Origin of the sequence: Photobacterium gaetbulicola, from assembly GCF_003025515.1 — a bacterium.
Classification (GTDB): domain Bacteria; phylum Pseudomonadota; class Gammaproteobacteria; order Enterobacterales; family Vibrionaceae; genus Photobacterium; species Photobacterium gaetbulicola.
Window position 1 is genome coordinate 1 of record NZ_PYME01000012.1, and the last position, 112,863, is coordinate 112,863.

Sequence of the window (112,863 nt, forward strand, 5' to 3'; positions counted from 1 at the left end):
CCGCCTCCGCTTCCTTGAGAATGGCAATGATCTGCTGTTCGTTGAATCGCTTCTTCATATTCACCTTCCTTCTTATAAGATGAACATTACTAAGTTATGGCTGGATTAGAAAGCGGGGAGCAGGTCACTTTGACGAGTTGAAGCTAAATGCGGGTCAAATAGTCCATTGTTCGCGATGCTTAAGCAGCTCTCTAGTTCAATCGAATAGGAAGTTGCTTGTTGGGTAATGCACCGACAATCGGTTGTCGTCTGATAGCACATCAAATCAGGATATGTAGCAGGTTCTAATCCACCGCTATAGATAGGAGCAGTCCAAGGAAGAGCTTTTATCTTAGGCTGATACGCTAAAATATCCGTATTCGCAATCTCAGTTGTTAGTGTGAGTGAGTCATCAACCGGCAAGGTTTCTTTATCGGTTGACTGCTCATCACTGAAAAAAATCGAGTAGACATATGGGAAGCCGACAAACAACATCAATAGAAAAGCAATAATAGATACAACCCCAAGGATAAGGCCACGTTTTGCTCCTTTGCTTAGTTTGTTGTTGTTGGTATCAAGCTCGGTCGAGTAGTAAGAACCGTAAAGGTGAACAGGGCGCTTAACCAATGATTTGTCAGCAGCTTTCTTTTCGAATGGATTGCTAATATCGATGTACTTTTTCTTCTTATAACACGCAACACGATCAGCACCGGCAAACTCATAGTGTGTATGGTAGTTCATCATGCGCCGGATAAAGATATCGACATTGGCAAAGTCTTGAGTAATGAAAACAAGATCCTTGCCAGTATGGCGGTGAGTAGAAATTGCCTCGAGTTCCTTAGGTACATCGCCGCGCGTTCTCGGCGGCCAATAGTGATGTATTTCGTCCATGACAATTACCGACTGATTTGGCAGCTCGACCCAAGACTTCGGATTATCGAAGTGTGTCCAGTGATAATTTAGCGGCTTGAGTTGGTCGAAGGTCAGGGCAGTTTCATCTATCTGCTTAATAGCTAGGTATTCATCTAGCTGTACTAGCCGTTCCTTGGAATAGACACGACGAACCCAATACAGCAAGATCTCGACCGGATTCGAATTACTATGATCTTGTTTGAGGTAAGGAAAGTCTTCCAGTTCAATAAAGCGATCTTCTTTCTTATGGATGGACTGTACCTTGCGAACCAATGCCGTATTGGATTTGTTGTTATGAAGATACCAACCATAGAACCAACCCTGAAAGGATGAACATACTTCAAAGTCCAGCATCAACAAGGGGATTCTGTGATAGTAAACTTCACGGCCTTCAAAGTTAGATTCACTCGTTACCATATCAATGGTGTTGAGGGTTTTGCCCGCACCTGGTAGTCCAGATATGCCATATTCCATGAGTTATTTCCCCGTCCCATTCCATGAAGGAAGATATTTTCTCGACGACAGTCCTTTAAGACCAAGTACAAACAAGTGAGCAGTAAGAATAATGTTGATGGCCTTATCCAATCCAAGTAAGCCCATAATCCCGACTATATCTGCAGGCATACCACCAAAACTGGCATCTATCTTATTCACAAAGTAGTCGAGGCCAACATTAATGCCTTCTACCACTAATAATGAAAATCCCAATGTGACAGCTGTCTGAATAAAAATAGAAGTAATGAAAGGCACTAATTTGGGAAGGAATGAAGCACCAACCCAAGATATTAAATTAACAATCAGTCCCATAATTCCACCTATAAGTTACCAATCCCACGACCAACCGTTAATGCAGCAACTAGCCATGCAATAGCAATAATGAAAGGCTGTAAATATTTCGCCAAATCACATAACGGTTGATAACTGAATTCAACCGTTTCCCCAAGCACAGATGCAGAAATAGGAGAAGGGCAACTTGATGAAAGTGAAACGCCACCATTTAAATATTTTGTATCTGGGTTGCTGAAATCTAACACGTCAGGGTTGATAAAATCAGCTTTCTCACCAGCAGCAATGATTGCATCAATTCCAGAATCAATACCCTTAAAGTTAGGTTCATAGCATTGCTTATCATGTTCAATTCTAAGAAGACTACAAAGAACGGCGTCTCCTTCACATTGAAATGCTGCACATTTACTGATGTCTGTTTTTTTAGACTGACATGATGAATGGTCTTTGTTTCTTTCACAAAACCCACTTTCCAATAAGCTATTAATATTAGCTAAACCATTCTTGATAGCACCAATTTCATCAGTCCCTTTATTTATTGCATCAACAACATCATTATTATCTTTGTCTGATATTTCTTTTAGGGATTTATTAGACTCATCTAATTGATCAACAAGCTTAATTGTATTTAATTCAATGTTACTCAGATATTGCTCTAAATTAAAATCTGGATCCGGACTAGGGTCAGGTTCTGGATCTGGGTCTGGACTAGGGTCAGGCTCTGGGTCTGGACTAGGGTCAGGATCAGGGCTAAGGTCTGGACCATTATTATCTGGGTCTGTTGGGGTATCACATGGTTGATTAGTATAATCATAATCAGCAATACAATCCGTATCTCTACAGAACTGAGTTGAAATATCTTTTACACCCAAACATCCCGTTTGACTACACCAAGTAGGAAAAGCGTCAACACCATGATCTTTAATTAACCACCAAACTTCAAATGAAGAACCAACCAAGGCATCACATTTAGCTGCATCACCGCCGCCACTACCGCCGCCACTACCGCCGCCATCACCGCCGCCATCACCGCCGCCATCACCGCCGCCATCACCGCCGCCATCACCACCGCCATCACACTCTGAGTCAACACAATCATCAATTGGAATATAGTCACATTGAAAGATAGGAGATTGTGTTCCGTCATCACATGATGCAGAAAAGTTCATGCTGTGGTTTTCTGGTAGTCCATCAAAGCATTGTTGTTCTGCAGTTTGTTTATCCTGGTTAAATTCTTCAGAGTTACAGTAATTTAATTCTGGCGCACACGTACTGGCATCCTCATACTCTTCACATTCAGGAGCTAGTTCTCCACAATATTTATCAAAATTACGTCCATCCCAAAAAGTATAAGATTTTTCACAAGTTGAACCATGACAAAGATAAGTCCTAAAAGCTGGAGCGTTTGAAATAAACTCATGCTTAATTATACCATCATAATCAACCCCACCAGTCAAATGGCCTTCAAGTCGAATTTTTGCTCTATTGTAAGCATATTCTTTATTCTGTCCATTCCCCAACCCAAGCTCTTGACAACTTACATTATTAGAAAATGAAAAGGGACTATATAAAATAAAAATAGTCAGTAACCATTTCATTTGTTTCCTCCAAGTAATATTGACATAGACAAAACAAATACAGCCATGCAATACCCACCCAACATCCATGATTGGTCTAACATAAAGCCTCCAATAAAAAAGGGCAGCAATCCGCTACCCTTAATTAGAAATGAATCAACCGAAGTTAATTAACTAAAGATGGCGCCTTTAACCCATTTGAAAGCAACAGAAGTAGCAGCTGGAGCGAGCTTTGCTACACCAATTGCAGAGACCGCGGCAGTGATTCCAGCAATAACAGTAACAGCACCACTAACATCTACTGTTTCTGCAAAAGCAGGTGAGGCAGACGCCAAAACAGCAGTAGCAATTAAAATCACATTAGACTTTTTCATATAACATTCCTTATTAATCAGAAATAGATAAACGTATTTGCCTAAAGGCATACGCAGTAACTAAAGGAATAACAGACGTTCCTATTAGAGTTTTTAAATCTGCTACCGATAAAGACATCTCAGCAACATATTTAACTGTCCAGCCTACAGGGCAATCACCATTTATAAGCTCGACCGTGCAGACTGGGATATACATTTTTAGTACCTAACACTCGGAAGAATATATTTATCGTAAATCCATATCGGCAGCATTTTTCCATGTTCGGATTGGAGTCGATAATAATGGACAATAAAGTTTGTTTTCATACTAATCCTTAAAGTCCACGACAACATTACGGGTCGGGTTCTGCGGGTCAGGCTCCAAGACCAGCTGGAGCTGGGTAGGATAGGAGAGTCCGGCGAACTGGGCGTATAGGTTCTGGTTGAACGCCATCGGGATTTGTTTTTCCTGCATACCGCAACGCTGGATGTTGTGGTCGTCGTTGACGAAAGATTCCGCCGACGCCAAGTACATAACGTTTGCCATTTGGTAAGGTTTGGGTGAGCCGGATTTCTTTGATACGCCGCTGCCCAATACAGCGCCCGTTACCATTACGTTTAAAGTTGTCATTGTCTTATTTCCCTGTATGTCATTACGCTAGTGAATAAATGTCGTGGTTATCGGGTTCGATGAATTTCATACATCGGAGCCGGATACCACTGGATTCGTCCGTATCCTCATAGACAGGCTGATTGAGTCGGTCTGGTATCTCATGGGATTCAAGATGGTTAGTCAGCAAGCGGACAATCTGGGAATCATCCATATCCAGACATTGGCGCATGAAGTTAACCAGCTTGCCGCATTGGGTCGCACCGTTACGCACGGCGTTATCAACGCTGGTAAACCATTTGCGCTTATGGGTAGCTATGCGGCATTGGTTTTCCTTGCTGACGAAGCTAAGGGCAGGGTAAGCGCCTGCCAGATACTTGTCGGGTTCAAGCAGTACATCAAACGGCAGTACACGATCTTTGGCGCGTAGCTCGAGTTCCCAGCGTACCCAGTCTTTGTGCTCGGACTTGAGCTGTTTGCCTTTTTCGTAGACACGAAGCATCTTGCCCGCGTCACGAGTACCGACATAAAGCGACTTGCCTTTGTCGGCCACGAAGCCAAAGCGTTTCTTGAGTGTTTCACTGTTGCCAGAGGTTTTCTGGTAGCTGGCCACTTGGGACATATGGCCCGACTCGATATAACAGTAAGAAGACGGACGGCCACGGGTAACAAACTGTCCATGCTCAGCCATTTTGCGAGCCGTCTGGATGTTGTATTTGCCGTCGAGAGAATCGAATGCGATATCTACGCGAGTAATTTTCGCACCTGGTAGTTGGTGCAGTGCGTTATGAACTTCATTCAAATCCAATACCGCCGTACCCGTACCGGAAAACGACACATAGCAGCCGTGGTTTTTTGCGCCCCAAGCACACAGGCCAGCTTGTTGGCCGTTGACGAGAATGTTGGCGGAATGCGAGTAACCAGAGAAGCCGCCGGAACGCAGGGAGAAAGACCAGTCATTGCCGAACAGGCCAAGGCCGTGATTAAGGCGATTGATGAAGCGGTCAACTTCACCACGGCAAAGACAGTCCAAGGTATTCAGGCCGAAGTGGTCGAGCATGTCACGTTTGATTTCATGGAACTTGCGCGAGTCAGCACCGATAGCAAATTCGGTATCACGCAGCTTGGCGCGGATAGCGGCCTTGTAATCAATAGCGGCAGTATCCAAGGCGTCACGGGTTACGCTGTCACCATATTCATTGAATTCGAAACCACGGATAGCCTTGATGGAAGCGCCCATTTTGGCGAGGTCGAAGATCTGGCTCAGTTCCTCGGGTGTCCACGAGAAGGACAGGTAATCAATAATCGCAGCCATTGTCGAAAACCCCCGAGTCATAAAGTGATTGCCAGTTGTCCGCCGTGACCAGATGAAGCTCATAGCCGGCGGGATAAAATTCTTGTCCGATTTGGTGCAGCTCAGCCAACGAACGGAAGTACTCGGGTTCGCCATCAATGAAGGCAAAGCCAGTCCCGTCGTCGTTGATTTCGTAGTAGAGCTGCGAAGACATTTGATTTAGCGCCTCAGTCACAAGATATGGTGACTATAGACACACAAATTGGTGACTGCAAGACACACATTTTGGTGACTTTAAGGCTAAAATGGAATTTATTGCGGAGGGCTTATGTATCAAAACCAATTAATTGATGCCTATAAAACGGCTAAAAACTACATCCAAGACAAGCAAGTTGCCCATGATTTGGGGATTCCAAAGCAAAGAATCTCCGAATATAGAAATGGAAAGCGTCATATGTCTGATACACAAGCAATTTTTCTAGCCGAAAATGCAAACATCGATATTCACGAGGCATTGATCTATCTGGCAGCCGACAAGGCCAAGGATCACAAGGCGCAGCAAGCGTGGCAGGACATAACGGCAAAGTTAAGTAACCAAGGATTTAGGGGCTTAGTCCTTGGTTTGACAGGATTTTTAGCCCTGGTGCCAACCATCCCTCAGTACGCATTATGTACCATGTGGTAAAGCATAAAGCTGCATAATTATGCGGGTTTGCCTTCACTTAAGGCATTGATAAGGCGGGGGTTTTTATATTTGTCTTCTAGTAGCCCGTAAACTACTTTTTGATCATTAATTTCAAGTAAATCAGCGACTTGAAAGGCAACGTCCCAGTCCATAGAGTTTAGTTCATTTCTCCATTTACTCAAACGAGAGCGGCTTACCCCAAGTTTCTGGGCAAGTTTATAGTCCGAGGGCAGGCCGTACTTGGCTTTGACCATATCCAACAATTCATTTGTGTAAGTCATAAATTACCCACGAAAATCAGCTAATTGTTAAATTTTAGGCTAACAAAATGTCTAAAACCACAGTTGAAGCCATGTTGACGTCGAATTGATATTGACTAATCCTATTGTTGCATATCAAAAACTTGCTTGTATGGGGATACAGACATGGACAACGTCAAAAAAGCTATTGTAAATCCGATTCATCGACCCTGCCCAGATATGGCTGGGTGTATTAATCCAAAACCTGAACTCACTCAAAAATCTCTCGAAACCGTTCGCCAACTTCGTGAGAAGTTTGGTTTCAAAACCACCAAACAGCGTGCCAAAGAGCACAGCCAGTACCTCAAGCAATTAGCCGTCTTTCAATACAACCGTGACATGATGGCAGGGGGTGCAAAATGAATGTTCATAAAGAACTATATAAATTGTTCTATCAGGCCGAGCGCCTTAGCCGCGCAATCCTTTTGGGGAAATATCACGGGTATAAATGCCCACTTGATTCTTCGCAGGATGCGATACGAATGGCCTACCGTTATGGGCTTGACGGCATTGATGTCGATGATTTGTTTAAAGCTCAAGCTGCTGCAACTACAGTGATGGTCCGTCGTAGAAAGCCAGAGTTTCAGCAGTCGCAAAGATTGCTTGATGCCATGGCTAAGCGTGAGGAGGCTGTCGCATGAAACCTATTAGCCTAGACAATGCCGTCATTCTGGATACAGAAACCACAGGCATTAACGACTTTGCCGAAATCGTCGAGGTATCGGTGATGGAAGCGAAAAGCGGTAAACCATTGCTAGATACTTTGGTGATGCCTGTACAGCTCGTACCCGGTGAAGCAATGGCAATCCATGGGATCACCAATCGTATGCTTCTGGGTGCGTCTTCATTTCCAATCATCTATAAGCAACTAGCCCAAGTTATCAAAGGCCGTGACGTTCTGATTTATAACGCTGCCTTTGATGTTCGCCTAATCCGCCAAAGCCTCAAGCGTTACGGCATTGATTTCCTGCCTTTCAAAACCCAATGCGTTATGGAGTGGTATGCCGAGTTCTTTGGGGAGTGGAATGAATACCACGGCAACTACAAATGGCAAAGTCTGACAAACGCCGCAGTTCAACAAAGCATTGATATTTCAGACTTGAAAGCCCACCGAGCCATGGCTGACTGTGAAATTACACGCAGGTTGATACTTGCGGTTAATAACCAGCTCGGAGGCAAACATGACTAATTTAAACCTAATCCCTAAGCAAGCAGCCAAAGCCCCCAAGTTGGGGGCGGCGGTTTCTTCCATGCCTTTGCATGATGTGACGATTCCGCTGGATAAGCCTGTAACGGCTGACTTCATGGCAAAACACGCCTTGGATGAATGGCGCCACTCGATGCAAATGGTGAAGCACCATCAACGGTTGGGGGACAAAGAAGGTTCAGCGTTCTTTCTCAACGATGCGGCCGAGTTTCGCCGCATCTATGTCGCTTTTAAGCGAGCCATCATTGAAATGGGAGGGCTCTGATGCTCCCCATCAATGATCTCCTGTATGTGGCTGGCGCTGTCCAGCCACATGACAAAACCAAAATGAACATTGCCAGCTATGATGCTGGTTTTTTTGGTTCCAATTCTGCCGAGTGGTTAAAACACGAACAGCAAAAACTTAACCAGTTTGCTCAACTTCACTATGTGCGTACCAAAGCGATCGCTAAACACGCCCGCGAAGCGGCGGCACGAAGTGACGGAGGCAATAGGCTTGTCCAAGGGCGCAAAAGTCCGACACACCCGAAAGTAGTTAGTATTTCCAGCCGTGTGGGCAGGCTACGCAAGGCACAGCGCCGTGATATCGAGTTGGTCAGCACCGAGTCCCACTACAACCATGATGGCTTGTATGATCTCCCTGATGCGCCTACGGACAAGCGTTTATCGACCGTCCGGCTGATGCACCGTGAATGGTCTGGCAGTTACCGCATTTTGCATCATACCCAAACCCGGCCGGGCGATGCACCAGACCCGCAAAGCGGTGAGCGCTACACTGAAAAACTGACCCAACGCGCCGTGACCAAAATCTTTGAGTCGGGTGCGTATGTTGCCGCTTGCGAGGGCGGTTTCACCACATTTCTTACACTGACGTTCACCCTAGAGCAGCGCCTTGCCATCTTTGGTGGGGAAACCACGCTTGGCCGGGAAGTATCCCGCTTTCTCGATGGCATTAAAAAGATGTTCCAGCGTGGCTGGCAAGGGATTGATGCCGATGGCGAACCGTTCGAGCTCGACGGCATTGCCGAGCCATTCCATTACATCTGGGTAGCCGAATGCCCGGCCAATGAAGACGGTGAACCGAACCCGCACGTTCACCTCATCATGAACTGGCAGGTTGATAAGCAATATTTCCAAGCATGGTCGGAAAGGCTGGAAAGTCTTTGGGGTAACGGGTTCGCCCACTTGGAGCGTATCCGCCAACCTAAAGCGGCCGGCTCTTACATTATTAAGGCCGTGGGCTATGCTGCCAAAGGCGAGAACGCCGACCAAGGGCTTATCAAAGGCAACCGCTATAACATTGCCCGTTGTAGTCGAGCGCCTGGTTGGGATTGCTTGGCCAATTTCGAAGCCCACAACATGGCCGCGATCATCAAAGAGTGTGGCTATCGGTTGGAGCACTGGAAAAAGCCGCTGCAGCGCAGCCTTTACCGATTGGAGAAAGAGAAAGAACGCGCCATCAAGGCTAAAGCCATTGCGAAAAAAGCCCAACGGCCAAAGGCGGCAATCCAAAAGCTGACCGCCTTGATTGCCCGGCTTGAAGGCCAACAACAAGCCATCAATAACCAAATCAAAGCCCGTGGCATTCATGCCAGCACCAAAAACCGTTTCTGTTTGTCGTTCGAAGGCGAACAGGCCGAAGACAAAGCCTATGATTTTCTGCTTTGGGCAGCAGGTGCCCGTGGATGGTCCATGCTGCCCAAAGATGATGATCCCGATTATCACCAAAATGTATCCGAAGCCCGAGTAATTGCCCAACGAGAGTACCGCCAACAGTACCAACGCTTTTTGCTCAAACAGGCCTATTGGAAATCTGTCTTGAATGACCCGCTTGCTCCTAACAGGGAAGAACCCTCCGAACTCGAGCTATCAGCCGCCAAAGCCGATCTCGAGTGGTACCAAAATCAGCAACTAGCCGCGTAAAGGACGCTAATACATGGAAGAACTCAACAAAATCACTGACCAGCTCAAGGGCGAAGTCGCCAAGGCAAACAGCAACCCGTTCGCCAGCAAAATCATGGCACCGATTCGCTTGGTGTTGGTCTGGATGGAAGGCGTAAACAACAAACTGATGGAACTAGAGCAAAGGGGGAAACATGGCTGAATCAATGCCCGTTCGAGCGTCGGCCAACAAAGTGGAAGGGATTAATCGGTGTGAGTGCGGCAATGTCCGCACCATCCACCGGGCAAGGGGCAAGCGTTCGAAGTACTTATACGCAATTTGTGACGACTGCGGTACCAACCAGCAAACCGGAAAATACTGGCAGTCTCGCTTTGAGCAGCATTACCCAACGATTGAAGCGCTGCACCAAGCCGAACAAGCCGCGCCAGTCGTGGAATCGGAAGGCGAACCCGAGTCGAATATTGAACCGGAATTACCCGAGCCGGAAACCGAAAGCGTGGTAGCTGTAACCGATGTTGAACCACAACCAAGCCAAACCGAACCCGAACCAGAGACCCAATCTGATGCGAAACCGTCCGGTTGGAAGTCAGTGATTGCAGGCGTTGTGCTTGGCGCGCTCACTGGCGGCATGATTGCCCGCTTTTAACCTAAACAAACCGAGAGATTGAGTATGGATACCGAAAACCTAGCCGCCAATGATGACGAGCTGAATACCAATCAAGGGATGGAAAGCCACAACGAGCAAGATGAAAAAGACTTCATCAACAGCTTGGATGATGACTTTGACCCGACCGCCGCTGATACCCAAGTGCAGCAGCAAGAACTTGAACAGCAAGCCGCTGGCGCAATGGTGTATGTCGGCTTGATGACCATCGAGCAGACCATGAAAACTATGGTTCACCCAAGGTTTGAGTTCGACCCGAAACAGGCCGAAAGCGTGGCTGAAAAGATTGCACCGCTGATTGTGAAATACGGCGGCAATCCGCCACCTTGGCTGGCGAAGTACATGGATGAAATCATGGCCGTGGCCGCGATTGGTATGCTTTCGCTTTCCAGTTACATGCAGGTACGAACCCTTAAGGCCGAAGATGTAGAGCTGGCTAAAAAGGCTAAGAAAGCCGCTAATGATGACCAACAGCAGGAGGCCGCTTGAAACTACAACCTATCAACCAAAACAATGCGCTGAGTAATCATCATGTCTATGTGGTTGGTATGTCTGGCTGCGGGAAAACTTCCGCAGCCAAAAAGCTGTTTATCAAACCGACCGACCAAGTTGCCATCTTTGACCCGCTTGGTGATTACGAAGACGAGTTGGCCGGGCGCAAGGTTCGCAGCTACGCCACATTGAAAGCCTTTGCCGCTGCCTTGATTGCCGGGCGTAAAACCAACCAGGGTTTCAAGATTGCGTACTATCCGAAACACGAAACCACCGAGGAAGATTTCGACAAGTTCTGCATGGTGGTGTGGGGCGTGGGGAACGGCAAGCACAAGAAACCACTCAAGGTGATCTGCGAAGAAGTGGCCGAACATACCAGCACCGCAGGCAAGGCGACGGGCTACCATGGAAAAATCTTGAGGCTAGGGCGCAAGTTTGGTCTTCACTCAATCAACATGTTCCAACGTGGGCAGGAAGTCTCGAAAACCATCATTGATAACTGCCAGTTTGCCTGTGTCATGATGCAAAAAGCCGATGATAGTGCACGGTACTTACAGCAGAAAACAGGGATACCAGCGAGTGTGATTATTGACCTAGAGAAGCTGGAGTATGTTTTGCAGGATGGGAAAGAGTGGAAATTTGGTGTTCTACAGTGGTAAAGGTGTCAGAAGTATGTCGTATTGATAGCAAAATCATCAATTGTGTTTGTTTTAGTGGATATCTGGGTATAGAATTCAATGCAAAACAAATTGTTAGTGATTTTTTATTATGTCTGAAGCCTTAAATTTAAACACAGAAGCACAGGAAGATAGTTTTCCAATAAAGCAACTATTCATTTTTGAAACGACAACGGATGGTGGATATCAAAAAGCTGACATTGATATCAATAAAAAACAGGATCTTCTTAGTTTTCTAGTAAGGGTATGCCGTTTAACATACTCTAGTAAGTCATCTCAGGCCTATAATTTTAATGAAGACTCATTGGTCTCTCAGTATGTTGATCTCTTACTTTCCAATGAACAAATAGATTATGAAAATGTTGCAAAGTCTATTGCCATTCAATTATCAACAGCAGAAAACAAAACGGTTAAAGATGGAACATTCATAATAGCTAGAATTAAAAACTCAAATCTCGACTCATTTATAATTTCCAAGCTTGATTTTGAAAAATACTTTGCAAGAGGAAGTTTTGAGTTAAAAACTGGATTACCTGAAGATAATGGAATATTGAAAAGCTGTTTGATTAACATTGACTCATCAGGTGAAAAAGAAGATGTTATATATTTGAGTGATAAAAATGGTAAGATTTCTCTTTTTTGGTATGAGAAATTTCTCATGTCAACACCAGTTGAAAAAGATAGCCTCAACACTCAAAAAGCATACACAATGTTTAAAGATGCTATTAAAAGAACTGTATTTAAAGAATCTAAGGCTGACTTTAATGACTTAGTAGAATGCATGAATGGCTATTTCTCAACTAATGAAGTTTTTAACTTTGATGGCTTTATTAAAAATACCATTGAGTCATATAGCCCTAGGGTTAGTGAAGTCAAAATTGATTTAGTGGTTAAAGAAATAATCAGATGCAAAAATAGAGCAAAGTTGGATGGTCAGTTTAATATTATTGTTGAAGATGTTAGAAAGCACTTTAAAAAAGTAGTTAAGTTGGATGAAGGTATGGAGCTAATTACAAAAGGAAGTGTTAAGGATAAAGTTTTTAAAACAAAAATAAAGAATAAGTATTATCTTGTTATTGATACTAAGGTTGGATTAGACGAGTTTGAAGAACGTGATATTTGATGATGGAGCTATCAAAAAAAGAAAGCCTTAAATTTTATGAATCATCCTTTAAAAATGTTGGTAAGGATGATTTTAAGCAAATAATAAATAATTTTATGGCTGAAACCAATGGGTTTAATAAAAAAGATTGTCTTGTATACATTGGTAAAGAACACTATGACACTTATCCAATCAATGATAGTGATGAGCTAGAGTCATGTGTTGTCAGTATAGGTGTACTTTTTTACAGCAATAAGTATATCAACCTAACTTTAAAGTGTGATAAAACCACCGATACTGCTATATCGATATTATGCTCAGATACATTTATTAAATCGATGAAGGAAGTGAGCTACCTAGAGCAGTTAAGAGATTGGCTTAATATTACGTCATCAAATATTTCTGAGATTAACTTTAATGGAAATGATATTGAACTTGAATATTATAACATTCATGCATCATCAAGCCAAGTTATAGAAAACAGAAGCAATCATTATATTGATTTTGCAAACTTTAACTTGAAGCCTTGTTTTTTCGATTTTTTATCAAATAAGGTGCTTAATCAAGCGTTGATTAAGTACTTTAAAGAACTTAGGTCTATAATTTGCCTTTCTTTATTATCAAAAGATTTTGACTTAAATAAAAGTAACTGCATTTTTCACTTTGAAGGTGATGTTATATTTGATCTGTCAGGTAACGACGATAATTTTTTATCTAATAATTCAGATTGCATATATAATGTTTTTAAATGGTCATATAATGATGAAAAGTATGTTGTAAAGGTTGGTATAGTTAATCAACTGATATCTAAATCTAGAAATATAAAGCTGGCATTCAATGATGGAATATTAGCATCTTTATCATCACTGTATCAGATTCATTTAAGAGAAGACTTCGAAAACTATCTAGAAATAAGAAATAAAGTTTCTGACTCAATCATGGAGCAGTGTAATAAAATATCTGAGTCAATTTATCAAAGTCGAAGTGGTGTTAAACAAACTTTGTTTGTAACAATGTCCTATTTCTTTTCTATCTTTGTTTTCACAGCAATTGATAAGGGTAAAATTGTTAACCTTTTTTCTCTACATGTATGCTTGCTATCTTCTCTTTTTTTAATTGTGTCGACTTTGATTGTTTTTTTTAATAAAAAGGAATTAGAGACGATTGTTGAACATCAAAAAGATGTTCTAGATGAAATTAAACAAAGAAATCAAATATTGTTATGCCCTGATGAAATTGATGCTTTTTTTAATTCTAAATCATTAAAGAATGCCATTACTTTATCTGAAAGCAAGAAACTTGAAATTCTTTCATATTCTGTTTTTGCGTTATCATTTGTTTTAATTTGGTATTTCTATTTTACAAAAGAAAGTTTTGTAAGTTTGCCTGTTTATTTGCACATAGTTTGAATTACTTCACAATAATTTATGCCCGCTAACCTATAGCCTTAGCGGGCTTTTTTGTGCTTGCCTTAAAACCAAATCACTTGCTTTCCTGATGGGGAACTTTTGTTAACCAACAGAGAGCAAACATCATGAGTGCAAAAACTAAGGGCTATGTGATCACCGGGGTGATCGCTATGTTTGTTGCAACAGGCGTTGTCTGGGCATCGAACAACGTTGATTCAGTTAAGAAGCTAACCAAGAAAAGCGGGTGGTTCTAATGGAGATTTATAATTCTCGATTTGCGCCACGCCCCAAAGAGCTAGACCCGGTCGAGGGTGTAGGCTGGGGCAACCGCGCATCACTGCGTCTGGTTTCGGGCCCAACGTATCACAGCATTGAACTAGTTACCGACATTACCGACCCAAACGATATTGAACGCGTTGAAGTATCGCTGAACGGTTCGGCCAAAATCAATGTGACAGGTGAAACGCTGGTTAAGCTACAAGCCCACCGCAAGAACTACGCCCAACCGGGGCGCTATGTCATTTCGTTTGGTGATGCCACGCTGCGCACCAAAATTGGTGTACGCCAAACCGACCTTGTCACCTTGGCAGGGGAAATTTGGTTTGTGTATATCACCCTCAAGTCAAAACCTGCAGGTACCACAGCGCCTAGTGTTCGCGCCCGTGCCCATGTGCTGCCTGCACAATCAGTACGCTACTACATGCCGCGTATCTATGAGCTAACGTGGTTTGCCTCGGCAACTGGCCGCACGCCGTTTGATTTCTCCGAGCGTAGCCCGGCTCTGAACCTCAAGCGTATTCACTTCCTTGATAACTCGGTTGATCGCGTTCGCGTACTGCGTGATAGCTTCGAAGAAATGAACGTCACCAAGGCAGATAACGCCTACGACTTGGCGCAGGCCAAGAAAGAGCAAAACGAAGGTTGGTTTAGCCTCGACTTTATCCGCTATGGCTTTGGTGCTGATGGCATGTTGAACACAGCAGCACGTAACCAGCTGGCTTTCGAGCTGGACAAGTCGGAAGTTGGCAGCGTACCGGTGATCATCGAAGCGGTCGAACAGGTGAATGCATTGCCGACCAAGGGCTAAGGGGGCGCAATGGAATTACTCGACAACATTGGTGAAACCCTCGGCGGGATTTGGGATACCGCCACAGCCGGGGGGGAATCCTGGTTGAATTCTTGGTTCGATAACGAGGCCGAAAAAGTGGCCTCGGCAGCACCGGAAGAAAACCGTAAACCGCAACATCAAGAGCCCGCACAACAACCGACAGGACAGCCAATTTACACCATGGCACCAACCAACACCGCCTTGATGTTAATGGGCGGCGGCTTTGTGGCACTGGCTGTTGTTTTGCTGCTAAGGGGGAAATGATGCCGTTTCTATTTTGGCCGCTACTGGCGGGTACAGTGGGGTTTGTTACTGGCATGTTTACCAGTGAAAAGGTCGGTCGAACATTACGCGTATTGGCTGCTGTCGTTATGGGGCTGTGGCTCTACGACATAGTGATGGGGAAAAAAGCATGATGAATATTCCCGGCCTGACGAACTCCGGCAGTATGCCGATTAATGCTGGGGCTGGCCCCAGCTCGGTAGGCGGCAATGAAGAAATCAATTTTCAGGGTGGTTCGGTGTCATTCGGTGCAAGTGGATTGCCGACTTGGACGCTGGCCGCAATGGCCGTTGGCTTGCTCTGGTTTGTGCTGAGGGGGAAAAAGTAATGCAGTTTTGTTTTATTTCCCCCGAACACCCTGACTATTCGCATCACATTCGCCGCTTGGGGGCGGCGTTTGATGATGCTGAAAATCCCGAAAAGGAATACCGCGAGATGAAAGAGCAACTAGCAGGCGGCACCCTCAGTTTGTACCACGCCAAGGATAGCGGCGTTGATTTGTCCATTGTCGGTGAAGCCGACGGACAAAGTTACTACGTGTGGGGTGTCGCTGGCGTTGGCTTCAAGGCTGGCATCCAAGAGCTGATTCGGCGGATCAAATTGTCAGGCTTCAAATCGGTAACTTGCGCCACGGCCAAGCAAGGCATACGCCGGATGTATCGCTATTTTGGCCGGAACGCCATTACGGAAGTGGAAAGGCTGAGTAATGGCAAGTTTTGCACATGGCATAAGTTGGAGGTGTAAATGGGACGCTCAAAATCCAGCAAATCATCAAATACCACCAATGTCAGTGGTACAGCTGCCGCGAGCGGTGATAACAACGGCGTAATGCTGTCCGGGGTGAATGATTCCAGTATCAGCGTGAACATGACCGACCATGGTGCCATGCAAATTGCTTCCGAGTTGGGCGAATTGGCTATTGCCAGCAATGTTGAGGTGACGACCGGGGCACTTGAAAGTAATACCGAGGTGTCCAAAGCTGCCTTGAATATGGGAGCACACTCGCTCAGTGAGGCATTGGACTTTGGCCGTGACTCTCTTGAGGGCGCATTGATGTTTGGCAATGAAGCCATGCACCTCAATGCCGAGGTCAGCAACAACGCCATTGATACAGTCAGCCAATCACACCATGAAAACCTACAGATGATCGCCGGACTGGCAGGCAGTCAAGCGGCTCAAAATACTGAAAATCTAGCTGCCTTGAAGGGCTTGGCAGAAATGAATGCGGATGGCGGCCAAGTGGCAACCAGTCGCCAGATGACCATTGTTGTCGGTTTGGTGATGGCCTTCATGGCCGTGATGATGGTCGGGGGTAAACGATGAATTTCCACCAAATGATGCAACCGCGCCAGCGTTCACAGTTCCAAGCCGTGGGCGAGTTTCTGTATATCGAGGCGTGTCCGGATTCGGTGGCAATTACCACCGAACGTGGCGAATACCGATTGAAGCAGGGCGCGCAGATTCTCGACCCGCAGTTAACAGGCCGCGTGACCGTCGAGAACATGGGCGAGGCGGGGACAGTGACGATTATCTGTGGCTTTGGTCGTTACATCCCGCCGACTGATGGGCAGGAAGTCTCCGTAACTAAAATGCCGACGGTGACCCTGTCACCCAACCAGCAAGTCAATATCGGCCAGTTACCCCACAAGTGGCATTAGTGGACGGGCAGGCCGTTGTGATTTCGCAACTACCCAAAGTTCAGCTTGAGCCAAACCAGCCCGTGACCGTGTCACAACTTCCGAGTGTGTCTTTGGCAGCAGGCCAACAAGTGGCAGTAACGGAACTGCCACGGGTGAAACTGGAAACCGGGCAAGCGGTTCGCGTCTATACCACCACGCCGATGCTCACCAAACCTGTTGGCGGGGAAAGCATGGCAACCAGCTTGCTGACTATCACCGAAGGCATGGGCGAATTGATTGCCAATACGTCACGCTGTCACGTTTTATTGAAAGCCAGCTCAACCAACATTGATGCGGTCACGCTGGGTACTGGCTGGACACTCGCCGCTGGCGAACAGCTCAAACTTGAAACCACCGCCGCCTTGAGCTTTTCAGGCACCGACGGTGACACCATTCAAATTATCGAGGTCACACGATGACAGGGAAAACATTACGCGAATTGCTGCCATCAGGCAGTGCCCGAAACAAAATTGAATTTCTGGCGGATGAACTACAGCATGGCTTAGAGCTGCTATCTGGGCTTGGCTCATCGGTAGTGAACCTCATCCATAACGGGGATTTTCAGGCGTCGAGTTACATGTCTGCGTTCAATTCGCATCACGCCTTTGCCCCCAAGGAAGGGGCATTTTCAACGAATGCGTTTTGTGAGCAGGCATCAAACGGGACGATGATGCCTGCAGGTTGGGGCGGTGAAGCTATCGGCGTCGATAATGAATTCCGTTCATCATTTGGGGTATGGGTTGACCATAGTAGCGCCAATGTACTGAATCGCGATTACGTGATGGTAGGACTGCCGAAGCATGTTAAATCCGCCATGGTGTTTCAGGGATTGGCTTACAAGGCGGTGGCCTTTGCGCCGTTTACTGCCCAGCGCCGTATCGTGCTTGACCCTGAGCACGGCGGCCGCCCCGAGTTTGTCACAGTCACGGCATCGGTTCGTTTCGGCACAGTGTGCAAATGGGGTGTGGTCGAGCTGAACCCGTCAACAGGTGACATTGAAGAGGTCATTTTCTGTGAGCCCTTCGCTGGTTCGCAAGCCAACCATGTTGTGCTGCGCAAAGACGGGCTGACCTTGAAAGCCAACAAGCTTTACGCCTTGGCGTTCTACGATATTCAATCCGAGTATGGTAACGGGGCTGACGGCTTGGTGATTGGTTGGGCGGCGGCGTTCTTCAATGATGAGCGAGATCCTAACTTATTCCCGAACGTCTGGCCGCGCGGTGATGCCGGAGAGTTCCAGATTCTCAGCAAGCCGACGTATGCCGAGCTGCAAACAGGCTACAACGTCGATTCACAACGCTTTACGGGCATGACCGACAAGCGAATCAACCATGCCACGCTGCGTGTCTGCGCATTGGATACATGGGACAACAGCTATCACGGCCAAATCAGCGAAGTGACCGAAGCTCAAAACGGTGACAATGTCACAATTACTATGGCCAGTGCCTCAAGCAGCAATAGCTATGCACTGTGCGCCAAGTTGACACCATATCCGCAGCGGATTGGCTTTTTCAAAGCTGATGGTTCAAGTGCATTTGATACCGTGGTGGATTACCAATCGCCTTATGCCTAAGGGTATCGCATATGAAATGGCTGATAGCACTAGCCATGGTGCTGTTATGGCTCAACAGCCGCAAGGGGCTGGTTATCTCAAGTGACCAGCCACGCCAACCGACGAATAACAATAACACAGGGATGAATGAAGATATGACCACCGGAATGCCGCGGGGTATCCGCAATCACAACCCGCTGAATATCGAATACAGCAAGCACAACAACTGGCGCGGCCAAGTGTCGAGCGATGGCCGATTTGTCATTTTCGAAGAGGATAAATGGGGTTTTCGCGCTGCGGCCCGCATCCTGCGCAGTTACCAGAAACGCGGGATCACCACCATCAACGACATTATCCATACCTTTGCGCCGAACCATGAGAACGACAGCGATCATTACGCCAATATGGTTGCCACTTGGACGGGTTACGGCAAGTACCAGGCACTCGACGCCAGTAACGACAACACCGCAGCGGTACTGCTCCAAGCCATGGCGCGGATGGAAGTCGGCCGCCAATATCCCATCAATGACGTGATGGAAGGAGTTGCACTGGCATGACAGTAAAGAAAGCCGCTACCTCGGTAGCACTCAGCGTCGCAGGCGTGGTAATCGGCGCCTATACACTCAAATATCTACGTAAAAAGGGATGGTTATGATTGATTTTAAACAGTCCAGTACCAAAACAGGTTTGATCCTTCTTGGCAGTGCTGCCGCAGGTTTGCTAACGGGCAATAGCGAACTAGTCACAGTGACAATTGGTGAAACCGGGGCGCAACTTGGTGGCACGATTCCGATGGTTGCCGCCATGCTTATTGGCTTGTTCGACACGGTTCGCCGGGAAAAAGGTTAGGGGGCTTGTGTGGGAGAGCTGCTGAAACTGTTTACAGAGATTGGCGTGAATCCGCCGACATTGATTATCTGTTACTTGCTTTTTCGGTCAGTAAAAGCACATGAGTCAGTGCTAGGTGAACTCAAAAAAATGTTAGCACAGCATGAAAAACGGATTATGAAATTGGAATGGGAAAGATCATCTATCCGTAATAGGTGATAACGACTCATATAGATAGTAAACTAGCTGCATATTATAGACAGAGGAATGCAACAATGGATTGGAACATCGTTTATATATCTATGTTTATTATTCTTGCTCTAGTGTTTTATGTGGGCTACGAGTTTTATAAAAGCCTTCCAAAGATACGTGAAGTTTGGAAAAAGTTAAAAAAATTCGAAAAGCACATGATCAAGATGGCAGCTTTATTAATTCTATTTTTGGCTACCTCTCCATTACAGCCAGATTCACCTAATTTCCTAAATGTTTTATACAAAATTGTTGAAAGCTTAGCTTTGGGGTTTGTTGTTGCGGGAGCTACCACGTTTGTCAAAGCAGCTCATAATATAAAGGAAATAGAGGAAGATAAAAAAGAAAAATTGAAAATAATCTCAGATAAATCATAGCATTAAGCCCGCATTTGCGGGCTTTGTATTTTCATTAATTTAGCGGAACAGAGCCCCACATATAAGCTTCTTTAGCATCGTTATAGATGAAACCTGCCAAGTATTTGGTGCTGTCCACAGTCACATTAAATGCCATACCTTTGTAGCTGCCATCAAATCCAGAGTTTGAACATCCCGAAGCATCAACATCGACCGTGTGATAGAACGACACTTCACTGATTAGCTTGCCGGACAATGTGCAGTCAGCGTTGATTGTCAGGTTCGCGGCACTGTCCAGTGACCAAGAGTCACCAGTCATTGGATCAGTGAAGGTACCAACAAGGCTATCCAATGGTCTAAGCTTATCGGTTTGTCGATCAAACGAGTATACAAACGGGTCGCCGTTGATAGTCGTTGAAACTCTAGCAGTATTACCTTCATAGAAAATGCTGACAACTTGGCTAGGTTCATAGAAATAGAGCCCATCAGAAATAACAGCTGCTCCCGTTAGCCTGAGTTCATTGGCAAGCGTGTAGATATTGTCAAAGTAAAAAATGGTGGTGCCATCTGAGATAAGCACTTTGCCTGCATTGTTTTTATCAACCAGCATGACAACTTCACCAGATTGAAATAGACCATCGAACTTCGTGCCGGTTTCTTTGCCTGAGCTGTCAGCATCGCCACCAGAGCCGCCGCCACATGCAGTGATAAAAATAGCGAGTAACAGTACAACTAGATTTCTCATTGGATCATCCTTGAAAGTGAATAAGGGATTTTAGTATGCAAGCAAATAACCGATTGGAAACCCTAAAAGTGTTTAGGTTAGAGTCAGTTAACGGATCAAATTGCAAAGGCTAGGGAGCTTGCTTCTTGGTTGCATGCTTCGCCATAATTTTGCGTTGTTGCTTCTTTTTATCCTTGCTAATCGTCTCATGCCGAGGTTGCTTGAGTCGGCGGCCGCCACGGAACGGCAGCTGCGTAACGACATTTGAACGAACGGGCACATAGTCCAATTCATAGAGCCGTTTTAACGCGTGGTACTCATCAAAACGGAGTGCCCAAGAGTCGAGTTCTTTGGGGCTGAACTGACGACCCTCGGGAGTGATGATAATACAGCGGTCTTCATCAACCCGAAAACCTTGCCAGCGGGTATCATCGGGCAGATAGCCACGGGCTCGAATAATCAGGAGTTTTTCGGCCATGGGGTTAACGTCGATGTGGCCGGATAACCAACGCTTGACGGTGATAGGACGAACGTGAAACCACGCGGACGCCTCAGCAATATTGTCGAAATGACGCCAGAACAGCTTGACGAAGGATTCGTGCAGCATGATGTGCCTCGCAAAATTTATCGTTTATTAAAAGTATTTTTCGATTAATCAAACGTGGATTGATAGACAACACCGATAAAACTAGCCAACAACAGTAAACCGGACTTAAGCCAACGTTTGTGGACACAAAACGCTAAGTCATTGCGAAAGATAGAAAAAGGTGCGTGTATCGTTTTAACTAACTGTTTCCAAGACATTTTGATGCTCCAAAACTAAAGGTTTCCAAGCTGACCCAAGCCAGGCTTGAGTTTGTTAAAATAATACCCGTCAGTGCGCATTATGGATGCGTTATGTTAAATACGGTCGTTGGCAAAGTTGTTAAATAACTCGAAACATCAACAGTTTAGGGGATTTATTATTCAATCGGTTGATTAATGATAGATTGAATAAATAAGCACTATGACTAGTAAGTTGACCGAAAACTACATTTTTAGAAAATTTGTCTGTGGACTGAGTAAAAAAAGGGTAGCTGAGCTATGTTTCAAATCTGTGAGAACCATCACACGTTGGGACTCGGGTCAGAAGATACCACCGGAGTGCAGACGACTAATGAAGCTCTATTCATGTAGAGATCTTGCAGCGATTAATGACGACTGGAGAGGGTGGCAAATCAAACAAGGGGAGTTGGTGACGCCGAACGGATGGACTTTAACCCCAGACAGGATCGTTACAGGAAATGCGCTTTTACAAATCAGTGCCGAGAACGATAGGGAGATGAAGGCCGCGATCATCAAAACTGCGAGAATGCTAAAAAGACTGCCTCTAGTGTAAAAAGATAAGCCCCGAAGAAGGGGCTATTTCATATTTACTCTGTAACTTCTCTTAGACCATCTAAGGCATTAACATAGTTAAGTACTTTGGACTTCAAATGATAAATCTCTTGCTGAAGTCTTCGATTTTCTCTGAGCTGCTCATCATGTAACTGGCTAAACTCTAAAGCAGCATAGCCACCTTCGATGAGAGCACCAGACTGAGTTGCTTTACCTGTGAGTTCCTTAAGAGCATCAATCATATTCTGGTGCTTTTCTGTATCTCTAATCGTGATTGCCATCATTAACCTCATTCTTCCCTGGAACAAATTAAGATAAATGATAGCAATCCTAAGTGGAGTTACAATAAGCCTGGATGAAAATTGATAGCAAAACCGCAAAATTGTTCCTGGAACAAATGCCAATTTTGATAGCTGCAACATTTCACCACGCTGTAGGGCACGACGACCCCAAAAACTTTCACCCCGTATTACTAGACGGGGCATGAAATCAAAGCCGCTACACTGTAACAATGTTCATGCAGCAACTAAGATTTATAGCCCTGTTAAGGTGTGAGCAACGCTACCACCTGACCTAAACCATTGCACCGTAAACACGAAACCCAACCTTGAGTTGAAAATGCCAAGCGTTGGGAATCACTCTTAAATGCTTTGTTAGGTTTTGGACTTCAGGATTGCATATAGAGCCTTTATATACTTGCAAGCTATTGGCTCTAAACGCTCAAATGAAATAGATAAATCTGTTAACTCATCACCAAATTGACCATGACGTGGATAGTTCTTTGCCAACTGTTTACTAATTACGCCTTCATGTTTAATTGCATTATTCAACAACCTTAGCTCATTGACTGCATTAAACTCCGGTAGTTTTTTTGCTTCTGGTGGCAATACTTTCCATAAATCATTCCAGTTGGAGAGGTTCCTTGTTCCTACTTCAAGATTGAAAAACCTAACAAGTTCTTTGTGCTTGAGCTCAACCCTTTTATAAAGCGCTAAGATGTATAACTCACCAGCTAGGTCGACAACACTAAACTTATAAATTGCGTCATCTTCAATCCATGAACGGTGCATATGCTCATGTTCTTTAAATAAAAATTTCATGTTGTCGTGTGCAGCTTGTGCTTGCTCAATCTTGGAAAACTCGCAGTCCATAGCTTCAGAAAAAACTTTTTTAAAGGAGTTGATAGTGTCAGTATCAAGACTAGACATATGACTTTCGATCAAATCTTCAAAAGATAAACTCAACTTACTCTCCTTAAAAACCTAACGCCCTGTTAAGGTGTGAGCAACGCAATACTGAAGCTCCCGCATACCACCTTAAACGCTAAACGCAACGCATAGTAAAAATGCCACGCGTTGCGAATCACTCTTAAACAGTTTGTTATTTGTCATTTTTTCCTATGAACTAGTCAGCAAAGGATCTTTTTCACCATTCGGTCCGACTAAACGAGTGTTAATAAGTGGAACTAACGGACGCAATGATAGCTTGTCAGTAAGATCATCATATACACGAGTTACAGACCACTCTTGCAATTGCGAGGTTTTACCGTCAACTACAATATTCATTGAAGCTACAGTATAACGAGGAAACTTGTACTGAGGCACAGCTGACAATGAATCCATTAAAGTCAGCACATTATCGTTTTTCTGAGGATCTGCCGCAGCATAGTGAGCAGCCACTTTGTTTCGCCATAATTTGACAGGCTTGGGTAGCCACTCATTGCGTTCGTTGTATATGAGTTCTTTTACTTCTTGTGCGCGCTTCTTGATGTCATCGTATTCATTTCCCTGATTGAGGAACTTCTGAATACCAAAGAGGGAGCATAAGTTCATCATGTAAATGCTGAACACATCAAAATTTGTTGTACCACAAGCAATTAAGTATGGGTCATTCATACTTAACCCACCTAACTGTAAGTGTATAGGTGGTAAAGGAGGTAGTTTCCCTCGATAGTAGAAATTCAATACCTGTTCTGCTTCGTGCTGCGTTTTATAGCAATTCATTAAAAACTTTAAGTTTTCATAATGTCTAACATTACTAGCTTCACGATACAAAAGAGATTTCACTTGATTGATCGGATATTCAAGTAAATCATCACTTCCATCTTGAGATATACCAAATTTCATTTATTAACAGCCTTGATTTTTAGCTATACGATAAGCCTCTCGCACAACTTACAACAGTACCGAATGACAAATAACGCCTTGCTAAGGTGCGGCTAACTGCCACGAAACCCAAGCAAAGCCACCGTAATCACTGAACTCAACCGAACCAAAAATGCCATAGGTTAGCCGTCACTCTTAAGCAATTTGTTAAGTTCCGATACCGTAGCAGTCATAACCTACGATTTTGAATAACGGTTGAAAATCTAGTGTGTTGCTATCATCAACCGCTTTCCATGACTTCTGCACTTCTTCTGGGTTCAACCCGCCAACGGTGAAAGCATTTGTCACAATTTCTCCAGTGTGTTCATCATGGAGACCGTTCAGTTCTTCGACAGGTAAATGCCCAAGGTATAGATTTTGTTGAACAAGTAACCGCACTGTCAGTTTAACGTTCACCTTATCGCCATAACCATTGTCAATAAATACTTTTTCTTCACCGAAAATAGATAGTGGTTCATGCTGTCCAGGTTCACTTGGAAGTAGCCCTTCATCCCATTTTTGTTGAGCAGTCTCAATGGCACTTCCTAATATAGTTCCTTCTTCATTTGCAACACTCAATTTATAGAATTCTTGAGGAATCATTAGCGGTTTAGGGTCTGAGGAACTAATTCCGAAGGACATGTATGAGTTTCTAAAGTCACAGATAACAGGAGCTGTTACACTAGCTTTCCATTTATGATTTCCAGTAGAAACTGGCCTATATAAATCAATTTGTAATTTCTTTGCTCTTTTTAATGCAGATTTAGTAAAGCCAGATGGACAAACTAGAGCACCCTTTTGGGCTTTAACATCTTGAACCAGACCATGGAACTCTTCTACACCTTTAACATCAACCGGCTTTGCGTAGTCCTTGCAATCAATGACAATTCGCATTGTATATTGCCCAATACTTTGTTCGACAAGCACATCAATTTGTCGTTTTGTTTCGCTTTCAACGCCCTCAAGCATGACGTTGTGTTTTACGACCGCATCTGGAGCTAGTTGTTTCTGTATCATGACAACTAAGTTTTCCAGTGCTTTCCAATCTGGGATGCTATCTATATCCACACTAACTATTCCTTATCGTGTAATTTTAATAGGAACTTAACATTTTATTCTGCGATCTTGTTTCGCATATCCACCCTTAAGCTATCCGGTAGACATTATATCCATTACGTTAAATAGCCGATTTTTCATACTAAAATAGGGTATTCGGACACTTAACGTCATAATGCCGTCAATTCTACACCCAAATGTAAGCAAAAGCATACTCTACTGACTTGAAAGTTAGTTACACAATCCAGCTCATATCACATGGTGAAAAAGTGGTTTGAGTTTGAGGGCTGATTTGAAGCGAAGAGTCCAAAAAGGTAAGAGTTCTCTATTTGAACAGGTACAGCATGAGGAACAAGAAGGTTGCTACAGTAAATCCAATCCATATATGTAGAACATCGACAAAATCCATAATGCTCCTTCAGGCTAAATAACTTGTTACGTGGTTGCCATTACTCATAATGCAGTGTCTCCGACTATCCAGTTCTCCAAGTGCTGAGTGTCCGAAGCAACCCAATTTTGATGGCTTAGCAGGACAGGGGGGATGCATGAAATTTTGCCGATTCGCACCTGGTCTATAACGTCAAAGATCTCAGCTTCATCGCACTGGCCTAGCATGCCTTCGGCATAAACCCAACGAGCTTGTGATAGCTTGGAGAACATCTTCTTTTCAAAGGTAAGCTGGTTGATAGCGATAACCTGATTTCGATAATCATCCTGTTTGGCCTCACTGACTCGATGATAGTTTGAGTCAATATCTGTCATGATCCCTTGCAGTACAAAACAGGGCAAAGGGCCGAAAATTTGCCGATAGTACTCGACCGACTTAGCCGCTTGAGCTGGCAACACCACACACATCAATACAAAAATCAAAACACGCATAAGTACCTCCAAAGGCACTATGCGTTATTTTGCTAGGCTTGAAATAGAAGGTTGCTGTATTTGCGTAACAATTCCAGATACTTAGTATAGATTTACACAAAATATAACTCGTACATTGACCCTGTTCGAAAAAAAATAATCAAGCTATATTTATGTACAATATTTTATCGACAGATTTATAAAAAACCTCTGTATCAAGAAATAAGAGGGCATAAACAAACCCTTTATTGTCATAAAGGGTAAATTTAGACCTCCCAAATTAAACGACAGAAAAATCAAGTTGTTTTTACGTCAATTACGTTAAAATGAAAAGATCAATGTTATTAATTGCAGGAGATGTTTGATTTTAAATTATCAATAATTATATAAACAAGAAATATTTATTTATGTTTTATTTATAGTCGTTAGCCTTCATGCGGCAGCGCTGCGCTTTCTCTGCTCGCATGAATGGCCCCGTTACTAGTTTTCACTTTCTACGGGTTTATCTTTTTCCGGAGCCTTGTCAAACAGCGATGGAATTGTAAGGCGCTCATTGTCTTCTACTGGTTGAGGTGTCTCATAAGGCTCACAAGTCACAAAGGTTGTGTAGGTGTCAAAACTTAGCTGAGCTAAACAAGAGTGTATGGCTGTTACCTTCAAGCCTATGTGCTCAGGTCGAAAGGTATCTCGCGTACCTGACTGTACAAAAGCATATTCATAACGGATCTTTGCATCCGAGTGATAGGCCATGCTCCCAGTGATGTATACACCAGAAACCGACGAGGCAATAAAATCAAACAGAGACTGTCTGTTGGTTAAGTTCGAACGATTTAAATCAGTTTTAGGATAGATACGTACTACGTCATCGGTTTCCATATAGCTGAGGTTATGCGCACGCAAGATGCTGTAAAACAACCTTTGGAAATTACCATGTGAAACGCCATATACTTTGAGAGTGCCATTTATGGCAGGGTCTACAATGACAGCTTTGGAAAAGACCTCCGAGGCCATAACAAAAAATTGGTCGAGTGTTTTCCCGGCTGCATTAACTGACACCGTTGCTTGAGCTGTTGGGGCCAGCAATGCGATCAATAGTAAGATCATCCTCATTTGAACAGTCCCTTTGATTGTGTTTTCTTGTTAATCTTTTGACTAGTTGAAGCTAGATGCGGATCAAATAATCCGTTGTTAGCAATGCTTAAGCAGCTCTCCAATTCAATCGAATAGGCGGTCGCTTGCTGGGTAATACACCGACAATCGGTTGAAGTCTGGTAGCACATCAAATCGGGGTATGAAGCAGGTTCTAATCCACCGTTATAGATAGGAGCTGTCCAAGGCAAAGCTTTTATCATTGGCTGATAAGCTAGAATATCGGTATTCGTTTTTTGGGTTGTTGGTGTGGTTGAGTCACTGCTTGATACGATTTCACTATCGGTTGGCTGCTCATCACTGAAAAAGAGGGAATAGACATATGGGAAGCCGACAAACAACATTAATAGGAAAGCAATAATGGATACAACCCCAAGGATAAGGCCGCGTTTTGCTCCTTTGCTTAGTTTGTTGTTGTTGGTATCAAGCTCGGTCGAGTAGTAAGAACCATAAAGGTGAACAGGGCGCTTAACCAATGATTTGTCAGCAGCTTTCTTTTCGAACGGGTTGCTAATATCGATGTACTTTTTCTTCTTATAACACGCAACACGATCAGCACCGGCGAACTCATAGTGTGTATGGTAGTTCATCATACGCCGGATAAAGATATCGACATTGGCAAAGTCTTGAGTAATGAAAACAAGATCCTTGCCAGTATGGCGGTGGGTAGAAATTGCCTCGAGTTCCTTGGGTACATCGCCGCGCGTTCTCGGCGGCCAGTAGTGATGTATTTCATCCATGACAATTACCGACTGATTTGGCAGCTCGACCCAAGACTTCGGATTATCGAAATGCGTCCAGTGATAATTAAGCGGCTTGAGTTGGTCAAAGGTCAGGGCAGTTTCATCTATCTGCTTAATAGCTAGGTATTCATCCAGTTGTGCCAGCCGTTCCTTGGAATAGACACGACGAACCCAATACAGCAATATCTCGACCGGATTCGAATCACTATGATCTTGTTTGAGGTAAGGAAAGTCTTCCAGTTCAATAAAGCGATCTTCTTTCTTATGGATGGACTGTACCTTGCGAACTAATGCCGTATTGGATTTGTTGTTATGAAGATACCAGCCATAGAACCAACCCTGAAAGGATGAACATACTTCAAAGTCCAGCATTAACAAGGGGATTCTGTGATAATAAACTTCACGGCCTTCAAAGTTAGATTCACTCGTTACCATATCAATGGTGTTGAGGGTTTTACCCGCACCTGGTAGTCCTGATATGCCATATTCCATGAGTTATTTCCCTGTCCCGTTCCATGAAGGAAGATATTTTTTCGACGACAGCCCTTTAAGACCAAGTACAAACAAATGAGCAGTAAGAATAATGTTGATGGCCTTATCCAATCCCAGCAAGCCCATAATCCCGACTATATCAGCAGGCATACCACCAAAGCTGGCATCTATCTTATTCACAAAGTAATCGAGGCCAACATTAATCCCTTCTACTACCAATAATGAAAACCCCAGTGTGACAGCACCCTGAATAAAAATAGAAGTAATGAAAGGCACTAATTTTGGAAGGAATGAAGCACCAATCCAAGATATTAAATTAACAATTAGACCCATAATTTCACCTATAAGTTACCAATCCCACGACCAACCGTTAAAGCAGCAACTAACCAAGCAATAGCGATAATGAACGGCTGTAAATATTTCGCCAAATCACATAACGGTTGATAACTGAATTCAACCGTTTCCCCAAGCACAGATGCAGAGACAGGAGAAGGGCAACTTGATGAAAGCGAGACACCACTATTTAAGTATTTTGTATCCGGATTGCTGAAATCTAACACGTCAGGGTTAACAAAATCAGCATTCTCACCAGCGGCAATGATTGCATCAATTCCCGAATCTATTCCCTTAAAGTCAGGTTCATAACATTGTTTAGCATGTTCAAGTCTAAGCAGATTGCAGAGAACTGGTTCACCTTCACAGACAAACTCAGCACATTTAGTAATATCTGCCTTTTTAGGTTGGCATGATGAATGGTCTTTGTTTCGCTCACAAAAGCCTTCCAACAAGGTACTGTTAACATCATCTACACCTTGTTTTATTTTCTTTAGTTGGTCAGTGCCTTTATCTACAGCCTTTACAATATCATCAGTTCCGTCGTTAACAGATTTAACTACATCATTTGTATTCTTAGCAATTAAGTCATTGCCCTCGATAGCCAAATCGTTAGAAACCATATTGGCATCAATTAGGGAGGTGATTTGTTTGTTTGAGTATTCCGAAGAACTTAAAATATCATTAGCAATGTTATTTGCGGTTGTAGTGTTATTTTTAATTGCCACATTAGTATTAAAGTGCTGGTCTTTAATTGCAGCAGTAACTTGTCTGATGGCTGCTAATACATCTTCCGAAGGTTCCACATCGCACAATGCAGGGTTTTCAATGCAGGCGGGATCATCTGGCGGATACAAACAAACATCAGGATTATCACGACAGAAATCAGGCATTTCACCGGGGCCGCCACCATCGGGACCGCCACCATCAGGACCACCGCCATCGGGGCCACCACCATCGGGACCACCGCCATCGGGGCCACCACCATCGGGACCACCGCCATCGGTGCCACCACCATCGGGACCACCGCCATCGGGGCCACCACCATCGGGACCACCGCCATCGGGACCGCCACCATCGGGACCACCGCCATCAGGGTCGCCACAATCAGGGCCTATACAATCATCTATAGGGGTATAGTCACACTGAAAATTAGCCGATTGGGTTTCTGCGTTACATGATGCAGAGAAGTTCATGCTGTGGTTTTCTGGTAGGCCATCAAAGCATTGCTGTTCTGCAGCTTGTTTATCCTGGTTAAACTCTTCAGAGTTACAGTAATTTAATTCTGGCGCACACGTATTGGCATCCTCATACTCTTCACATTCAGGAGCTAGTTCTCCACAATATTTATCAAAATTACGTCCATCCCAAAAAGTATAAGATTTTTCACAAGTTGAACCACGACAAAGATAAGTCCTAAAAGCTGGAGCGTTTGAAATAAACTCATGCTTAATTATACCATCATAATCAACCCCACCAGTCAAATGGCCTTCAAGTCGAATTTTTGCTCTATTGTAAGCATATTCTTTATTCTGTCCATTCCCCAGCCCAAGCTCTACACAACTTACATTATTAGAAAATGAAAAGGGACTATATAAAATAAAAATAGTCAGTAACCATTTCATTTGTTTCCTCCAAATAATATTGACATAGACAAAACAAATACAGCCATGCAATACCCACCCAACATCCATGATTGGTCTAACATAAAGCCTCCAATAAAAAGGGCAGCAATCCGCCACCCTTAATTAGAAATGAATCAACCGAAGTTAATTAACTAAAGATGGCGCCTTTAACCCATTTGAAAGCAACAGAAGTAGCGGCTGGAGCGAGCTTTGCCACACCAATTGCAGAGACCGCGGCAGTGATTCCAGCAATAACAGTAACAGCACCACTAACATCTACTGTTTCTGCAAAAGCAGGTGAGGCAGACGCCAAAACAGCAGTAGCAATTAAAATCACATTAGACTTTTTCATATAACATTCCTTATTAATCAGAAATAGATAAACGTATTTGCCTAAAGGCATACGCAGTAACTAAAGGAATAACAGACGTTCCTATTAGAGTTTTTAAATCTGCTGCCGATAAAGACATCTCAGCAACATATTTAACTGTCCAGCCTACAGGGCAATCACCATTGATAAGCTCGACCGTGCAGACTGGAATATACATTTTTAGTACCTAACACTCGGAAGAATATATTTATCGTAAATCCATATCGGCAACATTTTTCCATGTTCAGATTGGAGCCGATAATAATGGACAATAAAGTTTGTTTTCATACTAATCCTTAAAGTCCACAACAACATTACGGGTCGGGTTCTGCGGGTCAGGCTCCAAGACCAGCTGGATCTGGGTAGGATAGGAGAGTCCGGCGAACTGGGCGTATAGGTTCTGGTTGAACGCCATCGGGATTTGTTTTTCCTGCATACCGCAACGCTGGATGTTGTGGTCGTCGTTGACGAAAGATTCAGCCGACGCCAAGTACATCACATTCGCCATTTGGTAAGGCTTGGGTGAACCGGATTTCTTTGATACGCCGCTGCCCAATACAGCGCCCGTTACCATTACGTTTAAAGTTGTCATTGTCTTATTTCCCTGTATGTCATTACGCTAGTGAATAAATGTCGTGGTTATCAGGTTCGATGAACTTCATACATCGGAGCCGGATACCACTGGATTCGTCCGTATCCTCATAGACAGGCTGATTGAGTCGGTCTGGTATCTCATGGGATTCAAGATGGTTAGTCAGCAAGCGGACAATCTGTGAGTCATCCATATCCAGACATTGGCGCATGAAGTTAACCAGCTTGCCGCATTGGGTCGCACCGTTACGCACTGCGTTATCAACGCTGGTAAACCATTTGCGCTTATGGGTAGCAATGCGGCATTGGTTTTCCTTGCTGACGAAGCTAAGGGCAGGGTAAGCGCCTGCCAGATACTTGTCGGGTTCAAGCAGTACATCAAACGGCAGTACACGATCTTTGGCGCGTAGCTCGAGTTCCCAGCGTACCCAGTCTTTGTGCTCGGACTTGAGCTGTTTGCCTTTTTCGTACACGCGAAGCATCTTGCCAGCATCACGAGTACCGACATAAAGCGACTTGCCTTTGTCAGCCACGAAGCCAAAACGTTTCTTGAGTGTTTCACTGTTGCCAGAGGTTTTCTGGTAGCTGGCCACTTGGGACATATGGCCCGACTCGATATAACAGTAAGAAGACGGACGGCCACGGGTAACAAACTGTCCATGCTCAGCCATTTTGCGAGCCGTCTGGATGTTGTATTTGCCGTCGAGAGAATCGAATGCGATATCTACGCGAGTAATTTTCGCACCTGGTAGTTGGTGCAGTGCGTTATGAACTTCATTCAAATCCAATACCGCCGTACCCGTACCGGAGAACGACACATAGCAGCCGTGGTTTTTTGCGCCCCAAGCACACAGGCCAGCTTGTTGGCCGTTAACGAGAATGTTGGCGGAATGCGAGTAACCAGAGAAGCCGCCGGAACGCAGGGAGAAAGACCAGTCATTGCCGAACAGGCCAAGGCCGTGATTAAGGCGATTGATGAAGCGGTCAACTTCACCACGGCAAAGACAGTCCAAGGTGTTCAGGCCGAAGTGGTCGAGCATGTCACGTTTGATTTCATGGAACTTGCGCGAGTCAGCACCGATAGCAAATTCAGTATCGCGAAGTTTGGCGCGGATAGCGGCCTTGTAATCAATGGCGGCAGTATCCAAGGCGTCACGGGTTACGCTGTCACCATATTCATTGAATTCAAAACCACGGATAGCCTTGATGGAAGCGCCCATTTTAACGAGGTCGAAGATTTGGCTCAGTTCCTCGGGTGTCCACGAGAAGGACAGGTAATCAATAATCGCAGCCATTGTCGAAAACCCCCGAGTCATAAAGTGATTGCCAGTTGTCCGCCGTGACCAGATGAAGCTCATAGCCGGCAGGGTAAAATTCTTGTCCGATTTGGTGCAGCTCGGCCCACGAACGGAAGTACTCAGGCTCGCCATCAATGAAGGCAAAACCAGTCCCGTCGTCGTTGATTTCGTAATAGAGCTGCAAGGCCATGACTAAGCATCCTCAGCCACAGAGGCACGCATGCACATAGCCCGAATTATTTCCGAGGCTTGTTTGGTTTCTTCAATGTGTAACTCATAAAAAGACAAATCAACCGGATAGGAAGGGTCTAGCTCCTTAAGAGCTTTCGCATTTTTAAAAGCTTCCTTAATATCATCCAATCGAACATTTAAAGCGCCAAAGCTACGTAACAAGGCATTGTATTCAGCCCGGGTAATAAAAAGTTCAGGGAGTGATTGTGCAGCTGTATCAGTCTTCATAGTTGCCTCAATAGGTCTAAAGCCAGTTCCGTCCTCGTTGATTTCGCAGTAGAGCTGCGAAGACATATGCTTAAAACCACATAATTACCAGATGTGGTAATCCTAATTCCCAATAGTGGGAACTGCAAGATACCAATTTTGGGAATTATCCAGCTAAAATGGTAGAAACGGAGGAATTCTTATGTATGCAAATCAACTGTTAGATGCCTACAAAACATCGAAAAACTACATCCAAGACAAGCAAATTGCCCATGATTTAGGTGTAGGACCATCAAGGATTTCAGAATTCCGAAGTGGTAAGCGCCAAATGTCTGATACACAGGCCATTTTTCTAGCAGAAAATGCAAATATCGATATTCACGAGGCGTTGATTTATCTGGCAGCCGACAAGGCCAAGGATCACAAGGCGCAGCAAGCTTGGCAGGACATAACGGCAAAGTTAAGTCGCCAAGGATTTAGGGGCTTAGTCCTTGGTTTGACAGGATTTTTAGCCCTGGTGCCAACCATCCCTCAGTGCGCATTATGTACCTTATGTTAAATAGAGTATCTATAAACGTACCATTGGTTGCTTTTCCAGTATGCTGGTTTCCCCCTTCTTTCTTTTGATGGTTACCCATTCATCAAACTACTGTACAATTTAACAGTATTGGTTATTTACCATAAAATAGGTAATTAACACCTATTTTTAAGTACTGCTGCAAATGGTCAGTTTGCCTGGCACTTCAAAACATGGTGTTAATTACTAGGCTTGATGTTATCAAGCCTAAAGAAAAAGCGCCGAGTTTCTCAACTCGGCGCTTTGGTTCGTCAATTGTCTTTTTATTCGCTGGCCAGCAATGATTGATATTTGGCTAACATCTTCTCGAGCTCGTCGGCAATGATCGGTTTGGCAATAAAATCATTCATCCCCGCTGCAAAGTATGCCGCTTGATCTGATTTCATTACGTTAGCGGTTAATGCGACGATTGGAATGACGGTACCATTTTCTCGTAGTACTTTCGTTGTGCTTATACCGTCAAGAATTGGCATAGAGATATCCATTAGAATCATGTCGAACTCGTTCAGTCCATGCTGGCTAATGTCCAACACTTCCTGGCCGTTATTCACAATCATGACCTTATGACCTCGTTTCTCCAGCATCAACTTTGCCACCAATTGATTAGTTGGACTATCTTCCGCGACTAAAATATTGAGCTTTGGTAAATGCTCTATATCGATAACAGGCCTTTCTGTTTCTGGTGCTGCAATTTCAGTACTGTCCAGAGGCAAGATTACCGTAAAGCAACTGCCGACATGCAGCTGACTTTCTAGCTGAATTTCACCTTGCATCTTTTTGATCAAATGCTGGCTGATTGCTAAACCTAAACCGGTGCCACCATACTTACGGGTAATGCTGCCATCGGCTTGCTTAAATGGTTTGAACAACTGCTTTTGTGCTTCGGGTGAAATGCCGATGCCGGTATCAAAAATCTTGAGGTACAGTTTATTGCCCATCCGACTGATATCGACCGAAACTGAACCTTCATTAGTAAACTTAATTGCATTACCCACAAGGTTAAACAGTACCTGAGAAATTCGGTTTTTATCGCCAATAATGCGATCCGGTACATCAGGCTCAATATTGCTGCTGAGCTTTATCCCTTTCTTGCGAGCCTGGTCTTGCAATTGTGTGATAACCAAATCAGTACAATCTGATAGGCGGATTTGGCTATTGAACAGTTCAAAACTTGCTGATTCAATACGAGATAGATCCAGAATATCGTTAATGATAGTCAACAGTAATTGGGCTGACTGATCCATTTGGCTAATCCAGCTTTGCTGTTTTTGGTCCAGCCCTGAGCCACCTAACATATCCAACAAACCCAGAACGGCATTCAATGGTGTTCTGATTTCGTGACTCATCATGGCTAAAAATTCTGACTTTGCCTTATTAGCATCTTCTGCTTGTCGCCTAGCCTGCTTAATTTCTTCGATTTGCTGCTTTCTGCTGGTGATGTTCTTTGCTGTGCCTCGATAGCCCAGAAGCTGACCTTGTTTATTGAAATAAGGTGTTCCACTGAGACTGATCCACAACCCACCCTCATCTTCAGGTAATTGCCATTCAAGATCTTCAAAGGCACTCTGCCTGTCAAAAATCAACGTTAGTTTTTTCCGGTACTCTACAGCTTCACCAAAAATATCTAGGATATAGTTACTGTCAACGGTATGGTTGGCTAGGTTCGGCGACGAAATATAGGTAAAGCGGTAGTCTGTATCAACTTCCCAAAACCAATCACCGACAGTTTTGGCGAAATCTTTAAATCGCTGCTGACTGTGTGTTAACTCTTGGGTACGGGCTGTGACCAATGACTGAAGTCGCTCGCGGTAGTCTATATCGATAATGGCGCGTTCTAATAATGGCCGGAATCGTTCTAGAACTCTCCTACAGTTGAGTGTAAATTGCCCTTTTTGAGAGTGGAAAAATAGCAATAGCGCATCGCCCGAACTTACCTTAACTCCGGTCAACAATACAGATTGGCAAAACGGAACCATTTCTGGTGACAGTGCCTGGAACTCATAGACTTGGCTAGGATCATAAAGTGCAATACTCTCGCCATTCATCGAACGAATGAATGTATTTCCGATTGGCCAAATGCTCGATTCAAAGAATCGACACGTGGTAACGAGTTCTTGTAATGACCCAGTTTCATCCTCTCGAGTAAGAACCAGAGCATGTTCAAAACCGATATATTTTCGCAATACTGAAAGTAAGCTATTGAATACCTGCCGCTTATTATTAGCCCCGGCCATTGCTGCAATACCAGCCAAAATAGCGGTATTTTCATCGCGCAACTGCTTTTCCCGCTCTCTTGTGCGAAGTAAATCAAGCAATGTTTCTTGGAGTTTTTCAGATTCATAGTTAGCCATTGCTTAATCCTTATGAAACAACACTGCAGATATCATCAAATTGCCATGGGCATTTTCACCCCCTACAAACTGACCTTGCTCGCCAAAAGTAAACGGCCCTACAAATGGGGCAGTCTGCATTGCGCTTTTTACATACTGGGCAACCTCATCCATTCTATGCTGCACTCGGAGCATACACCCCGCGCAATAGATGGTAATCCCCCCGATTGAGTTGAGGTTAGTATCCTTGGCATAAATATTACTCGCCGCACTGACTACTCGTCCGGCTCGCGTTATTAAACGCTCTTCAGTACCTTGCATGAAGTAAAGGGTCTCACCTTCTTCTACCTTGGCAAACAAGATGATTCCACCGCGCTCGGTTGTCTTTAGTGGGTGCGCCAGTTTGAAATACGGCAATTCATGAACAACACCGGCTACACGCCCCAATGGATTCAAGCTACTGTTAGTACTAATGCTTTCTGCTTCATCCAAAGACTGGTTCATCCAGTTTTGATATACCTCGATTGCTGGTTTACCATCTAGCTCAATAAGCTCCCTACCCTCAACCTTGGTCGCTTTGGCAGAAAGCCCCGTACTTGCGTAGCCAGAATGAAATGAGTAACTGATATGGCACGATGGGTATATTACACTAATTCCCACACCTTCTTGGGTACACTGTTCTTGTGAAAATATCTTCCAGTTGCCTTCAATATGATCATCGGCAGCACTTCCACCAATGATGGGTACCGACGTGCACAGCTCATCTTCAATCCCTTGAATTATTTCTTCTTCTTGACCAGGACTAGCGTGCAGCACAATAAGAGCGGGCAATTCTCCGGCACGTCCACTATTGGCGATCGCTTTCAATAACGCTTGCCTTGCCATGTTATATTTTGAATTATTAGTCGAAACAATCGCTGTTCCGTATGCGCCATGAAAATCTGAAATAGCCCAGAGAGCGACGCCTAAACCGTGGTGATAACCTCCTTCTGTCATTACCCCCTGACAAGAAGTACAGCCCAAAACTTGTGCATTAGGGAAGGCAATGGCTAAAGCCTCCTGAAAAGTGACAGCGTCATATTTTTCTGAGAAGTAAACAAGGATCAGTTTAGGGTTAGCAAGCTTTGCTTGTAATTGGGTGATGGCCTCTTGAATGGCATCAGATGCTGTTGCCTGTGAAGAAAAGCTTGTAGCGATATCCATGGGGAATTTTTCTATAGATTAATTTGAATTGTAACTTATAACTCTGTGCACCCAAGATTGTTTTTTGCACGAAATCACTAAATGCGGCTTACGGAAAATAACCAAATGGAATTTCATGCCTCTTGCGGCCACTAGATGGTATTCTTACATGCATCACATGGAGTGTCTGCTTTTTTATTGTAATTAATTAAAGTTCTGCACTTAATGACCGTTAATGATAGTTATATCCCTAAGTATTTTGACGTTATTTGGGGCTGACATCTCAAGTTGTATGGATGGTGAGGGAACAATGGAAAATAGAGTGGTACTGGTCACTGGCGGAGCTAATGGGATCGGTAAAGGAATCGCGAATTACCTTGCGAAAAAGATGTTAGTAATTGCAGCTGATATTGATGAGAATGCCGGGTTCCAACTGGTGTCAGAAAATCCGTTAGTTCGCTTTAAGCAACTTGATGTTACTAGTGAACAGCAGATTTCATCGCTCATTGACGAGATAAAATATCAGCATGGAAGACTGGATGCAGTGGTCAATAATGCCGCTATTGCTAACCCCTACAATGCCCCTCTCCATCAATTAGATGTATACGACTGGAACAAGGCATTAGCCGTTAACTTAACAGCCCCCATGCTGATGGCCAAGCACACGGTTTCATTACTCAGAGATACAAAGGGTTGCATTGTAAATATTGCATCAACGCGAGCCATTCAGTCGGAGTCTAATACAGAAGCCTATAGCGCATCAAAAGGTGGGATCGTAGCTTTAACCCACTCTTTAGCGGTAAGTGTTGGTCCTGATGTGCGTGTAAATTGTATTTCGCCAGGCTGGATTCATACTACTGATGAGCTTTTACGCGATATTGATCATCAACAGCACCTGGTTGGTCGTGTAGGACAAGTCCAGGATATTGCCTCAATGGTCGGCTATTTAATCTCAGAAGAAGCTGGCTTTATAACCGGACAGAACTTTGTTATTGATGGCGGTATGACAAAAAAAATGATTTATAGCGAGTGATTCTCGGCAATCAAACATGATTACAACTGTCAGTTATCACTCATTGATAGGGTTTGAGTAGTCAAACCCTATAAACTTAATTTTATTTAGCTAACTTACTTATTTAGTTTGCTTTTTAACCATAAAAGTTGCAATTACCTTCCTATCTCCCTGTTCAATCGTAATTGCCCATTCCATTTCATCATGCATGCATTCAGGAACCGTAAAACGTCCCTGCCATCCCTTTGATGTTTGCTCAAAAGTTACCGGAATAGTGCCCATATACATGTTAACTCCTTCTACAGATGCGGTCGGTTTAACATTTGTGTTATCAACTTGTATCGTGAGCTCTTGATTCGCAACGGCTGGATATGGAGATAACGTGATATTTAGCGATTCGTCGCTATCATTTTGCTGGCATAAATTTGCTGATAATTGGCATGTTAATGCAGTGCTGTCTTCAGTCTGGTTATCGTTATAGGTGACTGTTCTCCATACAAATGCCGTGATTAATACAGCTAAAAGAAACAGAATTTGGATTAATCTACCTTTGGTGAGTTTTTCTGCAGCCATGATTTTACGTGCTTCCCATGTTACAGAGGTCAAAGTTTTCACATAAATGTTGCTTAACCGTAAACATTGTGTGGGCTTGACTCTGTCAATCATTAGTTATCTAAAGTAGTATAAGGCACTGAAAATGCCACTTTTACAACAAAATAGCAATTTAATTACTGGGGTGTTTAAAAAAGCAACACAGTCATTATTGAAGCTTTGGGTGGCATTGCGACAACTTGTTGTTCGCACAAGGAAAAGAGTGTAGTTGAACAATTAAAATTGGAAGCATGCAACATGAGCCAAGTAAAGCAGCTTGAACAAAACTACAACTATACGGTCGTTCGTCAATTTACCCTGGTTACTATCCTGTGGGGAATTGTCGGAATGGGCGTTGGTGTATTGATTGCCGCTCAGCTGGTATGGCCGGCACTAAACTTCGACCTTCCTTGGTTGACATACAGCCGTTTACGACCATTGCACACTAATGCAGTGATTTTCGCATTCGGTACCAGTGCGCTATTTGCTACGTCTTACTACGTGGTACAGCGTACATGTCAAACAAGACTTTTCGGTGGAAAATTAGCGTCGTTCACCTTCTGGGGTTGGCAAGCTATCATCCTATCAGCAGCAATTTCGCTGCCGTTAGGTTGGACGTCTGGTAAAGAATACGCAGAGCTGGAGTGGCCGATTGATATCGCCATTGCTGTTGTCTGGGTTGCCTATGCCATCGTTTTCTTCGGTACAATGATCAAAAGGAACACGTCACATATCTATGTGGCGAACTGGTTCTTTGGCGCATTCATTCTAACCGTTGCCGTTTTGCACATTGTTAACAGTATGGCCATCCCGGTATCAATGACTAAATCGTATTCGGTTTACTCTGGTGCTGTCGATGCCATGATTCAGTGGTGGTACGGGCATAATGCGGTCGGATTCCTGCTTACAGCGGGCTTCCTGGGGATGATGTATTACTTTGTACCCAAGCAAGCAGGTCGTCCTGTTTACTCATACCGTCTGTCTATTGTCCACTTCTGGGCATTAGTTTCTCTATACATCTGGGCAGGCCCTCACCATCTTCATTACACCGCCCTACCTGACTGGACCCAGTCTTTGGGTATGGTAATGTCCTTGATCCTATTTGCGCCATCCTGGGGGGGTATGATCAACGGTATCATGACGCTATCTGGTGCATGGCACAAATTGCGCTATGACCCCATCTTACGTTTCTTGGTTGTCTCTCTGTCGTTCTACGGCATGTCGACCTTCGAAGGCCCGATGATGTCAATCAAGACGGTTAATGCCCTTTCTCACTATACCGACTGGACTATCGGTCACGTTCACTCCGGTGCGCTAGGTTGGGTTGCGATGGTATCTATCGGTGCGGTTTACCATTTGATCCCTAAACTGTTCGGCCAAGAGCGTATGTACTCTATCAAACTGATTAACGTACATTTCTGGTTAGCAACCATCGGTACTGTTCTGTATATCGTCGCCATGTGGATTTCCGGTGTGATGCAAGGCCTGATGTGGCGAGCAGTCAACACCGACGGTACGCTGACTTACAGCTTTGTTGAGTCACTACAGGCTTCTTACCCATTCTACTTCGTGCGTTTTGTAGGTGGTGCAATCTTCTTGGTGGGTATGTTCCTAATGGCATACAACGCATACAAGACAATTCTTGCGCCAAAAGAAAGCCTGAAAGCCACAGAGCAACCAGCATAAGGAGTACCGACAATGGCTAATAATCGTCATGAAATTGTAGAAAGAAATGTCGGCCTTCTTGCGATCCTTATTGTGATTGCGATCAGTTTTGGTGCCTTGGTGGAAATCACTCCATTGCTCTACCAAGACCAAACTACTGAGCCGGTTGAGAACCTTCGTCCATATACTGCCTTGGAAATGGAAGGCCGTGATATTTACATTCGTGAAGGCTGTAATGTCTGTCACAGCCAGATGATCCGTCCTTTCCGTTCGGAAACCGAGCGCTATGGCCACTACTCTGTAGCCGGCGAAAGTGTTTGGGAGCACCCTTTCCTTTGGGGTTCAAAACGTACCGGTCCTGATCTAGCTCGCGTTGGCGGCCGTTATTCAGATGACTGGCACCGTGTTCACCTTCGCGATCCTCGTGCTGTGGTTCCTGAGTCAAATATGCCAGGCTTCCCATGGCTGGAAGAGAATGTGCTGGATGGCAAACTGACATCGAAGAAACTAGCAATCTTCAAGGATCAGTTTGGTGTGCCTTATACAGACGAGCAGGTGGCGAATGCCGGCGAGGAAGTGAAAGGCAAGACTGAGATGGATGCAATCATTGCTTACCTCCAGTCACTCGGTCACGCAATGAAATAAGGGGGCACCATGGATATTGGAACCATTCATAGCATTTGGACACTGATACTGTTCGGTAGCTTTATTGGTATTGTCCTTTGGGCTTACAGTAAACGCCAAAAATCTCGTTTCGATGAGGCTGCAAACCTGGTTTTTGCAGACGAAGAAAAAGATTTGGCAACGCGTGAGAATGACAGGAGTTAGGAAACATGACTACGTTTTGGAGTCTATGGATAACAATCATCACGCTAGGTACCCTAACCGGTATTGCTGCCCTACTAATCTGGTGTAGCAAGGACAAAATGGGTGTTGAAGATGGTGAGGATATGGGACATGAATACGACGGTATTCGTGAGATCAACAACCCACTGCCTAAATGGTGGTCCTACATGTTCTGGGGCACCATTATTTTCGGCCTGCTTTACCTATTCCTATTCCCAGGTTTGGGTAACTACAAAGGCTTCCTAGGCTGGCAGAGCTCAGATCAAACAGTTCGCTCTATCGAGGAGTCTAAATTGGCAATTGCCAATGCCCAGAAAGAGCAACGTTTGAACCAGTACGCAAAAGAGCTGGATGATGCCCAAGCGCGTTTTGGCGAGACCTTCAAGACACTGGCATATGATGGTTCTGGTAATACGCTATTGCCAATCACGCAGATTGCTGAAAGTGAAGAGGCTATCAAAGTCGGTCAGCGCTTGTTCTTGCAGAACTGTGCTCAGTGCCACGGCTCAGACGCCCGTGGCCAGCTTGGCTACCCTAACCTAACTGATGGTGCTTGGTTGTACGGTGGTGAAGCCGAAACTATCAAGACAACCATTATGGAAGGTCGCCAAGGTGTGATGCCAGGTTGGATTGAAACGCTGGGTAAAGATGGTGTGACAGAAGTAGCTAGCTATGTGCTAAGCATGTCTGGACGTAGTGTCAATGCCAAAGAAGCGGCGGCTGGTAAGCAGAAGTTTGTAGTTTGTGCTGCTTGTCATGGTACAGACGGTAAAGGTAACCCTGCATTTGGTGCGCCGGACCTAACGGATAACACTTGGCTATACGGTGGTTCACGCCGTGCTGTGGAAGCAACCATTGCGCACGGTCGCCAAGGTGTGATGCCAGCGTGGAAAGATATTTTGGGCGAAGAGAAAGTCCAGGTAATTTCTGCTTATGTGTGGAACCTAAGTCAAGACACAACAAAGTAACAACTCAATCAACACTCGGTTACAATTTGTTCAATTAATTTGTACAAATATCTGAGACTTAACGACTAGCCCCTGTTATCTTCAGGGGCTAAATCCCTCTAAGCGACATAGGTAATCAATATGGGTAAACCTTGGTATAAGCAGTTCTGGCCATGGTTCGTTTTTGCCATTCCTGCTACTTCAATTGTTTATAGCCTGACAGCTGTCTATATCTTCTCTCAGAATAAAGTCGACCTAGTCGCTGAAGACTATTACAAGAAAGGCAAGGCGATTAACCTCGACCTATCCCGCCTTCGCGTCGCCGATGCCTTAAACTTAAAAGCGCAAGTTGCCGTTAGTGACAAAGACATCAACGTTTTTTTCAATAAAGGTGATCTAGATAACTATCCAAATTTGCGTGTGACATTCACACACCGTACTCTAGCTAATAAAGATTTTACTCAAATGGTGAGCGCCGATTTATCAGGGACTTATCGCTTTGAATCTCCAGAGGTTATTGAAGGTCCATGGTTTGTTGAGCTAGAACCATTTGATGGAGACTGGATGTTACAAGGACGTGTTAACCTGCCAACATCCGACCCGATTTCGCTGTACGGGCAGATTAAGGAATGACGAAAGACTGTTATCACTGCGGCGATCCTGTTCCACAGGATTGCCATCACCATGTAGAAATTCTTGGCCAACCTCGTGAAATGTGCTGCCCAGGTTGTGAAGCCGTGGCACAAACCATTGTTGATAGTGGCCTCACCTCTTATTACGAGTACCGCACTGCACCGGCAGAAAAAGCAGACTTGGTACCACAGCAACTACAATCACTCCTCCTCTATGATCATGACGAAATCCAGCAAGAGTTCGTTCGTGACAACGAAAATTGCAAAGAAGCATCGCTTTCTCTCGATGGTGTATCCTGTGCAGCCTGTGCATGGCTGATTGAAAAGCAGCTGATGCGTGAGCCTGGTGTTGTGTCGATCAAGGTCAATACAACCACTCACCGAGCTCTTCTGGCTTGGGATCCTGACAGCGTCAAACTCAGCCATCTTTTGGGTGTTATTCACCGCCTAGGTTATAAAGCGGCTCCTTTTGAAGCAGACGCTCAAGAACAGCAGTACCACCGCACCATGAAGGGCTACCTCTATCGTCTTGGAATTGCTGGAATCGCCACTATGCAGGTGATGATGCTGGCAGTAGCGCTGTATTTTGAAATCTTTGGTGATTTAGATGCCGAGTTCAAAAACTACCTTCGCTGGGTAAGTTTGATTTTCGCTACACCGGTGCTTCTCTATTCTGCGCTTCCTTTTTATCTCAACGCATGGCGTAACCTGCGGGCGCGAACCCTAGGGATGGACGTCCCTGTTTCCATTGCCTTGTTGTTCGCATACGTCGCCAGCCTTTACGCTACGGTCATGGAAAAAGGCGAAGTATTCTTTGAATCGATTTCGATGTTTACATTCTTCCTTTTGCTTGGGCGTTTTCTCGAGATGCGAGCTCGTCGCCACGCTGCTGCGGCCAGTGCTAACCTGCTCAAGCTTGTTCCTGCAATGGCCACATTGGAAGATGGCTCCCAGATAGCAGCAAAAACACTGAAGGTCGGTGACGTTGTCACGGTATTGCCAGGTGAAAGCCTGCCTGCGGATGGGGAGATAGTGAAAGGCCAAACGGCCATTGATGAATCAATGCTAACCGGTGAGTCAATGCCGGTTACCAGAACCGTTGGCGATGCGGTTTTTGCCGGAACGATCAATGGCGATAGCCACATTACGCTAAAAGTCACCAAAGATCGGCAGAACTCGTTAATTTCCAATATCGTTCGCCTCCAGGACGAAGCACAGAGCTCCAAGCCCAAAGTGGCAGAGATTGCAGACATTGTCGCCCGCTATTTTGTTGCGGCCATCTTGGTTATTTCAGCGGCTACCTGGCTTTACTGGTACCAGCACCGCCCAGAAGACGCCCTCTGGATCACGCTGGCAGTATTGGTTGCAACCTGTCCGTGTGCCCTTTCCCTTGCAACGCCTACAGCGCTCACCTGCTCAACGTCTAGCTTGGGACGACTGGGGATCCTGTTACGCCGTGGTCATGTATTGGAAACCCTGTGTAATGTTAATCAGATCGTGATTGATAAAACGGGTACCCTGACAGAGGGGAATATTCGGCTCGTAAAAACACAGGTCTTCAATAACCATAGTAATGAGCAGGCCCTAATCATCGCAGCTGAATTGGAGCGTTTTGCTAATCACCCAATTGCCCGCGCATTTTCAATTTACCGCGAAGAGGTTCCCCTATTCAGTGATGTTGAGAATGTCATCGGTAGTGGCCTAAAGGGATCGCTAGATGGTAACGAGTGGCGAATTGGTAAAGCAAGTTTTGCCCTAGAGCTGAATCCCGATAAAGAGCAACTCCTTGCTGGGTGTGACAACCGCTTTCAGGTTTGGCTAAGTTGCAATGCTGAGTTAGTCGCAGGCTTTATGTTGGATGATCCAATCCGTGAAGACAGCCCTGAGCTTATCAAGCAATTTCAGGCCCAAGGGATGCAAGTTACGATGCTGACAGGCGATCATTCTGCATCAGCCAAACTTGTGGCTGATAAATTGGGTGTTGATCACCTTGAAGCCGGCGTCTCTCCGGAAGGTAAGCTGGATTACCTGAGAAGCCTAGATAAAGATAAAGTTGCCCTAATGATCGGTGATGGTGTTAACGATGCCCCTGTACTCGCTGGTGCACACCTTTCTGTCGCTATGGGTGGAGGCACGGATATAGCCAAATCATCGGCTGATATGGTATTACTGGGTGATCAGTTATCTCGCATTTTGCGTGCTAGAAAGCTGGCACAAAAAACGCGTAAGATTATCCGAGAAAACTTGGCTTGGGCGCTTGGTTACAACTTGATCATCCTGCCCCTAGCCGTCGCAGGTTTTGTGGCCCCTTATATCGCGGTCGTAGGCATGTCTGGCAGTTCTATCATCGTTGTTTCAAATTCTTTAAGGTTATTAAAAGAAAATGGCTAGTCTTTACTTGTTAATCCCAATCGCGATTGTCTTCGTATGTATAGCCGTAGGGATTTTTCTCTGGGCTGTTCGTAGCGAGCAGTTTGAAGATCTTGAGCGACAAGGATACGACATTCTGTTTGATGAAGATGAGTCAAAACCAACCGAAAGCACTACGGAAAAGCCTGCATCTAAAATAAGTGGTTCCCATGGTGAGCGTTGATTTTTATGCTGCTTTCATCATAGGCCTGATGGGGGCTGGCCACTGTTTAGGGATGTGTGGAGGTGTTTCTGCTGCTATCACCCTGGGCATACAGAACAATCAACAGTCTTCACGTTGGCCATATTTAGTGTTATATAATTTCGGCAGAATCGCGTCGTACATGATTGCCGGTGCGATTATCGGTGGTGCATTTGCAAGCTTGGCAAACTATGGTGGGCAAGCTGCAGCTCTAGCATCACTGCGCTTGCTTGCAGCGGCTATGATGATCTTGCTTGCGTTATATATAGGCCAATGGTGGCATGGTGTCAGCAAAATCGAGGGGTTGGGTAAAGGTCTATGGCGATATCTATCACCGGTAGCCAAGAACCTGCTACCTTTACGTACCCCATTAGCCGCTATCCCCTTCGGCGTGGTTTGGGGGTGGTTACCATGCGGATTGGTGTACTCCACATTGAGTTGGGCTGCCGTTGCAGGCAGTGCCACATCAGGTGCTGCCGTGATGCTGGCCTTTGGATTGGGTACATTGCCTGCTATGTTCGCGGTAGGTTCAATGGCAAGTCACCTGCAAAAGTGGCTTAAAAATCTTTACTTTAAGAGAGTGAGCGCCTTGCTGTTATTGGCCTACGGGGTTCATACTGGTTATATCGCAATCAAACAAATAATGTAGGCTTTTTTAATACTCGTCATAATGATTCATATTATGTTAAAATATTGACCTACATCAAATTGGTTAGACAGGCTTATGATTTCAGACAAACTAACAACCAAACGTATCCAATCAGGCGGATGTGCGATCCACTGTCAGGATTGCAGCATCAGTCAGTTGTGTATTCCATTTACGTTGAATGAGTCTGAGCTAGATCAGCTAGATCAAATTATCGAACGCAAGAAGCCCATCCAGAAAGGCCAAGAGCTTTTCAAAGCCGGTGATGAGCTAAAATCGCTATATGCAATTCGTTCGGGTACCATCAAGAGCTACACCATTACTGAGCAAGGTGATGAGCAAATCACTGCCTTTCACTTGGCCGGCGATCTAGTCGGTTTCGATGCTATCAATGAAATGATGCACCCGAGTTTTGCCCAGTCTTTGGAAACGTCGATGGTATGTGAAATTCCGTTTGAAATTCTGGATGATCTGTCAGGGAAAATGCCAAAACTTCGTCAGCAAATCATGCGTCTGATGAGTAATGAGATTAAAGGTGATCAGGAAATGATTTTGCTGCTCTCCAAAAAGAATGCCGAGGAGCGCCTTGCAGCCTTCTTGTACAACTTATCTCTTCGTTTTTCACAGCGCGGCTTCTCTCCGCGTGAATTCCGCCTTACGATGACACGTGGTGATATCGGGAACTATTTAGGCCTAACCGTTGAAACAATCAGCCGTTTACTCGGCCGTTTCCAGAAGTCTGAAATGTTGAGTGTCAAAGGTAAGTACATCACGATCCTTAACCACGAAGAACTAGCGAAGCTTGCTGGTGTAAACAAAAACACCATCGCTTAAGTTAATCGCCTAAGTGAATGATTGTAAAAAGTGATACGCGAGCCGTATCACTTTTTTTATATTAATTTCATACCGTCACTCCCCTATTCTTTCCCTTTACGTTACAGTTATTAGTATCCAAAGACGCTTTTTATGACATATTCATAACAAGAACTTGATTTGGGTAAAATAACTCTGAATGTTTCTCTGCCCAAAAGCGACAGATTGATATCATTCCTTTGAGGGAACAGAGACTGGTTTAGATGCCAACACGGTTAGTGTAAGGGGGCAGTTATGACCAAGTACAGCAATATCCTCGTTGTTGCCGATCCTGCACAGGATCATCAACCAGCATTGTCTCGCGCTATACACCTTGCTCGTCGCTCAGACGATGTAAAAATTACCCTTTTCCTTGCAATCTATGACTTCTCCTACGAGATGACCTCGATGCTCTCAGCAGATGAGCGCCAGGCGATGCGCCGCGGTGTCGTGATGCAACGAGAAGAATGGCTCAAAGATTTAATCCGTCCTTACACGGACGACGGTTTCAACATCCAGCTCACGGTTGTCTGGCATAACCGACCTTATGAAGCCATCATTGCGGAGATCTTTAGCAACCACCACGACCTGCTCATCAAAGCAACCCATGATCACGATAAAATTGGCTCGGTGATTTTCACCCCTACTGATTGGCACCTGCTACGCAAGTGCCCTTGTCCAGTACTGATGGTGAAGGATCACATTTGGCCAGAAAACGGAAAAATCCTCGCAAGCGTGAATCTTGCCGCTGATGATGAAACTCATGAACAACTTAACGACGCCATTGTCGAAGAGGCAAAATCCATCGCCGATCTGCTCGGGGCTGAAGTTAATTTGGTGAATGCGTATCCTGCAACCCCAGTTAACATCACGATTGAACTGCCAGAGTTTGACCCGGCTTCTTATACCGATGCCGTCAGGGGGCATCATCTTAAGTCTATGAAAGCTCTTCGTCACAAGCACGGATTACCCGAAGAGCAGACCCATGTTCTTGAAGGGTTGCCTGAAGATATTATTCCCCAGGTAGCGGAAGATATCGATGCAGAGCTAGTGATTTTAGGAACAACTGGTCGAACTGGACTGTCTGCAGTTTTCATTGGTAATACTGCTGAACATACCATCGACAGTCTAAATTGCGACTTGCTAGCACTGAAGCCCGAAGGCTATATCAGCCCTTTGAGCCCTAACCTGCCTTAACTAAAAAAGCCTCGTAAGAGGCTTTTTTATAACGACTGTCAGGGATTAGCCTAGTGTGTTTCAATGGGCTGGACCGGTTGTACCTGGTTACTAGGTGGTCTTTCTTCGGCATCTGCAAGTTTTTTCAAGAACGATGTTATGTAAAGCTCATTACGAATCTTATTGCAGTATGCATGGCTGATGTTTCGACGGTTCCACTCACTGGCAATAGCAACCCGTGTATGCGTGGCTCGACGTCCAAAGGCGTAAGTTTCGCAAATTTCAAGGTTGGTCATTTGCTGAGGTGTTTTGGTCACAGTACTGCTGCGCATACCTAGCTGCTGGGATTGAGATGAAGAGCAGCCTGCCAAGATAGATAAGCAAAGTGCAACAAGCGCTGTTTTGATAGGCTTTGAGCGGCGAATCATGGATGGTATAAGCATAATATTGATTTATAATGATTTGTTGTCTTTCGTCATTATAACCGATTACAACTTACATCCAATCTTAATTAGTCTCTTTGCTGTGAGCCTGCAGCATAACATCAATTTTTGCCGATAAAAAAAGGGCTGATGAGCACACATCAGCCCTAAAAGGATTCGATTTTGGGGGGAGTTAGTTAGCAGTATTGTAGTGGTATTCAAATACCGACTTGCTTGAATCATGAACTTGGCTATCGCCAACATGGCCTGCAGGCATCGATGCATCACCGGAAGTGGTTAGCTGGGCTTGAAGCACACTCATCGCTGGTGTATCAACCTGCTGGACGAGGTGTGTTGCTGGCGCACTGCGTTCACCGGCTGTTGATAGGTGATAGTCAAGTACATCGTTTGCCATAACCTGCGAAGACAGAACCAAAGCGCTGATGATAACGAAAGCTGATTTTTTCATAACCTACCTCTGTGTGTATTATCAGTCCCCTCTGTCCTTGAGAGTGTTGAGAAATTTTTCAGTGAGTTTGAACTCCCTCACTTGATGTACACATTGTATGGCGGCTAGTGCCTGAAACCCATGGCAGAAATGGATTAGTGAAATATCAATTACGCATCTCTGAATGAAAGCTTAATACCAATTTGCTATTTCACTTTCACTCATTATGGCGTTACTTTGATCTCCTTGAGCAGCTGCTCTATCCAGCGATACTTTTCAGTATTCCAGTGCTTCTGGTTATAGGCGATAACAATATCCATAATGTCACGTCGAAATGCATGCCCCTGCTCATCCATCTCAACGAATTGGTATTTCTTTTGGTCGACGATATGATAAAGCTCGCGCGGGGCGATAAATAGCATATCTTCACTTCTAATAGCTTGCAGGATCGGTATGGCGTGCTGGCTACGAAATGCTGGCTTAACATTCAAATTTACATACTTTCTTACCAGTTCCATTTGTTCATTAAACCCTGGCACTACCATACCGGCCCAGCGGTAGTTATCCAGCTCTTCAATGGGAATCGTCCTGTGCTCCTCAATGAGCCCGCGGCGGCAGATAAAACCAAATTGGCTCTTGGCAATATTCTTCTGGTAGATAGTTTTTGGTGTCGTTAAAGGCTGGTAAGTGATCGCCAAATCGCAACGGTCATCTTGAAGTTGGCTTATGGTGCTGGAACCAAAGCTATATAACTCAAGTTCAACTTTTGGGCAATAACGATTAAATAAGTGGTATATCTCAGTTCCATAACTCTCAATCAAGAAACCGTTAAGTGCTATTCGGAACCGGCCTTCCATTTCAGCAGGGTTAAATTGCTTGCTTTCTAATGCTTTCTCAAGTTGTGTATAGATCCCTGGCAATACAGCAGCTAGCTCTTCTGCTCGAGGAGTTAATTTAAGTCCCCGATTATGGCGAACAAAAAGCTGATCATCAAACGCTTCACGAAGGCGCCCCAGCGCCCTACTCACTGCCGGTTGGCTGGTATCCAGTTTGTCTGCTGCACGGTGGGTGTTTTTCTCTTCCAACAAGACGAGGAGAACCTTTAGCAGATTCAGATCGAGATGATTAAGGTTCATTGATTTCCCTCTTGAAGCAGATACGATTATGGATGAATGTTTTGCTTATTGGGGATATTAATCTGATAACGGGATAAACTCTAGGCATTCAACTACGCAATGATAATGAATAGCCAGGAAATCTTAGTTTAAGCTAAAACTTTCCGCATAAGTCACAATTGGATGCGTTCATGTCTTTTGGCTTTAGTTGGCACGAGGAACAAGCTTGCGAGAACTTTATCAAACTCTGGCGATAACCATATCGCTTTTCCTTTGCCGATATTTTGTAAGCATGCTCACCTGAAAATTGTGCATGATAGTCATTTCTTATGTCGGATAAAACACGACTTGAAATGGTGTCATTGCTATCAATGAGTGCGGATAATCTTTCTAAAATTGAATTACTTGTGGTCAAAGCTTGGATAGCGTAGTGGTATTGATCATCCGATTGGGTCATCAGGGACCAAATGCAAAGAAATAATTGAGTCAATAATACAATGGATGTGATAATAACCATTGTTGCTATAATGATGAAGCGTTGACTGTTTATGAATACGACCAGCATGATAAGTACCGGAGACGCTATGCCGCATAGGGTTATTATGTAGCGAAGACGTTGTAGTCTGGTTTTTCTTCTTTCAAAGATTTTTATTGCTCCGTAAGTATAAAATCTCATCTCCATTAAATGAACTGGCATACTTACCTCATGACATAATCAACATTCGATAATAAGCATATTATAGTTTTTTAATTATTACTTACTAAATCATATTGATTGAACATAAAGATACTATGCGACTTTTTGTTCATCGCGTTGATACTTTTAAGATGAAAAAGATAATTTACAAAAATCGGTATAAAAAAAGGGAGAATATCGTTTATTCCCCCTTTTCCTATTGATTAGATGTTTGTCACATCAATGAACATAGACTCGTCAATATTCGTAGACGAAACAATGGCTTCACTGAATTGGTACTCTTCTCTATCACCTTCACGATCTAGTGGAAGATTCACAAAGTCAAATAGCTCTCTATCAGCCAGTTGGCTTGGGCTAACGTTCTGAATCGACTTGAAGATACTCTCGACACGACCCGGCGTCTTCTTGTCCCAATCAATCAGCATTGCCTTAATCGCCTGACGCTGCAAGTTCTCTTGCGAGCCACATAGGTTACAAGGAATGATTGGGAATTCCTTGTGCTCTGCGTACTTGATCAGATCTTTTTCTCGGCAGTATGTTAGAGGGCGGATCACAACGTTACGGCCATCGTCAGAACGTAGCTTTGGTGGCATCGCTTTAAGGCGCGAGCCGTGGAACATGTTCAAGAACATGGTTTCTACGATGTCGTCCAAGTGGTGACCCAAAGCCAGTTTAGTCGCACCAATTTTCTCAGCAAACGAGTACAAGGTACCGCGGCGCAAGCGAGAACACAGACCGCAGGTTGTTTTGCCTTCCGGAACCTTCTCCTTAACGACAGAGTAGGTATCTTTGTCGACAATGTAGTACGGAATATTGAGGCTTTCAAAATAGTCCGGCAGGATATGCTCAGGGAAACCCGGCTGCTTCTGATCAAGGTTTACTGCGACAACTTCAAACTTGATCGGTGCGGCTTTTTGAAGATTCAATAGGATATCTAACATCGCAAATGAATCTTTGCCACCACTGATGCATGCCATCACAACATCATTTTCTTCAATCATGTTGTAATCAATAATGGCATTACCAACATTCCTTCGAAGACGCTTCTGAAGTTTGTTGAACTCAAGTGTTTCTTTTCTAGTATCTGTTTGATTCATTGCGATTTCTCACACTACCGATAGTACCGGCTGTTGATTTCCTGATTGGATTTTCGTAAGGCGTGGATTATACGGATTTTTTAAGCCAGTTGAAATATTTGTCTGCGACAGAAGCTAGCGCTCGATACGGCCTGATATGCAACCAGTAATTCATACTGCGAGGGCTACGCACCACAAGCAACTCATGGCACCACTACTTCCGAGCGCGCCTAGTTACTCATCGGACTCTTTAGATTCTGATTGTTTTGAAAAAAAGCTTTTTATTATCATTGATTTATAGGGTCTTTACAAAAAAGCCGCATCAAACTGATACGGCTCTCTACTCTTTGACTACTAGGGCTATCGGTTACTTAAACAGGCCAATAAAGAAAAGCTTGATGTAATCAATCAAACGGCTGAACAGCCCACCTTTTTCAACGGATTCCAGCGCAACCAGAGGCACTTCAGCAACGTCTTTACCATCTACCTGGTAGAAAATCTTGCCGACAATTTCCCCTTCATTGATCGGTGCTGTCAACTCAGATGTCAGTTCTACGGAAGCCTTCATCTTGCTCACGTCACGGCGTGACAAGGTCACGTATGTATCTTCCATTGTGCCCAGCGAGATGGTATCAGTATTGCCCATCCACACTTTTTCTTTAATCAGCTCATCACCTTGTTTATGCGGAGAAACCGTTTGGAAGAAGCGGAAGCCATAATTCAGTAGCTGCTTACTTTCTGCCTCTCGGGCTTTCGGGCTGCTCGATCCCATTACAACCGAAATCAGACGCATGTCCCCTTCGGTTGCAGAGCTCGCAAGGCTGTAACCTGCCCCACCCGTATAGCCGGTTTTCATACCATCAACATTAAGGCTACGGTCACCTAGCAACCCATTGCGGTTTCGCTGAGTAATGTTGTTATAGGTAAACGACCTCTCGCTGTAGATTGAATAGATATTTGGCAAGTCATTAATCAAGGCCCGGCCCAGCAACGCGATATCATACGGTGTCGAATACAGCTTATCGCTATCAAGGCCGTGCGGGTTTGAAAAAGACGTGTTGTTCATATTGAGTTTTTTGGCCCAAGAGTTCATCAGGCTAACAAACGCCCCTTCTGAACCCGCAACATGCTCTGCAATGGCAACACTGGCATCGTTGCCTGATTGAACAATCAAGCCACGATACAAATCCATCATGTTAACCTCAGTGTTAACCTCAATGAACATTTTTGATGAGTCCGGGAAGTTCCTGGCCCAAGCATTGCGACTGATCACAACAAGATCATCTTCACTAATGTTGCCGCTTTTCATTTCCTGGCCGGCCACATAGCTAGTCATTAGTTTTGTTAAACTTGCCGGGTTAAGTTGCTCGTGGGCATTCTTCTCTACCAATACCTGACCTGTATGGTAATCCATCAATACATAACCTTTTGCCCCCAGAATCGGTGCATCAGGAATGACTGTAGGTGCAGCAAAGGCAGAGGCCGAAAGACAGAGTGTACCTGCAGTTAAGGTGCGAAAAGTGTGTTTCAGTTGTATTTTCATTTTTCTCGCCGTCGATGGTGTCATTGGGAGCAGTATATCTAACCCAAGCATGAAATCTCGTATGCTTTACGAAGTCTTACGTTATTGTAAAATCCGTTACAACTGGGCATTTAAGTTAGCGTGTTTTTTAACCCAAGATATAAAATTTTGAGCAAGATTTCCTGCTTAACTTCGCGTATTTCGATGCTAAATGGATTCAAACAAGACCGGAACCTAAGTATCAAGGCATGGCGGATGCGCTAAAATGCCGTTAGGATGGAGTAACGAGGCATTTTCTCAGGCAGAGATGAGTCAAATTAAAGGAATGACAATGACTTTCTATCAAAAGTTAGTACACCATAATCAAAAGATTTCGCGGCTAGAACACCTCGAGGCAATTTGTTCTTGGGATCAGGCGGCAATGATGCCTGAAGGCGGAAATTCCGCCCGCTCAGAGGCATTGGCGGAGCTTGCCGTTATCAAGCATGAACTATCCATCGCTCCTTATCTCGGCGAATGGTTTGAGCAAGCCGCTACTGAAGAGCTGGCTCCAGATGAAATAATCAATCTCCGAGAAATGAAGCGTAGCTGGCAACAAGCCAATGTTGTCCCGGCCGACCTGGTAGAAAAGAAATCACTGGCCTGTTCTCGATGTGAACATGCCTGGCGCACCCAGAGAGATAAAAATGACTGGCAACGTTTTTGCCAGAATCTGAAAGAGGTAGTTGAACTCACCAGGCAGGAAGCGCAAATTCGTGCTGAAGCGACCGGCCTTAGCCGCTATGATGCCCTACTCGATTTGTATGAACCTGGTATGACAACCGTTGAGCTTGATGAACTCTTCAGTGAGGTCAAAGGCTGGTTACCAGGGCTCATCAAGCAAATCATGGAACGCCAAAGTCAGGATGTCATCATGCAGCCTGTTGGACCTTTTCCTGTTGACCAGCAGCAGGCATTGAGTCACACATTGATGGATCGGCTGGGTTTTGACTTTAACCATGGCCGGCTCGATAAGAGCATTCACCCTTTTTGTGGGGGCGTGCCAACCGACGTACGTATTACCACGCGCTATGATGAAGCTGACTTTACATCGGCATTGATGGGCGTTATCCATGAGACGGGGCATGCCCGTTACGAACAAGGCTTGCCTGAAACATGGGCAGGTCAGCCTGCAGGCAAAGCCCGCTCAATGGGTATTCATGAATCTCAGAGCCTGTTTTTTGAGATGCAATTATCCAGAAGTGAGCTCTTTATTGACATTTTGGCACCGCTGGCCGCTGACTTTTTCCACCGTATTGATGACCCTGCTCTTTCCCCTGAAAATCTCACCTTGCTCAATACCCGAGTAAAGCCCGGGCTTATTCGTGTTGACGCTGATGAAGCGACCTATCCAGCACATGTCATTCTGCGCTACGAGATCGAGCGCGATCTGGTCGAGGGAAAAATTGAAGTCGAAGATATTCCTGAACTGTGGGACAAAAAGATGTCCGAGTACTTGGGAATATCAACCAGGGGGAATTTCTCAGACGGATGTATGCAGGATATTCACTGGCCTATTGGTGCGTTTGGCTATTTCCCTTCCTATACTCTCGGTGCCATCTATGCGGCGCAGTTTATGGCGGCGATAAAAAAAGAAATGAATGTTGATAGCTTAATTCGTGAGCGCAACCTTCAACCAATCTTCAACTGGCTTGATCGCCATGTCTGGAAACGTGCATCGACAGTCTCCACAGATCAGCTACTGATTGACGCAACCGGCGAAAGACTCAATGCCCAGTATTTCAAGCAGCACCTTGAACAGCGCTATTTGAAATAACGCCTTGTCTGATAATAAAAAGCCGCTAAACATAGCGGCTTTTTTGTTCTGATTCACATCAAGCTCAATTCAAGCACCGAATTGACTGAATCTCCATTCCATTTGTAGGTAAAGTGTCGGCTTTGGCACACCTTGGTTACCAGTACCGGTTTAAACAGCACATAACAGTCATGCCCCTGGTGGCGAACGGACTGATAGACAATGCCATCGCCTCTTGACGATTTGACTTCGGTTGCCAACGCTTGTGAGTGGGCATAATTTGTCGGGTGGTACAGCGGCGAATCGAGCAGATGCCGTTCACGTAAATCCACCAAGTCAGCATTGAACCATGCATCGATGCAGCGCATCTGGATATCCTGCGCAGGCTCGTTGGTATAGCCCATCACTCTTTCAATATGATGCACCGTCTCTTTGATTGCAGTATTCACTTCGGGTGACGCATAATAGCCGCCAAAATCAGAAGTATTGAATCTGGCACCATCGGGATTCACGTGGGTAAACGCTGCCATTACATAACTGCAATGAGGGATCCCTACCAACCTTTCTTCTGGAGGGATACGGCCAAAATCTCCGGTTTCCTCTGCTAGCCTGGGATTCGTAATTGCCTCAATCGCAAAAATAGCTTCCAGCTGCTCTGGCTCAGCCACGTCTTCATACAGGTTTATCGGCGGGTATTTAGATGGGATCAAACGATAACAAAGTTGTTCATAAAAAGACGATCTAGCCATTTCTTCAATATTGATGTCCATTAAGATTGTCCACCACGCCATGCATTCAATCGCGCTGCGACTTGGTACAAGTCAACCACTTTGCCCTGACACATAATTTCCATTGCCGAGCGGCCGGCAAAGAAAGGATGGTTATTGGGCTTTTGCACCCAATTATAAACACTCTCTTCTGCAGTAAACATAATACGTAGGCACTTATGAATGTTTAGTATATAACTCATTCTTTCCAAGAGGTCCTTTGACACTTTGGCAGACTCGGGATGGGTTCGATACTTATTCAGTGTTGAGCGGCTGGTTAAGCCAAGCAGAGCCATCTGCTGATTTTGGCTGCATGACCACTTATCAAGAATGTTGAATACAACTGGCAAAACGGTATTGCCCGCCTGTGCAAGTTGCTGGTATTGGGTTGCTTGCGCTGCATTCATCATCGCTTCTCCATCTGTCTATATATGGACAAAGTTAGCACAAAAGAACAAAAACAACCACCCGTTCTTGATAGATGTTGTATCGATTAGTGGTCAAGCGATAGCTAAAAAATACCCAGCGAATGCTGGGTATCTCATTGAACTACTGTAGCGGGTTAGCAATTAGGATTGCTGGTACTTTGCCGTGTTCTCGGCAATCTTCACAATCACTTTTACGGCTTGTTCCATACCTTCAATCGTGATGAACTCGTGAATACCATGGAAGTTATAACCGCCAGTAAAGATGTTTGGACAAGGTAACCCCATAAACGACAGGCGAGCGCCGTCTGTACCACCTCGGATCGGCTTGATTTCAGGTTTTACATCACACTCAATCATGGCCTGTTTCGCCAGTTCGATAATGTGTGGATGAGGCTCAACCATTTCGCGCATATTGTTGTAGCAGTCAGTTAGAACCAACTCGACACGACCTTTGGTTAGCTTACTGTTAAGCTCGTCTACTTTAGCCTGCATGAAGGCTTTGCGGTGCTCCAACCCTTCACGGTCAAAGTCGCGAATAATATAGCCAAGTTCAGTGCGTGCGACGGAAGGCTCCATTGATTTGAGGTGATAAAAGCCCTCGTAGCCCTCGGTACACTCAGGGGTTTCCTCTGCTGGCATCATCAGCTGGAACTGCGCCGCGATATTCATGGCATTGACCATCTTATTCTTGGCTGTCCCTGGGTGGACATTGACACCATGGCAGATCACATCAGCCGACGTCGCATTAAAGTTTTCATACTCCAGCTCACCGACAGGACCGCCATCAATGGTATAAGCCCATTTTGCACCGAACTTTTCAACATCAAACAAGTTTGCACCGCGGCCAATTTCCTCATCCGGCGTGAAGCCGATGCAAATGTCGCCATGTTCAATTTCAGGGTTAGCCTTTAAATAAGCAACGGCAGTGATGATTTCCGCAATACCCGCTTTGTTGTCCGCACCAAGCAATGTCGTCCCGTCAGTTGTGATCAGGTTGTGGCCATGAAGCTTGTTAAGATCTGGGTACTGGATTGGCGACAACACTTCATCACCAATACCTAGCGCGATATCTCCACCTTGATAGTTTTCAACAATCTGAGGTTTCACATCTTTGCCAGAGGCATCAGGGGCAGTATCCATGTGAGCAATAAAGCCAATTGTCGGCACCTCATGGCTAACATTTGATGGCAGACGGGCTGTCAGATAACCATTGTCATCCAGTGTGACATCTGAAAGACCAAGTTCAACTAGCTCCTCTTTCAGTTGCTGAGCTAATACACGCTGCCCCTCAGTACTTGGGCAGTGGGCATTGGCAGGGTTTGATTGAGTTTCAAAGCTCACGTAACGTAAAAAACGCTCAATTAAGTTATCCATGTCCCACTCATTTTGTTCAACTAAGTAATATGGGCACCAAGTATCCAGATGGGAGCAGTTAAATGAATTGCGATGAATCAGTTTTTTGTTCATTAAATGAAGATAAGCCGGTGCGCTGACCAATTTTTTTAGCGCAAATCACAGTGATACTAGCATTTTTGATTAATACCCCTCAGTATGAGTGTGACCGTCGCGCACAAAAAAAATTTTTCACGGCATGAAGGACAGTGAACGAGAACTTCGATATTGCCTGATCAATTGCTCGGTGTAGCCGAAGATAAAGTGTGTGGAAATGTAAAAGGTTGATCGTTCACTATAGAACTCACATCTTATTTGGCTGCCATTCAGTATGTGTGACATCGGTGGAAAATATTTTCTTAAATAGTGCATAAGATGGCTTTAACCAAGGAGGTCTTATGCTTACTAAACTCTTTCTACCGCATGAACCGATTGAAAAGACTCTGGATGTTCAGATACCCGTAATCAACGATAATATTCCCGCCAAGTTAAAATTGAGATATCGAAAAGGTCAACTAAAAGCGAACTTGCACTTCTGCAATAAAGACGGTAACGAAAAGCTTGATTTGTTCTATCCTCGCATAGCGTCTGAATTCAAACGGCAAGCTCAACTTAACTTTTCCCAATGTTGTCACTCTCGTTACTTACCCAATTCTCTTTTAACTTCTCAAGTCTCGAAATGGTGCAATGACCACGCCAAACTGTACATCTCCTACGAAACCCCCAATGGCTTGAAGGTAACAGAACACCAGAAAGGGGGGATTAGAATTAAAGCAAAGGATCGCGATTTAACAATATAGTCCAGCCCTCTTTGTTCTAACAATAAAACCCGGCATGCAAGCCGGGTTTTATCTGTTTCCAATACCACTCACAAACTTATGTTGCTCGCCCCCATGCTTTGCATATGCAAAATGACATCCTCCGGCCTGATTGAGGGGTCATTGAAGAAGCGGAACAATTCATTAGCCGCCGCCTTTTCGATGACCGGGCTAACGGCCATCGAATCAATCATACTCGGTACTAGATTGCCCTGCTTTTCTGCCAATAGGAAATCCTTATAAGCATCAATAGCACATGAACTAAAGCCTGACAAAGACGCGTTATGATAAGGCGGCACTGACCCTTTCTGTTTGTTAAAAGACGATATGAGCTCGGGGGTTGATACTGATTTTGCAACCTGATTCGCCACCTCCGCCTTGAGATGCGGGCTCTTAAACAGTACCAAGCTATCCATATTATAAATAAACCCGGGATGATGAGCTGGCGTGGGATAACAACCAATCTTTTCTGGGAATTGACCGTTCAACGCCATCAGATCACCGGCTACCCAATCTCCAGTGATTTGAAAAGCCCGGCTCCCCTCGAGCAATTGCCGGGTTGCCGAATCCCAGGTTTGCTTGGTAAGATAAGGTAATACTAGCGAACTAATCTGCCGAAATAAGTGCAACGCTTCCAATGTGGTCTGGCTGGAAAGCGCCTCGGCGTCCAGTTCAATATAGGCTTTTTTGTAGTATTGCGCGCCTCCTAAGCCAAAAGCAATATTCTCAAACAACTGAACAATCTGCCATGGCTCATTCCCAATAGCCAGTGGCGCAACCCCGCGCTCCTGTAGTTGCGAAAATACCTCGATTACCTGCTCCCACGTTTCCGGGATAGCGAGCTGATAACGCTCCAGCACGTCATGGTTTACCCACATCCAATTGAGGCGATGGAGGGTTACAGGAATGGCAACATATTCACCGTTATAGCGGTGTATTTCACGGGCAACCTTAAACAAATTCTCGTCCCACGAGTGTTGTTGAGCCGCATCGTTGATGTTGTGCAAAAAACCAAGTGCTGCCCACGACTTAATCGACGGGCCCTCAAGTTGCGCGACATCCGGTGGGTTGCCGGCAATTGCTCGAGCCTGGAGGATTGACTTAGCAATTTTCCCGCCTCCTCCCTCAACAGGAACACTCAAGACGTTAAACCCATTCATTACCAGCTCTTGTTTGATAACCTGGACGGAATTGACCTCACCTTCAGAAGTCCACCAATGGAGGAATTGCAGATCCTGAGCGGCGTGAGCTGAAAAAATAGAAGTGATAAGTCCTGCAATTAAAACCTTTTTCATACGTCTCTCGATAAAAATAATTCTACTATCAGCCCCCTCTCCGGGTGGTTATTCAGTATCAAGTCGCCACCATGAGAACGTGCAATACTTCTTGAAATCGTTAACCCGAGGCCAGATCCGTCGACGTCTTGATCTCCGGTTCTGAAGTAAGGCTCAAAAACCTTTTCCAGCAATTTGTTTTCAATCCCAGGCCCATAGTCTCGTATGGTGATCACAAGGTATGATGCTGAATTCAAGACCGAAATATCCACCTTTTCACCATACAAAACCGCATTATCAACCAGGTTATAAATTGAACGCTTTATCGCGACCGGTTTGCCGACGTAGTGAGTGTCCGGGATGTGTTCAAGAGACACCGTTGGCTTATGACGGTTATAATAGTCGGCACACTGCACTAAGAGGCTGGCGATGTCGATTGTCTCAGGCTCTTCATGAATGTCGGTTTCGCGAATACACTGCAAGGCCCCTTTTAGCAGCAACTCGAATTCGTTGAGCAGCTTTTCAAACCGCAACCTTGTCTGCTCATCATCGAGCATTTCAGTCCGCAATTTGAGGCAGGCAAGTGGCGTTTTCAAATCATGGGATATCGCACTGAATAGCATTTCTCGGTCACGGATATATGATCGCACTCTCCTGTTCATTTTGTTAAAGGCGTGAACCGTAGCCTTCATCTCTGAACTCCCTTCCTCTTTGATCTCTTTGACCACTAACTGAGAGCCCATCAGTGTGGCCGCCTTTGCCAATGATTTAATGGGGCGCAGCTCCTTTCGGACGATCCACGCAGTACAAAGCATCAATAGCACGGATGTAATACCAAGAAAAATAAACTGACGTTGCTCTATAAACGGTGTAGATAAACTCGAAAATGTCACGGGTAAAACCGAAGCGATATAAAACCATTCTTGCTCGGACATTTTGATTTGCATCACTAAAATAGGGAGATTTAACTCACCCAAAACCAAGCTGTACTTGGTCCAAATCTCCGGCAGTTCATTCAGCCTAATAGCAGAATTAAAAACCCGTATATCTTCTCTTTTCGTTAACGCAACATGAATTTCTTCAACCCCGGAAAGTGAAGACATCAGTTCCTGCTCCAGCTCTTGAATCAACCATGGTGTATAGCGAAAACTGGTAAGGGTATTATTAGGAATATACTTATCATTGATAGAGATAAAGAAACGTGTTCCACCTGATTCTCGCAACTGGTTGAGAATTAGATGGCGATAGTTAACTGGGAGTGATTGAAAGTAACTGTAGGTATCTAATGCCCCCTCAGCAATACTCAAAGCAGTTTGTTTAATGCTTTCCTTTTTCTCTTCTTCATTGGCATGATACCAAATTGCTCCGGCGATTAATTCGGCAATGATAATGACTACTAATAATGTAGCCCCAACGCGAAATGTAATTGACTTAAAAAGTGGTGGAAGCTTATTCATTAATTATCTATGACTCAAAAAAGGTATCAACAGCCAACATGTATCCTTTATTTCTGACAGTCAGGATAATTGAACGATCATGATCATGAAGGTGTTTCCGAAGCCTACTCATTTGCACATCTATCCCCCGTTCCATTGGCTCAGCATCTCTTCCCCACACCCACTGGGCGATTTCATCCCGACTGAAAATCTTATTCGGGTTCTGCACGAATAAGCTCAACAAAGAAAAGTCTGCACCAGAAAGCTGGACTGTTTCGCCATCAGCATGGACCAGCCGCCTTTTGACCGTATCGAAAGTCCAATTTAAAAATCCAACCCTCCGGCTGAATAACGTACCGCTATTGAATTCACTGCGACGTAATAGTGCTTTGATTCGTGCTAATAACTCCCTAGGGCTGAATGTTTTAGTAATATAATCATCGGCCCCGACTTCCAATCCCGTAATGCGATCGACTTCATCACATACCGCTGTCAGCATTATAATGGGGACATGTGATTTTAAGCGTATTTTACTGCATAGTGTAAAGCCATCTTCACCGGGAAGCATTATATCCAGTACAATAAGATGCGGTTCATTAATAGCTATTTGTTGCCACATTTCATCACCATCAGATGCTGTAACAACGTTAAACCCTGAACGACTTAAATATTCGCTGAGCGCATCTCTAATTTCTTCACTATCATCCACAACAAGTATGTTTTTCTTGTCCATAAGAAACCCTGACAAATACAATCGAACTAGTTATATGTTTTATCAACAAACAGGGCAAGTTGTTTGTTGGTTAATTGGATCTACGTATTGTTTTAGCGCTTTTGTAAGAAAGCGCTTACAAATAAATAACTATAAATTACTTATCAAGCGAAATATATTGCTAGGATTGTCAGCAAATAAAAGCATGGCCGTTCATTTCATATTCTTGCAAGTTTCTTTGTAATGTTCGGCGTTTAAAGCAGTCACCTCATAGTTTGAAAACAATTAGGATGTGAAACATGAAGATAGGAAAAAGCCCGTTAAAAACAGCTGTTACTGTTCTTGCCCTTGCTATGGTACCGAGTGTTGTATCTGCCCAGACATATTCGACAATACCGGAGCAAAACCTCTACTTTTTAAGCCCCCACCCCGATGACATACTACTTACCTTTGGTGGACTCATCAGCAAATTAGCCAATGAAGGTAGTATAGAGCACAAAACCAATGTAACAGAGGTATTCTTTAGCCTGTCAAACTACTCTACTAATCATCTGGATATCTTAACCAATAAACGGGTGCTTGATATAACGAAAATGCGCTTTAATGAAGATTTTAGCGCCCACACTGAAATGTTCGGCAGCTGGAATAACTTCCGTTATAAAACAGCCGGGTTCTACGATGCGCCATTGCGATTATATGAAGGATCACCGACGGCTGGTGGAGGGCCTGGTGGTACATTTTCTGATTTCAGGCAGGCTGAAATTGACGTCTACAACCGAATTGCTGCAGATATAACCCCGATACTCAAACAAGAAGATTGTGCAGCGTTTGTCCTACTCGCCAATGGTTCACACATTGATCATTTTGTAGTTCGTGAAGCGGTGATGAAAGCAGCACATGACTTGGGCAAAGATGCTCAGTGCCAGATTTATTTTGGAGAAGATCAGCCCTATACCGGAGCAAACCCCGACAAAGCACAAGATGAGCTTAACACCATTAAAGCTAGACTTCCGAACAATGCGATATCAAAAATAACCTACTGGTATGACAAGGACTACAAGTTAGAGTTATTTAAGAAATATTATCTCAGTCAGTATGATGTCGGCTATATTCCGCCGCTGGAAAGTGCAGAGTTTGAAAACATCTATAAGTGGGACAAGTCGACATATGGCGAACTGCAGAAACATCATTTGTGCAACTCTTCTTACTGCTCTCTAAACTAGCCGGGTAAATAAAAACCCGAGTGTATGTCACTCGGGTTTTATCCCCAAGTAACGTCAAGTCGCTTGAGGTATTCATTAAGTGGCTAGTGGCGCGGAATCCAAGGGGTGACCTTAACGGCTGGCCGATGAAATGTTATCGTCTCACCTTCAGCCAATGTCGATAACTCAATAACCTTGCTATCACCACTGCCAAAGTGCACGACAACCCCTTCGACATCAGGCATGAACCATCCCGAAAACATTCCACCGAGATCTGACAAAATCTGGTTCATCTGAGGAACAAGCTTGGCAACATCGGCTTGCTGGATTGAGGTGCCGTAATCTTGCTTAGCAATGACTTGCATCGAAACATCACAGGTAATGCCATCGTCAATGACATAGGTAACGTCTGGGTTGGCCTGGCGCAAATTACTATCAATTGGCACCGTCAGCTCATTGTTTGCCGGGATCACTAACTCTTCATAATGCTCATCTTTGCGCATCGATCCCTTGTGGATTTGACAGACACTGCCATCCTGCTGATTGAGAAGGAACAGTGCCAATTTGACATCATCATGTCCTTCTTTGATATTTTGTTTGAGCTTGCTGTAAAGTGTGCTGTAACGCATCTCAACGTTTTGTGCCGATGCGTCATGAGCATAGAGCGAAGTGCTGGCAAACAAGCCTGCGACTAGCCAATGGGTTAACTTCATCCTTTATCCTTGGCGCCAGTATTGATTGTTATGCTTGATCATGGCTTGAATTTCATCAACATATGCATGACCACGCTCTGAATAACGGCTTAGTCCTTCTGCCAGTTTCGTACCTTCAACGACTTCACCGGCCTTGCGCTGTGCAGAGCGAATATCACGCAAGTCTTGGTAGGCACGATTGGTATTCACGTTCATGAAGTAGGCTTGCACTGATAAATACGGTGATGCGAATACCGCCACTTCATGGCTCGCTCCTTCATTCCGTGCATTAGGAACCAAGCCGCAGCCTTTACGATAACACCATTGGCCAAAATAGTTGTTGCCTTCGATTGCAAAGCGTGAGGTACCCCATCCTGATTCATTTGCCGCCTGGCTAAGGACAAGCGACTCGGGAAGGACGTCAACACGCTCCAGCATAGCCGCGAGCCAATCGGCGGTAATCATATTACCGTCAAGCGGAAGCTTGTAGGCGTCAGCGAGCTTTTGGGCATAGGCATATTGATCCCGAGAAAGCGATTTACCGGTATTCACTGAAGATAAAACCGACTCGAGGAACTGACGCTCTTCTGTTATCCGTTGATTCTCGTGTTCAACGGCAGGGCGAAGAAAGTCGAAGAAGGCCGCTTTCTTCAGAGTAACGTCGGTGATTTGGGAAAAGTCTGGCTTGGCATTTTGTGAAGAGGCCGAGGCGGCCTCATCACTGGAGCTTTGGAATGGGATTTCGCCACATGCTGTCAATCCACTGACTAATGCAAGAATGGCAACTTTACTGGTTGTTATATTTTTTATCACGCGTCAAAAACCTTTGGATCCCCCTGCTGGTTTTGGTCGTTATCATTTTGTCCTTTCTGAACTGTCGTAACATGCAGCGAGACACCAAAAAGATTGCGGTAGATAATGGCTTTCACATTAAAGAAGAATGGGATCGTCCAAATTAAACCGATACCAGCAGTGGCAAATGAAATAATAAACATCGTTAGGATGACAATAAAAATAGCTGTCATCGGCAGTAGTTTACGCAAAGTTGCCACGAGTGAAAACTGAATTGCTTTCAGTGGTGATAAACGTTTTTCGCAAACCAGCATAATTGCCATGCTAAAGCCCATCGAAAGCAGCATACCGAAAATAGGGAAAATCGCATTGGCGATACCCTGTAACGAAGCGCTGAGCAGCACCGTGATAACTGAAACCAGGGCGAAAGGAAACCCCTTGACCAAGTAGCTTGGTTTACTTGGCAGACCAACTGCATGGTTCAATGCCATCAAGCTAACGCCCGCCAACAGAGGAGCACTTAATACATCCGACCAGAAATTTGCCATATAACCCGCCTCAATGACCGAGGCAGACATCTCGCCGCCAGTTATAACGGCATCGAAAAACACCGCAGCACTTCCAAGTTGCACTTGAAGGCCCAGCAGAAGCAGCGCAACTTGTGCCAGAAACAAACCAATAACCGCTGGCAAGAAAGTCAGAAAATTCTTGGCTGTGATCTTCCAGGCTTCTTGAAGCACAGACAGTGACTGAAGATCACTCTCACCTTTCAACGCTCTTTCGATTGAGCCGCCAACTTGGAATGTTTTGTTATTCATTTGTATTTCACTAAATATTACACACTAGGCCCGTGATTGTACGCTAGTTAGGCCCGATAGAGAAACTTTGCGACAAAAAGCTGCTTTTCCGTCCAGAGTGTGACTTTGGGGGGCGAATTAGCTAGTCAGTCTGAATACACTATGATTAATAGATTACGCCTACGGAATGCATATGCTTATGCCTTGATTTTAAAGTAAATTTCATTCGGGTACAGACACTGCATCCAAGCTGTTATTAAACAGATGTTCGCTAGTATGAAAATAGTCTAAGAAATTGGAAAAAAACGCTTTGAATTACGCGTTTACGGGACTATTATGCGCCCCCTAAATTCAACCTAATAGTTGGGGGGATTATCTATGAAACCCCTGGGTGGAGATCTTGTAGAATTGAACGCTGCAGAAACAACTAAAGCACCAGTGATTCAGCTTAAAGGGCTGGGCAAAAGCTTCGATGGCAAGCAAATTATCACTGGTCTCGATCTGAATGTGAACGATGGTGAATTCCTTACCATCCTTGGCCCTTCTGGCTGTGGTAAAACAACTGTTCTTCGACTAATCGCCGGCTTTGAAAATGCCGATGCGGGACAGATTGTTATTGCCGGCAAAGACGTAACAGGTATTCCAGCGGAACAACGCAACGTAAATACTGTATTTCAGAGTTATGCTCTTTTCCCGCATATGACAGTCTTTGACAATGTTGCTTTCGGCCTGCGTATGCAGAAAGTCGCTGAGAGTGAGATTGAGCCTCGCGTAATGGAAGCGCTGCGTATGGTGCAACTAGAGAAGTTTGCCCCTCGTAAGCCTCACCAGCTTTCTGGTGGTCAGCAGCAGCGGGTTGCAATCGCACGAGCGGTAGTGAACAAGCCAAAAGTATTGTTGTTGGACGAATCCCTGTCTGCGTTGGACTACAAACTTCGCAAACAGATGCAGATCGAGCTGAAACAGCTGCAGCGTAAACTGGGTATTACCTTCATTTTCGTTACCCACGATCAGGAAGAAGCCCTTTCAATGTCAGACCGTATCATTGTTATGCGCTCTGGTAATGTTGAGCAAGATGGCTCTCCTCGTGAAATTTACGAAGAGCCAGAGAACCTATTTGTCGCGCGTTTCATTGGCGAAATCAACGTGTTTGATGCGGTCGTCAAAGAGCGCTTGGATGAAACCCGTGTATTGGCAAATGTTGAAGGCCGCCCTTCAATGATCCACTGCAAGCTGCCAGTTAGCCCGGGTGACAAAGTTAAAGTATTGCTGCGACCTGAAGATATTCGTCTGGAAGAAATCAACAATGGTGACGAAGCACAAGGCATCATTGGTTATATCCGTGAACGTACCTATAAAGGTATGACGCTTGACTCTGTGGTCGAGCTGGAGACGGGCACGTCTGTCATGGTAAGTGAATTCTTCAACGAAGATGATCCTGATGTGGACCACTCTCTGGATCAAAAAGTTGCGGTTACTTGGGTTGAAAGCTGGGAAGTGGTGCTAGCAGATGAACAAGAAGCTTAATCTTCAAAACATCATCATAACCGTCATTGTTGGTTGGCTATTGCTGTTTGTATTTATTCCCAACCTGATGATCATCGGCACCAGTTTTCTGACCCGAGATGATGCAAACCTGATTGAAATGACCTTCACATTGGACAACTACATCCGGTTGTTTGATCCGCTTTATGCCAAGGTCATGATGCATTCGTTCTATATGGCGCTGGTGGCTACCCTGCTGTGCTTGGTAATTGGCTACCCGTTTGCCTATGCGATTGCAAAGATGCCTGAAAAATGGCGTCCGTTTATGCTGTTTTTGGTGATTGTACCGTTCTGGACCAACTCACTGATCCGTACTTACGGTTTGAAGATCATGCTGGGAACCCGCGGGATTTTAAACAATACCCTGCTCTACCTGGATATTATCGATAAACCGCTGCGAATCATGTACACCGAATACGCGGTGATGGTTGGCCTGGTCTACATTCTCCTGCCATTTATGGTGCTACCGCTGTATTCGGCAATTGAGAAGCTCGACCACAATTATATTGAAGCTGCCCGTGATTTGGGTGCGAACAAGTTCCAGACATTCGTAAAAGTGATTGTTCCACTGACCATGCCAGGCATCATTGCAGGCTGCCTCCTGGTGCTCTTGCCAGCACTCGGGATGTTCTATGTGTCCGACCTACTCGGTGGAGCAAAGAACCTGCTGATCGGTAACGTGATTAAGAGCCAGGTCTTGAACGCTCGCGATTGGCCGTTCGGTGCAGCAACCAGTATTGCATTGACTATCGCGATGGCAGTCATGCTGTACGCCTACTACCGGGCAGGCAAACTGCTTAACCGTAAAGTGGAGCTTGAATAATGGGACGCGCATTTAAATTCAGTTTTATGACTGTGGTGTATGCCTTCCTATATACACCAATCATTATCCTGATTGTTAACTCATTCAATGCCAGCAAATTCGGCATGAAATGGGGAGGTTTTACCACCAAGTGGTATCACCAGCTGGTAAACAACGACAGCTTGATGCAGGCGGCATGGCATTCGCTGAACATTGCCGTGTTCTCGGCAACGGCAGCGGCGATTATTGGTAGTTTGACGGCGGTTGCCCTCTTCCGCTACCAGTTCCGCGGCAAACATTTTGTCAACGGCATGCTGTTCGTGGTGATGATGTCACCAGACATCGTAATGGCAATCTCGCTGCTGGCGCTGTTTATCTTGGTTGGCGCGGAGCTTGGCTTCCTCACCTTGCTGCTTTCGCACATTACATTCTGCCTGCCATTCGTGGTGGTAACGGTTTACAGCCGCTTGAAAGGGTTTGATGTGAAAATGCTGGAAGCTGCACGTGATTTGGGCGCAAGCGAATGGGTCATCCTAAAGCAGATTATCCTGCCGCTAGCCAAGCCTGCGGTTGCCGCTGGTTGGTTGCTAAGCTTCACCCTGTCGCTGGATGACGTCATTGTCAGTTCATTTGTAACAGGTCCGAGTTACGAAATTTTGCCTTTGAAGATTTACTCCATGGTTAAAGTGGGTATTTCACCAGAAGTGAACGCATTGGCTACAATTATGCTAATTGTGTCTCTGATCCTAGTTGTCAGTTCTCAACTGCTGGCACGGGAGAAGATAAAATAAGGCTTGCAACACCGCTTTAAATTTGGCTTCAGCCAAAGAACGAGCAAGTGGCTTTCGGGCCACTTGTTTTGTATTAACACCCTAAAAGGGTTTTGGAGATGATAATCTAATGAAAAAATGGTCCGCTTTTCTAGCCGGTACTGCATGCGCTGCAGCAATGTTTACTCATGTTGCCAATGCGGCAGACAAGGAATTAGTCTTTATGAACTGGGGTCCGTACATTTCTACGGAGCTACGCGAACAGTTCACGAAAGAAACTGGTATTAAAGTGATTTATTCGACTTACGAGTCGAACGAGACTATGTACGCTAAGTTAAAAGCCCACCCCCAAGGTTACGACCTGGTTGTGCCGTCAACTTACTTCGTTGCTAAAATGCGCGATGAAGGCATGTTACAGAAAATCGATAAATCAAAGCTAACCAACTTCAAAGAGCTTGATAAGAATTATCTGGATAAGCCTTTTGACCCAAACAACGACTACTCGATCCCACACGTTATCGCAATGACAGGCTTGGCAGTCAACACTGACATGTACGACCCTGCTGATTTCGATAGTTGGGCGGACCTTTGGAATCCTGAGCTTGAAGGCCAACTGATGCTTATGGATGATACGCGCGAAGTATTCCACATTGCTCTGCGTAAATTAGGTTACTCTGGTAACACCACCGATCCAAAACAGATCGATGAAGCTTACGAAGAACTGAAAAAACTGATGCCAAATGTTTTGGTGTTCAACTCCGACAACCCTGCCGCTCCTTACCTTGCAGGTGAAGTTGGCCTGGGTATGCTCTGGAATGGCTCAGCTGCCGCAGCCCAGAAAGAAGGCTTGCCAATTGAGCTCATTTGGCCAAAAGAAGGCGGTATTTTCTGGGTTGATAGCCTAGCTATTGCTAAGAATGCCCAAAACGTTGAAGCCGCACACAAGATGATTGACTTCTTGTTGCGCCCTGATGTTGCCGCCAAGATTTCAGAAGAAACCGGCTACCTAACTGCCGTTGAGGCGTCGAACGCCAAATACAAAGACAACCCTACCCTATTCCCACCACAAGAAGATCTTGACCGTGGTGAGTGGCAGGATGCGGTCGGTGAAATGAACATCCGCTACGAGAATTACTTCCTGGAACTCAAAGCCGGCCAGTAATTCTTCAATCAAAATCAAAGGCAGCCAACTGGCTGCTTTTTTTATATCGAAACTATACAATTATCGGCTATTAATAGTTCATACAGTTATTAAGGTCAGATATTCCTTATCTTTACCATTCAATTCCCTGTTATAATATGTTGCTAAAATTGCTGTATTATCAGCGATTTTTTTAGCAAGTATATTACCCGATTTATTGGGTATATTTCCGATGTTTACCCCGTTAGGTAAACATACCGACAATTTGCAGGAGAAGCGGTAAGTACTTCACGGCGATGATTTTCATCCATAATTAGTACATTCGCTAGAGAACACTCTCAAAATCCCATTTAGTTTGGAGCATATAACAATGAAAAAATGGTCTTCTTTAATGGCCGGCGGTGTTTGCGCAATGGCAATGTTTTCTAACATGGCAACAGCTGCAGATAAAGAGCTTTATTTCTATAACTGGTCTGAATATATTCCATCAGAAGTTCTGGAACAGTTTACGAAAGAAACGGGTATTAAAGTGATTTATTCGACCTATGAGTCGAATGAAACCATGTACGCAAAGCTGAAAACCCATGGTGGCGGCTATGATCTAGTGGTTCCTTCAACCTACTACGTATCGAAAATGCGTGAAGAAAATATGCTGCAGAAAATCGACAAATCAAAGCTGAGCCACTTTGACGAAATCGATCCTAACTTCCTTCACAAGCCATTTGACCCAGAAAATGATTACTCTATCCCATACATCTGGGGGGCGACCGGTATCGGTGTCAACACAGATATGATGGACAAAGAAGAAGTTAGTAGCTGGGCCGATCTTTGGGACCCTAAATGGGAAGGCCAGTTGATGATGATGGATGACGCGCGTGAATTCTTTCACATCGCCCTACGTAAGCTTGGCTACTCTGCGAACACCAAAAATCCTGAAGAAATTAAAGCCGCGTACGAAGAACTTAAAAAACTGATGCCAAATGTATTGGTATTCAACTCTGACTACCCTGCAAACCCTTACATGGCTGGCGAAACCTCTCTTGGTATGCTGTGGAATGGCTCTGCTTACATGGCTCGTCAAGAAGGCGCACCAATTGATATTATCTGGCCAAAAGAAGGTGCGATCTTCTGGATGGACAGCATTTCTATCCCGGCCAATGCCAAGAATATCGATGCTGCCCACAAGATGATCGACTTCCTACTTCGTCCTGAGAACGCAGCGAAAATTGCGTTGGAAATCGGCTACCCAACCCCTGTGGCAACGGCAAAAGACAAGCTTCCAGCGGAGTTTGTTAACGACCCTAGCATCTACCCACCGCAAGAAGTGATGGATGCCGGTGAATGGCAAGACAGCGTAAATGGTGCAAACACCATCTATGAAGAGTACTATCAGAAGCTAAAAGCAGGTCAATAATCCCTTCTATTTGATATAGAAAACTCGGGCTCAGGCCCGAGTTTTTGTTTGGGTTATATCTTCTAGCAAGCCATTCATCGCGGTATTAAGCCACTTGACTGCCGGCCCAACGGCTTTTCCTTTCGGAGACACGCACTCAACCGGTGCCAGCCACTCTTTATGGTCAAACGTCACAGGCAGTATTTTCATTTTCCCTAACACCGCTCTTTGCCTCGCCTCATGGCTGGGAAGATACGTCCAACCCAAGCCTTTTTCGACGTACTTAATCAGCACATGGTGATCGTTCGTCCACCACTGATTAGACGAAATAGGTGGCATATAAGCCATCGATTTTCCGCTCTCACCTCGCACTATTAACTGGCGGTACGGAATCAAATCAGCAGGTGTGACACTGTCATGTTTCGATAGAGCATGGTCTGGGCACGCAACGGGGACAAATTGGATACTGCCGATGTAGCGAACATCCAACTCCTTGAAATATACCATGTCAGTCAGCATCACCCCCAAATCCCCTTTTCCGTTCAGCAAAAGGTTAGGGATATCAGTGCTACTGGCCAACATGGTCGTCAACGTTGTCGATGGAAAGCGCTGACTGAACTCATCAGCAATCGTACCGAGTTTGTCTATCAACAAGTTATCGTCAATTAGGATGGTGACCTCTGTCTCCTGGAAATCACTCAATGCCTTGGCCGCACTTTGCAATTCAAAACTCTGCTGCAAGGTTGCTTCGGCATACCTAAGCAAATGACGGCCTTGTTCTGTCAATGTCGGCTTGCGAGTAGAGCGATCGAACAGTTCGACATTCAAATCAATTTCTAAGTTTGCGATGCCCTGGCTCACTGCAGATTGGACTTTACCGAGTTGTCTGGCACAGGCCGAAAAAGAGCCGAGTTTAGCGGCTGTGACAAACATCTGGAGTTGATCAAGATTGTACATACTATCAGTAAAAGTGATGGTTACTAACTAGATTTAATCACAATTAAGGATATATTACACGCATAAAACAGCTCAGGAACATAGATAATGACTATTAAAGAACGTATTTTGCACACGGTACTATTTGAAGTATTTGCTCTTATGGTTTTGATGGGAGCAGCCACGATATTCACCAGGCATAACCCTGCTGTTGTCGGGGGGTTAAGTGTTGTAATGTCACTAATTGCAATGGCTTGGAACTATCTCTACAACGTGCTGTTCGATAAGTTTGCAGGAGAAGAGCGCCTAAATAGAACGATTAAAATGCGTATGCTACATGGCTTAGGTTTTGAGGGCGGGCTGATCTTTGTCACCATCCCGGTTCTAATGTGGATATTACAGCTCGATTTCTGGACGGTATTTATCTTGGATTTGGGAATAGTGATTTTCTTTTTACTGTACGCCATTATCTATAACTGGTTATATGATCATGCTAAAGCTAAGTTCTTCACTAAGCCATTACCTATCAAAGCCAGTATGTCCTAATACTGAGTCAATGAATCACTCACTCTTAAAAACGCCCGTGGAGTACGGGCGTTTTTATTGAAGATAATTGATACTTTATAATCTAACCGAGAATTTCATCAACAAAACGTGGTACCAGCATAGAAGCTGGGCCATAGCGCTTCTCGGCAAACTCACTCTCGACTTCACTGGGTTCCAGGTTCAATTCAATGGTATGTGCACCGTGCATAGCTGCTTCATGGACAAAACCAGCGGCAGGATATACAGCACCGGAAGTACCAATGGAAATGAATAGATCAGCTTCCATCAAAGCTTCATGGATCCTATCCATTCCAATTGGCATTTCACCAAACCAAACCACATTAGGTCTCATCGGGGCCGGCATTTGACAGCAATGGCAGTGATCATCAAGCGTAATATCTCCGCTCCACTCTACTGTTTGACCCGTTTCGCTACACTGCGCTTTCAGCAGTTCGCCATGCATATGAATAACGTTTTTGCTTCCGGCCATTTCATGCAAGTTATCAATATTCTGGGTGACGATAGTGACCTTACCGTCCAGCTCTTGCTCTAGCCTTGCTAAGGCTTTGTGAGCATCATTGGGAAATACCGCGCCGCTTTCAAGTTGCTGGCGACGCTGGTTATAAAAATTCTGTACCAGTGCCGGATCGCGGTAATACCCCTCTGGCGTTGCCACATCTTCAATATGGTGGTTTTCCCACAACCCATCTTGGTCACGGAAAGTTCGGATGCCGGACTCTGCAGAGATACCCGCTCCGGTAAGTACAACAATATTTCGATAAGGGAAAAGCATGGCCGCGTCCTTTCTTCTGTTCTCTTATAAGCTTTATACCATTGTTTTCATGTGGTTTTAAGTTTAACACCTACGACATTAGTCTAATTATAGACAACAAATACAAAGTTATAGTGCGTTAGGATGTAAAGCCATAAAAAAACCGGTAGAGTTGCTACCGGTTTTACCGCTATAGTCTGTCGTTAGACATTATCCTGAGTAGCACTGCCTTTATTGGCTGCCTCGACCTTATCATCGTAGCCCGGCTGATTTTCAGGCAAGTCTTTGACTTCTTCGTACCAGAGGTCATGGTGCTCTTTGGCCCATGTCTCATCCACTTCACCGGTGATCATGCCATCAAGACCGGCTTCCATACCGAACAAACCAATATAGATGTGGAAGATGAAACCACAGATCAGTACCAATGCCGATAACATATGCACTAAATGCGAAAGCTCCATATCCCGGCGGGTTTGCTCAAAGATCGGGAAATCGAGTACAAAACCACTCACTACAATGAAAGCACCAAAGAAAATCAGTAACCAAAAGATAGCTTTTTCACCACCGTTGGAAAATCCCGCTGACGGGTGACTGCCTTTGTGCTTACCAACCATGCCGCCCATTTTCATGAACCACTGCATATCAACTTTGTTGAAAATACTCTTACGCCACCACTTAACCAGTACCGCAACTAAGAAAAACGCAAACAATGGACCAATATAGTTATGGTATTGCTTGGCTGCATAAATCACCCAGCCCCACAACTCTGTAGGTACAATTGGCTTAATAAAGTACTTACCGTAGACCAAAGTCAAGCCACTGAAAGCCAGCGTTAGGAATGTAAACGCCAAACTCCAGTGCAGCGCCCTATCGAGTCGGCTCCAGCGTTTGATTTTACGCCCAGTCTTAGGCTTACTCAGCTTGAGTGGGCCAACAATAACATACGCCAACGACACCATCACCAAGCTACCAAAGATCGCCAGTGCGCCAAGTGGCGACATCCACTTCTCTTTCATAATGAACCAGGTCTGCCCCGGAACACTGATCAGCACACCATGCTCAGGTGACTTAGAGGTGGTATAGCCCTCTTGTCCATCCTTCACCGCTCGCCAATAGTCAGCACCGGCAAAGCCAATAACTTCATGCCTTACAACAGACTCGCCCAAGCGCTCAGTTTCAGAGTTAGCACCGGATTCATTACTAGCTGCCGCCGATAGTGAAAACATCAATACCAAAGCGGAGACCAGCAAAAAAAGCCAGTGTTGAATTCGCTTAGTCATATTACTCCCGACTGTTAATTCAACAGTTATGTTCAGATCTCTTTACCCAGAGGCAACCTCCGATAATGAGATTACCTCTCGTATTTTTCGGCGACTTAGTTATGCCTTGCGTACTTTCGCGGCATCGTAAGCTAGGTCGTCAGTACTTGCCCAACCCGCTTCTTTTGCCCCACGCGCAACGACACGCTCACGATAGATATCAGAGATTTTCGCTGCATCACCAGCCAGCAGTGCCTTGGTTGAACATAGCGAAGCACACATTGGCAGCTTGCCTTCAGCAATACGGTTCGCTCCGTATTTCTGCTTCTCTTCTATCGAACCTGTCTCTACATTCGGGCCACCGGCGCAGAAGGTACACTTGTCCATCTTGCCACGTTCAGCAAATGCCGTTTGCTTAGGGAACTGCGGTGCACCAAACGGGCAAGCAAACAAGCAGTAGCCACAGCCAATACAGAGATCTTTGTCATGCAAAACAATGCCGTCTTCGGTCTGTACAAAACAATCGGCCGGACACACCGCCATACATGGCGCATCGCTACAATGCATGCAGGCCACCGAAATAGAGTTTTCGTTCGGCAACCCGTCATTGAGCGTTACCACACGACGGCGTTGGATTCCCCACTCCAGCGCATCATCATTTTCATTTTTACAGGCCGTCACACAACCGTTGCATTCGATACAACGTTTAGAGTCACAAAGAAATTTCATACGTGCCATCAGAATGACTCCTTACGCTTTAGAGATTTTACAGAGGGTTACTTTGGTTTCCTGCATTTGCGTTACAGGGTCATAGCCATAGGTGGTCGCCGTATTGGCCGCCTCGCCTGATACAAACGGAGCACTGCCCTCAGGATAACGTCCACGGAGATCTTCGCCCTGGAACTTACCGCCGAAGTGGAACGGAATGAATGCCATACCCGGTTTCACACGCGGTGTCACCATGGCTTTAACATGGATCCGCCCCTTCTCGGCACCTTCAACCCATACCATCTCACCGTCTTTGAAGCCGATGTCATTGGCATCTTTCGGGTTCACCTCAACAAACATCTCTTGCTGCAATTCTGCCAGCCATGGGTTAGAACGCGTCTCGTCGCCCCCCCCTTCGTACTCAACCAATCGACCCGAAGTCAGTACAATCGGATACTCGCCAGACATGTCTTTGTCCTGGATCGACTTGTACAGTGTTGGTAGGCGGAACATGGCTTCGCTGTCATTCCAGGTTGGGTAATCCGTTACAAGGTCACGGCGCGGCGTGTACAGTGGTTCACGGTGTAGCGGGACAGCATCCGGGAATGTCCATACCACGGTACGGGCCTTGGCATTACCAAACGGGATACAACCATGCTTGATGGCGACGCGCTGAATACCACCGGACAGGTCAGTCTTCCAGTTTTTGCCTTCTGCCTGGGCCTTCTCTTCAGCAGTCAGATCGTCCCACCATTCCAGTTGCTTGAGCATCTTGTCGGTAAACTCAGGGTAGCCGTCTTCCAGCTCACAGCCCAGTGAGTAGCTGTCGTCAGCCAAAAGGCTTTCACCATTGCGCTCCACACCAAAACGGGCACGGAAATTACCGCCACCCTGGGCGACGGTTTTCGAAGTATCGTAAAGAATATGGGTACCCGGGTGCTTCATCTCCGGCGTACCCCAGCATGGCCATGGCAGGCCGTAGGTCTCACCGTTCGCAGGACCGCCCTCGGCTTCAAGGGTGGTTTTGTGGAAGGTGTGCCAGTTCTGCTGGTGCTCTTTAAGACGCTCAGGGCTCTGACCGGTGTAACCGATAGTCCACATACCTTTGTTGTACTCGCGGGTGATGTCTTCAATCACCGGCTGGTTATTCTCAACACGGATGTGCTTGAACAACTGTTCGGAAAGCCCCAGCTTCTGAGACAGCAGGTACATGATTTCGTGGTCAGGTTTGGATTCGAACAAAGGTTCGATCACCTGATCGCGCCACTGAATTGAGCGGTTGGTCGCGGTTACCGATCCGGTTGTTTCGAACTGCGTCGTTGCCGGTAGCAAGTAAACATTGTCCTTGCGGTTGTTCATTACCGCGGCAACCCCCGGATACGGATCAACAATCACCATCATATCCAGTTTTTCCATCGCCTTACGCATTTCGGTACCACGGGTTTGCGAGTTCACCGCATGGCCCCAGTAGAACATGGCGCGGATGTTGTCGTTCTGCTCGATGTTGGCTTTGTCTTCAAGCACGCCATCAATCCAGCGCGAAACAGGAATACCGGCATTGTTCATTGGTTTCTTGCCACGGTATTCAGCCTGGTCAAAGCGACCCTTCAACCATTCGTAGTCCACATCCCATACTTTCGCCCAGTGCTTCCAAGCACCTTCAGAAAGACCGTAGTAACCCGGCAAGTTGTCAGAAAGCACGCCAAAGTCCGTTGCCCCCTGAACGTTATCGTGACCACGGAAAATATTGGCACCGCCACCCGATTTACCCATGTTGCCAAGGGCTAGCTCAAGGATACAGTAGGCACGGGTGTTGTTATTACCTGTGGTATGCTGGGTTCCCCCCATACACCAAACCACACAGCCTGGGCGGTTTTCGGAGAGCAGTTTCGCGGTCTGGTATACATCCGCTTCCGCGACGCCACTTACACGCTCGACTTCTGCTGGTGTCCATTTCGCCACCTCGGCGCGAACTTCATCCATCCCCCAAACACGCTGGCGAATGAATTCTTTGTCTTCCCAGCCATTTTTGAAGATGTGGTATAGCACCCCCCAAATGAAGGCAACGTCAGAACCCGGACGCAAGGATACATAGTGATCTGATTTTGCCGCCGTACGGGTACGGCGCGGATCAGCCACCACAATCTTACAGCTGTTGCGCTCTTTGGCGATCAAGATGTGCTGCATCGCAACTGGGTGTGCTTCGGCTGGGTTAGAGCCAATAAACAAAATCGACTTACAGTTGTGCATGTCGTTAAGCGAGTTGGTCATCGCCCCGTAGCCCCAGGTGTTCGCTACACCGGCAACCGTGGTCGAGTGACAGATGCGTGCCTGATGATCAACGTTGTTCGAGCCCCACATTGAGACCATCTTACGGAACAAGTACGCCTGTTCATTGTTGTGCTTCGCCGAACCAAGCCAGTAAACAGAGTCCGGACCCGATTCTTGGCGGATCTTCATCACTTGCTGGCTCACTTCGTTGAGCGCCTGTTCCCAGCTCAGTTTTTTCCATTTGCCATCGACCAGCTTCATCGGGTATTTAATGCGGCGCTCACCATGACCGTGTTCACGCAGTGCCGCACCTTTCGCACAGTGGCCACCAGCATTGAATGGGTGATCGAAAGCTGGCTCCTGGCCGGTCCACACACCTTCCTGCACTTCAGCGTAAATGCCACAGCCAACAGAGCAGTGGGAGCAGATAGTACGCTTCACTTCTACCGGCGCCTTAGGATCAACCTCCTTGGCTTCGGCTTTTTTCATCATACCCGGCGCAAACAAGCTCGCGCCGGCCATTCCACCAGCAGCCGCCAGTGAAGAGTTACGAATAAAGGAACGACGCGAAATACCCAGCTGGTTTTCGTCCTTGCTTACGTTGTCGGAACGTTTTGTCAGTTTCATTTATGGCTCCGCCTTACAAGGTTTCGTAGTAATCGCGAACATGTTGGGTTTCGCGATAGCCAGTTGTATTGTCATTTTTATTGTTTTCAGGCTGTTCAACCTTTGCCTGAACCGCCGTTGCCGTACCCGAAATAACGGTACTAGCAGCCACACTCAAACCAATATTTTTCAATAGCTGGCGACGGCTCTGATTAGGTTTATTCTGCTCACTCATAAAAGCTTGCTCCTTTATCGTGTTTCCAAATCCGAATTCCTCGCTTTGGAAATCAATTTTTTTGCTAAGTTTTTCGTAATAATAACGACGGTCAACTTTTCCTCAGCGACATCCTGAGCACCCTCATTCGAAGCTGGTAGCGGTTACGTCGTCACTCAAAATGAAAATAAGGTAAAGTCTAGTTCACCTCTACCAATAGTGTTTTTTCGACCAGCAGGAACTGCAAAGCAAGCTCGGCAACCGCGCTATAAAACACTGCACTGCTAGCCACTTTAAGATCCTTGCACAGCCGTTCAAACCAAGTAGCGATATGACGGTTGAAAAAGACTTGCTGCAGATGCTTGTCTCCTCCCTCCACCAGCATCGCCATCACTTCGAGCAAGGCTGCAATATGATCTTCCGGCTCTTTTACGCTTTCATCGCGCTGAAAACCCAGTTGGGCGAGATCACGGCGAAGATGGGCCAGAGGCATTTCCATCATTGAACCGGTCAGATACCATGATCCGAAAGGCACGATTTCTCCGCGACCAATGCCAATGAACAAGTCTTGATACTCTTCTTCAACCGCCAACACCGATGTCGTCTGAGCAGCTAATTTCACAACAGGCCAAGCAGCTGCCATGGTATTTTGGCTTCCAGCATGTTGATTCGCTTCCACATCCAACGCAGAAAACCAATCCAAAACGGTTTGGTCCGGTGCCTTGCGAAACAGATGGGCCAGCAAGCCATAGATTTCTACGCGCAGTGCAGATTCTTCTTGACGAGTTTGTAGTACTGATTCCATTTGCTATTCCTACACGTTTAACTGACTTTCAGGATCATCGACGATCGTCGAGAAAATATCGCGAACACGACAGTCTTCGCACATATTCAGACGACGAATCGCCTCTCCCTGAAAATGTGAGTGGTTTTGCAGCTTTTCAGTCAACATCTTCACCATAGAAGCCGGTGCAAACGGTTTACCGCAACTGGTACAGCACGCCGCTTCCTCTTCGTGCAGAACTTGTGCTTCTTGACGAACCTGAGCATTCCAAGTTACTCCCGGATTCAGAGTAATGGCTTTTTCAGGGCATGCCTTTTCACACATACCGCATTGCACACAATCTTGTTCAATAAACCGCAAGCCGGGACGCTCACCAATGGCATGTAGAGCTCGTGTCGGACAGACAGACACACATCCCATGCAAAGGGTGCAATCCTCAGCCCGGCAATCAACCGAACCATAAGGTGCATTTTCTGCAACCGCAGAGTGTGTAGGTTTCACACTGGCCTGCTCATACAGAGCATCCAGAGCAGTAAACAACTTTTCGCGTTTACTCCCTTCAAGGGGAGCTGCAATATTCAATAGAGCAGCATCAAAACCGGTAAAGGTTTTTGCCTCTGCAAAATCAAACAAAGTAATACGCTCAACCTCATAACCCATTTCAGCCAAAAACGACTGAGCGGTTGCGAGCTCATTGCGAAGCACACGATCGATAGTGTCAGGAATATAAGAGGTATGGGTTGCCAAAAGCACCTGATGAGCACCGTAAGCCAGGCCACTAAACCAAGTATCAATCCCAACTGTCGCTAACTCTTCCAACGCAACTGGAATGACTGACTCAGGAAGCTCTGCCAGGGTTTCGTTAACCGTTGCCTGGTCTCGATTGCCATAGAAAAGCAGCGTTGGCGATTCACCACCCGCTTTTCGGTAGTTTTCCAGTAATCGATAAACAAAGTGCTGAGTGTTGGCCGGATCAGGTAGCGCATAAGAAATGGCTTCTGTCGGACACGCAGTGGCACAAGTTCCCACGCCTTGGCAAAGGTATGGGTTTATTTCTATGCGATCACCGGTACTTGACAATGCACCAGCGGGACACGCATCAACGCAACGTTCACACCCAGTTACACCTCGTGAAGAGTGTGCACAACGTTCAGGATCCAAACGGAAATACTTCGGCTTATCAAATGTGCCAATCATCGCAGGGAGATCATCAACCACATTAGCCAGTTTTGCTCTACCCGTGCCAACGGCATAATAACCAGGTGCACAAATCTCAACGTCAGATAAACCGGTTTCCGTCATATCCACGATCAAATCAAAGCACTCTTGACCAATGGCCACTTTTGCCAGATTCACTGTCGTCAACATGCTCTCTACATCACAAGACACTTCAAATGCGCCCAAGTAACCTTTGACGGTCACTTTAGAAGCAAAATAAAGATTGTCTCGCTTGTCACTGTTATCTGCTTTCGTTGTGGCAAGCAGGGTTACCGACTTTAACGAAGCAAACTGCGCTTCAAGCGTTGTAATGACTTCTTCTGCGCCAACGAGCAACACATTCCCCCGGCTTTCATAAGAAACCGTTGGTGGAATTAGATTGGAAAGCTCAACGGTGCCATTGATAGCGGCCAGTCTTGCTTTTCCATTTTGCTCATCGTAAGCAGAAAGTGCTTTTAGTGTACTATTTAACATTATTATTCCTGTCTACTCGTCACCGTTAGTCAGTGGCGATTGAAACGCTATGTTTAGAAAAGATTTTTCTTAACGCTGCGCTTCATACTCATTACTAGAGCAATAACCGATCCAACTTTTCACGGAATAAAATGACTTATAGGGAGCCATAATCTCTTTGGGACACATTGACCAAGCCCAAAAGCGACAATTTGTCCCACCACCTGGAAGCTATTGCGCCAAAATGTCCCGATCATTTTTAAGGGTATTTTTCCCTTTTTGTCTCAGTTGCTTATATTTCGCTCATCGAGTGATGGCTGACTGACTTTCAATTTTTTATGACGTTGCCATTGGTCCATCAACGACATAGGCAAATTTAACTTATCCTTCTTGCGGACCTTTGTTGGCCCTTTTAACCAATTTGCCATCAGAAAATGCCCCTGTTCCTGTTAAAGCTTCGGGTTCTTCTTTCACTATTTCAGTAGGGATGGTGAATGCAACACCGGTTTCAACATCTGCTTCAGCCGCCTCTGCAGATGCGTCAGTCGGCAAGACATCTGGTGTATCGTTCCCTCGCTGATCTGCAATTGCCGCGACGGAATGAGCCCCATCTTCCGTTGCCAGTGGAGCATTAGGGGCATTGATTGCTTCCTCTACCTTTTCAGCAGCGTGGTTTACCCATTGGCGTAGCTGCTGAGTTACCTTGGTATCAAGCACTGGTACATTGGAGAAATCTTCGGTGTGATCGTCCATATCACTGATATAGTTGAATTCATCAGAGTGAAACAGCTTGCGCAAAGCCGCTTTTTTCACAGATTTTTCAACCCCTGCTTTCATAAAGGTTGATACTCCAGAGTCGAATGTCACCTTTGCGGCATCGGTTAGGGTTAACTCGGGCAGTGATGCATCCGCCTGTTCTTCTGCGGTATCTTTAGCTGAATACTCAGAACCTTTGTCATCTTTCTCTCGTTCCACAACCTCGTTGTCACTTGGGCTATCTAGATCGGAAGATGGCAATTTTTGTTCAACAAGCTCCTGTTCTAATTCAACTTCGCCTTCATCCTTGGCCTTGATTTTGCGCTGAGACCAACGCTGAAAGAAGTTAGTTGCCACTAGAACGCCCTTTTTGCTCTTTGTTCTTACAACGTTTACGGCGATATTCGATTTGCTCGCCGTGACGACCTATGAATGCCTCCATCCAGGCTTGGATTTGCAAAGGAGCTTTGATATGAAGAACCTGATAGTCACCATCCATATAACTGCTGGCGAGCCCTTGAGCCGCGGTGATAAGCAAGGGAAATAGCTGTTCATTTTCTTCTTCACAAACAATGAATAAGTGCGGATCACGAGAGCTAAGATTGAAGCGATAGTCCGAGCGTTCATGGCGATGTAATTCAAGCGGCATGACATATCCATCGTCCAGCCTCGCCAATACGGCTTTTTCATCTTCGTCATACAGACAAACGTCTTCAATAGACCAAGAAAGTGTTGTCCAACGCCCAATTTGTTTCTCTTGCGACACCAAGCGAAACGCTATCGGCCACAGCGACTCATTCTTATATTGTTCAGGCACATTCGCTCCTTAGCTGGTTGGAACCGTTAACCCTTGGGTTCGGTTAACACGTGAATACCCCCTACAAGCAAATAGCAGACCAACTTTAATATCTCATCTCAAATACCACGACATCTCCCGATACAAATAAGTTGGAATGATGTTTGCTTATACACCAGACTACGACTTAATCTATGTTTTAAAAGTAGACGTTCCAGACCGTGTTGCGTATACATGTACCCATCCAACAGGAAGGCCTCCTTTAGATGCCACAAAATAATCACCATCAACAGCAGGATAATTTGATGAACCAACTGCCAAAAATAATTAAAACAAATTCATCTGTTAATCAGACGATGACCGTTCAGGTTATGGATGAATATGGCGATATGATGGAGAAAGAAATTGCCTGTGAGCACCCTCTTACGGTTTATTTGAACTGGGTTGAAATAGTTACCCTGATGACCTTGGGCGAGCGCCCTTCTGCTTTAGTACTCGGCTACCTCAAGAACCAGGGTTTTATCGAAGATATCGATGCTATCGAATCGCTGATCATCGACTGGGAAACCAATTCGGCTGCCGTGATCACCCGCGAAAATACCGACGGGCTAGAAAAAAAGCTGGAAAAGAAAACCGTTACGTCCGGATGCGGTCAAGGCACAATGTTTGGCAACGTAATGAAAAAGCTCGAGGGGGTCCAGCTTCCCCAGCCACGCATTCGGCAATCTAAGTTGTATGGCTTGCTTGAGGCACTGACCCACCACAACGAAACCTACAAGGCCGCCGGTGCCGTACACGGCTGCGCGGTGTGCAAAGACACCGCTATTCTCTCTTTTGTCGAAGATGTTGGCCGCCATAACGCGGTAGATACCCTTGCTGGCGAAATGTGGCTCAAGGGCGAGCAAGGTGCCGATAAGATTTTCTACACCACCGGCCGCTTGACCTCCGAAATGGTCATCAAGGTTGCACAAATGGGGATCCCGGTCTTACTCTCCCGTTCAGGGGCAACCCAGATGGGTTACGAGCTGGCGCAAAAACTGGGGATCACTATGATTGCCCGAGCCAAGGGACACCGCTTCCAGGTATACAACGGCGTGGAAAACCTCGTCCTTGATATCAAAGGAGAAACCGCTAGCGAATCGCTCGAGGATGCCAATAAGCCCGCACACAAAGGTGATACCGATCAACAGCAGACAAGCCACCAGCAACAAGGCGAAAAATGATGGATAGCGCCTACCCTGAGTTTATGAATGCCAAACAAGTTGCCGAGTACCTCGATTTAAACGAAAAGAAAGTCTATTCGCTGGCAAATGATGGGTTGCTTCCAGCAACGAAAGTCACAGGCAAATGGCTATTCCCAAAGGCGCTGCTTGATAAATGGCTACTCGAATCCTGCCACAATGGCGTCTTGAATGATCGGTTGTTGATTGCCGGCTCGGATGATCCCTTGCTACAAATGATCGTAGGTGACATGGCCAACAAACTTGGTAGCACAGCCCTTATCGGCTATACCTCTACCGGCACCCGTCAGGGGCTCGCAATGCTGAGCAAAGGCCATGTCGATATGTGCGCCATTCACTGGGGCCATGCAGAAGAAGCCAGCCTCCGTCATCCTGCTTTGCTGCAGCAATACAGTGGCCATCGAAATTGGGTGCTTATTCATGCCTTCGAGCGCCAGCAAGGCCTGGTTGTCTCGCGGGAGATTGCCGACTGCGTCAATAGTCGCTCTATCCAGCCCCAGGAACTGTTGTCCTCCCGCTGGCGCTGGGCATTGCGTCAAGAAGGCGCTGGCAGTATGAGGGCGCTATCGGAATGGCTTCATAACCATGCCTTTACCATCGACATGCTTAACAGCGTTGATACCTGCAACAGTGAGCGTGAGCTTGCATCTTATATCGCCAGGGGGGATGCCGATGTAGGGTGTGCGAGCCAGAGTACCGCTGGCGAATTCGGTCTTGGTTTTATTCCTCTCTGTACAGAAGCCTTTGAGCTCGTGATCCCCAAAAACATCTACTTTAGAGAGCTGCAACAAAAGCTGCTGCACGCATTGGGGGATGGCCATATCCAGGCCAGAGGCGATCAACTTGGCGGCTACAACTTCAGTCGTAGCGGTCAACAGGTCTGGAGCGGCAAATAAATTTCGGGGCTCTGGATATAGGGGCGTATATAGGGGCGTAATGCCCCTTTTACTTTACCGAACTGAATCAACCGCATAAAGATAGCAAAACCCGGGCTCCGACCGAATACAGCCACCCGCAAAGTGCAATCATTTACCCATCCCTCCTTAACACCAACATACCTTTGCAATCACAACCTACCGATCCCCTTACCCCTTCCATGCCAGGCATGACTATTCACCAGCCAATCAACCTTAAGCTTGTTTTTCATGCTTTATATCTATTTTTTTACAGATAAATCACTCAATAAAGTCAAGAAAGACAGTCCCTTCAACCATATGAATTTATTAATATTTATCAGCCGTCATATATTCGAGATTTATCACTGGTCTGATGTGACAAATGAAACCCAAAGCGACAAAATGTGAGCAATTACTCTAAAATATAAAATCCCCTTTAAGAATATTGATCTAGCCCACAATTTGACAGGTTTTCCTTTGAGGATTTGTGCCACTAGATGCACACTGAAATCGGTCATCTGACCAGTTAATTACTCTGCAATTGAATGTAAAAATAAATACCGCGTAAGGAGTGGTCATGAATTATTTCATTACCGGCGCAACTGGATTTATCGGTTCTCAGTTATTACAACGTCTGGCTAAACGTCCTGGTGATATCTACCTGTTAAACTACGACAAAATTTCTGAAGATAGACTGGAAGCCCTATTAGAAAAACATAATCTGCCTAAGAACAAATTTCACTGCATCAAGGGCTCGATTACCGAACCAAACTTGGGTATCTCAGCGGAAGATACCAAAAAGCTGACTGGAAAAATTGACCAGTTCTTCCACCTTGCAGCCATATATGATTTGACGGCAAGCGAAGAAGACATGATGCGCGCCAATATTGATGGCACTGAACATACACTGCGTTTCGCTGAGCGGATCAACGCTGGCTGTTTCCATTACTTCAGTTCAATTGCGGTTGCGGGTCAATACCGTGGCTGGTTCCGCGAAGATATGCTCAATGAAGCAACTGGGCTTGAGCACGCTTACTTCTCCACTAAGCACAATGCGGAAAAACTGGTACAAGAAACAGCGACCATCCCATGGCGTGCCTACCGCCCGGGCATCGTGATTGGTGACTCAAAAACAGGTGAAGCCGATCGTATCGACGGTCCTTACTACTTCTTTAAGATTATCCAAAAACTGCGCCGCGCTCTTCCTGAGTGGGCTCCTCTTCTTGGCCTTGAAGGCGGTCGTTTGAACCTGGTGCCGGTTGACTATGTTGCCGATGCCATTGACCATATCTCGCATAAGCCAGAATTGGATAACCAGTGTTTCCATATCGTCGACCCTGATCCATACCGCTCTGGCGAAGTGATCAACCTCTTTGCCGAAGCAGGTCATGCGCCGCGCATGGCAATGCGCCTGGACATGCGTGTATTCCGTATGATCCCATCGCACTTCTGGAGCCAGTTAGGCCAAGTGCCTGTGCTTAAGCGCTTTATTGATGCTATCAGTAAAGAAATGGACATGCCGCAGGACGCACTAACCTACTTCAACTACCCGACGCAGTTTGACTGCAGCAACACGCTGAACGCACTGTCGGACAGCAATATCTGTTGCCCTCGCCTGGCGGATTATGCAGACAAGATTTGGGACTACTGGGAGCGTAACCTAGATCCTGAATTGCATGTTGAGAAAACACTGCAAGGTTGTGTTAACGACAAAGTTGTTGTTATTACCGGCGCCTCTTCAGGCATTGGTTATACTACCGCAATTAAACTGGCGAAGACCAAAGCACGTCTCGTATTGATTGCTCGTGATCTTGAGCGTCTTCAGCAAGTTCGTAATGAGATTGAACGCTTAGGTGGCCAAGCCTTCATCTACCAGTGCGACCTTAGCCAGGATGCTCCGGCACAAGAAGTGATCCAGCAAATTAAACATGATCACGGCAAAGTCGATATCTTAATCAACAACGCTGGCCGCTCTATTCGCCGCTCGGTTGAAAAAGCAACTGACCGCCTGCACGATTACGAACGTACTATGCAGATCAACTACTTCGGCGCACTTCGCATGATTTTGGGTAACCTGCCAGAAATGATCGAAGCGGGTGAAGGCCACATCATTAACATCTCTTCGATTGCGGTGTTGACCAACCAGCCGTTGTTCTCGGCATATGCTGCGTCGAAATCAGCACTGGACACCTTTACCCGTACCGCCAGTACAGAGCTAGGCGGTCAGGGAATCGATTTTACCACCATCAATATGCCGCTTGTTGAAACGCGTATGATTTCAGATCACTACCGTGAAACTGAAGGTGGTATCCCGCTACTCACTCCTGAAGAAGCCGCAGACTTGATTATCAAGGCGATTATCGAGAAGCCGAAACGCATTGCGACCAAACTTGGCCTGTTGGGTGCTTTCATCCACGGTGTTTATCCGAAACTGGGTGAACTGCTGATGGCTACGGGCTACAACCCGGATCACGGCAAGCATGACGGTGAAGAGGCAGAGCCTAAGCAACCGTCGGCCGATGTGGTTGCTCTTAACAGCATCATGCGTGAAATACATATGTAAGGAATTGAGTAATGCAAGTTTCAGTTATCCACGATTACAAAGAAGATCTTGATACCTTACTGCGTTATTTCAGTGAAGAAGCGCTCATCACTGAGAAATACCAGAAACTAGGCGGTAAAAACGTTCGTATCAACAAACTTGAAGAAACCGAAGATGGTTTCCGTGTTGAGACCCAGCGTGACATGCCGGCCAATGTGCCTGCGGTACTTAAAAGCTTGCTAGGTAGCTTCAATACTATAAAGCAGACTGAGTCATGGCACTGGCAAGAGAATGATCAGTTAATTTGTAAGCTGCAAATTGAGATCTTGGGTGTACCGGCGACGATTACTGGCCAGATGGTGTTCAGCGAGCCGGCGACCCGCCCGGGCATCGCAACATCGAATCATGTAACTATGGATGTGAAGTCTGCGATCCCTCTAGTGGGCAGCACGCTCGTTTCATTTATCTGCGGTGACATGAAAGATCAGATGCAAGCTGAGTATGACTTCCTGCGTGAAGTACTACCTCACCTTGTCGCTGAAGAACAATAACGTTCACCCCGTCACCTTCGGCAATCCCGAATAATGCTATTAATGGGGTTGCCGAATGTGAAGCTCGAATAACAAGGAAAAGATGATGAAAACCAAAGATAGGATTTTGTCAGTTAGTCTTGAGCTGTTTAATCGTGATGGTGTTGCACAAGTTAGTACATTAATCATCGCCACCGAGATGGGGATCAGCCCAGGAAACCTTTATTACCATTTCCGCGGCAAAGATGAAATTATTGCTACTCTGGTCACCGAGTTGCAAAATTCACTGACAACCATCAGCAATGAATATGCAAGTCAGGTCAAGGACTTCGATGATTACTGGCCTTTCATGCACACCGTAATGGCATTATTTACCCATTACCGCTTCTTGTTCAGAAATTTGGACAGCCTAAATGGCCAAAACCCGCAGATTAAGCGCAAAATCAGAACCTTGATCCTTAAGCTCCGTCATTTATGTAATGACATGCTCAAACACCTCGTTGTCTTGGGCAAGCTAAAATGTGATGAGCAAAGCCTGCCTCTATTGGCAGATAACTTATTGCTGGTTAGTCTGAACTGGCTTAACTACCAGACACTGCTTGATGATCACTACAGCGAAAGTGACCTGGCTCGAGCAGGCGTACTACGCTTGATCTCAATGGTAGAACCATATCTGACAGAAAATGCCAAATCCCCTTTCTTTACCCATCAGGATTTGGTGTCAGAGCTCGTCACATAATTGCCGCGCAATAAAATAGCAACGAAATATATCTCAACACCCCATCTATTGATGGGGTGTTTTATTTTATTTACCAGAATCGGGGTTTCTTAATGCTTTTCAATATTTTACTTAAATAAAAATACACTCTTACACTTTGAAATAACATCATCAGGTAGAGTATGTCATTCTGTTGTTATGCGTTATATTTGGAACAATGTGGATGAACGTTAAGTTAATTAAAAGCCTATCAGAATCGACAATCTGTATCGTTGTATTTTACACGTGCTTCCACTGGCTAATGATTCGGTTCGCTGGTGAATTCTATACCGATATCGTCACCAAATTCTACCGCTTCTATATCGCCTCCGCACTGTTATTCATCGTACTCGAAATAGTGCAGTTCTATCGCGCCAGCTCCTGGGGCTACTTGGCCTATGCCTTTGCAACCATAGCTATAATGGCTTCATCCTTTGAGCCTAACTTACTCAATGAGTTTGCTCTGCAACTGATGATGTCCCTAGGTGCCTTAGGTTTTGGGTTTTGTATGTACCAGTGGTGGGAAGACAAAATAGACTGAGCAACATCAACCCTACACTTAACCGTAAACTGACTTTACCATCACCGACCCCCAAGCTACCCTTGTCAGTATCTCTATGTCATATACTGTTTTATCAACAAGGAGTGGTTTTGTTTCGCCATCTCAATCGTTTTTTCGCCATCTGTCTGGCTCTGTCCGTTTCTGCAGCCCATGCCAGTAAATTGAACACTGATAACATCCAAACTGCGTCAGTGAGTACATTCGTAACCGATCTTGGCTCCAACCAGGCACTATTTCAAAAAAACGCAGATATCGTCATGCCCATTGCTTCTTTAACTAAAGTAATGACGGCCATGGTGATTCTGGATGCCAATCTCGCGCTGGATGAGCCCATCAACTTTAATAAGGACGACAAAGAAAGGATCTACAACGGCTATTCGCGGATACGGATGGGCTCTACCCTTAGCCGAGGGGAAGCCCTGCATATCGCCCTGATGTCCTCAGAGAACCTTGCTACGGCTGCGCTAGCCCGTCAATTCCCTGGGGGTTATGATGCCTTTATTAAGGCCATGAACGCAAAAGCCAAATCGCTGGATATGACTGATACGGTATTTGTTGATAGCTCTGGCTTGAATCCTGACAACGTTTCAACCGCTGCCGACATTACCAAAATGATCAAGGCTGCCTATGATTATCCAAAAATCAGACAGTACAGTACCACACCGGTTCATACTGCCTATTTCAAGAAGCCTCGGTATAAATTGGGCTATACCAACACCAATGCGCTGGTAAGGGGCCAAAAGTGGGATGTCGCACTGAGTAAAACCGGCTATCTGGATATCGCAGGCCACTGCCTGGCAATGATCACTGAGGTGGACGGCAAGCAGCTGCTGATTGTTACCTTAGATGCCTACGGTAAACTGACCCCTGTTGGTGATGCTGGAAGGATCAAAAAGTGGTTACAGAGCGGGCACAGTGGCAAGGTATCGGAATCAGCCATGCACTACCAAAAACAAAAGCTCTCAACCCTAACAAACTAAAACCAACCACCAAGACCAAGGCGTCGGCGTGTCCTCTATAACATGAGCCCTAGGCAACTGGGCTCTGTTATCAGAGTAACATCAACCACGTCACGGCTTCAGTATCAACTGGCTTTCTTGTCGATCGATTCGCCCGCTTGTTTAAATTTTTCTCGTACAAAAGCTGTCATTAACTTCAGCGCATCCCTGGCTTCGCTCAACTGATAAAATAGCGGATAAACATGCGGTACCCCCTTTACCACATTGATGGTCACGTCATTGCCGGCTTGCCCTAATCGCTCAGCAAGGTGCGTCGCATCATCCATCAGCAATTCTTCCGTACCTGCCGTAATAAATGTCGGCGGCAAGTCATGGTGATCGGCATAATAGGGAGAGATATCTGGATCACAGGGGTTTTGCATACCGATATAGTTGTTACGCATCAGCAACAATGTGCTCAAGTCGAAAAACGGGTCATCCTTGCACTTCTTGAAAGCTGAAGCCCCCGTGACAGCCATATCTGTTACAGGTGACATCAAAATACCGCCTGCAGGCTGCGGCAGCTTAGCCGCACGGATACGCAGCATGGTTGTCAACACCAGGTTTCCACCAGCAGAATCGCCAGCAAAGAAGATTTGGTGGGGATGATAGCCTTTGACCAACAATCCTCGATACACCGCAAAGCAGTCGTCGGGAGCGGCAGGATAAGGGTTCTCAGGTGCCAGGCGGTAATTAACCATCAACCCACGGGCATTGGTATAATTCGCTAGCCGGGCTAAAAAGGCACTGTGAATTTTCGGGCTGTGGAAACAAAAGCCGCCGCCGTGAAAATAGAGAATGATCTTGTTGCCGCTGCTCTTGGGCATATCAACCCAGTCGCAAGCGACATCTGAAAAACGAGTTGGTGTAATCTCCATCCCCTTAGGTGCAGCTATAAAAGGCCCATAGTTATCAATTGATAAGATGAGATCCCGCATTTCTTCGGTCGATTCACAATTTGCAAGACGTTGCCGCATAATACGGAATAAAACCTTGTTGAAAGCCCTATTACGCCAACTATCCATATACACCACCTCTTTTACAATTCATTTACAAAGTTAGAATTAAACAAGCGGTTTGGTCAATATCAAGTAGTAAAAAAATGATGATATTTTAAAAGAAGTGTCTATTTTTCTGTTATTTAAGGTAAAAAAGCTTGTTTTCAAGGGTGTAAAAAAGCTCTACCACCGAAGGCAGAAAAAATAATAAAAAAGTTGCGCGTGCATGGCCCACGCGCAACCTAAAGGCTTCACAACCTGCAGACTGGGAACGGTTGCTCAGCCCGGAGCTACTTTTTGTCTGGCTGGCATAAACGTAGCTCCGTATTGGCAGTTACTCTGCTTCTGCCAATTTCTCAACGGCTTGAGTCAGCTTGTCGATTTTCTCGTCCATGCGCTCAAGCTTCTCACGGTCAACGCCACTTAGGCGGTAGAACAGATCATTCATACCTGCTTCTACTTCCTCTGTCGCTTTTTCCGTGTTCTTACCAATGCACTCTTTCGCCTGGATTTCAACTTCCTTACCACGCTCAACAAGCTCATCAAACATTTGGTTTGACTTCTCGTTGATCTGCTGTGCTTCTTCCAAGCTACGGCTGTAAAGACCAAGGCCTGCTAACCAAATGTTACGTGCAATGCCTTCACCACTTTCAACGACATTTTTTGCCGCTTTCACTACTGTATTGTTGCTCATAATCATATCCTCTTGCGTTATCTTACTTTAAGCACGCGCGATTGAACTTACGGTTGCATATCTATTGGTAGCTATGCTTAGACCACTTCAGGTTTTGTACTTTCAGCTGGCTTGGCGCCTTCGGCGGCTGCTTTTGGCTCCGCAACAGCTTTAGTTGCTGCTACGGTCTGTGGCTTTACCGGCGCGTCGACCTCTTTCTTCTCTGCTTCTGGCTTAGCCTCTGGAACAGGCTGTGCTGCTTTTACGGTTTTACGACGTGCAACGCTTGGTTTCTTGGCTGCAGGTTCTGTCTTTTCAGCCGCTTTCGCAGCAGTACGCTTGCGAGGTGCCGGCTTTTTCTCAGCTTGTGCCTTCTGGCGCTCAACGAGAGCTTCGATGTTGGCGGTTAGCTGGTCGATCTTGTCGTCAACACGATCAAGACGCTCGTTATCCAGCCCAATGAATTTCTGCACCATGTTGTGCATACGTTCCTCAATCGCTACAGAAGTCTGGCTACGTGCGGTATGAACACGTTCTTTTGTCTTTGACTCCACAGCGCGCCCACGTTCAATCAACTCATCAAACAGGCTTTTGCCTTTGTCTGATAGCTGATTAACTTCTTCAGCACTCTTGGCATAAGCACCAAGGCCAGCCAACCAAATGTTGTATACCATTGCGTCTCGAATCTGCTCTTTGTTTGATTCTTCCGCAGTCTGTTTGAAAATTCCCATCAGTTTCCCCTCCATACTTTTGCGATAGTGCCAGCCAGTGGGTATTGCCTGACTGCTTGTATGTAATTTACGAATTTCAATTAGAATGTTCTCCCTAAAACAACACTTTATCGCGCTGAAGGGTGTGATTGTGAGATTTGTCACAGAGAAAGCCAGAAAAAACGCTATGAATCATAGAGATAAAAAAAGAGCTCTGAACGAGCTCTTTATAGAAGAAATTGCTATATGCGACGAATCAACTGGCAAGCAAATGCTTATCCAGTTGTTCGGTAATATGGCTTTCGATGGTGGTTGCAAAAAATGCAGCAGCAAACCCCATCAGTTGAAGCTGAATTGTTATTTTTCCTTCTTCAGCATGTAAGAACCCTTTCGCTGCAGAATGTTTGATATGCATTTTATCGTCGTGCCAAGACCACGTTAGGCCATACTCCTGTTCAAGCTGGCCTGCAATCTTTTCGCTAAGCATGGTAATGTCATCATGAGCTCTGTCATGATGGCGTTCAATTAAAATCGTCACAGAAGTTCTCGCGCATTAGTGTATTTACTCAGTCACCTTTTGTTAACATACGGCCAATGAATAAAAATTTCTGTGGTGGAGATCTAACTATTTGAAATTTGTTGCAGATACTCTATAGGAATAAGCAACACCTGTCATACAAACAACGCTACAGTATACGGCGGAGCAATGAGGGTAGGATCAAACTCGCCCCTACCGCCAGCTTGGCCCCATTCACAGCGTTCTGATAAGGCTGCTTTTCCGACGACGTTAACACAGCGCCTAATAACACCCCCATCCCGGCCATTTTCCCCAGCATCGATGGCGCACTGAGCGTCATATATCCCCCGGCAGCTGCCACAACCAATCTCTGAAACTGGGTACACTCGATCTGCAGCCCATGGGCTTCTCGTACAAATTGCTCGCAGTTTTGGCTAAATAAGTTATATGTCCTGCCAAGCTGAGTTTTCGCATAGCGCACTGCTGCACGTGGGTTCGGCCCAATGATATCACTGATTTCAATCACCCGTCCTTCGGAAAATTCAGTTTCGGTTTCACGCTCAACCCGACGCCTTTTTTTCGAATTATGAATCACATAACCAGTCCCATCAGCGATACCGTAGTGCCAATAGGTACTGCATCGGACTCTCAATACCGTACCGGCTGGGAAATAGGTGCTTTGCATAAATACGTCTATCCAACTCGCTTTCAGTATCGTAAAGCCTAGCTGTTACTCCGCAATATTGTGAAATTTGTCTCATTTTGAGTAAAAACGCATATTTTTCGGCAGACATGCATTTTAACGTAGTCATTGGCTTCCAATCTTTCTGATTGCTGCTAACATAAATACAACCGTCAAAATAATGACACAAATCAAAATAATTTTTTGACTGGCGACAATTTATTATGTTCATGAGAAGTATATTTTTATTGTTGTTCATGAGTTGCGCTGTTGGGTGCCAATCCATTCGCACCGTTAACCAAAACGACTTGGTTCCCTTGACCACACCAGTAGCATCAATACAGTTTCTATCTGAAGATGCCATTGCCCAATGTGAAATCGACAAACGCCTGTTCGAAGGCAGCTTCATTGCTACCGGCTCAGATACCACAAATTCTGACCATCGCCATCCTGAGCTGTCCTTAAACCGCGAGAATCAGCAAGCCAAAACGGAACACACACCCGATCTATGGGACTTACTGGCCAGTGAGCTAACCATAGACGTACCCAATAACCGTACTATCCGCTATTACAAGCGCTGGTATGTGAACAATCCCTACCACATAGAAAAAGTCACTGCCCGTGCAGAGCCTTTTCTTTATTATATTTACCAACAAGTGAATGCCCGAGGACTACCAATAGAGCTCGTCCTTCTCCCCTTTGTTGAAAGCAGTTTTGATCAATTCGCCTATTCGCACAAAGGCGCAGCAGGCCTTTGGCAGATCACCGAACCAACCGGAAAGGCATTCGGGTTAGACATCATCAAGGGTTACGACGGCCGGCGTGATATCGTTTCTTCCACAGAGGCCGCATTGGATTTACTCGAGTACCTATATGACAAATTCAACCAAGACTGGCTACACGCCATTGCGGCATACAATACTGGCGGAGCCAGAGTAAGGACTGCAATCAAGCAGAATAAACAAGCGGGTAAATCAACCGACTTCTGGTCACTACAACTACCCAAAGAAACCCGCCATTACGTACCGAAACTATTGGCGATGGCCGATTTGGTAAAGCACCATAGTTACCGATATGACATTCCTCTCCACCCAATTCAAGCCAAACCTATACTCGAAGAGATAACCATCAGCAGAAAGGTCAAACTGGGCACCGTCGCCACCTTCTCAGGTTTATCCAGCAAGGAACTGTATCACTATAACCCCGGTTACACCGCTGGCTATACCCGCCGAGATAAAGACAATAAGATCTTGATGCCGCTTAAAAACAAGACCCTTTTTTTTGAACACAAGCACGCATCTAACTATGCCAAACAACATTATGATGTCATAGACATCAAGGTAGGCGATTCTCTCAATCAGCTGGCCCAGACCAACAACATTTCTGTCGATTTAATCAAGCAGGTCAATCATCTAAGCGATGCGACAATTTTTGCAGGCCAAAAACTGCTGATCCCTAAACTCACCAATCTCGAATAAAGTTGCTTTTATTAGTATGGGCGCCAATTAGCCCAAAATGACAATGTGCACAATTTTTCCAAATATTGCTTTATTCATAAGAAAGTTGATCTATGATGGAAAAGTGAAAATAAAATCACAAATATCTTCAAGTTGTCATAAAAGGGTAATATATGCAGCATCAAGAAATGATCAATCCAACTCACACCGGCATTATCACACGTACCATTTTCACCAGCTTGGCATTTATGGTCGTTGGCCTCGTACTTATGTAACCACCTTACGGTAATAAGCAATGAAACTTTTATCATTAAAGCGTTCATTAAAGTAAAAAGGGCATGTCAACAACATGCCCTTTTTACTTTATCCCAGTTATATCGTCTCTAAATCAACAGACATCTTAGTACTATTATTCGCTTTTTCCGGTAAATAGACGGTAAATACCGACCCTTTGCCCAACTCGGACTCCACCACGATTTCGCCACCGATACCACTCACAATACCTTGGCTCACCGATAACCCTAACCCAGTGCCGCTTCTTCGGGTGGTATAGAACGGATTGAAAATCCGTTCGATGCTCTCTTCGCTGATCCCACAACCATGATCGATAATTTTCACGATTGCTCCAATCGGGCTACCTGTTTCATCGAGCCAATCTTCAGTCATCACCCGCAATGTACCTTGATCATTCATGGCATGGATACCGTTCATCTGCAAATTCACCAACACCTGCAGCATTTGATGGCGGTTGACTTCCACACAGCAACGAGCGTTCAGTTCAGTTTGGATCTCGACATCGAACTTTTTGGTACCACTCCTGACTAGAGTCAGACTCTCTTCGACTATAGGGTTCAAATGCTGCCAAGTCACTTCATCTTGTACCCCGCCCTGGCGGCTATACTGCAGCAAGCTTCGGGTAATATTGCGAATACGATCGATCTGCTGGTGAATCGCTTCGAGCTCTTCTCGAACGCGTTCACTATCGGTACCGAGCTCTAACTGCATCAGCTCAACATTACCTAAAATAACAGCCGTAGGATTGTTGATTTCATGGGCAATCCCTGCCGTTAGTTCACCTAGAGCCGCTAATTTTTCATTGCTGACCAGTTTACTTCTGGCTTGATTCAACAGTTTGATATGTTGCTCCAGCTCTTCGGTTTTCTCTCTCAGGCTTTGGGTACGCCGCTGTACTTTATCCTCGAGCTGCTGCGACGCTTGCTTGATTGCTTCATTGCGCTGATGAAGCTGATCGAGCATGGTATCAAACTGCTTGCCGAGAATTTGGAGTTCATGACCGCGGGTCAGATCCAAGCTGCCGATACGGCGATCCAGACCCAACTGGATTGCCGAAACCACTTGGTGCATTTTCTCAATTGGCCTGAACAGATCTCTCGCGCCGCGATAGACAATCACCCCGGAAATCAGCAAAACGAAAACAATCCCCACCCCAAGCTCGACAATATTGGTCAGGTATATCTTGATCATCGGCCACTCAAGGTAACCGGTATAAAGCATGCCGATAATATCGCCATTGTAGTCTTTCAATGGCTCATAGGCAGAGACATACCAATCATCGTAAACAAAAGCACGGTCCACCCACATCTCACCCCGCTCCAGCACCGATTGTTTAACATCATCTGAAACACGAGTACCCACCGCCCGGCCATTTAACTGAACGCTATCGAGCGGAACATTGGTACTGACCCGGATATCGTTCATAAACAACGTGACCGTGCCAATACTGCCTTCTGGAAGGGTATCCGATGCGTACACCAGATCACGGATACGATCGACTAGCTGAGTACTGTTGTTGAGCAAAATCCCACCATCGATGATCCATTGCAGATCGCCCTGCTGGTTAAAGATGGGAATTAAGCTGCGGCTTATCAGGCCATAAGATACGAGGTTATTCTCACTGAGCAGCGGAATTTGCGCGCGTGCGGGGAGATCCGGGTGCAGATCATCCAACTCATACGAGGCGAGCCGCTCGAAAAAAGTCTGCTCCTTGCCTTGGAGTAATAAATGACGATTGGCTTTGGGAAATTCTCCTAATGCAGCGGCCGGGTGAATAACAACAAAATCCAGATCATACTGACCCGCCTGCTGCTTGACCCAATCAATAAGCTGGCTTTGATCTTCTTTAAGCAATGTTTGGAATGGGTAGGATTCCGTCAGGGAGCCCAGCCGCATCCGCTGCTCTTTTTGCAACAGCTCCATGCTATGGTGGGCAACCGCCAGATCAGCGCGCACATTCATCAACGCATTCTGCCAGGTGTATATCACCGTCCAGTACATTGTCAGGGCGATCAACGCCAGCAAGGTAATAATAATCGGTACAGATGTCAGCAGCAGTAACCGATAACGAACCATAGTCCGAAAACGACGGACCCAGATCGCAATGCACTGTTTCATAGTCGGCCTTATTGTTCGGTGGTCGTCAGGGCTTCATCTGCCCATTCCTTGAATTTGCGTTCAAGGGTTTTTCTTGCCACGCCAAGCTGCCTGGCCGCCGCTGATTTATTTCCCGCATGGGAATCGACAACCTGCATGATGTGCGCTTTTTCGACATCTTTAAGCGTCCAGTCGCTGGGATAACAAAAGGACTTCTCATCATTTTCTTGGCAGCGACAAGGCTGATGACTCTCGTTGCCATCCGCGGACAAGACCGCGTCGACCGACTGGCTTGGACCCTGAGTGACAGGGTCACTCGCCAGCTCTGCTCTGGCTGGTGCCTCACCGGCCAGTTCACGCCAGTAATCAGCGGGCGGTTTACCCAGCAGCAAACAACGCTCCATCATATTGCGTAGCTCGCGAATATTGCCGGGCCAATCATAGGCCTGCATGGCGCTGATATCTTCGTGGGTCCAGTTAACCGCTTTTGAGCCTAAGTCTTTTGCCAACTGCTGGGTAAAGTGATAGGCGAGCGCAGGAATATCATCCAGCCGCTCACGTAGAGCGGGTAACTCAATGGTCAGCACATTGAGGCGGTAATATAAGTCTCGGCGGAACCGGCCTTCGGCCACTTCCTCTTTAAGGTTACGGTTTGTCGCCGCCACAATCCGGACATCCACCTGCACCTCGCGCTCGGCACCAACCGGCCGTATCGATTTTTGTTCCAGGGCACGCAGCAAAGAAGACTGCATAGACAGCGGCATTTCCCCGATTTCATCTAAAAACAAGGTACCGTTATTGGCCACTCGGAACAGGCCTTCACGGCCTTTCTTGGCGCCAGTAAAAGCCCCAGAAACATGACCAAACAACTCACTTTCGAGCAGATCGGGTGCAATTGCCCCGCAGTTCAGGGGAACAAAGGGACCGCTTCGTTTACTCAGCTGATGAAGCGCACGGGCAACCAATTCCTTACCGGTGCCCGATTCTCCTTCGACCAGCACGGCGGCTTGGGAGGGAGCGATCTGACCAATCAGCTTCTTCATCGATAGCGTACTGTGTGCATCACCAATAATGTCAACGGGATAACTTCGCTCAACATCCCGTTGTAAGGCAAAGTTCTGTCTTTCCACCAGGCGACGCTCTATACAGCGCTGCACCGACTGCATCATTTGATCAAGGTTGAACGGCTTGAGAATAAAATCCGACGCGCCAGCACGCAGGGCTTTGATCGCCGTTTCCAAATCAGCATAGCCTGTCATGAAAATCACATCACTGCGGCGAGTTTGCGGATCAAAAGCTTCATGCCATTCAATACCGGAACGACCTGGCAAGTTGATATCAACAATCAAAAGATCAAAGTGACACCGCTTGCGAAGCTCTTCCGCTTCCTCGATGCTTTCGGCAACATCAACCTGAGCAAACTGCTTACTCAGTGCTTTTTTCAGGATGGCGCGCATTCCCGGCTCATCGTCAACAACCAAAACGGAGACCGCAGACCAAGACACTGATGCATTTTCATTCATAAAAACCCAAATTATTTATGGTTATAATTGTGGGACATTTTGTCTCACTATGAATATCTCTGTCAAAGATGTTTCAAAATGTTTTTGAAATAATGTGAGTAGTGACGAACATATTGTTTTAAATCATTATCTTATAGACAATGCCAGCGTTATCATGCGCAACTTGTCCAAATTGGCATTTGATTTGCTTATTGACTCACGCATCAGGATGCAGAATATCTCCCTTGGAGAGCTTTGCTTCACTTGCGTAAAATAAATGACAAAATGACGTTCAGTCAGGAAGAACTATGAAATTATTGAAAACGACTCTTGTTGTGTTGGCCCTTGCTTCTTCAGCTGCAATTCAAGCGGCAGACAATATGACGGTACGATTAGCGACCACGACCAGTACCTATCACTCGGGCCTATTGGACTACCTGTTACCAGAATTTAAAAAAGATACCGGTTACACGGTAGAAGTGCTTGCCGCCGGTACCGGTAAATCACTTCGCATGGGCGAAAATGGCGATGTCGACCTCGTAATGACCCACGCCCCTAAGGCAGAAGCCACGTTTGTAAAAAAAGGGTTTGGTGTACTGCCGCGCAAATTAATGCACAACGATTTTGTGATTGTGGGTCCGAAGTCCGATCCAGCACACCTCGGTGAGGTGAAAGATGTAACAACCGCACTGAAAAACATTGCCGACCAAAACGAAACTTTCGTATCCCGCGGTGACGATTCGGGTACCCACAAAAAAGAACTGACGCTTTGGGCACAAACCAACATCGAACCGAACTTCGGTGGTTATAAAGCCGTTGGCCAAGGCATGGGCCCGACACTCAATATGGCGTCTGAGCTACAGGCATACACCATGACCGACCGCGGCACTTGGCTGGCATATCAGAACAAGCTTGACCTGAAAATTGTTCTGCAGGGCGACTCCCGCTTGTTCAACCCTTACCAAGTGATCCTGGTTAACCCAAGCCGCTACCCTGACATCAACTACCAAGGCGCCAAGTCTTTCAGTGACTGGTTGGTTAACTCAAAGGCACAGACCATGATCAATAACTACAAGCGACACGGCGAACAGCTATTTGTCGCGGATGCGCTTTCTCAGTAAATGGATATTTGGCAAACCACACACCAAGCGATCCAACTGCTGTTCAGCGGTGATGCCGCCCTCTGGGGGATCGTGGGTGTTTCATTTTCGGTTTCACTGCTGGCAATTAGCATTGTGCTCTTGCCAGCTCTACTGATCAGTTTTGCCCTTGCCTATGGTCGGTTTCCGGGACGTTGGTTGATTCTCTCCTTATTCAATACCTGCCAATCCATCCCAACAGTAGTGATCGGCTTATTGCTCTATATGCTGCTGTCGCGGGCTGGCCCTCTGGGCGACTGGAAAATGCTGTTTACTCAACAGGCAATGATTCTGGGGCAAATGCTGATATGCTTGCCTATTTTGGTTTCCATGATGCATGCCGCCTTCCAAAACAGTGACAAACGCGCTTGGGAAACTTCGCTGACATTGGGTGCCAGCTTGCCCAGAGCCTTCATGAGCCTAATGTGGGAAAGCCGTTTTCCTTTGCTGGCAGCTATCATCGCTGCATTTAGCCGGGTCATTACGGAAGTTGGCTGTTCCATGATGGTTGGTGGTAATATCCTCAACTCAACACGGAATATTCCCACTGCCATTGCCCTAGAAAGCTCCAAAGGTGCTTTCGCTCAAGGTGTTGCTTTAGGAATGGTGCTGCTGATTTTGGCATTAGGACTAAACTTTTTCCTATCTGTGGCGCGTGGCAAAGCCCACCTTCGCACTAACTAAGCCGGAGAATTTGATGACACAACTCTCAATCGAGGCCACAAACCTATCGGTTAGATTCAAAGACCGGCTGTTATTTCACATTCCTAACCTTGTCCTCGGGCCACGAGATGCCGTCTATCTCAGTGGTGACAACGGCGTTGGTAAAACAACGTTATTGAAGGTGCTTAGCGGGTTACAGCGTCCTACAACAGGCGCTATCAATATCAACAAACCCTCGCTATTACGCCGTTTGTTTTACGCCCACTCCAATAACGGTGTTGTATATATGCACCAAACGCCATACATGTTTGATGGAACCGTACTAGATAATGTCTGTTATGGTCTTAAATTCACCATTCGTGAGCGTCAAAAGCGCCGTAACGAGGCAATCAACGCCTTACGTATGGTAGGCTTGGAAACATTGGCCGATGAGCATATTTCTGTGCTTTCCGGTGGTGAAAGACAGCGCGTGGCTATGGCCCGGGCATGGGTTACTAAGCCGGCAGTTCTCTTAATGGACGAATCCAGTGCCAGCCTTGACCAGGAATCGACAGACCGCCTAGTTGTACTGTGCAAAGATTTGTTATCTCGAGGCACTAGCTTAGTGATTACCAGCCACCAAAAGAATGCGCTGACAGAGCTCTGTCGTCGCCAATGGACAATTTCAGACTCACAACTCATTGAACGAGCCGAGCTGCAACTCGTTAACGAGGACAATAACAAATATGCCTACGCCGGATAACACAAGCTGGGTCATTTTAGCTGGAGGGCAAGCCAGCCGAATGGGTGGCAACGACAAAGGATTAGTCACGCTTGCGGGACGTGCGATGATTGAACATGTCATCGACACCCTACGAGCACAAACTTCTGCTATCACTATCAACGCCAACAGAAACCAGGACACCTACCGCCAATATGGCAAAGTCTTTGGCGATCACATCAAAAATTATCCTGGGCCTCTGGGTGGCATGCATGCAGCCCTCCACCATCTTGATTCTGAGTGGATTGGCTTTGTGCCGTGTGACTGTCCTGCCCTACCGCACGATCTCGTGGCTAGAATGAGTAGCGCCTGCGATAGCAACACCGATATTGCCGTCGCCCATGATGGCGAGCACATCCAACCGGTCGTGACCTTGGTTAACCGCCGCATTCTGCCCAAGTTGGAACAATTTTTGGAAAACGGCGATCGTAAAATCATCTTGCTTTATCGCCAATGCAATATGATCACCGTCGATTTCAGTGATCAACCCAATGCATTCGTCAATTTAAATACGCCAGAAGAACTAGAACAATTCGGACAAGCATTATGAACCCAACTCAAACCTCCCTGCCGATACTCGGCTTTGCCGCATGGAGCGGAACGGGTAAAACCACCCTATTAGAAGCTATGCTGCCCAAGTTAGTCGAGCTAGGGATCCGCGTTGCCGTCATCAAGCATGCCCACCATAACTTCGATATCGACAAAGAAGGCAAAGATTCCTACCGGCTGCGCAAAGCTGGCGCCGGACAGATGCTGATCTCTTCTCGTTATCGCCGGGCGATGATCACAGAGACACCCGAGGAAGAGGCAACCCTACCCCAGTTGATTGCCGAACTGGATCTCAATGCGCTTGATCTTATCCTCGTCGAAGGCTTCAAACAGCTTAGTTTTCCTAAGATCGAGCTGCACCGAGAAGAAATTGGCAAACCGTGGCTGTTTCCTGAAGACAGTAACATCATCGCAGTTGCAGCAAATGTTGCGGCACAGACTGAATTGCCGCAGCTGGATATCAATGATCTCGACAAGCTAACGCAATTTGTCGCCGATTTTGCCAAACAACAATCAGCGCCTTCACTGGCCTGCAGCGATCTAGACCCATCGGGTATGCTATCAGTCTCTGAAGGCCGAGATAGGATCTTGCGCCAAATTGTCGCACCAACGGCCCAAACAAGTGTCGATCTCAAATCTGCATTGGGACAAATTGTCGCCAATGATATTTTATCTCCGGTGAATGTCCCCCAGCATACCAACTCGGCAATGGATGGCTATGCCGTTCGCAGCGATGATCTCGGCCGCGACAGCTACCATGTCGTCGCCCAGGTCATGGCTGGGCATAGTTATGATAAGCCGCTGAACAGTGGTGAAGCGGTTCGGATCATGACTGGTGCCCCCGTGCCGCAAAACGCCGATACTGTCATTATGCGTGAACAAGCCTCCCAGGATGGTGACAGCGTCACTTTCGACCTAAAGATGGGAGCAATTAAGCCGGGGCAAAATGTGCGTCAGGCGGGTGAAGACCTGGCCATCGGCCAGGCCGCTGTTAAGGCGGGAACACAAATTACAGCCCCTGAGCTCGGCATGATCGCGTCCCTTGGGCTGGATTCTGTAGCTATCAGGCCGCCAGTCAAAGTGGCCATATTCTCTACGGGTGATGAAGTGCAGCACCCGGGAGAGGCACAAAAGCAAAACTGTATCTACGACTCAAACCGCTATACGCTGCATGCCATGCTAAGCAAAATCGGTTGTGAGGTGGTTGACTTGGGAATCATCGAAGACAGTGAACAAGCGCTCGAGACGACGTTGCGCACTGCTGCCGAGCAAGCCGACTTGATCCTGTCTTCCGGCGGTGTTTCTGTCGGCGATGCTGATTACATCAAGACGGTTCTCGACAAACTTGGACAGATTAATTTCTGGCGTATCAATATGAGACCAGGCCGCCCACTCGCTTTTGGCCATATTGATACCACACCTTTCTTTGGCCTACCGGGCAACCCTGTTGCCGTTATAGTCACTTTCATGCAGTTCGTTGAGCCCGCTATCCGCAAGCTTCAGGGGATGACAGACTGGCAGGCCCCTTTCTACAACGCGGTTGCAGAAGAAAAGCTGCGCTCTCGCCCTGGCCGCACCGAATATAGCCGCGGTGTTTTTGGCATCGATGCCAACGGTCGCCTAACCGTAAGAAGTGCCGGTAAACAAGGCTCAGGTATCTTACGTTCAATGAGCGAAGCAAACTGTTTAATCGAAATTTTGCCAGAGCAACCAGGAGTAGAAGTTGGGGAGAAAGTACGTGTTATCCCGTTGGAAAACCGTATTTAAGTGTGAGTAGATAAAGAAAAGATGAGAGCTCTGCACTGCATTATTGCAGTTGCAGAGACTACCAACCCGAGATTTCGCTGCATCATACCAACCAACAAGCGTGGAGCTTGGCATTATTATGAGCACTCAGCAAACGGTGTTTAAGCCACCGTTTACTGAGTGCTTATTTTTTGCAGCTTCCGTGCTACTTTATTTTTCCTGAGCTTCTACACGTCTAGAAGATGGTTTATTGTGCCATGCCTGTACATAGCATCTTAAAATTGCTCAGATAAAGTAACCCTAGCCATTGTTCGTCAGTTATTGAGAACCTGTCTGTACCCTCCTTGCCAGCCCGTGGTTAAACTGAACCATCGCTTATCCGGAAGGTAATTAAACGACTTTATATCATTATTAGTAATGATTTGTATGTTATTGTCATTCATGTCGTTTTCCGCAATAGTACAAAATTATGTACCACGTTGCACTAAAAAAATATTTACGCGCTATACTAGCTACCATAAATGTGACAAATGCAATCAATCTTAGTAATTTGGTATAATATCCAACCAAAAGCTAAATTGAATTTTGAGTCACTATTAGCTGATTTCTTCGCCGTTTAGCATCTGTCACTGGCTAGACCATTTATCAGGAAGATATCAGGTAGAATAGCTGGCAGTTTAATTAACCCACTATCAGTACGTTAGGCATGTTTCTAGATTCATATTACTTAGAAGAGAATGGTGTATTCAGCTTTACCCGTGAGCAAGCGAGTCACTTTGCAAAAAAAGTCGCGGGCGATTTCAATCCCATTCATGATGAAGATAACAAACGTTTCTGCGTTCCTGGGGATCTTCTGTTTTCCGTCGTGCTTTCCCGTGCTGGCATCAGTAAGAAAATGCGCTTCGAATTTGCAGGCATGATCAGTGATGGCATCGGCTTGAAAGCAAAGCATAGTTGCTTCAATGACTTCGCTATTGTTGATGATGCTGACAAAGAGTACCTCCATGTAACACGTGAAGGTGAAATTACCACCGACAAAGCACTTATCGAACAAGTTACCAAGAGCTACGTTCAGTTCTCGGGCATGAACTTCCCTCATATCATGGTGCCTTTGATGAAATCCAAAGACATTATGATTAACACTGTTCGCCCTTTGGTGATCTACGAAAGCATGGAGCTCAACTTTGAGCGTCTGGATTTGCTCTCTCCGACTGTTGAGTTGGCAGAATCCGAAATTGAGGTTGAAGGAAAACGCGGTAGCGTTACCTTGAACTTCCACTTTAAGGAAAATGGTGAAGTTGTTGGCACCGGTCGCAAGCGTATGCTGATGAGCGGCTTGAAGCCATATGACCAAGCAGCCATTGATGATTTGGTTGAACGTTTTAATGCACGTAAATCTGAATTCTCGACAATCGCTGCATAGCAGTAACCTCTGAGTGGATACTCGCTGACAAACAGTCATTAAAATTGATATATTGAAAAAGCCGTCCTTAGGACGGCTTTTTGTTTTGCCCTTCTCATGAGTACACAGCACGATTCTCCGGTTAATTAGCAATAACGCCCTATACTTTATGGTGTCATGACAATATGACAGCTCGATCCATGATGATGATTTCAAACTAGGTGGAGAAATAATCATGGTTAATCTCTTGAAATCAGCTCTTTATGTATCTGCCGTACTTTCAACAAGCTTGTTTGTCACTTCAGCTGTTGCCGAAGACGACAAGATGACGGAAGACTTGATGACAGAAAAAATTGGCAGAGCAAAATCTGCAGCCCCGGCATCTATCAGTGATGAAGCAACGATTGTTGTGGATGGCAAAATAGTTGTTGAAGGCTCTAATGGTTGGACGTGCATGCCCGATACCTTTCCGAATGATGGAATGCCAATGTGCAACGATGCCGTATGGATGGAAATGCTGACAGCGATGGTCAATAAGAAAGACTTTACGGCAACTAAAATTGGTATTTCCTATATGCTACAAGGTGACCGTGGTGCCGGTGTCAGCAACACTGATCCTTATCATCCAGATCCAAAGAACGCTGATGACTATGTGGAAACCGGACCACACCTAATGATCATAGTCCCTAAAGCAATGCTCGAAGGCATTACCGATGACCCTTCCTCTGGCGGGCCTTATGTAATGTGGAAAGACACACCTTACGTACACATTATGGTACCGGTCGCTGACAAATAACCATTCATAACAACTCAACAAAGCAAACAACCCGGCAATCAAGGCTGGGTTGTTTCTATCTGCAGGATATATGTTATGTTGATGAGCAAAGGGTTGGAGCGATAACAAGACAAGGATAGCCATTGAATTTTCGTCAAATTGAAGTTTTTTACGCTGTCATGAAAACAGGCAGTGTTTCAGGTGCAGCTAAACTACTGCATGTCTCGCAACCAAATATTACCCGTATCCTTGCCCATACCGAGCTCCAGCTTGGCTTCCCTCTGTTTCACCGCCACAAAGGACGGTTAATTGCTTCACACCAAGCGCTTACCTTATTGCCAGAAGCCGAAAAGGTGTATCGCCAACTTGGCAGTCTTCAATCACTCACGAGCAAATTACAAAAAGGCCACACTCATTTACGTGTCGGTGCTCCGCCTGTTCTCTCAACGAGCTTATTCCCCCCCGTCGTCGCTAGGCTATCCCAAGACTCTGCCATCTCGGCTGAAATCTCAACTGGCAACCAAAATGAACTTTGCGACGCACTACTTGATAACCAACTTGATTTTGCTATCAGTTTTGGCCAAGTGGCTCCCCCGCGGATCACCAGTCAAGTACTCGTGCATACCGAAATGGTCGCATTATTGCCCAGGGATATCCCCAGCACACAAAACGCTATGTCAATTGTCGCTTTGCTTGAGTTGGCACCAATAATAGGCCTTGATGCGCGGGATCCTCTAGGGATGGCAGTTAAGCAGTCTATCCTACACCACCGCCCCGATCATCAGTTCCAACTTTCCGTGCGCTCATACTCCACGGCTGCAGAGTTGGTCATACAGGGGATGGGCATTGCGGTTGTTGATCCATGGACAGCAAAAAGCTACCAGGATAAGCTTGCAGTTCACCCGTTGTCTGAGCCGCTCCCCGTGTCTGTCAGCCTCTTATTTGCCGACAATTCCCCATTATCCTCTACGGCAAATCAGCTTATTGACCTGCTACGCCAATGCTTATCAGAGTCCCCGATCGTCAATAGTGAATTATCCCAATTCTAATAATGTAATTCCGTTTAATTGGTCGTTTCTCCTGCCGACCTCACAGACAACATTTTTTGTAATTAAATTTCACACCCGCAGTTACACATGCCAATAACCACTTGAAAAGTGATGCGCGTCACACTAAAATTCCCATTGCAGTAGTAATTACATCACGTAATGGTAATTTAATTACAACTTAATAATTATAGAGGTAACTTATGAACTATGACTCTCTTTTGGCAATGCACTACCTTGTTTCAAAACGCGTGAAAGCACAGACTAAGCAAAAGCGTAAATAATAGACTTGACCACACCCTCAAGACACAGATTTTAAAAACTCATCGCCCTTATGGTATGAACTCTCCCCCGCAGGGGGTGTTTGTACAAGACCAATCCGTTATCTCCTCCCTCGATTCACTCTGAAAACAGCATGAAAAGCATGCAGTAACTCAATCAACCGACTATAACCTGATGTTATACCCCTGAAACATTTAAGTATTCGTGCTTTTTTCAAGGCTCGATTATGGTGTCGTTACACTAAAAGAACCAAGGATGAATCATGCAAATTCCACAGCCTTACTTATTGTTTCTCGGTGATGTTACAGACCCTCTTGCCGCCAAGACAGCCAGAGGGATCCTGCAATGGCGCCCAGAAATCTGTACTGGCCAGCTAAGGTTGACACCAGAAACAGTCAGCCTCGGGCTGGCCGATCTTTCTCTTGCCGATGCCTATGCGAAAGGCGCAAGAACTCTGGTGCTGGGAACTGCCAATGCCGGTGGCTTCATACCTCAAACTTGGCTACCAACTCTGGAACAGGCATTGGATATTGGCTTTAATTTAGCCTCCGGTATGCACCAGCGCTTGGGAGACAATAGACTTCTGGCGCAAAGAGCCAGCGCCAATAGCTGTGAGCTGTTCGACGTTCGCCATTTTGATGGTGAGCTTGAGGTAGGTAACGGAAAAGCCCGTGCGGGAAAACGCCTTCTTACCGTCGGTACTGACTGCTCGGTTGGTAAAATGTACACCTCGCTCGCCCTAGAGAAAGAGATGAACCAACAAGGGCTAGACGCTCAGTTTTGCGCTACGGGACAGACCGGTATCTTTATTTCCGGCAAAGGTATCGCCATCGATGCCGTTGTGGCAGATTTCATTTCTGGTGCCACTGAAGCCATTAGCCCTGATTTTGATGATCATGATTGGGATATCATTGAAGGCCAAGGTTCACTGCTCAATCCCGCTTTTGCCGGAGTCAGTATGGGACTGCTGCATGGTGCTCAGCCTGATGCAATGGTGCTATGCCACGAAGTTGGGCGCAAGCATATCCGCCATCTTCCCCATATGCCGATGCCAACGCTGGACACTGTTATGGCAGCGAACCTCACTGCCGCTCGTCTGACCAACCCAAGGGCAACATTTGTCGGGATCTGCCTCAATACATCAGCATTAAACGAAAACGAGGCCCGGACCTACTGCAAGCAATTGGCAAGCCAATATCAGTTGCCTGTTACCGACCCTGTTCGTTTTGGCGTTTCAGCCATAGCCGAGCAACTTCACCAGCTATAAGAGGATCCGTTGTGAAATTTTCTGCCCGTCACGAACGATTTGAGCTCGCAAGACCCTTTGTCATAGCCCGCGGTAGCCGCACCCACCAAGATGTTGTCGTTGCGACGCTTAAGGTAGGCGATCATTGCGCAAGCGCCGAATGTACACCGTATGCCAGGTACGGTGAGAGTATAGATAGCGTGATCGAACAAATTGAGCACTTCAATCGACTGCTTGAACAACACCCAACCCTGTCAGCCCAAGCTGTGCAGCAAGAACTCGTTCCCCAATTGCCTGCAGGTGCAGCAAGAAATGCTATCGATTGTGCTCTCTGGCGATTCAACGCCGAGACGAGTTTTCCTACGCCACTTTTTGACATTAAGCCTCAGATAGTCACCGCACTGACGGTTTCTATCGATACACCTGCAAAAATGGCTAGGCAAGCACGCGAGTTATGCCGCCAAGGTGCAAAACTACTCAAAGTAAAGCTTGATGCCGAAAACTTAATTGAGCGTGTTGCTGCCGTTCGCGAGCAGGCCCCCGAGTGTGAGATTATTCTCGATGCCAACGAAGCATGGGAAAACCTACCGTTGTCAGAGCTCTTCCAGGCATTGACTAGCTATGACATTCGCATGATTGAGCAACCGGTTCCCGCCGGCAAAGACGGGTTATTAAAAGGCATCCCGCATCCTATTCCCCTTTGCGCCGATGAAAGTTGCCATACCAGCGATGACATTGCCGGGATGATCGGATGCTACGAAATGGTGAACATCAAACTGGATAAAACCGGCGGGTTGACCGAAGCGATCAAGCTCGCTGACCAAGCAAGGAAGCAAGGGCTAGATATTATGGTTGGCTGCATGGTAGGCACCTCACTGGCGATGGAAGCGGCTCTTCCCGTTGCCAGCCAAGCGGACTTGGTCGACCTTGATGGGCCTGTACTGCTCAAAAATGACAGGGAGAACGGCTTGATATACCAGAATGGGAGGCTAGTGACTAGTCAGTAGTTGAGTGAAATGAAAGCGCAGGCCATGTATTTGGCTTGCGCTTTATCTACTTACTGGTTTTACTACGGCTGACTGGCAACAGGTGCCGTTTCCCAATGCGGCTGGGACTCGGCTGTAGCTTTTTTGTCCTGCATTCGCAACACCGCGATTGGGCCAGTGATCAAGGTCACAGCGACTAACATAGACACAGGTACCGCCGTGATCACGATGAACGATTGTAACGCATTCAAGCCACCGTCGCCTGCCAGCAACAGCACCCCAGCGATAATGCCCATCGCCAAGGCCCAGAACAAACGCTGTGCCTTAGACGGCTGGTTGTCACCCGATACAACAAGGGCAATGGAGTAAGCCATTGAGTCGCCGGTAGTCACAACAAAAGTCGTTGTCAGTACCAAAAATGCCGGAATCAACAGTTCATTAAATGGCAACTGGGCCAGTGAAGCGAGTAATACTGCTGGAAGACCTGAGTCAGCTAATGGACCAGAAATACTGCCAGGAACCTGAAGTTCGAAGAAGATACCGGTTCCCCCCAAGACGGTAAACCAGAAATTAGTCACGATTGGCGCTGCCACCGCTATCGTCAGGATGAGTTCGCGAATGCTACGACCTTCAGAAATGCGAGCAATGAAGATTGCCATCATAGGAGCAAAACCGATGAACCAGCCCCAGAAGAACCAAGTCCACCACTGGCTCCACGCCGGGTTGCTTGCATTCACACTCATCTCAGGCAAATGCTGAAGATAAGAGGCAAACGCCAAACCAAAGTGCTCAAAGATAAACTGAGTCGGACCGAACACTAGCATCACTAACAGCAATGCAAATGCACCGATAATATTGAAACGGCTTAACCACTGTAGCCCCTTGTCCATCCCGGTAAAGGCGGAAAGCGAGTAGATCGCAACCACCACTGCCAGAATAACCATCTGGCCTGAAGCGTTGTTTTCAATCCCGGCAACCACTTCTAGGCTATAACCTAACTGTGAAGCCAGGAAGCCTATCGGGCCAATCGTCCCTGCCGCAACCGCGATAATTGAACAGGCATCGATAACCGATCCCAGCCAGTGGTTTTCCAACTTGTTGCCAACAACTGGATAGAGCAAAGCTCGCGGACGCAGTTTTACCCCACCCTGATGATGGGCATACATGAGTACAATCGTTGCCAAAGTACCTAGCGCAGCCCACGCTAGGAAGCCCCAGTGCATAAAACTCTGGCTCAACGCCGGAACAACAGCAGACGCAGATTGTGCCTCAACGCCATCAAAACTTGGCGGCATTGTCATAAAGTGGTAAATCGGTTCAGCCGCTGACCAGAACACACCGCCACCAGCCAGCAATGTACACATGATCATCGCCAGCCAACGGAAAGTACCTATTGTCGGCTTGCTGTTTACTGCACCAAGGCGTTGCTTGCCAAATGGGCTAACAGCAATCATCAATGCAATAACGAGGTTAGTCACCATCAACCATTGCCAAAACTGGCCAAATACGGCGGTTGAATAGGAAAAGGCGGTATCAATGATCTGGCCGATCAAAGTCAAATCATAGAGGGAAAACAGGAGGAACAGCCCCAAGAAACCAATCGTTAGAACTGAAACTTTTTTATCGCTACCTTTTAGGGTATTGCTTAGCATAATAATCTCACGGTGTGTGTGAGGGGCGGCACTTTAACAGCTCGCCCGCAACCATACCAGTGAAATATTTCTTTATATTTTATAATTACAGCTCTGAGACTCTGCTGTTAAAACAGACAACCAAGTAAAATAGTCAGCTATTATAGGAGGTTATGGCACACATCAATCATTCCGCCTCAAATGTTTCGAACACGAAATATTTTTTGTGAGGCTGCTCAACAATCCCCCAACCACAAAGCATGAAACCGCAGCGGCTTATTCTTTACTTAACTGACGAACAACATGCTCCGCCAATAAATGACTATGCACGTTTCGCTGAGTTAACGAAAGAGATTGCTTTCCGGCCCTTACCACATCAAGCCAATGCTCTGCCATTGCATGGAAGCCCTTCGCGGCAAGCATTGGTGTCCAGTCGGCCAACTTGATTCTCTCTTCTTTGTTTTTAAGCCAGCGGCTTCCTTCAGCGAAAGAGTCAAATCGGTAGCTGGCATTGCGGTAGTTTGCTGTCACTGTCTCCATCGTCGCCCCGTGCTGGCGGTTCATTGAGGCATGAAACAAGGTTTCTCCCTGTTGCCATTGCACATCCAGTCGCCCCAGTAGATTTCGGCCCACATTTTGGGCTGACTGAGTCGTAATGTAGAGCTCTTCAGGTGCAATGCTTGCGTTGAGGTTGATGCTATCTAGCGGATGGATGAAGTCATCAAAGATAAAGCTTCGAGTTTCACCCGGTAAGTCATGGCGATGCTTCTCCCAGCGCAATGATAACAATGGCTCTGAAGATGGTTGGGTTTCAGGCAACGCGTGTACACCAGCCAGACCCGGAAGATGAGTTTTATACAGGGGTATATAGCGGCGGTTAAACCCCATGAACAACGGGGTCTGCTTACGTTCAGCCAAATCGTAGAGACGTTCGCATTGCTCATAGTTATCAGCCAGAGGCTTATCAACAAACACCGGTAGCCCGAGATTCAAGAAAAAGGCAGCCAACACAGGATGTGAAACCGTTGCACTGTGGATCATAACGGCATCGATATCGGCTTTAACCAGATCCGCATAATCAGTATAGGCCTCAGTAACATGATATTTTTTCGTCAGCCGCTGCAAACGCTCTGGGTTACGTGTGCAAAAAACCCACTCAACATTCTCCAGTTGGGTAAGTACCGGCAAATGTGCCTTTACAGCGATATCGCCTAATCCTATTGCGGCTATCTTCATCTTATTCCCTACTAAACTTAATCTAACGACTTATGACACTTATTTTACTTTTTAAGCCGTATACTCTGCTAGAATTCCTTTTCCATTTTATGAAGTGTGTTGATTATGTTCCTCCGTCCATTCGTTGAAAGAAAAATACCCGGCCTTATCGCATTGCTGCTAATGACCACCCTGTTATCCGCAGTACTGGTATTCTATTCTCAGGCTAACCTGGATGGACCTGTATCGGCCGTTAGCGGCATGTTTTTCTCGCTGTTAACCCACTCTGCCGGGAACCCTGGTTTTTTGGTCTCTGTCGCCGTTTTCATGCTTATTCCCGTGGT

Annotated in this window: 127 protein-coding genes (1 of these 127 only partly in view); 66 read left to right on the forward strand and 61 right to left on the reverse strand. The window is 45.8% G+C overall.

All coding sequences use genetic code 11. The features are described 5' to 3' along the window. Positions 1 to 105 precede the first annotated feature (105 nt). The 7 genes from C9J03_RS11835 to C9J03_RS26700 form a co-directional block, all read right to left on the reverse strand. Positions 106 to 1,365 carry a zonular occludens toxin domain-containing protein gene (locus C9J03_RS11835; RefSeq protein WP_044623318.1) on the reverse strand — a complete coding sequence of 420 codons (1,260 nt, stop codon included), beginning with the start codon at positions 1,363 to 1,365 and terminating at the stop codon, positions 106 to 108. A 3-nt stretch (positions 1,366 to 1,368) separates the two neighbouring features. Next, positions 1,369 to 1,698, reverse strand: a complete 330-nt coding sequence (locus tag C9J03_RS11840; protein ID WP_044623319.1) for a DUF2523 family protein — start codon at positions 1,696 to 1,698, stop codon at positions 1,369 to 1,371. Between the two features lie 8 nt (positions 1,699 to 1,706). Continuing rightward, a complete protein-coding gene (locus C9J03_RS26885) occupies positions 1,707 to 3,275 on the reverse strand; it encodes a virulence factor TspB C-terminal domain-related protein (protein WP_197078599.1) in 1,569 nt (522 codons plus the stop codon). Positions 3,276 to 3,424: 149 nt separating this feature from the next. Next, positions 3,425 to 3,628, reverse strand: coding sequence for a major capsid protein (locus C9J03_RS11855; protein ID WP_044623321.1), 204 nt, complete (start codon positions 3,626 to 3,628; stop codon positions 3,425 to 3,427). Between the two features lie 307 nt (positions 3,629 to 3,935). Further along, a complete protein-coding gene (locus tag C9J03_RS11860; RefSeq protein ID WP_039461205.1) occupies positions 3,936 to 4,238 on the reverse strand; it encodes a hypothetical protein in 303 nt (100 codons plus the stop codon). A gap of 22 nt (positions 4,239 to 4,260) precedes the next feature. Continuing rightward, complete coding sequence (locus C9J03_RS11865) at positions 4,261 to 5,532, reverse strand: replication initiation factor domain-containing protein (RefSeq protein WP_052829768.1); 1,272 nt, start codon at positions 5,530 to 5,532, stop codon at positions 4,261 to 4,263. Then, the gene (locus tag C9J03_RS26700; RefSeq protein ID WP_039461206.1) at positions 5,516 to 5,725 is read right to left on the reverse strand and encodes a hypothetical protein; all 210 of its coding nucleotides are present in this window, start codon (positions 5,723 to 5,725) and stop codon (positions 5,516 to 5,518) included. The genes C9J03_RS11865 and C9J03_RS26700 overlap by 17 nt, the downstream gene beginning before the upstream one ends. A 114-nt stretch (positions 5,726 to 5,839) precedes the next feature. Here C9J03_RS26700 and C9J03_RS11870 point away from each other — a divergent pair, with 114 nt between their 5' ends. Continuing rightward, the gene (locus C9J03_RS11870; RefSeq protein WP_044623322.1) at positions 5,840 to 6,196 is read left to right on the forward strand and encodes a DUF3693 domain-containing protein; all 357 of its coding nucleotides are present in this window, start codon (positions 5,840 to 5,842) and stop codon (positions 6,194 to 6,196) included. Between the two features lie 17 nt (positions 6,197 to 6,213). Here the strand turns inward: C9J03_RS11870 and C9J03_RS11875 are convergent, their stop codons facing one another. Further along, complete coding sequence (locus tag C9J03_RS11875) at positions 6,214 to 6,477, reverse strand: transcriptional regulator (protein WP_044623323.1); 264 nt, start codon at positions 6,475 to 6,477, stop codon at positions 6,214 to 6,216. Between the two features lie 144 nt (positions 6,478 to 6,621). On the opposite strand from C9J03_RS11875, the gene C9J03_RS11880 reads away from it, so the two are divergent. From C9J03_RS11880 to C9J03_RS11980, 24 genes are all read left to right on the forward strand, one after another. Next, positions 6,622 to 6,858 carry a hypothetical protein gene (locus tag C9J03_RS11880; RefSeq protein WP_044623324.1) on the forward strand — a complete coding sequence of 79 codons (237 nt, stop codon included), beginning with the start codon at positions 6,622 to 6,624 and terminating at the stop codon, positions 6,856 to 6,858. Further along, positions 6,855 to 7,136 carry a hypothetical protein gene (locus C9J03_RS11885; protein WP_044623325.1) on the forward strand — a complete coding sequence of 94 codons (282 nt, stop codon included), beginning with the start codon at positions 6,855 to 6,857 and terminating at the stop codon, positions 7,134 to 7,136. Before C9J03_RS11880 ends, C9J03_RS11885 begins: the two co-directional genes overlap by 4 nt. After that, on the forward strand, positions 7,133 to 7,684 hold the full coding sequence (locus C9J03_RS11890; RefSeq protein WP_039456661.1) for a 3'-5' exonuclease: 552 nt from the start codon (positions 7,133 to 7,135) through the stop codon (positions 7,682 to 7,684). Before C9J03_RS11885 ends, C9J03_RS11890 begins: the two co-directional genes overlap by 4 nt. After that, positions 7,677 to 7,967, forward strand: coding sequence for a hypothetical protein (locus C9J03_RS11895; protein ID WP_044623326.1), 291 nt, complete (start codon positions 7,677 to 7,679; stop codon positions 7,965 to 7,967). The genes C9J03_RS11890 and C9J03_RS11895 overlap by 8 nt, the downstream gene beginning before the upstream one ends. Continuing rightward, a complete protein-coding gene (locus tag C9J03_RS11900; RefSeq protein ID WP_044623327.1) occupies positions 7,967 to 9,625 on the forward strand; it encodes a rolling circle replication-associated protein in 1,659 nt (552 codons plus the stop codon). Before C9J03_RS11895 ends, C9J03_RS11900 begins: the two co-directional genes overlap by 1 nt. Before the next feature lie 13 nt (positions 9,626 to 9,638). Then, entirely contained in the window at positions 9,639 to 9,806 is a 168-nt protein-coding gene (locus tag C9J03_RS26705) for a hypothetical protein (protein ID WP_162845561.1), read from the forward strand. Further along, on the forward strand, positions 9,799 to 10,251 hold the full coding sequence (locus C9J03_RS11905) for a hypothetical protein (RefSeq protein WP_044623328.1): 453 nt from the start codon (positions 9,799 to 9,801) through the stop codon (positions 10,249 to 10,251). Before C9J03_RS26705 ends, C9J03_RS11905 begins: the two co-directional genes overlap by 8 nt. A gap of 24 nt (positions 10,252 to 10,275) precedes the next feature. Further along, positions 10,276 to 10,758: a hypothetical protein gene (locus C9J03_RS11910; protein ID WP_044623329.1), complete on the forward strand. Its 483-nt coding sequence runs from the start codon at positions 10,276 to 10,278 to the stop codon at positions 10,756 to 10,758. 59 nt (positions 10,759 to 10,817) lie between these two features. Beyond that, positions 10,818 to 11,420: an ATP-binding protein gene (locus tag C9J03_RS11915; protein ID WP_044624484.1), complete on the forward strand. Its 603-nt coding sequence runs from the start codon at positions 10,818 to 10,820 to the stop codon at positions 11,418 to 11,420. A 109-nt stretch (positions 11,421 to 11,529) separates the two neighbouring features. Beyond that, positions 11,530 to 12,561, forward strand: coding sequence for a hypothetical protein (locus C9J03_RS11920; RefSeq protein ID WP_052829769.1), 1,032 nt, complete (start codon positions 11,530 to 11,532; stop codon positions 12,559 to 12,561). Continuing rightward, a complete protein-coding gene (locus C9J03_RS11925; RefSeq protein ID WP_044623330.1) occupies positions 12,561 to 13,949 on the forward strand; it encodes a hypothetical protein in 1,389 nt (462 codons plus the stop codon). Before C9J03_RS11920 ends, C9J03_RS11925 begins: the two co-directional genes overlap by 1 nt. 125 nt (positions 13,950 to 14,074) lie before the next feature. Continuing rightward, entirely contained in the window at positions 14,075 to 14,203 is a 129-nt protein-coding gene (locus C9J03_RS27095) for a hypothetical protein (protein WP_276329429.1), read from the forward strand. Further along, a complete protein-coding gene (locus C9J03_RS11930) occupies positions 14,203 to 15,036 on the forward strand; it encodes a major capsid protein P2 (RefSeq protein ID WP_044623331.1) in 834 nt (277 codons plus the stop codon). Before C9J03_RS27095 ends, C9J03_RS11930 begins: the two co-directional genes overlap by 1 nt. Positions 15,037 to 15,045: 9 nt before the next feature. Then, the gene (locus tag C9J03_RS11935; RefSeq protein ID WP_044623332.1) at positions 15,046 to 15,321 is read left to right on the forward strand and encodes a hypothetical protein; all 276 of its coding nucleotides are present in this window, start codon (positions 15,046 to 15,048) and stop codon (positions 15,319 to 15,321) included. Beyond that, complete coding sequence (locus C9J03_RS26710) at positions 15,321 to 15,473, forward strand: hypothetical protein (RefSeq protein WP_156149940.1); 153 nt, start codon at positions 15,321 to 15,323, stop codon at positions 15,471 to 15,473. Before C9J03_RS11935 ends, C9J03_RS26710 begins: the two co-directional genes overlap by 1 nt. After that, the gene (locus tag C9J03_RS11940; RefSeq protein WP_044623333.1) at positions 15,470 to 15,667 is read left to right on the forward strand and encodes a hypothetical protein; all 198 of its coding nucleotides are present in this window, start codon (positions 15,470 to 15,472) and stop codon (positions 15,665 to 15,667) included. The genes C9J03_RS26710 and C9J03_RS11940 overlap by 4 nt, the downstream gene beginning before the upstream one ends. Next, positions 15,667 to 16,083, forward strand: coding sequence for a hypothetical protein (locus C9J03_RS11945; RefSeq protein WP_052829770.1), 417 nt, complete (start codon positions 15,667 to 15,669; stop codon positions 16,081 to 16,083). Before C9J03_RS11940 ends, C9J03_RS11945 begins: the two co-directional genes overlap by 1 nt. Beyond that, positions 16,084 to 16,662 (forward strand): hypothetical protein, encoded by a 579-nt coding sequence (locus C9J03_RS11950; protein WP_044623334.1) that lies wholly within the window; start codon positions 16,084 to 16,086, stop codon positions 16,660 to 16,662. Then, entirely contained in the window at positions 16,659 to 16,997 is a 339-nt protein-coding gene (locus C9J03_RS11955; protein WP_044623335.1) for a hypothetical protein, read from the forward strand. Before C9J03_RS11950 ends, C9J03_RS11955 begins: the two co-directional genes overlap by 4 nt. Before the next feature lie 17 nt (positions 16,998 to 17,014). Then, entirely contained in the window at positions 17,015 to 17,437 is a 423-nt protein-coding gene (locus C9J03_RS11960) for a hypothetical protein (RefSeq protein WP_146149077.1), read from the forward strand. Next, positions 17,434 to 18,591 carry a hypothetical protein gene (locus tag C9J03_RS11965; protein WP_044623337.1) on the forward strand — a complete coding sequence of 386 codons (1,158 nt, stop codon included), beginning with the start codon at positions 17,434 to 17,436 and terminating at the stop codon, positions 18,589 to 18,591. The genes C9J03_RS11960 and C9J03_RS11965 overlap by 4 nt, the downstream gene beginning before the upstream one ends. 11 nt (positions 18,592 to 18,602) lie before the next feature. Further along, positions 18,603 to 19,127: a virion protein gene (locus C9J03_RS11970; protein WP_052829771.1), complete on the forward strand. Its 525-nt coding sequence runs from the start codon at positions 18,603 to 18,605 to the stop codon at positions 19,125 to 19,127. Positions 19,128 to 19,221: 94 nt separating this feature from the next. Further along, entirely contained in the window at positions 19,222 to 19,419 is a 198-nt protein-coding gene (locus tag C9J03_RS11975; RefSeq protein ID WP_044623338.1) for a hypothetical protein, read from the forward strand. Between the two features lie 254 nt (positions 19,420 to 19,673). After that, positions 19,674 to 20,024 carry a hypothetical protein gene (locus tag C9J03_RS11980; protein ID WP_044623339.1) on the forward strand — a complete coding sequence of 117 codons (351 nt, stop codon included), beginning with the start codon at positions 19,674 to 19,676 and terminating at the stop codon, positions 20,022 to 20,024. A 34-nt stretch (positions 20,025 to 20,058) separates the two neighbouring features. Here C9J03_RS11980 and C9J03_RS11985 read toward each other — a convergent pair whose 3' ends face one another. Both C9J03_RS11985 and C9J03_RS11990 read right to left on the reverse strand, forming a co-directional pair. Further along, positions 20,059 to 20,748, reverse strand: a complete 690-nt coding sequence (locus C9J03_RS11985; protein ID WP_044623340.1) for a hypothetical protein — start codon at positions 20,746 to 20,748, stop codon at positions 20,059 to 20,061. Between the two features lie 109 nt (positions 20,749 to 20,857). Further along, on the reverse strand, positions 20,858 to 21,334 hold the full coding sequence (locus C9J03_RS11990) for a phage protein (protein ID WP_044623341.1): 477 nt from the start codon (positions 21,332 to 21,334) through the stop codon (positions 20,858 to 20,860). A gap of 549 nt (positions 21,335 to 21,883) precedes the next feature. Here C9J03_RS11990 and C9J03_RS27020 point away from each other — a divergent pair. After that, entirely contained in the window at positions 21,884 to 22,105 is a 222-nt protein-coding gene (locus C9J03_RS27020) for a DUF3653 domain-containing protein (RefSeq protein ID WP_231580664.1), read from the forward strand. 34 nt (positions 22,106 to 22,139) lie between these two features. Here the strand turns inward: C9J03_RS27020 and C9J03_RS27025 are convergent, their stop codons facing one another. The 15 genes from C9J03_RS27025 to C9J03_RS12070 form a co-directional block, all read right to left on the reverse strand. Beyond that, positions 22,140 to 22,589, reverse strand: a complete 450-nt coding sequence (locus C9J03_RS27025; RefSeq protein WP_231580665.1) for a hypothetical protein — start codon at positions 22,587 to 22,589, stop codon at positions 22,140 to 22,142. Between the two features lie 168 nt (positions 22,590 to 22,757). Continuing rightward, positions 22,758 to 23,348, reverse strand: a complete 591-nt coding sequence (locus C9J03_RS12005; protein WP_044623344.1) for a hypothetical protein — start codon at positions 23,346 to 23,348, stop codon at positions 22,758 to 22,760. Positions 23,349 to 23,501: 153 nt separating this feature from the next. Further along, on the reverse strand, positions 23,502 to 24,230 hold the full coding sequence (locus tag C9J03_RS12015) for a hypothetical protein (protein WP_044623345.1): 729 nt from the start codon (positions 24,228 to 24,230) through the stop codon (positions 23,502 to 23,504). A 186-nt stretch (positions 24,231 to 24,416) separates the two neighbouring features. Continuing rightward, entirely contained in the window at positions 24,417 to 25,316 is a 900-nt protein-coding gene (locus tag C9J03_RS12020; protein WP_052829773.1) for a restriction endonuclease, read from the reverse strand. Positions 25,317 to 25,757: 441 nt separating this feature from the next. After that, positions 25,758 to 26,183, reverse strand: a complete 426-nt coding sequence (locus C9J03_RS12025) for a hypothetical protein (RefSeq protein ID WP_044623346.1) — start codon at positions 26,181 to 26,183, stop codon at positions 25,758 to 25,760. Between the two features lie 459 nt (positions 26,184 to 26,642). Next, positions 26,643 to 27,272 carry a hypothetical protein gene (locus C9J03_RS12030; RefSeq protein WP_044623347.1) on the reverse strand — a complete coding sequence of 210 codons (630 nt, stop codon included), beginning with the start codon at positions 27,270 to 27,272 and terminating at the stop codon, positions 26,643 to 26,645. After that, complete coding sequence (locus tag C9J03_RS12035) at positions 27,269 to 28,546, reverse strand: zonular occludens toxin domain-containing protein (RefSeq protein ID WP_044623348.1); 1,278 nt, start codon at positions 28,544 to 28,546, stop codon at positions 27,269 to 27,271. The genes C9J03_RS12030 and C9J03_RS12035 overlap by 4 nt, the downstream gene beginning before the upstream one ends. Positions 28,547 to 28,549: 3 nt before the next feature. Continuing rightward, positions 28,550 to 28,879 carry a DUF2523 family protein gene (locus C9J03_RS12040; protein WP_044623349.1) on the reverse strand — a complete coding sequence of 110 codons (330 nt, stop codon included), beginning with the start codon at positions 28,877 to 28,879 and terminating at the stop codon, positions 28,550 to 28,552. Positions 28,880 to 28,887: 8 nt separating this feature from the next. Next, positions 28,888 to 30,504 (reverse strand): virulence factor TspB C-terminal domain-related protein, encoded by a 1,617-nt coding sequence (locus tag C9J03_RS26890; protein ID WP_156149941.1) that lies wholly within the window; start codon positions 30,502 to 30,504, stop codon positions 28,888 to 28,890. 148 nt (positions 30,505 to 30,652) lie between these two features. Next, positions 30,653 to 30,856 (reverse strand): major capsid protein, encoded by a 204-nt coding sequence (locus C9J03_RS12055; RefSeq protein WP_044623321.1) that lies wholly within the window; start codon positions 30,854 to 30,856, stop codon positions 30,653 to 30,655. A 13-nt stretch (positions 30,857 to 30,869) separates the two neighbouring features. After that, entirely contained in the window at positions 30,870 to 31,052 is a 183-nt protein-coding gene (locus C9J03_RS26485; RefSeq protein ID WP_146149079.1) for a hypothetical protein, read from the reverse strand. Positions 31,053 to 31,163: 111 nt separating this feature from the next. Continuing rightward, a complete protein-coding gene (locus tag C9J03_RS12060; protein ID WP_044623352.1) occupies positions 31,164 to 31,466 on the reverse strand; it encodes a hypothetical protein in 303 nt (100 codons plus the stop codon). Positions 31,467 to 31,488: 22 nt separating this feature from the next. Continuing rightward, a complete protein-coding gene (locus tag C9J03_RS12065; protein WP_052829774.1) occupies positions 31,489 to 32,760 on the reverse strand; it encodes a replication initiation factor domain-containing protein in 1,272 nt (423 codons plus the stop codon). Further along, positions 32,744 to 32,953: a hypothetical protein gene (locus tag C9J03_RS26720; protein WP_044623353.1), complete on the reverse strand. Its 210-nt coding sequence runs from the start codon at positions 32,951 to 32,953 to the stop codon at positions 32,744 to 32,746. The genes C9J03_RS12065 and C9J03_RS26720 overlap by 17 nt, the downstream gene beginning before the upstream one ends. Before the next feature lie 2 nt (positions 32,954 to 32,955). Continuing rightward, positions 32,956 to 33,222, reverse strand: a complete 267-nt coding sequence (locus tag C9J03_RS12070) for a hypothetical protein (protein WP_146149081.1) — start codon at positions 33,220 to 33,222, stop codon at positions 32,956 to 32,958. 181 nt (positions 33,223 to 33,403) lie between these two features. Here C9J03_RS12070 and C9J03_RS12075 point away from each other — a divergent pair, with 181 nt between their 5' ends. Beyond that, positions 33,404 to 33,760 (forward strand): DUF3693 domain-containing protein, encoded by a 357-nt coding sequence (locus C9J03_RS12075; RefSeq protein ID WP_044623355.1) that lies wholly within the window; start codon positions 33,404 to 33,406, stop codon positions 33,758 to 33,760. A gap of 281 nt (positions 33,761 to 34,041) precedes the next feature. Here the strand turns inward: C9J03_RS12075 and C9J03_RS12080 are convergent, their stop codons facing one another. After that, positions 34,042 to 36,129, reverse strand: a complete 2,088-nt coding sequence (locus tag C9J03_RS12080; RefSeq protein WP_044623356.1) for a hybrid sensor histidine kinase/response regulator — start codon at positions 36,127 to 36,129, stop codon at positions 34,042 to 34,044. A gap of 3 nt (positions 36,130 to 36,132) precedes the next feature. Next, a complete protein-coding gene (locus C9J03_RS12085) occupies positions 36,133 to 37,311 on the reverse strand; it encodes an FIST signal transduction protein (RefSeq protein WP_044623357.1) in 1,179 nt (392 codons plus the stop codon). Between the two features lie 289 nt (positions 37,312 to 37,600). Here C9J03_RS12085 and C9J03_RS12090 point away from each other — a divergent pair, with 289 nt between their 5' ends. Continuing rightward, positions 37,601 to 38,323, forward strand: a complete 723-nt coding sequence (locus C9J03_RS12090; RefSeq protein ID WP_107291711.1) for an SDR family oxidoreductase — start codon at positions 37,601 to 37,603, stop codon at positions 38,321 to 38,323. Between the two features lie 99 nt (positions 38,324 to 38,422). Here C9J03_RS12090 and C9J03_RS12095 read toward each other — a convergent pair whose 3' ends face one another. Then, positions 38,423 to 38,917, reverse strand: a complete 495-nt coding sequence (locus C9J03_RS12095; protein ID WP_231569013.1) for a hypothetical protein — start codon at positions 38,915 to 38,917, stop codon at positions 38,423 to 38,425. Between the two features lie 234 nt (positions 38,918 to 39,151). Between C9J03_RS12095 and ccoN the strand changes: the two genes are divergently transcribed. The 10 genes from ccoN (at position 39,152) to uspE (ending at position 48,289) form a co-directional block, all read left to right on the forward strand. Further along, entirely contained in the window at positions 39,152 to 40,579 is a 1,428-nt protein-coding gene (ccoN, locus tag C9J03_RS12100; RefSeq protein WP_039461215.1) for a cytochrome-c oxidase, cbb3-type subunit I, read from the forward strand. A 12-nt stretch (positions 40,580 to 40,591) separates the two neighbouring features. Continuing rightward, positions 40,592 to 41,203, forward strand: a complete 612-nt coding sequence (ccoO, locus tag C9J03_RS12105; protein WP_039461218.1) for a cytochrome-c oxidase, cbb3-type subunit II — start codon at positions 40,592 to 40,594, stop codon at positions 41,201 to 41,203. Positions 41,204 to 41,212: 9 nt separating this feature from the next. Further along, positions 41,213 to 41,386: a CcoQ/FixQ family Cbb3-type cytochrome c oxidase assembly chaperone gene (locus C9J03_RS12110; protein ID WP_039461220.1), complete on the forward strand. Its 174-nt coding sequence runs from the start codon at positions 41,213 to 41,215 to the stop codon at positions 41,384 to 41,386. A gap of 5 nt (positions 41,387 to 41,391) precedes the next feature. Then, positions 41,392 to 42,372: a cytochrome-c oxidase, cbb3-type subunit III gene (gene ccoP, locus C9J03_RS12115; RefSeq protein WP_044623358.1), complete on the forward strand. Its 981-nt coding sequence runs from the start codon at positions 41,392 to 41,394 to the stop codon at positions 42,370 to 42,372. 120 nt (positions 42,373 to 42,492) lie between these two features. Continuing rightward, positions 42,493 to 42,984 carry a FixH family protein gene (locus tag C9J03_RS12120; protein ID WP_039461225.1) on the forward strand — a complete coding sequence of 164 codons (492 nt, stop codon included), beginning with the start codon at positions 42,493 to 42,495 and terminating at the stop codon, positions 42,982 to 42,984. Then, positions 42,981 to 45,374, forward strand: coding sequence for a heavy metal translocating P-type ATPase (locus C9J03_RS12125; protein ID WP_044623359.1), 2,394 nt, complete (start codon positions 42,981 to 42,983; stop codon positions 45,372 to 45,374). Before C9J03_RS12120 ends, C9J03_RS12125 begins: the two co-directional genes overlap by 4 nt. After that, positions 45,367 to 45,576, forward strand: a complete 210-nt coding sequence (gene ccoS / locus C9J03_RS12130; RefSeq protein WP_044623360.1) for a cbb3-type cytochrome oxidase assembly protein CcoS — start codon at positions 45,367 to 45,369, stop codon at positions 45,574 to 45,576. Before C9J03_RS12125 ends, ccoS begins: the two co-directional genes overlap by 8 nt. Continuing rightward, positions 45,566 to 46,243 (forward strand): sulfite exporter TauE/SafE family protein, encoded by a 678-nt coding sequence (locus tag C9J03_RS12135; protein WP_044624491.1) that lies wholly within the window; start codon positions 45,566 to 45,568, stop codon positions 46,241 to 46,243. The genes ccoS and C9J03_RS12135 overlap by 11 nt, the downstream gene beginning before the upstream one ends. Positions 46,244 to 46,318: 75 nt before the next feature. Next, entirely contained in the window at positions 46,319 to 47,074 is a 756-nt protein-coding gene (locus tag C9J03_RS12140) for an FNR family transcription factor (RefSeq protein WP_039461230.1), read from the forward strand. A gap of 273 nt (positions 47,075 to 47,347) precedes the next feature. Then, positions 47,348 to 48,289 (forward strand): universal stress protein UspE, encoded by a 942-nt coding sequence (gene uspE, locus C9J03_RS12145; RefSeq protein ID WP_039461232.1) that lies wholly within the window; start codon positions 47,348 to 47,350, stop codon positions 48,287 to 48,289. A gap of 594 nt (positions 48,290 to 48,883) precedes the next feature. Here the strand turns inward: uspE and C9J03_RS12155 are convergent. The 5 genes from C9J03_RS12155 to C9J03_RS12175 form a co-directional block, all read right to left on the reverse strand. After that, positions 48,884 to 49,159 carry a hypothetical protein gene (locus tag C9J03_RS12155; protein ID WP_044623362.1) on the reverse strand — a complete coding sequence of 92 codons (276 nt, stop codon included), beginning with the start codon at positions 49,157 to 49,159 and terminating at the stop codon, positions 48,884 to 48,886. Positions 49,160 to 49,362: 203 nt separating this feature from the next. Continuing rightward, on the reverse strand, positions 49,363 to 50,274 hold the full coding sequence (locus tag C9J03_RS12160) for a LysR family transcriptional regulator (RefSeq protein ID WP_044623363.1): 912 nt from the start codon (positions 50,272 to 50,274) through the stop codon (positions 49,363 to 49,365). 133 nt (positions 50,275 to 50,407) lie between these two features. Continuing rightward, entirely contained in the window at positions 50,408 to 50,950 is a 543-nt protein-coding gene (locus C9J03_RS27290) for a mobilome CxxCx(11)CxxC protein (RefSeq protein WP_044623364.1), read from the reverse strand. 203 nt (positions 50,951 to 51,153) lie between these two features. After that, positions 51,154 to 52,047 carry a tRNA 2-thiocytidine(32) synthetase TtcA gene (gene ttcA / locus C9J03_RS12170; RefSeq protein WP_044623365.1) on the reverse strand — a complete coding sequence of 298 codons (894 nt, stop codon included), beginning with the start codon at positions 52,045 to 52,047 and terminating at the stop codon, positions 51,154 to 51,156. A 346-nt stretch (positions 52,048 to 52,393) separates the two neighbouring features. Continuing rightward, positions 52,394 to 53,569 (reverse strand): D-alanyl-D-alanine carboxypeptidase family protein, encoded by a 1,176-nt coding sequence (locus C9J03_RS12175; RefSeq protein WP_044623366.1) that lies wholly within the window; start codon positions 53,567 to 53,569, stop codon positions 52,394 to 52,396. 310 nt (positions 53,570 to 53,879) lie between these two features. Here C9J03_RS12175 and C9J03_RS12180 point away from each other — a divergent pair, with 310 nt between their 5' ends. Beyond that, complete coding sequence (locus C9J03_RS12180) at positions 53,880 to 55,364, forward strand: carboxypeptidase M32 (protein ID WP_044623367.1); 1,485 nt, start codon at positions 53,880 to 53,882, stop codon at positions 55,362 to 55,364. 53 nt (positions 55,365 to 55,417) lie between these two features. Here the strand turns inward: C9J03_RS12180 and C9J03_RS12185 are convergent, their stop codons facing one another. The 3 genes from C9J03_RS12185 to pepT all read right to left on the reverse strand — a co-directional run bounded on the left by C9J03_RS12185 (position 55,418) and on the right by pepT (position 57,912). Further along, positions 55,418 to 56,113: an RES family NAD+ phosphorylase gene (locus C9J03_RS12185; protein WP_231580666.1), complete on the reverse strand. Its 696-nt coding sequence runs from the start codon at positions 56,111 to 56,113 to the stop codon at positions 55,418 to 55,420. Further along, positions 56,113 to 56,520, reverse strand: coding sequence for an MbcA/ParS/Xre antitoxin family protein (locus C9J03_RS12190; RefSeq protein WP_231580667.1), 408 nt, complete (start codon positions 56,518 to 56,520; stop codon positions 56,113 to 56,115). The genes C9J03_RS12185 and C9J03_RS12190 overlap by 1 nt, the downstream gene beginning before the upstream one ends. A 159-nt stretch (positions 56,521 to 56,679) precedes the next feature. Next, positions 56,680 to 57,912, reverse strand: a complete 1,233-nt coding sequence (pepT, locus tag C9J03_RS12195) for a peptidase T (RefSeq protein WP_044623368.1) — start codon at positions 57,910 to 57,912, stop codon at positions 56,680 to 56,682. Positions 57,913 to 58,328: 416 nt separating this feature from the next. On the opposite strand from pepT, the gene C9J03_RS12200 reads away from it, so the two are divergent. After that, positions 58,329 to 58,730, forward strand: coding sequence for a hypothetical protein (locus tag C9J03_RS12200; protein WP_039461245.1), 402 nt, complete (start codon positions 58,329 to 58,331; stop codon positions 58,728 to 58,730). Between the two features lie 68 nt (positions 58,731 to 58,798). On the opposite strand, the gene C9J03_RS12205 is transcribed toward C9J03_RS12200, so the two are convergent. The 3 genes from C9J03_RS12205 to C9J03_RS12215 are packed head-to-tail and all read right to left on the reverse strand — an operon-like array spanning position 58,799 to position 62,191. Beyond that, on the reverse strand, positions 58,799 to 60,043 hold the full coding sequence (locus C9J03_RS12205; RefSeq protein ID WP_044623369.1) for an ABC transporter substrate-binding protein: 1,245 nt from the start codon (positions 60,041 to 60,043) through the stop codon (positions 58,799 to 58,801). Further along, positions 60,040 to 61,479 carry an ATP-binding protein gene (locus tag C9J03_RS12210; RefSeq protein ID WP_044623370.1) on the reverse strand — a complete coding sequence of 480 codons (1,440 nt, stop codon included), beginning with the start codon at positions 61,477 to 61,479 and terminating at the stop codon, positions 60,040 to 60,042. Before C9J03_RS12210 ends, C9J03_RS12205 begins: the two co-directional genes overlap by 4 nt. A gap of 7 nt (positions 61,480 to 61,486) precedes the next feature. Continuing rightward, positions 61,487 to 62,191: a response regulator transcription factor gene (locus C9J03_RS12215; RefSeq protein WP_044623371.1), complete on the reverse strand. Its 705-nt coding sequence runs from the start codon at positions 62,189 to 62,191 to the stop codon at positions 61,487 to 61,489. 278 nt (positions 62,192 to 62,469) lie between these two features. Here C9J03_RS12215 and C9J03_RS12220 point away from each other — a divergent pair, with 278 nt between their 5' ends. Beyond that, positions 62,470 to 63,393, forward strand: coding sequence for a PIG-L family deacetylase (locus tag C9J03_RS12220; protein ID WP_044623372.1), 924 nt, complete (start codon positions 62,470 to 62,472; stop codon positions 63,391 to 63,393). 83 nt (positions 63,394 to 63,476) lie between these two features. Here C9J03_RS12220 and C9J03_RS12225 read toward each other — a convergent pair whose 3' ends face one another. From C9J03_RS12225 to C9J03_RS12235, 3 genes are read right to left on the reverse strand one after another with little or no spacing between them, the layout of a single operon-like run. Further along, entirely contained in the window at positions 63,477 to 64,085 is a 609-nt protein-coding gene (locus tag C9J03_RS12225) for a DUF2987 domain-containing protein (protein WP_044623373.1), read from the reverse strand. Between the two features lie 3 nt (positions 64,086 to 64,088). Further along, entirely contained in the window at positions 64,089 to 64,877 is a 789-nt protein-coding gene (locus C9J03_RS12230; RefSeq protein WP_082008526.1) for a glucosaminidase domain-containing protein, read from the reverse strand. Beyond that, positions 64,874 to 65,674, reverse strand: a complete 801-nt coding sequence (locus C9J03_RS12235) for a DUF2189 domain-containing protein (RefSeq protein ID WP_039461258.1) — start codon at positions 65,672 to 65,674, stop codon at positions 64,874 to 64,876. Before C9J03_RS12235 ends, C9J03_RS12230 begins: the two co-directional genes overlap by 4 nt. A 387-nt stretch (positions 65,675 to 66,061) precedes the next feature. On the opposite strand from C9J03_RS12235, the gene potA reads away from it, so the two are divergent. The 5 genes from potA (at position 66,062) to C9J03_RS12260 (ending at position 71,325) form a co-directional block, all read left to right on the forward strand. Next, a complete protein-coding gene (gene potA, locus C9J03_RS12240; RefSeq protein ID WP_044624495.1) occupies positions 66,062 to 67,180 on the forward strand; it encodes a spermidine/putrescine ABC transporter ATP-binding protein PotA in 1,119 nt (372 codons plus the stop codon). Then, positions 67,164 to 68,021, forward strand: a complete 858-nt coding sequence (potB, locus tag C9J03_RS12245; RefSeq protein ID WP_044623374.1) for a spermidine/putrescine ABC transporter permease PotB — start codon at positions 67,164 to 67,166, stop codon at positions 68,019 to 68,021. Before potA ends, potB begins: the two co-directional genes overlap by 17 nt. Continuing rightward, positions 68,021 to 68,791, forward strand: coding sequence for a spermidine/putrescine ABC transporter permease PotC (potC, locus tag C9J03_RS12250; RefSeq protein ID WP_039461261.1), 771 nt, complete (start codon positions 68,021 to 68,023; stop codon positions 68,789 to 68,791). Before potB ends, potC begins: the two co-directional genes overlap by 1 nt. 109 nt (positions 68,792 to 68,900) lie before the next feature. Continuing rightward, positions 68,901 to 69,932: an extracellular solute-binding protein gene (locus C9J03_RS12255; protein ID WP_039461262.1), complete on the forward strand. Its 1,032-nt coding sequence runs from the start codon at positions 68,901 to 68,903 to the stop codon at positions 69,930 to 69,932. A 349-nt stretch (positions 69,933 to 70,281) separates the two neighbouring features. Further along, positions 70,282 to 71,325, forward strand: coding sequence for an extracellular solute-binding protein (locus C9J03_RS12260; protein ID WP_044623375.1), 1,044 nt, complete (start codon positions 70,282 to 70,284; stop codon positions 71,323 to 71,325). A 30-nt stretch (positions 71,326 to 71,355) separates the two neighbouring features. Here the strand turns inward: C9J03_RS12260 and C9J03_RS12265 are convergent, their stop codons facing one another. After that, the gene (locus C9J03_RS12265) at positions 71,356 to 72,261 is read right to left on the reverse strand and encodes a LysR family transcriptional regulator (protein WP_044623376.1); all 906 of its coding nucleotides are present in this window, start codon (positions 72,259 to 72,261) and stop codon (positions 71,356 to 71,358) included. Positions 72,262 to 72,348: 87 nt separating this feature from the next. Here C9J03_RS12265 and C9J03_RS12270 point away from each other — a divergent pair, with 87 nt between their 5' ends. Continuing rightward, the gene (locus tag C9J03_RS12270; protein WP_044623377.1) at positions 72,349 to 72,786 is read left to right on the forward strand and encodes a PACE efflux transporter; all 438 of its coding nucleotides are present in this window, start codon (positions 72,349 to 72,351) and stop codon (positions 72,784 to 72,786) included. An 82-nt stretch (positions 72,787 to 72,868) separates the two neighbouring features. Here C9J03_RS12270 and cobB read toward each other — a convergent pair whose 3' ends face one another. The 9 genes from cobB to C9J03_RS12315 all read right to left on the reverse strand — a co-directional run bounded on the left by cobB (position 72,869) and on the right by C9J03_RS12315 (position 82,644). Continuing rightward, a complete protein-coding gene (cobB, locus tag C9J03_RS12275) occupies positions 72,869 to 73,579 on the reverse strand; it encodes a Sir2 family NAD+-dependent deacetylase (RefSeq protein WP_044623378.1) in 711 nt (236 codons plus the stop codon). A 182-nt stretch (positions 73,580 to 73,761) separates the two neighbouring features. Then, on the reverse strand, positions 73,762 to 74,838 hold the full coding sequence (locus C9J03_RS12280; protein WP_044623379.1) for a formate dehydrogenase subunit gamma: 1,077 nt from the start codon (positions 74,836 to 74,838) through the stop codon (positions 73,762 to 73,764). Positions 74,839 to 74,937: 99 nt separating this feature from the next. Beyond that, positions 74,938 to 75,555: a formate dehydrogenase FDH3 subunit beta gene (gene fdh3B, locus C9J03_RS12285; protein WP_039461271.1), complete on the reverse strand. Its 618-nt coding sequence runs from the start codon at positions 75,553 to 75,555 to the stop codon at positions 74,938 to 74,940. A 12-nt stretch (positions 75,556 to 75,567) separates the two neighbouring features. Continuing rightward, positions 75,568 to 78,423, reverse strand: coding sequence for a formate dehydrogenase subunit alpha (locus C9J03_RS12290; protein ID WP_044623380.1), 2,856 nt, complete (start codon positions 78,421 to 78,423; stop codon positions 75,568 to 75,570). Positions 78,424 to 78,436: 13 nt separating this feature from the next. Next, positions 78,437 to 78,637 (reverse strand): hypothetical protein, encoded by a 201-nt coding sequence (locus C9J03_RS12295; RefSeq protein WP_044623381.1) that lies wholly within the window; start codon positions 78,635 to 78,637, stop codon positions 78,437 to 78,439. Between the two features lie 178 nt (positions 78,638 to 78,815). After that, entirely contained in the window at positions 78,816 to 79,421 is a 606-nt protein-coding gene (locus C9J03_RS12300) for a TorD/DmsD family molecular chaperone (RefSeq protein WP_044623382.1), read from the reverse strand. Between the two features lie 9 nt (positions 79,422 to 79,430). Then, a complete protein-coding gene (locus C9J03_RS12305) occupies positions 79,431 to 81,092 on the reverse strand; it encodes a 4Fe-4S binding protein (RefSeq protein WP_044623383.1) in 1,662 nt (553 codons plus the stop codon). A 360-nt stretch (positions 81,093 to 81,452) separates the two neighbouring features. Further along, positions 81,453 to 82,184: a DUF3306 domain-containing protein gene (locus C9J03_RS12310; RefSeq protein ID WP_052829775.1), complete on the reverse strand. Its 732-nt coding sequence runs from the start codon at positions 82,182 to 82,184 to the stop codon at positions 81,453 to 81,455. Beyond that, positions 82,174 to 82,644, reverse strand: a complete 471-nt coding sequence (locus tag C9J03_RS12315; RefSeq protein WP_044623384.1) for a DUF3305 domain-containing protein — start codon at positions 82,642 to 82,644, stop codon at positions 82,174 to 82,176. Before C9J03_RS12315 ends, C9J03_RS12310 begins: the two co-directional genes overlap by 11 nt. A gap of 284 nt (positions 82,645 to 82,928) precedes the next feature. On the opposite strand from C9J03_RS12315, the gene fdhD reads away from it, so the two are divergent. From fdhD to pbpG, 7 genes are all read left to right on the forward strand, one after another. After that, entirely contained in the window at positions 82,929 to 83,846 is a 918-nt protein-coding gene (gene fdhD, locus C9J03_RS12320) for a formate dehydrogenase accessory sulfurtransferase FdhD (RefSeq protein ID WP_044624497.1), read from the forward strand. Further along, on the forward strand, positions 83,846 to 84,760 hold the full coding sequence (locus C9J03_RS12325) for a helix-turn-helix transcriptional regulator (protein WP_044623385.1): 915 nt from the start codon (positions 83,846 to 83,848) through the stop codon (positions 84,758 to 84,760). Before fdhD ends, C9J03_RS12325 begins: the two co-directional genes overlap by 1 nt. Before the next feature lie 577 nt (positions 84,761 to 85,337). After that, on the forward strand, positions 85,338 to 87,323 hold the full coding sequence (locus C9J03_RS12330) for an SDR family oxidoreductase (protein WP_044623386.1): 1,986 nt from the start codon (positions 85,338 to 85,340) through the stop codon (positions 87,321 to 87,323). 11 nt (positions 87,324 to 87,334) lie between these two features. Continuing rightward, positions 87,335 to 87,853, forward strand: coding sequence for a DUF2505 domain-containing protein (locus tag C9J03_RS12335; protein ID WP_044623387.1), 519 nt, complete (start codon positions 87,335 to 87,337; stop codon positions 87,851 to 87,853). A gap of 85 nt (positions 87,854 to 87,938) precedes the next feature. After that, positions 87,939 to 88,571 carry a TetR/AcrR family transcriptional regulator gene (locus C9J03_RS12340; RefSeq protein WP_044623388.1) on the forward strand — a complete coding sequence of 211 codons (633 nt, stop codon included), beginning with the start codon at positions 87,939 to 87,941 and terminating at the stop codon, positions 88,569 to 88,571. 202 nt (positions 88,572 to 88,773) lie between these two features. Continuing rightward, entirely contained in the window at positions 88,774 to 89,130 is a 357-nt protein-coding gene (locus C9J03_RS12345; protein ID WP_044623389.1) for a hypothetical protein, read from the forward strand. A gap of 104 nt (positions 89,131 to 89,234) precedes the next feature. Beyond that, the gene (gene pbpG / locus C9J03_RS12350; RefSeq protein WP_044623390.1) at positions 89,235 to 90,131 is read left to right on the forward strand and encodes a D-alanyl-D-alanine endopeptidase; all 897 of its coding nucleotides are present in this window, start codon (positions 89,235 to 89,237) and stop codon (positions 90,129 to 90,131) included. Between the two features lie 104 nt (positions 90,132 to 90,235). Here the strand turns inward: pbpG and C9J03_RS12355 are convergent, their stop codons facing one another. From C9J03_RS12355 to C9J03_RS12375, 5 genes are all read right to left on the reverse strand, one after another. Then, positions 90,236 to 91,174: an alpha/beta hydrolase gene (locus C9J03_RS12355; protein WP_044623391.1), complete on the reverse strand. Its 939-nt coding sequence runs from the start codon at positions 91,172 to 91,174 to the stop codon at positions 90,236 to 90,238. Positions 91,175 to 91,481: 307 nt separating this feature from the next. Beyond that, positions 91,482 to 91,841 carry a phasin family protein gene (locus C9J03_RS12360; RefSeq protein WP_039461284.1) on the reverse strand — a complete coding sequence of 120 codons (360 nt, stop codon included), beginning with the start codon at positions 91,839 to 91,841 and terminating at the stop codon, positions 91,482 to 91,484. A gap of 77 nt (positions 91,842 to 91,918) precedes the next feature. Next, positions 91,919 to 92,551, reverse strand: coding sequence for a phasin-related domain-containing protein (locus C9J03_RS12365; RefSeq protein ID WP_082008527.1), 633 nt, complete (start codon positions 92,549 to 92,551; stop codon positions 91,919 to 91,921). 235 nt (positions 92,552 to 92,786) lie between these two features. Next, positions 92,787 to 93,068: a polyhydroxyalkanoic acid system family protein gene (locus tag C9J03_RS12370; protein ID WP_039461285.1), complete on the reverse strand. Its 282-nt coding sequence runs from the start codon at positions 93,066 to 93,068 to the stop codon at positions 92,787 to 92,789. Between the two features lie 148 nt (positions 93,069 to 93,216). Beyond that, the gene (locus tag C9J03_RS12375) at positions 93,217 to 93,732 is read right to left on the reverse strand and encodes a lecithin retinol acyltransferase family protein (protein ID WP_044623392.1); all 516 of its coding nucleotides are present in this window, start codon (positions 93,730 to 93,732) and stop codon (positions 93,217 to 93,219) included. Between the two features lie 314 nt (positions 93,733 to 94,046). Between C9J03_RS12375 and C9J03_RS12380 the strand changes: the two genes are divergently transcribed. Beyond that, complete coding sequence (locus C9J03_RS12380; RefSeq protein ID WP_162845562.1) at positions 94,047 to 95,207, forward strand: transglycosylase SLT domain-containing protein; 1,161 nt, start codon at positions 94,047 to 94,049, stop codon at positions 95,205 to 95,207. A gap of 351 nt (positions 95,208 to 95,558) precedes the next feature. Here C9J03_RS12380 and C9J03_RS12385 read toward each other — a convergent pair whose 3' ends face one another. After that, complete coding sequence (locus C9J03_RS12385) at positions 95,559 to 97,598, reverse strand: sensor histidine kinase (RefSeq protein WP_231580668.1); 2,040 nt, start codon at positions 97,596 to 97,598, stop codon at positions 95,559 to 95,561. An 8-nt stretch (positions 97,599 to 97,606) separates the two neighbouring features. Continuing rightward, positions 97,607 to 99,100: a sigma-54-dependent transcriptional regulator gene (locus C9J03_RS12390; RefSeq protein ID WP_044623393.1), complete on the reverse strand. Its 1,494-nt coding sequence runs from the start codon at positions 99,098 to 99,100 to the stop codon at positions 97,607 to 97,609. Between the two features lie 287 nt (positions 99,101 to 99,387). Between C9J03_RS12390 and C9J03_RS12395 the strand changes: the two genes are divergently transcribed. From C9J03_RS12395 to dgcA, 10 genes are all read left to right on the forward strand, one after another. Further along, positions 99,388 to 100,200, forward strand: a complete 813-nt coding sequence (locus C9J03_RS12395) for an ABC transporter substrate-binding protein (protein ID WP_044623394.1) — start codon at positions 99,388 to 99,390, stop codon at positions 100,198 to 100,200. Next, positions 100,201 to 100,902: an ABC transporter permease gene (locus C9J03_RS12400; protein WP_039461292.1), complete on the forward strand. Its 702-nt coding sequence runs from the start codon at positions 100,201 to 100,203 to the stop codon at positions 100,900 to 100,902. Between the two features lie 13 nt (positions 100,903 to 100,915). Further along, complete coding sequence (locus C9J03_RS12405; protein ID WP_044623395.1) at positions 100,916 to 101,623, forward strand: energy-coupling factor ABC transporter ATP-binding protein; 708 nt, start codon at positions 100,916 to 100,918, stop codon at positions 101,621 to 101,623. Continuing rightward, positions 101,607 to 102,191 (forward strand): molybdenum cofactor guanylyltransferase MobA, encoded by a 585-nt coding sequence (gene mobA, locus C9J03_RS12410; RefSeq protein WP_044623396.1) that lies wholly within the window; start codon positions 101,607 to 101,609, stop codon positions 102,189 to 102,191. The genes C9J03_RS12405 and mobA overlap by 17 nt, the downstream gene beginning before the upstream one ends. Then, entirely contained in the window at positions 102,188 to 103,957 is a 1,770-nt protein-coding gene (locus C9J03_RS12415; protein WP_044623397.1) for a bifunctional molybdopterin-guanine dinucleotide biosynthesis adaptor protein MobB/molybdopterin molybdotransferase MoeA, read from the forward strand. The genes mobA and C9J03_RS12415 overlap by 4 nt, the downstream gene beginning before the upstream one ends. A 685-nt stretch (positions 103,958 to 104,642) precedes the next feature. Beyond that, the gene (locus C9J03_RS12420; protein ID WP_044623398.1) at positions 104,643 to 105,359 is read left to right on the forward strand and encodes a DUF3581 domain-containing protein; all 717 of its coding nucleotides are present in this window, start codon (positions 104,643 to 104,645) and stop codon (positions 105,357 to 105,359) included. Between the two features lie 214 nt (positions 105,360 to 105,573). Continuing rightward, on the forward strand, positions 105,574 to 106,134 hold the full coding sequence (locus C9J03_RS12425; protein WP_052829777.1) for a hypothetical protein: 561 nt from the start codon (positions 105,574 to 105,576) through the stop codon (positions 106,132 to 106,134). Between the two features lie 122 nt (positions 106,135 to 106,256). Further along, the gene (locus tag C9J03_RS12430) at positions 106,257 to 107,162 is read left to right on the forward strand and encodes a LysR family transcriptional regulator (RefSeq protein ID WP_044623399.1); all 906 of its coding nucleotides are present in this window, start codon (positions 106,257 to 106,259) and stop codon (positions 107,160 to 107,162) included. A gap of 541 nt (positions 107,163 to 107,703) precedes the next feature. Beyond that, complete coding sequence (gene dgcN, locus C9J03_RS12435) at positions 107,704 to 108,708, forward strand: N-acetyltransferase DgcN (RefSeq protein WP_044623400.1); 1,005 nt, start codon at positions 107,704 to 107,706, stop codon at positions 108,706 to 108,708. 11 nt (positions 108,709 to 108,719) lie between these two features. Further along, on the forward strand, positions 108,720 to 109,694 hold the full coding sequence (dgcA, locus tag C9J03_RS12440; protein ID WP_044623401.1) for an N-acetyl-D-Glu racemase DgcA: 975 nt from the start codon (positions 108,720 to 108,722) through the stop codon (positions 109,692 to 109,694). Positions 109,695 to 109,756: 62 nt separating this feature from the next. Here dgcA and C9J03_RS12445 read toward each other — a convergent pair whose 3' ends face one another. Both C9J03_RS12445 and C9J03_RS12450 read right to left on the reverse strand, forming a co-directional pair. Beyond that, on the reverse strand, positions 109,757 to 111,325 hold the full coding sequence (locus tag C9J03_RS12445; protein WP_044623402.1) for a BCCT family transporter: 1,569 nt from the start codon (positions 111,323 to 111,325) through the stop codon (positions 109,757 to 109,759). A 255-nt stretch (positions 111,326 to 111,580) separates the two neighbouring features. Continuing rightward, complete coding sequence (locus C9J03_RS12450) at positions 111,581 to 112,540, reverse strand: Gfo/Idh/MocA family protein (RefSeq protein ID WP_044623403.1); 960 nt, start codon at positions 112,538 to 112,540, stop codon at positions 111,581 to 111,583. Between the two features lie 105 nt (positions 112,541 to 112,645). Here C9J03_RS12450 and C9J03_RS12455 point away from each other — a divergent pair, with 105 nt between their 5' ends. Continuing rightward, positions 112,646 to 112,863: the 5' end (the start) of a phosphatase PAP2 family protein gene (locus C9J03_RS12455; protein ID WP_052829778.1), read on the forward strand. Its footprint extends 535 nt past the window's final position; only the first 218 of its 753 coding nucleotides appear in the window; its start codon is at positions 112,646 to 112,648; its stop codon lies beyond the right edge, outside the window.

What these genes read in the sequence shown, in the direction of transcription:
- C9J03_RS12090 (WP_107291711.1), top strand. Translation starts at nt 37,601, where the DNA reads ATGGAAAATAGAGTGGTACTGGTCACTGGCGGAGCTAATGGGATCGGT.
- mobA (WP_044623396.1), top strand. Translation starts at nt 101,607, where the DNA reads ATGCCTACGCCGGATAACACAAGCTGGGTCATTTTAGCTGGAGGGCAA.
- C9J03_RS11920 (WP_052829769.1), top strand. Translation starts at nt 11,530, where the DNA reads ATGTCTGAAGCCTTAAATTTAAACACAGAAGCACAGGAAGATAGTTTT.
- C9J03_RS12070 (WP_146149081.1), bottom strand. Translation starts at nt 33,222, where the DNA reads ATGAAGACTGATACAGCTGCACAATCACTCCCTGAACTTTTTATTACC.
- C9J03_RS12065 (WP_052829774.1), bottom strand. Translation starts at nt 32,760, where the DNA reads ATGGCTGCGATTATTGATTACCTGTCCTTCTCGTGGACACCCGAGGAA.
- potC (WP_039461261.1), top strand. Translation starts at nt 68,021, where the DNA reads ATGGGACGCGCATTTAAATTCAGTTTTATGACTGTGGTGTATGCCTTC.
- C9J03_RS11910 (WP_044623329.1), top strand. Translation starts at nt 10,276, where the DNA reads ATGGATACCGAAAACCTAGCCGCCAATGATGACGAGCTGAATACCAAT.
- C9J03_RS11940 (WP_044623333.1), top strand. Translation starts at nt 15,470, where the DNA reads ATGATGAATATTCCCGGCCTGACGAACTCCGGCAGTATGCCGATTAAT.
- C9J03_RS11925 (WP_044623330.1), top strand. Translation starts at nt 12,561, where the DNA reads ATGATGGAGCTATCAAAAAAAGAAAGCCTTAAATTTTATGAATCATCC.
- C9J03_RS12425 (WP_052829777.1), top strand. Translation starts at nt 105,574, where the DNA reads ATGGTTAATCTCTTGAAATCAGCTCTTTATGTATCTGCCGTACTTTCA.
- ccoO (WP_039461218.1), top strand. Translation starts at nt 40,592, where the DNA reads ATGGCTAATAATCGTCATGAAATTGTAGAAAGAAATGTCGGCCTTCTT.
- C9J03_RS12445 (WP_044623402.1), bottom strand. Translation starts at nt 111,325, where the DNA reads ATGCTAAGCAATACCCTAAAAGGTAGCGATAAAAAAGTTTCAGTTCTA.
- C9J03_RS11900 (WP_044623327.1), top strand. Translation starts at nt 7,967, where the DNA reads ATGCTCCCCATCAATGATCTCCTGTATGTGGCTGGCGCTGTCCAGCCA.
- C9J03_RS11935 (WP_044623332.1), top strand. Translation starts at nt 15,046, where the DNA reads ATGGAATTACTCGACAACATTGGTGAAACCCTCGGCGGGATTTGGGAT.
- C9J03_RS11875 (WP_044623323.1), bottom strand. Translation starts at nt 6,477, where the DNA reads ATGACTTACACAAATGAATTGTTGGATATGGTCAAAGCCAAGTACGGC.
- C9J03_RS26485 (WP_146149079.1), bottom strand. Translation starts at nt 31,052, where the DNA reads ATGTATATTCCAGTCTGCACGGTCGAGCTTATCAATGGTGATTGCCCT.
- cobB (WP_044623378.1), bottom strand. Translation starts at nt 73,579, where the DNA reads ATGCTTTTCCCTTATCGAAATATTGTTGTACTTACCGGAGCGGGTATC.
- C9J03_RS12205 (WP_044623369.1), bottom strand. Translation starts at nt 60,043, where the DNA reads ATGAAAAAGGTTTTAATTGCAGGACTTATCACTTCTATTTTTTCAGCT.
- C9J03_RS12225 (WP_044623373.1), bottom strand. Translation starts at nt 64,085, where the DNA reads ATGAAGTTAACCCATTGGCTAGTCGCAGGCTTGTTTGCCAGCACTTCG.
- C9J03_RS11835 (WP_044623318.1), bottom strand. Translation starts at nt 1,365, where the DNA reads ATGGAATATGGCATATCTGGACTACCAGGTGCGGGCAAAACCCTCAAC.
- C9J03_RS12180 (WP_044623367.1), top strand. Translation starts at nt 53,880, where the DNA reads ATGACTTTCTATCAAAAGTTAGTACACCATAATCAAAAGATTTCGCGG.
- C9J03_RS11945 (WP_052829770.1), top strand. Translation starts at nt 15,667, where the DNA reads ATGCAGTTTTGTTTTATTTCCCCCGAACACCCTGACTATTCGCATCAC.
- C9J03_RS12305 (WP_044623383.1), bottom strand. Translation starts at nt 81,092, where the DNA reads ATGTTAAATAGTACACTAAAAGCACTTTCTGCTTACGATGAGCAAAAT.
- C9J03_RS11890 (WP_039456661.1), top strand. Translation starts at nt 7,133, where the DNA reads ATGAAACCTATTAGCCTAGACAATGCCGTCATTCTGGATACAGAAACC.
- C9J03_RS12345 (WP_044623389.1), top strand. Translation starts at nt 88,774, where the DNA reads ATGAACGTTAAGTTAATTAAAAGCCTATCAGAATCGACAATCTGTATC.
- C9J03_RS11980 (WP_044623339.1), top strand. Translation starts at nt 19,674, where the DNA reads ATGGATTGGAACATCGTTTATATATCTATGTTTATTATTCTTGCTCTA.
- dgcN (WP_044623400.1), top strand. Translation starts at nt 107,704, where the DNA reads ATGCAAATTCCACAGCCTTACTTATTGTTTCTCGGTGATGTTACAGAC.
- C9J03_RS12035 (WP_044623348.1), bottom strand. Translation starts at nt 28,546, where the DNA reads ATGGAATATGGCATATCAGGACTACCAGGTGCGGGTAAAACCCTCAAC.
- C9J03_RS11860 (WP_039461205.1), bottom strand. Translation starts at nt 4,238, where the DNA reads ATGACAACTTTAAACGTAATGGTAACGGGCGCTGTATTGGGCAGCGGC.
- C9J03_RS11975 (WP_044623338.1), top strand. Translation starts at nt 19,222, where the DNA reads ATGATTGATTTTAAACAGTCCAGTACCAAAACAGGTTTGATCCTTCTT.
- C9J03_RS11915 (WP_044624484.1), top strand. Translation starts at nt 10,818, where the DNA reads ATGTCTGGCTGCGGGAAAACTTCCGCAGCCAAAAAGCTGTTTATCAAA.
- C9J03_RS27025 (WP_231580665.1), bottom strand. Translation starts at nt 22,589, where the DNA reads ATGCCCCGTCTAGTAATACGGGGTGAAAGTTTTTGGGGTCGTCGTGCC.
- C9J03_RS12260 (WP_044623375.1), top strand. Translation starts at nt 70,282, where the DNA reads ATGAAAAAATGGTCTTCTTTAATGGCCGGCGGTGTTTGCGCAATGGCA.
- C9J03_RS12415 (WP_044623397.1), top strand. Translation starts at nt 102,188, where the DNA reads ATGAACCCAACTCAAACCTCCCTGCCGATACTCGGCTTTGCCGCATGG.
- C9J03_RS12255 (WP_039461262.1), top strand. Translation starts at nt 68,901, where the DNA reads ATGAAAAAATGGTCCGCTTTTCTAGCCGGTACTGCATGCGCTGCAGCA.
- C9J03_RS12270 (WP_044623377.1), top strand. Translation starts at nt 72,349, where the DNA reads ATGACTATTAAAGAACGTATTTTGCACACGGTACTATTTGAAGTATTT.
- C9J03_RS12450 (WP_044623403.1), bottom strand. Translation starts at nt 112,540, where the DNA reads ATGAAGATAGCCGCAATAGGATTAGGCGATATCGCTGTAAAGGCACAT.
- C9J03_RS12015 (WP_044623345.1), bottom strand. Translation starts at nt 24,230, where the DNA reads ATGAAATTTGGTATATCTCAAGATGGAAGTGATGATTTACTTGAATAT.
- C9J03_RS12325 (WP_044623385.1), top strand. Translation starts at nt 83,846, where the DNA reads ATGGATAGCGCCTACCCTGAGTTTATGAATGCCAAACAAGTTGCCGAG.
- C9J03_RS12330 (WP_044623386.1), top strand. Translation starts at nt 85,338, where the DNA reads ATGAATTATTTCATTACCGGCGCAACTGGATTTATCGGTTCTCAGTTA.
- C9J03_RS11955 (WP_044623335.1), top strand. Translation starts at nt 16,659, where the DNA reads ATGAATTTCCACCAAATGATGCAACCGCGCCAGCGTTCACAGTTCCAA.
- C9J03_RS26885 (WP_197078599.1), bottom strand. Translation starts at nt 3,275, where the DNA reads ATGAAATGGTTACTGACTATTTTTATTTTATATAGTCCCTTTTCATTT.
- potB (WP_044623374.1), top strand. Translation starts at nt 67,164, where the DNA reads ATGAACAAGAAGCTTAATCTTCAAAACATCATCATAACCGTCATTGTT.
- C9J03_RS12075 (WP_044623355.1), top strand. Translation starts at nt 33,404, where the DNA reads ATGTATGCAAATCAACTGTTAGATGCCTACAAAACATCGAAAAACTAC.
- C9J03_RS12335 (WP_044623387.1), top strand. Translation starts at nt 87,335, where the DNA reads ATGCAAGTTTCAGTTATCCACGATTACAAAGAAGATCTTGATACCTTA.
- C9J03_RS12235 (WP_039461258.1), bottom strand. Translation starts at nt 65,674, where the DNA reads ATGAATAACAAAACATTCCAAGTTGGCGGCTCAATCGAAAGAGCGTTG.
- ttcA (WP_044623365.1), bottom strand. Translation starts at nt 52,047, where the DNA reads ATGAATCAAACAGATACTAGAAAAGAAACACTTGAGTTCAACAAACTT.
- pepT (WP_044623368.1), bottom strand. Translation starts at nt 57,912, where the DNA reads ATGGATAACTTAATTGAGCGTTTTTTACGTTACGTGAGCTTTGAAACT.
- C9J03_RS12160 (WP_044623363.1), bottom strand. Translation starts at nt 50,274, where the DNA reads ATGAACCTTAATCATCTCGATCTGAATCTGCTAAAGGTTCTCCTCGTC.
- ccoP (WP_044623358.1), top strand. Translation starts at nt 41,392, where the DNA reads ATGACTACGTTTTGGAGTCTATGGATAACAATCATCACGCTAGGTACC.
- C9J03_RS26890 (WP_156149941.1), bottom strand. Translation starts at nt 30,504, where the DNA reads ATGAAATGGTTACTGACTATTTTTATTTTATATAGTCCCTTTTCATTT.
- C9J03_RS26720 (WP_044623353.1), bottom strand. Translation starts at nt 32,953, where the DNA reads ATGGCCTTGCAGCTCTATTACGAAATCAACGACGACGGGACTGGTTTT.
- C9J03_RS12190 (WP_231580667.1), bottom strand. Translation starts at nt 56,520, where the DNA reads ATGATGAATGCAGCGCAAGCAACCCAATACCAGCAACTTGCACAGGCG.
- C9J03_RS11930 (WP_044623331.1), top strand. Translation starts at nt 14,203, where the DNA reads ATGGAGATTTATAATTCTCGATTTGCGCCACGCCCCAAAGAGCTAGAC.
- C9J03_RS11970 (WP_052829771.1), top strand. Translation starts at nt 18,603, where the DNA reads ATGAAATGGCTGATAGCACTAGCCATGGTGCTGTTATGGCTCAACAGC.
- C9J03_RS12030 (WP_044623347.1), bottom strand. Translation starts at nt 27,272, where the DNA reads ATGAGGATGATCTTACTATTGATCGCATTGCTGGCCCCAACAGCTCAA.
- C9J03_RS11870 (WP_044623322.1), top strand. Translation starts at nt 5,840, where the DNA reads ATGTATCAAAACCAATTAATTGATGCCTATAAAACGGCTAAAAACTAC.
- fdhD (WP_044624497.1), top strand. Translation starts at nt 82,929, where the DNA reads ATGAACCAACTGCCAAAAATAATTAAAACAAATTCATCTGTTAATCAG.
- C9J03_RS11985 (WP_044623340.1), bottom strand. Translation starts at nt 20,748, where the DNA reads ATGAGAAATCTAGTTGTACTGTTACTCGCTATTTTTATCACTGCATGT.
- C9J03_RS12025 (WP_044623346.1), bottom strand. Translation starts at nt 26,183, where the DNA reads ATGCGTGTTTTGATTTTTGTATTGATGTGTGTGGTGTTGCCAGCTCAA.
- C9J03_RS11905 (WP_044623328.1), top strand. Translation starts at nt 9,799, where the DNA reads ATGGCTGAATCAATGCCCGTTCGAGCGTCGGCCAACAAAGTGGAAGGG.
- C9J03_RS12290 (WP_044623380.1), bottom strand. Translation starts at nt 78,423, where the DNA reads ATGAAACTGACAAAACGTTCCGACAACGTAAGCAAGGACGAAAACCAG.
- C9J03_RS12220 (WP_044623372.1), top strand. Translation starts at nt 62,470, where the DNA reads ATGAAGATAGGAAAAAGCCCGTTAAAAACAGCTGTTACTGTTCTTGCC.
- C9J03_RS12200 (WP_039461245.1), top strand. Translation starts at nt 58,329, where the DNA reads ATGCTTACTAAACTCTTTCTACCGCATGAACCGATTGAAAAGACTCTG.
- C9J03_RS12125 (WP_044623359.1), top strand. Translation starts at nt 42,981, where the DNA reads ATGACGAAAGACTGTTATCACTGCGGCGATCCTGTTCCACAGGATTGC.
- C9J03_RS12355 (WP_044623391.1), bottom strand. Translation starts at nt 91,174, where the DNA reads ATGGATAGTTGGCGTAATAGGGCTTTCAACAAGGTTTTATTCCGTATT.
- C9J03_RS12080 (WP_044623356.1), bottom strand. Translation starts at nt 36,129, where the DNA reads ATGGCTAACTATGAATCTGAAAAACTCCAAGAAACATTGCTTGATTTA.
- C9J03_RS12120 (WP_039461225.1), top strand. Translation starts at nt 42,493, where the DNA reads ATGGGTAAACCTTGGTATAAGCAGTTCTGGCCATGGTTCGTTTTTGCC.
- C9J03_RS12375 (WP_044623392.1), bottom strand. Translation starts at nt 93,732, where the DNA reads ATGCAAAGCACCTATTTCCCAGCCGGTACGGTATTGAGAGTCCGATGC.
- C9J03_RS11990 (WP_044623341.1), bottom strand. Translation starts at nt 21,334, where the DNA reads ATGCTGCACGAATCCTTCGTCAAGCTGTTCTGGCGTCATTTCGACAAT.
- C9J03_RS12155 (WP_044623362.1), bottom strand. Translation starts at nt 49,159, where the DNA reads ATGAAAAAATCAGCTTTCGTTATCATCAGCGCTTTGGTTCTGTCTTCG.
- C9J03_RS11865 (WP_052829768.1), bottom strand. Translation starts at nt 5,532, where the DNA reads ATGGCTGCGATTATTGATTACCTGTCCTTCTCGTGGACACCCGAGGAA.
- C9J03_RS12420 (WP_044623398.1), top strand. Translation starts at nt 104,643, where the DNA reads ATGTTTCTAGATTCATATTACTTAGAAGAGAATGGTGTATTCAGCTTT.
- ccoN (WP_039461215.1), top strand. Translation starts at nt 39,152, where the DNA reads ATGAGCCAAGTAAAGCAGCTTGAACAAAACTACAACTATACGGTCGTT.
- C9J03_RS12365 (WP_082008527.1), bottom strand. Translation starts at nt 92,551, where the DNA reads ATGGGAATTTTCAAACAGACTGCGGAAGAATCAAACAAAGAGCAGATT.
- C9J03_RS12110 (WP_039461220.1), top strand. Translation starts at nt 41,213, where the DNA reads ATGGATATTGGAACCATTCATAGCATTTGGACACTGATACTGTTCGGT.
- C9J03_RS12175 (WP_044623366.1), bottom strand. Translation starts at nt 53,569, where the DNA reads ATGAAAATACAACTGAAACACACTTTTCGCACCTTAACTGCAGGTACA.
- C9J03_RS12185 (WP_231580666.1), bottom strand. Translation starts at nt 56,113, where the DNA reads ATGGACATCAATATTGAAGAAATGGCTAGATCGTCTTTTTATGAACAA.
- C9J03_RS12040 (WP_044623349.1), bottom strand. Translation starts at nt 28,879, where the DNA reads ATGGGTCTAATTGTTAATTTAATATCTTGGATTGGTGCTTCATTCCTT.
- C9J03_RS12395 (WP_044623394.1), top strand. Translation starts at nt 99,388, where the DNA reads ATGAAATTATTGAAAACGACTCTTGTTGTGTTGGCCCTTGCTTCTTCA.
- C9J03_RS12210 (WP_044623370.1), bottom strand. Translation starts at nt 61,479, where the DNA reads ATGAATAAGCTTCCACCACTTTTTAAGTCAATTACATTTCGCGTTGGG.
- C9J03_RS11950 (WP_044623334.1), top strand. Translation starts at nt 16,084, where the DNA reads ATGGGACGCTCAAAATCCAGCAAATCATCAAATACCACCAATGTCAGT.
- C9J03_RS12085 (WP_044623357.1), bottom strand. Translation starts at nt 37,311, where the DNA reads ATGGATATCGCTACAAGCTTTTCTTCACAGGCAACAGCATCTGATGCC.
- C9J03_RS12400 (WP_039461292.1), top strand. Translation starts at nt 100,201, where the DNA reads ATGGATATTTGGCAAACCACACACCAAGCGATCCAACTGCTGTTCAGC.
- C9J03_RS11880 (WP_044623324.1), top strand. Translation starts at nt 6,622, where the DNA reads ATGGACAACGTCAAAAAAGCTATTGTAAATCCGATTCATCGACCCTGC.
- C9J03_RS12060 (WP_044623352.1), bottom strand. Translation starts at nt 31,466, where the DNA reads ATGACAACTTTAAACGTAATGGTAACGGGCGCTGTATTGGGCAGCGGC.
- C9J03_RS12265 (WP_044623376.1), bottom strand. Translation starts at nt 72,261, where the DNA reads ATGTACAATCTTGATCAACTCCAGATGTTTGTCACAGCCGCTAAACTC.
- C9J03_RS12280 (WP_044623379.1), bottom strand. Translation starts at nt 74,838, where the DNA reads ATGACTAAGCGAATTCAACACTGGCTTTTTTTGCTGGTCTCCGCTTTG.
- C9J03_RS27020 (WP_231580664.1), top strand. Translation starts at nt 21,884, where the DNA reads ATGAAGCTCTATTCATGTAGAGATCTTGCAGCGATTAATGACGACTGG.
- C9J03_RS12340 (WP_044623388.1), top strand. Translation starts at nt 87,939, where the DNA reads ATGAAAACCAAAGATAGGATTTTGTCAGTTAGTCTTGAGCTGTTTAAT.
- C9J03_RS11965 (WP_044623337.1), top strand. Translation starts at nt 17,434, where the DNA reads ATGACAGGGAAAACATTACGCGAATTGCTGCCATCAGGCAGTGCCCGA.
- C9J03_RS26705 (WP_162845561.1), top strand. Translation starts at nt 9,639, where the DNA reads ATGGAAGAACTCAACAAAATCACTGACCAGCTCAAGGGCGAAGTCGCC.
- C9J03_RS26700 (WP_039461206.1), bottom strand. Translation starts at nt 5,725, where the DNA reads ATGTCTTCGCAGCTCTACTACGAAATCAACGACGACGGGACTGGCTTT.
- C9J03_RS12405 (WP_044623395.1), top strand. Translation starts at nt 100,916, where the DNA reads ATGACACAACTCTCAATCGAGGCCACAAACCTATCGGTTAGATTCAAA.
- C9J03_RS11855 (WP_044623321.1), bottom strand. Translation starts at nt 3,628, where the DNA reads ATGAAAAAGTCTAATGTGATTTTAATTGCTACTGCTGTTTTGGCGTCT.
- C9J03_RS12055 (WP_044623321.1), bottom strand. Translation starts at nt 30,856, where the DNA reads ATGAAAAAGTCTAATGTGATTTTAATTGCTACTGCTGTTTTGGCGTCT.
- C9J03_RS11885 (WP_044623325.1), top strand. Translation starts at nt 6,855, where the DNA reads ATGAATGTTCATAAAGAACTATATAAATTGTTCTATCAGGCCGAGCGC.
- ccoS (WP_044623360.1), top strand. Translation starts at nt 45,367, where the DNA reads ATGGCTAGTCTTTACTTGTTAATCCCAATCGCGATTGTCTTCGTATGT.
- C9J03_RS27095 (WP_276329429.1), top strand. Translation starts at nt 14,075, where the DNA reads ATGAGTGCAAAAACTAAGGGCTATGTGATCACCGGGGTGATCGCTATG.
- fdh3B (WP_039461271.1), bottom strand. Translation starts at nt 75,555, where the DNA reads ATGGCACGTATGAAATTTCTTTGTGACTCTAAACGTTGTATCGAATGC.
- C9J03_RS12295 (WP_044623381.1), bottom strand. Translation starts at nt 78,637, where the DNA reads ATGAGTGAGCAGAATAAACCTAATCAGAGCCGTCGCCAGCTATTGAAA.
- C9J03_RS26710 (WP_156149940.1), top strand. Translation starts at nt 15,321, where the DNA reads ATGCCGTTTCTATTTTGGCCGCTACTGGCGGGTACAGTGGGGTTTGTT.
- C9J03_RS12360 (WP_039461284.1), bottom strand. Translation starts at nt 91,841, where the DNA reads ATGAGCAACAATACAGTAGTGAAAGCGGCAAAAAATGTCGTTGAAAGT.
- C9J03_RS12390 (WP_044623393.1), bottom strand. Translation starts at nt 99,100, where the DNA reads ATGAATGAAAATGCATCAGTGTCTTGGTCTGCGGTCTCCGTTTTGGTT.
- C9J03_RS11895 (WP_044623326.1), top strand. Translation starts at nt 7,677, where the DNA reads ATGACTAATTTAAACCTAATCCCTAAGCAAGCAGCCAAAGCCCCCAAG.
- C9J03_RS12215 (WP_044623371.1), bottom strand. Translation starts at nt 62,191, where the DNA reads ATGGACAAGAAAAACATACTTGTTGTGGATGATAGTGAAGAAATTAGA.
- uspE (WP_039461232.1), top strand. Translation starts at nt 47,348, where the DNA reads ATGACCAAGTACAGCAATATCCTCGTTGTTGCCGATCCTGCACAGGAT.
- C9J03_RS12140 (WP_039461230.1), top strand. Translation starts at nt 46,319, where the DNA reads ATGATTTCAGACAAACTAACAACCAAACGTATCCAATCAGGCGGATGT.
- C9J03_RS12300 (WP_044623382.1), bottom strand. Translation starts at nt 79,421, where the DNA reads ATGGAATCAGTACTACAAACTCGTCAAGAAGAATCTGCACTGCGCGTA.
- C9J03_RS12385 (WP_231580668.1), bottom strand. Translation starts at nt 97,598, where the DNA reads ATGAAACAGTGCATTGCGATCTGGGTCCGTCGTTTTCGGACTATGGTT.
- C9J03_RS27290 (WP_044623364.1), bottom strand. Translation starts at nt 50,950, where the DNA reads ATGCCAGTTCATTTAATGGAGATGAGATTTTATACTTACGGAGCAATA.
- C9J03_RS11840 (WP_044623319.1), bottom strand. Translation starts at nt 1,698, where the DNA reads ATGGGACTGATTGTTAATTTAATATCTTGGGTTGGTGCTTCATTCCTT.